The organism is Chitinophagaceae bacterium, assembly GCA_016717285.1.
GTDB lineage: Bacteria > Bacteroidota > Bacteroidia > Chitinophagales > UBA10324 > JACCZZ01.
The window spans coordinates 922,746-1,038,088 of the sequence record JADKFU010000004.1 but is presented as its reverse complement, the minus strand read 5'-3'; the positions used below and the strand labels follow the sequence as shown (position 1 = coordinate 1,038,088).

The following is a 115,343-nucleotide window of genomic DNA, read 5'->3' as shown; positions in this document are numbered from 1 at the left end:
TTCAATTGATTTTGCATGCCCTTCCTATTTTCAGGCTCACTCATTCTCGTATTCATACCGGCTGCGTGGCGCAGATCAGGACTGGCGGTTTCCATCCCCTAATAATGAAGTAACTTATTCAGGATTAAAAAGTGGTCACTATGTATTTGAAGTGCGCGCCATTTCTTCATCTATAGAAGATGCTCCGGTCACTCAGATTGCAATCGAAATACTTCTTCCATTTTATTTAAACTGGTGGTTTTTATTAATATATTTTATCATAATTGGGGCCATCGTCTTTTCTTATGCAATGATCAGGAAACGCAACCGGACATCCATGCAAAATATACGGAAGAGAATTTCCGCAGACCTTCATGACGATATTGGTTCAACACTCAATAGTATTTCAGTATATAGTGAGATTGCTTATCAGCAAATGAATATCAATACCGGTAACGCTAAAAATATATTGGAAAAAATGGGCGATGCTTCCCGCGAGATGATTGATATTATGAATGACATTGTATGGACGGTAAATCCTAAGAACGACAATTTTGAAAATATACTGAAACGAATGAGATATTTTGCCGGTGAGCTGCTTTCAGGACAAAATATCCTGCTTCAATTTGATACCGATGAACGTGTTAAAAAAATAAAACTCACTATGGAGCAGCGCAAAAATTTTTATCTTATTTATAAGGAAGCAATCAACAACATTTATAAATATTCAATTTGCAAAAATGTAAACGTAAGTGTTGCATTGGAAAACAGCCATCTGATCATGATCATAACAGATAACGGCAAAGGATTCGAGACCTCCATGGAACCGGAAACAATAATAATAAAGCAATCCGGAGGCAATGGATTAAAAAATATGAAAGTACGAGCAGAAGAAATCAAAGCAAAATTAACCATCACAAGCTGGGTAGGAAAAGGCACACGTATTCATTTTAGCATGGCATTAAAATGAAACCTTTCCATGTCCGGCCTCATTCATAATTGAAACGAGGGCGTTTATAAATTCGCTTTCTTACTTCGATACGCTATGGTTGCTTTTAACAGTTAACCATTCTGAAAACTTTGCAAATCGACATTAAACAGGACTGTTGCGTTTCTAAAAAAATAACTTCTACAAGTGAAGTAATTTTTCATAACTACCCGATCATGTAGTAAAAGAATCTAACTTTAAATTGACATTTACCGTGTGATGGAAAAAGATATCAAAGTTGTACTATTTGAAGATAATTATCTCCTTCGTGACAGTTATTTTCAACTGATAAATGGCATGCCCGGATTCACCTGCGCAGGTGCATACGGTGATGCGAATGACCTTGTTTTCAAAATCAGGCGAAGCGAACCCGATGTAATACTGATGGATATTGATATGCCGGGCATAAATGGCATAGAAGCGGTTGGCATAATCATTAAAAATTTTCCCGGAGCACGTATTGTGATGCAAACAGTGTTCGAAGATGATGATAAAATATTCGAGGCGATACAGGCCGGCGCCAGCGGTTACATTTTGAAAAAAACACCCCCTTCAAAAATACTTGAAGCTATCGAAGAAGTGCACCTCGGTGGTGCACCTATGACGCCGGTGATTGCAGCTAAAACACTGCAGTTGTTTCGTAAAGGTGTTAAAAGCCCACCCGATAAAAAGGAAGCGCAACTAAATGATCGGCAGCGCGAGATATTACAATGCATTCAGCAAGGCATGAGCTATAAACTGATTGCTGAAAAACTTTTTATTTCTATTGAAACGGTTCGTTATCACGTGAAAAATATTTATGAGCTGCTCCAGGTTCATTCACGATTTGAGTTGATGACGAAGAGCAGGAAATAGTTGCACCATATATTTTATTACCACTTAAAGCCGCATGAATGCGGCTTTTTCATTTTCACCAATAACTACATGCTCAGGTAGTGCAATCCGCGCTGGTACCACCACATCTTTGTCCTATTAAAAATTCATTCATCTTAAAAAACAATTCTATGAAAACAAGAAAATACGTTCCTCAAATTGCTATCCTGGTGATGGCATTATTTTTCACGTACCGGACTTCTGCTCAGGTAACAGCAGACTGGAGTCTAAGCCCCAATCTATATAAATACTCTTCGAATGGCTATGCTGTTCAGGGTGATAGTAAAATTGTAACGGCATCGGATGGTAGCATCATTGTTGCCGGTTCAGCAACTGACGGAGCTTTATACAACAGCATTACCAATCCTGCTGCTGGTCGCGTGATCATTCAGAAATACAGCTCTACCGGAACGTTATTAAGCGAATATCTTGACGTTGATGCCGATTGGGGAGATGCTCCATTACTTTATCCGATAGGATTGAATAATGGAGTACTCGATCTGCTGATTGATGAAGCAGACAACATTTATTTTATAGAAACGCAAAGCGACATTGTAACGGTAGGCACCACTTTATACAAAGGAATCCGTGCAGTAGTGAAGCTCGATGCGAATATGAATCTGGAATGGAAACACACCTCGCCTGATAATAATTGGCTCTCTATGATCTTTGATTCCGAGGGCAATGTGATTGTAAACGGATCAACAAAAAACAATGGAGACGGCAGCAGTTCCAATATAGTTACGGCCAAATACAATATTTCAGGTGACTTGCTTTGGACGGTAGTTTTTCCCGGCAACGGAAATTATGTTGATTATGGAAACGATGTATCAGCTGATGCTTCGGGAAACAGCTATGTAACAGGAGGCATTGGTACTGCAGCTTCCGGCCTGTCGGCGATCACTATAAAATATGATGCTGATGGAAATCAACTGTGGACCAGCAGCTACGATTTCAATGTTGCATCAACAGCCAGCGATCAGGGTGGTTCTATTGTGACAGCTCCCAATGGCAATACTTATGTTGTGCTTACAAGCGATGTTGGTGTAGGCAAAAATCGCCCTATCATTTTAAAATACAATACTTCCGGCGAGCTGATTTGGAATATTAACATTGAAGCCGATGCACCGAATGGCCAATTATATCCCGTTCGAATCCGATTGGATGCAAATGAAAATGTGTACATGGGAGCGTACCGATACAGGGCGCACATTGGATCCTTATATTCTGAGTGGGGTTATAGCATTCAGCTTTATAAGTTCAAGGCAGATGGTACTTTTAGATGGAACGCAAAAAAAAGTACTGCCAGACTGTATGACTTTGATGTAACTGCTTCAGGTGATGTTTATGTAGCCGGCACGTCAGGCACAAGTGCACAAACGTTTGCTGCGAGATACAATAAAGCAGGCAACTTAATATGGGAAGATGTGTACTCACCGGATGTAATCGAACAACAAACATTTTCAACCAGCGGTGGCAGTTGTGTGGGCATTAATCCCAATCACCCAGATGAGGTAACGATCGGTGGAAATGTAATTGTAAAAAATGCATCGAATGTGTATTCCACAGCATGGGTGGTCAGGCATTTCGGCGGAACACTTAAAACAGGAAATGCACTTCTCACAACTGGAGACCTTCACCTTCAGGTCTCTCCCAATCCTGCAGGCGATCTGGTCCAACTCTCTATTGACAACAATGAATCAGTAACCGGTACGCTTCAGGTTTTTGATGTCAGCGGAAAACTGATGGAAACCATTTCAGCTGTTGATTTTACAAATGGAAATTCTATAACACTCAACACCTCAACATGGAACAGCGGAATATATTTCTGCAAAATCACCTCTGCTGAAAATAATTTATTAAAGCCGGTAAAATTATTGGTGCAGCATTGATGACCGAAATAGAAATAAGTAACGCGGGTACTTTATATATATAATTATTATCCTGTTAAAATCACAAGGCCACTTACAAAAGTAAGTGGTCTTTTTCATTGCTGTCAATCAACAAAAGTGGAGTTCTATAACTACCTGTTTTCCAAAAATATGGTTTCGTTGTGCTGATTAACCACATCATCCGGTAGTGGAATCAGGTATCGTGCAAATACATCTTTGTACCGTTAAATATTATTCAATCATTCTAAAAAAACGTCAAATGAAAACAACAAAACAAATTACACAGTTTGTCATCGCACTTATAGCGCTGTGTTTCACTCAAGTATCTTTTGCACAAACATGGAATACCAGCGGTAATGAAGGCACCAATCCTGCCACAAATTATGTAGGAACCAGCGACAATACCGATCTGGTGTTAAGAACTTTTGCCGTAGAAAAAATTCGTATCCAGGCAGGAGGAAATGTAGGAATTGGTGTTGCTGCTCCTGTGCAGAAATTAGATGTGAAAGGAAACATCAATCTTTCCACAAACAATGGTATTTACATCAACAATAAAAGAGTATTTTTTGCAAGCAATTCTTCTGTAACAAAAAGTAATGTATTTGCAGGCAATAATGCCGGCTTTACCGGTACAGGATTTTATAATTCATTCTTCGGTACAGAGGCAGGATATGCAAATTCAGGCGGCCACAATACTTTTACTGGTGCTTACAGTGGGAGAAATAACAGCACCGGTTATGGGAATACTTTTGCGGGAAGTGGTTCAGGTAACATTAATACAACCGGCAGTCAAAATTCCTTCTCTGGTTACCAATCAGGTGCTAATAATAATGCAAATGATAATTCATTTTATGGTGCCTTTTCAGGCAACTTCAATACTTCAGGGTTGCAAAATACATTCATAGGAACACTAAGCGGCTATAATAATACTTCAGGTAGCTATAACACTTTTCTTGGAGATTCAGCAGGATTCAATAATACCACCGGTTATTCAAACACATTTACAGGAGAATATTGCGGAGTTAAAAACACAACAGGTTACTGGAATGCATTTTATGGTACGAGTGCGGGTGCAAAAAATACCATAGGTTCCGAAAATACTTTCATTGGCAAAGATGCCGCATATACTAACACTACTGGTTCAGGAAATGTGATGATCGGATTTCAATCCGGGTATTCAAATTTAGATGGCGCATCAAATATTTTTCTAGGGATTTATTCAGGCTTTTCAAATACAACTGGTTTTGAGAATGTTTTCGTTGGTGCTTCCTGCGGCACATTAAATACCACAGGAAACAAAAATACCATGACAGGACATAGTGCAGGATATTCAAATACTACGGGACTTGACAATTGTGCATTTGGAAATGAATCTCTTTACTCCAATAGTACGGGTTCAAATAATGCTGCTTTGGGCTTTCGCTCACTATATCAAAATACAACTGGAAATTACAATAGCAGCATGGGATCCTTTTCCCTTGGCGCAAATTCTACAGGTAACAACAATTCCGCCTATGGTGCAAATTCATTGGGTTTAAATACGATCGCTTGGAACAATACTGCAGTTGGATATAATACATTATATTCCAATACAATCGGGTCAGGCAATACAGCAATAGGATCAGGAGCTTTAAAAAATGGAGATACATATACCGCGAATACTGCAGTGGGATATGGAAGCGGGGTTGCAGGTCAGTTTGGAGATCTGGCAATTGGCAATGGCAACACCTGCGTCGGCTTCCAGGCCGGGGCTAATGCCGCTGGTTTCAACTATTCCTCTTCCTTGGGATATGGAGCCACTATCACCGCCAGCAATCAAGTGATGTTAGGCGGTACAACTGTAACATCCGTTAAAGCTGCTGGCAGTTTTGTAATTTATTCTGATGGCCGTTTCAAGAAAAATATAGAAGAAAATGTTCCGGGATTGTCATTTATAAATCAATTGAAACCTGTTACCTACAATTATGATATTCATGGTCTCAATAAATTTATTGGGATCCAATCTGGGGACAAAAATGAAACTAATGGTTATGAAGAAGAAATCACGAAGAAAGAAGAAATTCAATACACAGGATTCATTGCTCAGGAAGTTGAAGCCGCTGCAGAAAAAATAAATTACGACTTCAGTGGGATTTATAAACCACAAAACGAGAAAGATCCTTATGGTTTAAGCTACTCTGATTTTGTTGTTCCTTTGGTAAAATCCGTTCAGGAGTTGTCAAAACAAAACGATGAAATTAAATCTCAGAATGAAAATTTACAGCAACAGATAGTTGAATTAAAACAATCAATGTCAGCCAATCAAGCTTCTTCGAATGATGGTTTCGCCAAGCTTTCATTCACAGCATCCGAACACATTGCATTGCTTGGGCAGAATATCCCAAATCCCTTTGACAACTCCACATTAATTCCCTTCCGCATTCCATCCAACTGTCACGATGCTTCTATCATGATCACCAATACTTCGTCTGCAGAAGTAATCAGTGTGATTCCGGTTTCCTGCAATGAAGATCACCTGCGACTTGATGCAGGAATATTTGCAGCAGGTACCTACGCTTACACTTTGTATGTGGATGGAAAAATTATTGCGACAAAACAAATGGAATTGGTTCGCTGAAAAACACTCTTTGAAATTGAAAATCAAGCAATTGAAGCCGGCGCAATTCACCGCCGGTTTTTTTATTCATAGATCAGGTATTCTTATTTGGATCACATAAACCCGCATTTAATATTTCAAAACAAAGCTGGTTTAACCCTGGCCTAGCACTGCTTTGGGTTTGGGAAATATTACTTCAACCACATTTGCAGTTCAGCGTAGCAGGATTTCAACTGAAAAATGCGGGAAAATAATCCGGGTTCAAAATATTAAGCGATGGCATTTTTGAAATCGAAAGGCTATGAACTGCAACAGGGAAGATGGGCGGACAACATTCAGTTGAATATTTATAACCACCTGTTGCGCCTGAAAATCCAAAGTGTTAGCAAGGAAGACAGCAGCATGAGCACCAAAGCAAAGAGATATCCATACTTCCAGTGCAGCTCGGGCAGCGTATCGAAGTTCATTCCATAAATAGAAGCTACTAATGTGGGAGGAAGAAAAACCACTGAGGCAACCGTAAAGAGTTTGATGATCTTGTTTTGTTCGATATTGATCAGGCCAAGAAATGTATCCTGTAAATATTCGAGCCTGTCGAAACTGAAAGTAGTGTGATCCATCAGTGAATTCACATCTTTAATCATCATACGTAATCGCTCATAACAATCTTTCGGAAAGTGATCGCTGCGCAACATGGCGGAAATCATACGCTGCTTGTCAATCATATTCTGACGGAGCAACATCGTCATTTCCTGCAACTGCGTAGCACGAATGAGAATTTCTTTATCCGCTTTTTGCTCTGCGCCCATGAATTTGCCGATGCGCGATATCTCTTTCGCGATGTTCTCGAGCAAGTCAGCATCAAAGTCAATGCGGTTTTCAAAAATCGACAACATCACATGGTAACCTGACGGGAATGACTTTGGTGCGTATAACACCCGTTTCGAAATTTCTGTAAATGACCGGAACTCATTTGTTCGGTGTGTGATCAGGTAATTGTTTTTCAAAATAAAAGAGGCCGGATCGCTTATGTAGGTATCTCCTTGTTGGAGTAAGAAGTTGGAGTTCGCAACAATGATCTTGTTGGTTTCATGATACCGGGAGCTACTCTCAATTTCTTCCTGCTGCTGCTTTTCACTTAAATTAATTCCAAACTTGCTGCTGATATAACGTGTCTCCAGCTCATCGAGCCTGTTTAGATCCACCCACACCACGTTGAGCGGATCTATCTGCGGCAACGTGCGTAAATCCGACTCCCGCACTATTTTATCCTGCTGTCTGAAATAAATATTAATCATTGAATCCCTGTTGCGAGAGTAAATTACAATTTAAATCTTTTCCTCCAAGGCGTTAAACTTTTCATTCCGGCCGAAAAATACTTTCAGCATTGTACCCTTTCAGGCGGCTGCTGATCACGCTTACTTCTGCTATTCATCCACAAAGTATTTCAACAAATCAATTTAAGCATTCATGTTTTTTTCTTTGCCAACATTGCTCAACATTTTATAAAGTGAAGCAAGGATAAAAATTGAACCTAGTACTGCAACAATCGACGATCCGGCAGGAAAATCATAATGAAACGAAACATTCAACCCTACAAAACTTCCCGACACGCTGATCAGAAGTGAAATTAAAAGTACCAGCAGGTTATTTTTTGTAAGCATGATAGCGGTCACAGCCGGAATAATGAGATAGGAGAAAACCGGAATTACACCATTTACCTTCACTGCATATACGATGGCGAGGCCAATTGAAATGTAAAAGAGAAAATTCCAACTATTGAAAATTCCGGCTTGATGATGATCACCATTTTCAAAGGACTCGGTGAGTGCAAAAAATTTCCGGTAGAAAATACCATGAACAAATGCTATGAGGCCAAACACGATGCTGATTGCAATGATCTGTTCCCAGCTCACTGATAAAATACTGCCGAATAATACTTCCTGGATGTCAGCATCACCATGCGGTGTTTTTGAAATCAGCAAAACGGTGAGCGCAGATGCGAATGCATATAAAATACCAATGATCGCTTCCTGCTTTAACCGCTTATCACGAATGCTGATGAAAGACATCAGCAAAGCTCCAACTAATGTAAATGCCAAAGGAATAGTGGTAACACCAAATCCGATGAATGCAGCAAAAGCAACTCCCAGCGAAGAAATCTGACCCAAGGCAAGATCAACAAATACGATTCCTCTCCCCACTACATGAACGCCCAGATAGGAAAGCAGTACGCCTGTGATTATTGCCACCACAAAAGCCTGTACCATAAACGGCAATTGAAACATCTGAAACATGAGGTTTTTTTTTAGAATTGATGACTAATGAAGTATGAGCTTTGAAATCTGCTGAATTGATGTGCCTCTGAATTAATGTGCAAATGTGCCGATTCATAAAGTCAAACTAACTTTACGTCATTCACCAAACACGATAAAGTAAGCAATCAACAGCTACAAAATGATTATTGACTTTTGACTATTAACTTTTGATTATTGACTAATGACTCAATGACTAATATCTATAAACCACTATTTCAACGCACTCACAAGTTGTCTGACATTATATTCAAACAAATCAAAGTAATTTTTGACACCATCAAAAGCTCCTGCCGAAGTAGCTAGTGTAAGCACTTTAACACCTGTTTCTTTTGCTACCACATCTGACGATGAAGTAGTGAAGTAGGGTGAAGAAATAATCACTTTGATATGATTGGTGTTGACTTCGTTTATCACCTTCACCAATTGTGAAGGCGTAGGCGGAATACCAGGCTTGGGTTCCATGAAGTCGACAATTTTTAACCCGAACCTGTTTTCAAAGTAGCACCACTCGTTGTGGTAAGCAATCAGCTTTGCACCTCTATACGGCGCCATTGCAGCAAGCCACTGTTTCATTTTTGCATCAATCATTGTATTGAATGCGGTGAGGTTACTTTCGAAATACGCTTTATTCTCCGGTGATACACGTTCCAATCCATTGCAGATATTTCTTGCAATTACTTTTCCATTTAACGGATCAAGCCAATAGTGCGGGTTGCCATAAATATGAATATCACCTTCAGCACGGTTGATAGCAGAAGGTACCTGCAACAGATTTACACCAATGGATGCATCTACATAACCGGCTGATCCCTTTTGAATTTTATTGTTGCGCGAACTGGTAAGCAATTGCGGCGACCATCCGGTTTCCAGATCCAATCCAACGGTTACGAATAAATCTGCATTGGTCAAGCTCATGATGTAGCTTGGCTTAGGGTCAACGAAATGCGGATTCTGATAACCGGTAGCAATAGAAGTAGCAGATACTTTATCTCCACCAATAAACTCCGCAATACTTTTTAAATCTGTTAGCGTGGTAACAACTTTTATTGTTCCACCCAAACTGTAAAATGAAATGCAGCTTGAAATCACAGCCATCCAGATGATTCTCATTGTTCTCATAGATTTTCTTTTTCTTTTTTTTAAAATTCATAGTTCTCCATTCTAAATGCTAATACTGATGGGCGCCATGTGATCCGATAATAAAAATCCATCGCAACCATCCTTCAAAAAAAGTATCACGATCACCGGGATCAGTCACTTTTCCTTCCAATCCTATTTTTTGAAACTCTGTCGCATACCATTCAAAGGTGAGTGACGCTGCCTGCTCTGTTTCCTTTGAAGAATAAGGTTGTTGTGAATAATCATATCGCAATGTTGTCATCCATCGTTTTGCAAGCTGATAAGTAATGAAAGAATAGAGGCCGAAAGAATTGACTTTATTGTTTTCACTGAAGTTGGCATTGCTATAGAAGAACTCCGTTTGCCAGGTGAGTGAATGGTAAGTGTTCAACTGAACAGGTTTCCATTTGTAAGTAAGATCTGCCGCTGCAATATTAGTGGTGCCTGATGAATCATTCGGACCCGTTACTGCGCTTATTCCGAACTCAAGTGTAGCATTTGGCGTGAGATCCCAGAAATTTTTTAAATGACCGAGATAAACAAATTGATTACCGTTGCTTCTTTCGAAACTCGGCGTTTCTGAAAAGCCGGCTGTTGCCTGGAAAGTAAGCTCCTGGTAAAATGTATGATTCGGAATCAGCCAGCTCAATGAAATGCCTTCATCATTCAATCCTTCTTCTCCGAAATAGTTTACGAAAGCATTCGGCATATCAATAAAGGGTAAAGCGTGTGGATGCACCGGATTGATACGACCCAATGCCTGCCTGAATTTTCCGACCTTTAATTGCAGCTTCGCTGGAAGTGAAAGCGTGGTGAGATAACCTTCTTCCACATCCACACCATACTTCAGTGTTTCAGGATCTCTTCCGAATGAAAGAAACAAATCTGCTCTTACATATGGATCTACAACTGCCTGCAATGAAACCTCCGCTTCATGCAGGTACCAATCAAAATTTCTTTCTGCTTCACTATTATACGAACCCTGGAAATCACCAATAGCACTGATGTCTGGATTGGGTGAAGCTGCAGCCCGTGGTGCAGCCGAAGTTTCTTGTGCTGCTTCCATTTCTTTTGCCATTTCGATTAACAACACGGAATCAACAGCAGTACTGTCGCTGCTTATCTGTGCCTTTGCCTGATGGTGGGATAATAACAGCAAAGTGCAGCAACAGCATTTAATTATTGAAATTAAAAGTCTTGAATATCTCATACGAATGGGATTATCATGATTGCCTCTTATTAAGTGGCAAAGGGAACAAAACGTGTATTTCGATTGATAAAACGGCCTTATAAAAAGGTCATGCCATAGAAGGTGGTCCGCGCAGTGTGATAATCACTGTGGGAATAAAAGAAGAAGCTTTCGGGGAGGGAAAGACTTTTATTGTTGCAGATACGAGTCGCTGCGGTAGTGCAGCTTCAGGATTTTCTTGAAATGGATTCACCTGCAATTGAAGCACCTGGCAGTGTACGTGACTCTTTCCAATGGTAAGATCTCCGCCAGGTATACATTCTTCTGTATCGTGATGGCCGGCAACAGCATGCACAAATTCCTTCGGCGTAATGGCAAAAAGAAATGCCAGCAACAGGAAGTCAGCAATAATATTCCGTACAACAGGTTTCATCGAAGACAACAAAGATACATTTTCACAGCATTTCATTAAGTGATTCCAAATATTGAACTTCACACAGGCGAAATTTCCATTAGCTCCTATTTCTTAACAAAAAGCAACTTCAAAATATGCATATCAAATTCTGCGGCGCGGCCCGCGTGGTTACCGGAAGTTCCCACCTGATTGTATTGGACGATGGATTCAAGATATTGCTTGATTGCGGTATGTTCCAGGGTGGTGAAAATTATGTGGATTCCTTTAACGCAACGTTTGAATTTGATCCGAAAGAAATTGACGTGCTCATACTTTCACACGCACACATTGATCACAGTGGACGCATTCCAAAATTGGTAAAGGAAGGTTTTAGCGGAAAAATATACTGTACGTCTGCCACCAAAGATTTATGCGGCATCATGCTTCGCGATAGCGCGCACATTCAGGAGAACGATGCGAAATACGTCAATAAAAAACGCGCTAAAAGAAACCAGCCTCCTATCAGTCCTTTGTACAATCAGGAAGACGCCGAAGCTGCTCTCAAACAATTTGAAATGGTAAATTATGAAACTCCATTTGATGTCCATAATGGAGTGAGCGCTTACTTCCGCGACAACGGGCACATCATCGGAAGTGGCAGCGTATTGTTAAATATAAACGTGAACGGTACAGAAAGAAAAATTGGTTTCACCGGGGACATCGGCAGGCCGAACCGGCCCATACTGAAAGATCCTGTTCCGATGGAAGATGTAGATTACCTGATCAGTGAATCAACTTATGGCGGGCGTTATCACGAAAGTTTTCCGGATGACAAAGAATATTTTCTCAAAGTAATTATTGATACGTGCATCCGGAGAAAAGGTAAATTGATAATTCCCGCCTTCAGCATTGGCAGAACACAGGAGTTAGTATTCATGATGGATCAGTTATACAAAGAAGGCAGACTTCCACGTGTGCCTGTTTATGTCGACAGTCCGCTTTCCACTAATGCGACAGAGATTTACAGAAAACATACAGAGTGTTTTGATGATTTCATCAGTAAATATATTCTCACCGATGACAACCCTTTCGGTTTCAATGATCTCAAATACATCACTGATGTGGAACAATCGAAAGCATTGAATCTGATGCCTGAACCTTGTATTATCATTTCTGCTTCAGGCATGGCAGAAGCGGGACGCATTGTGCATCACATAAAAAACAATATGGAAGATCCGCGCAACACGATCTTAATTGTTGGCTATTGTGCGGAACAATCGCTTGGATGGAAAATCCGGAAAGGTATTTCTCCCATCCGTTTATTTGGCGAAGAAAAAATATTGAAAGCAAAAGTGGAAATTATGGATTCATTCAGTGCTCATGGAGATCACAATGAACTGCTTCAATTCATGAATAATCTCAATCGTGAAAGATTGAAAAAATTATTTCTCGTGCATGGCGATTTTGAAGCACAGCTCGCTTTAAAAAAGGGATTGGAGAAAAATGGATTTCAATTTATTTCTATGCCGGAGATGGGTGAAGAGAAAGAGTTGAGTTTTTAGATTGCGGTATTCAGGTCCCGTGACCAATATCTTGCTTAACTTATTTTGGATAATAAAAATTATTTTCTTTTTCAATTTAACCCCATCTTTTTCATAAACACTGCATACCGGGGATCACTTTCTATATTTCTGAAAAGTGGATTGCCTTTCATTTCCACCAATCCGCCATCGCGGTTTGCGTAAGCCTGTTCTAACCAATAAAAAGCAGGATCACGGTCTCCTCTCCAGGCATAGTTCTCAGCAATCTGAAAGGTCCAGTCTTCATGGTACCTCGAAATGAGTAGTTGTAATAAAGAATCTGATTCCGCCTTACGACCTGTTGAGAAATGAATCATCGGAAGTGTAGCCAGCTTCCAAACCGGTTCAGGCTCTTGCTCCAAAGTGGCATATGCGCTGTCATACTTTCCCTGCACCATGTAAATAGCACTTAGTATTGAAAAACACCCATTATATTGCGGATTCAATTCCATTACTTTTCTGAATTGCTTTTTTGCTTCATCAAAATGATTCCAATTCACCAGTGCGATGGCCAGGCTATTGTAAGTGGAAGCAGTAACCGGGTCCAGTTCAATGGCTTTGCGATACAGTGGAATGGCTTCGTCGAATCGTCCAAGGGTACGGGCCAGACTGGCTTTCCTGTGAATAATAGCAGCATCATTCGGGTTAAGTAGAAATGCTTTGTTGTAATCGGCATCTGCTCCCATCCAGTCCCAATCATAAATCTGTTTGATACGACCACGTGCAAGGTATCCGTCAGCCAGATCAGGTTGCAATGCAATGGCCTTGTCTGCAGCTTGTCTTGCTTTAATAATTCCTTCTGATTTATCGAGATATTTTGAGCCAGCTAACTTCGCATAGACCTGTGACAATGCTGCCCAACCCCTCGCATCACCCGAGTCAATAGCCAGTGCTTTCTTAAAAAGCGTCACGGCTTTTTCCCTGCTTTCATCATTACCTTGTTCAGAAAAATACCTGCCTTGCAGTATTATATTGTATGCCTGCGGACTGCTTTTATCTGAATCATAAAGATGATCATTCAATAAGGTTGCCTTTAGTTGTTTGACAACAGCCAATGCAATCTCATCCTGTACTTTAAAAATATCATCGAGCGTGCGATCGTAGGTTTCAGACCACAGGTGCGAACCGTCTTTTGTATTGTTCAGTTGCACTGTGATCCTGATGGTGTTGTCTGATTTTCTTACACTACCTTCAATAATATGTGTTACACCTAATTGGTCACCTATCGTGCGCAAATCCACATTTTTCCCTTTGAAAGAAAAGGAGGACGTACGTGCGATTACTTTTAACCCCGGAATTTTTGCAAGCCGGTCCAGCAATTCTTCACTTAATCCATCTCCGAAATATTCCTGGTCCTTATTGGCACTCATATCTACAAATGGAAGTACAGCAATAGAAGTAACAGGAAGTGATGTATTGTTGAAAAACCGGATCCAGATGATAATTGTTACGGCAAGCATTGTTACTAACAAAGCCGGCAATATCCATGATTTTCTGTTGTTGATTACTGACCCTTTTCCTTCGAGATGCTTCCGCGATGGCACCACCATACCATCACTGCTTACCGCAAATATTTCAATGGGCGCACTCACATTTTTAAGGTTGAACTTCCCAAGTGATACCGTTGTAATGTCACTCTGATTCCTGATTTCGTCATATATTTTACCTGACATAAATACACCGCCTGCAACAGCAAATGATTCAATTCTGGACGCGATATTCACTCCATCACCATATAGTTCATTTTCCTGTATAAGCACATCTCCTGAATGCACTCCGATACGAAGCGGAACTTTGGGTTCTCTCAACATTTGCTTTTGCACTTCAATAGCAGCATGGACTGCCTCCACCGCACTATTGAATGAACACAATGCACCATCCCCACTCCAATGATGAATGTGTCCACCATGCAACAGGACCTGATCTTCCATCACGCTTTTTAGCTTTTCACGAAGCGTATTCGCATACGATTCATCCCGTTGCATGAGACCGGTAAAGCCTTCTATATCTGCAAAAAGAATCGCCGCGAGCTGGCGTGTCTGAGACATTAATAATGAGTGTTTTTGATTGACCAAATCTAATCAAATGATTGATGAAAATCAGGACAGGATAAAATGTTGCCATTACCAATAGTTGTTAACCCTGGTAGCATGCATTCACATCACAGCTACCAAAAAATGGCAGGGTGATTTTTTGAGTTTACCAATAGCCCGTAAGTCAATCACCGTTTTCATGATTGCAGGAAGGCAATGGCTTCCACGCAAATTAATTTCCGGCTTAAGTGAGAACTTTTTTGAAGCACTTTTTTATTTCTCCGATTACTCTCCTATATTCATTGCTTCATTTCAAACACCTCTCCGATCTTTGGCAATGCAACTGATTTTCCATGCTGCATTTCCTGTCTCGCCGAAAAAATCATTGCTATGCCACATCACAATCAACTGCTTCTCTTCATTTTTTCGATGACCCTTCCATTTTTTTCACCGGCGCAGTCGACGGGTTGCATCAGCGGCAATTGTATGGATGGGATGGGAACCTACCTTTTTTCAGACAAAGCTGAATATACAGGTGAATGGGTAAACGGACAACGTACAGGTGTCGGTTGTTACGATTGGGCTGATGGATCTTATTATCTGGGATACTTTAAAAGTGGCATCCTGGAAGGCAACGGAATTTACCTCGGAAACGATAAAGATAAAACGACGTATGTCGGTATTTTTCATGATGGAAAATATTCAGAAAGCAGGGATTTTGGAACTTCAGGTTGCCTGATAGGAAGTTGTTATGAAGGCGCCGGCATTTATTTGTGGACCAACAATGATATCTATGTTGGAGAATGGCACAACGGCAACCGGTCAGGTTATGGCAGATTCGATTGGGCAGACGGAAGTTTTTATACCGGATATTTTAAAGACGGACTTCTCGATGGCAGGGGTTATTATACCAAAGAGGACGGAACCATTATGGATGGCTACTTTCAACAAAACAAATTTATTGGCAGTACCAGTAGTGACTATTCTCAAACGTCGCAATCCACAGGCAATGCAACTGCACAAAACTATTCATATGTTACTTATGATGATGTATGTTCCATCCTTCAACAGGTGATAAAAAGTTATTCCGGTGATTTTTATGATATAAAAGGCAGGAAAAGAGATCTGCTTATCCTTGAAAACTGGGAGTCAACAGTAAGTCTGAAGGGAAGTATCGAATCGGGATTGTTTGCTTCACTCGACGATGAGGATATTCCGTCATTTTGGTACAACGACCTCTACACTTTCACTGATGTAAAACAGGCTCTGGATAAATATGATGAAGTGGTAAGTGATTTTAAGAACTGTCCGAACTACTGCTGCACCTTCACACAGTATACCAGCTCCACGCCAAATGAAAAATATACAACCACTTTTGAGTCTTCCACCATCAAAAGCGGTTACTCATCAGATTATAACGATATGCAGGTAATCTTTGAATTAACCTATTCTGAAAATACAAAAGAATGGGGTCTTGAACTGGAGGTTCAGAACAAACGGGGTTATTGAAGTAGTCTCGTCAGGTTTTTAGGATAGCAATAGCTTGAATTCAATACTACAATTTTGTTGTTATTGTTTTCGATTGGATGGAAGCGGGAAAGATACACGCGATTCATTTTTTATCACACTGATCAGCACTTATTTTTGCACGAAATTCTTTTTTATGACCTCACCTGCCATCAATGTTACTCCGCGTTTACTCAAAGCCGCTCATGGAACTACATTAAGTTGCAAAGGTTGGGTGCAGGAAGCCGCACTTCGGATGCTGCACAACAATCTTGATCCTGATGTTGCAGAACGTCCTGATGAACTGATTGTTTACGGTGGTCTTGGAAAAGCCGCACGTAACTGGCCCGCATTCGAACTGATCGTGAAAGCGTTGAAAGATCTGAATGAAGATGAAACACTATTGATTCAATCGGGAAAACCCGTGGGCATTCTTCCTACACATAAAGATGCGCCGCGTGTTATCATTTCCAATTCCATGCTGGTTCCCAAATGGGCAACGTGGGAGCATTTCAGAGAACTGGATGCAAAAGGATTGATGATGTACGGACAGATGACTGCAGGTTCCTGGATCTATATCGGCTCGCAGGGAATAGTGCAAGGCACTTATGAAACATACTTGTCTTTAGCTGATAAACATTTCAATGGAATTTTGAAAGGCAAACTGAATGTTACTGCCGGACTTGGTGGAATGGGTGGCGCTCAACCTCTCGCTATTACCATGAATGAAGGCGTTTGCCTGGCTGCCGAAATGGAAGAGTGGCGCATTCAGAAAAGAATTGAAACCCGTTATCTCGATAAATATTCGAAAGACATTGATGAAGCTATTGACTGGGCATTGGATGCAAAAGCAAAAGGTGAAGCGATCTCCATCGGTGTTTGTTGCAACGTAGTGGACTTGCTGCAACGAATGATTGACCGCCACATCACACCTGATACTTTAACAGATCAGACTTCAGCACACGATGAGTTGATCGGATATTTTCCCGAAGGACTCACGGTTGAACAGGCAAAGGTGCTGCGTGAAAAAAATCCGGATGATTATATCAACCGTTCATTGGATACAATGGCAAAGCATGTGCGCCAGATGCTTGAATTGCAAAATCGTGGTGCCATCACGTTTGATTATGGCAACAATCTTCGCGGACAAGCACATGATAAGCGCGGCGTAAAAAATGCATTCGACTTTCCGGGATTTGTACCGGCATATATCCGTCCGTTGTTTTGTGAAGGAAAAGGTCCGTTCCGATGGGTGGCTTTGAGTGGAGATCCAAATGATATTGCTATAACAGATGCTTTGCTGATGGAATTGTTTCCTGAAAATGTAGGATTGCATCGCTGGCTGAAAATGGCGAAAGAAAAAATCGCTTTCCAGGGATTGCCCGCGCGCATCTGCTGGCTGGGAATGGGTGAACGTGAAAAGGCAGGACTTGCTTTCAATGAACTGGTACGCACCGGAAAAGTGAAAGCGCCGATTGTGATTGGAAGAGATCATCTCGATACAGGAAGTGTCGCTTCACCCAATCGTGAAACAGAAGCGATGCTTGATGGCAGCGATGCAGTAGCCGATTGGCCGATCTTAAATGCATTGATCAATACGGCAGGTGGAGCGAGTTGGGTTTCGTTGCATCATGGTGGTGGAGTTGGGATGGGTTATTCCATTCATGCGGGAATGGTGATAGTAGCCGATGGAACTGATGATGCATCACGCAGATTGAAACGTGTGCTGAACAATGATCCTGCAATGGGCGTGATCCGTCATGCGGATGCGGGATATGATATTGCGAAGGATACAGCGAGGAAATTCAGGTTGGATTTAAAACAGAGATTGTAAATTTGGTAAATTGCATAGTCAAAATTTCATCATTATGAAAACGATAGAGTTAAATGTGAATGAAGAATTGCTTGCGCTTCTTGGAGAAAAAGGTATTCAGGATTTGCTAGACAAGGAACTTGATCGTTTACGTTTTCAGAAAGAGAAAAAAAATTTGATGGAACTCAATGGTTCAATTGAAGGAAATATTCGCAAATCCAGTCGTGGTATATTGAAAGGAATTGATGTGAAGGATTTTGAGGCATATTTAAAAGTGAGTCGTGAAAAATGAGTTATCTATTAGATACGAATATTCTGATTGGCTATTATACTGAAAATCTCCCGGAGAGTATCATGGAATTTGTTGAACGGGTTATTAAAAATTCATTCAATATTTCATTTGTAAATCGGCTTGAAGTGCTTGGTTATCCGCAATTGACTAAAGAGCAAATTGCTGATTTGGAAACATCATTTCTCAATGCTGATGAATTTTGGGTTGATGATATTATCATTTCAAAAGCAATATTAGTTTCCCGTGCCTATAATCTAAGAGCCGCAGATGCAATTATCGCAGCAACAGCAATCGTAAATGGTTTGCATCTGGTAACGAACGATGCGGACTTTAACAGAGCGCATAGAGAACTCACTGTAATTAATCCTTTTATACAAATTCCTCCGCTCATTGTTGAATAAACAGTATTCAAAATTTGAATTGCCTGATAAACTGCAATTTTCAATTCGTCATATTCCAGTAATTATTCTTCACATTATTATTTTCACAGTTCGATTTCTTTAGATTTGATTTCTTTCAATTTTTTATGTTCATAAAAAATATTTTCACATTCGTATTTTTCAGCCTGATCGTATGTTCAACAAGCGCGCAAAATTGCGCTCCGGCAAGTGCTTACGATTATCTCGAAATTAATAATGTGAAAGCGCGCATCAATAATGGAGGAGATATGTGGTGGGATTTATTTCAGAATGCACAATACGTAGTTCCGATAAATGGAAATGTTTCTTCACTTTTTGCGGGGGCATTGTGGATTGGCGGCATTGATGCGAACGGCCAATTAAAAGTTGCTGCACAAACCTATCGGCAAACCGGCAATGATTATTTTCCCGGACCTCTAGATGCGAATGGAAATGTTGAATCGGTTGCCTGCAGCAATTTCAATCGCATTTGGAAAGTAAACAAGTCAGCAATTGATTCTTTCATTAATGGAATGAACACGACAATCCCTTCCTCCATCTTAGAATGGCCCGGAAGGGGAAATCTGAAACTTTCATTCTTACCTGATCAGGATTTAGCTCCATTTACTGATACCGATGGTGATGGAATATATAATCCTGCTACCGGTGATTATCCTCAGATTCCCGGCGATCAGGCACTGTGGTTTGTATTTAATGATATGGGAAATGAGCATTCTCAAACGCATGGTGAACCATTGGGTTTGGAGGTCCAATGTCTGGCATATGCTGTAAATGATACCAACAGCAGTTTAAATAATGCTACATTTTATCATTATAGGATGTTGTACAAAGGATTATCTGATCTTGATTCAACTTTTGTTGGATTATGGGTTAACGCTGGTCTTGGTTGCCCATACGATGACAACATTGGTTGTGATTCCTCCCATAACCTTGGAGTCGTTTACAACTCATCTTCAAATGACGGCGGATGCCCTAACAGCTATGGTGATGATCCTCCATTACTTGCCATTGACATCCTGCAAGGACCTACAGATGAAAATCAAATCGTAAATCGCCTTGATTATTGCATGGGTTATAACAATGATTATACACAAACAGGTATTCCCACCGAACCTATTCACTATTACAACTATCTCCATTCAATTTTCAAAGATGGAGAACACCTGACATATGGTGGGGATGGATATAACGGTTCCCTTTCTTCAAATTATTTTTTATCAGGCGACCCTTCGGATCCTTATGGTTTTTCGCAATGCTATCCTCAGGGTGGTATTTGGGATTATCGCATGATTTTGTCGTCAGGTCCCTTCATCTTTCACCCAAATGAAATAAAGACATTTGATATTGCTGTTGTATGGACTGATACAGTTCAATATCCTTGTCCTTCATTCAGCTACATAGAAGGCAATGCAGCAACTGCAGAAAATTATTTCAGCCGCTTGAACTTTCAATCAACAATCTGTAGTACAATACACACTGTGCATGCTGTAAATGTTATACCAAATCCTGTTGCTCATGGTGCAAACATAAGTTTCACGGCATCGTGTGCTGAAAAAATAATGGTGTACGATTGCTCAGGAAGGTTTTGTTTCGAAACGAAAATTCAAGATCAATCTCTGTCTCAAATCAATACTAAGGGATGGAGTGATGGAATTTATTTCTACAAAGTAATTTTTCCTGATGGTGAGGTAAATGGAAAATTTTTAGTTCAGTGAATGTCTTCTATTGTTTCATCGATCGACGTTGAATAAAAAGTCCTCAAAGAGGGACTGCAGTTTTTTCAGGCACAATTCGTTCATGTGCTTAATGTCTGAACTGTGATTTTATTGATTAAAATGATAATCATGATAAGGACAATCATGATCATCATAACCATCACATAAATCACAGTTCAGACAATTTTAATCACGACAAGAATAAAACAATCATACGCTGAAAAAACTTCCAATCAATTATACCCCTCCATCACAAAGTAAACAATGCTCCACCATCCGTATTCAAGTGCCATGTAGAGTTTGAAAGGCCCTTCAAATGATTTTCTTTCTCCGCTTTCAAGGATGGCATCATACTTCACTAAGCCTTCTGCATGCCCAAGACCCTGCGGTTTATTTTTCGGGTCCAGTTGAAATTTGATTTCTAAGATTTCGTAGTCAAAATTCTCAATGATCCTGTAAGAATTAAAAAACCGGCGCAGTTTGATGATCAGTTCTTTCAACGATAAAACAATTCTATCAGGCTGAATAAATTCACTTGCGAGATAGTGATTGGCAAATTCTGTATCACCCTTGGCCCATGCTTGCATGAAATCTTCGGTTCTGTTTTCGATGTCCATCTCATGATCCGGATGGAACTCTTCGTAGATGAAGCAATGCATCATGCCGGGAATATCCACGGTGAATTCAGTTTCATGATCAAAGAACTCTTCTGTGATGAAGCTGTACTGAAAACGGTCATCTCGTTCGCGGATGAAATCAACGAAAATGCAGTTTGATTTCATCAATGCAGCAAGCCGGTGCGATTCCACTTCAAATTCATCATCATTCAATTCCGCCGATTTCTTAAAAACAGGATTGCCGAGATAGGTGGAAATTTTCACCGGTGGATGTTCGCGGTGGTATTGTTCTTCGAACGCTATTACATTTTTCAGGAATTCATTTTCAATTTCAGGAGGCAGGTTACTACTGCTTTCACTACCGGGTATACCTCCGTATTGCGCATGGATTTTCAACTTCAGGAGTTCATTCTCCATCCGCAGTTGTTCATTGTATTCAGGATTCAGGGAGTCTTCATTTTCATGGGAAAAAATATTTTCTTCCATATTAATTAGGTTTTTGTGTGATAAAATAAATTGAATACGGAATAAATGTAGGAGTTAAATTGGAAAATTAAAAGGAGCCAGGAGATGAGAATCAGGAACCAGGAGTCAGGAATCAGGATGAGCTTTGAAGGATCTTCATTGTCAGTCCTGACTCTTGGCTCCTCTATCTTTACAATTCTTCATTCCTAAATCCTTCCCTTCTTGCAGACCATTGTTCAGGATTTCTGCTGGTGTGATAAATTCCAACCACCAATATTTTTTCCATTTTTATAATAAAATGAACACCGTAAGGAAACCTGTTGACAAATGCAATTCGCACATCATCATATCTTATCTGAAAACCTAATGGATTTCTTTGAATCAGTGAAAAAGTTGCATCTATACTTCATTCAATTTCATAACTAAGGCCTGAACGATGTTCTTCATACCAGGTCATTGCATCTATCAAATCCAATTCAGCAAACGCTGAAACAAGCAAATGAAACTTCATGAATGTAAATGAATTCGTTTCCTGACTTCCTCCCAACTTGCCAAAGGAATATCACCTTTACGAATTGCTTCTATCCTTCTCCTGCTTTCCAGAATATGAGATTCCGGAATAGCTATATCACCCGGTTCTATGCTATCCCAAACCTTTTCAACCAACAGTATTTTTTCAGCGGCACTTAGTTTTAGAATTTCTTCAATGGAGATCATTGTATAACGCGATTTATGAATTAGAAGCGAACTGCAAAATATTAATACCGTAAACTTACTAATTTGATTGCTAATTGTTGAAGTTCATACTGCTTGTATCAGCAATTATGAAAAAGCAACCGGAAGAAACATTGATTATGTTGCATTGCTTTTTAGAAATTCCAAAGAGCAAAACATAACGGATGAGACAAAATTAATGCTGCAATACATTGAGGCAAATTATGAACTGATTTATTCGGAAGGAAATAATCAAGTGAGTCTTTTCAAGAGAAAATGACAGTATGAAAAGTATTGAAGAGATGCGATTCGAATAATGATACAAAACGTTTCTTATTTTGTAGCAGCAATCCTCATTATTCGAACCCCATGAACATCCTAATCACCGGCGGCGCCGGCTACATCGGAACAGAACTCGCTTTTGAACTTTCACAGCGGCCTGATATTGACAAGATCGTGGTGTATGACAACCTCAGCCGTGGCAATTACAATTTGTTTTTGGGGAAAGGGCCGAGACAGGGAAATGTACAATTCATTCAGGGAGATATTCTTGATTCACGAACGATTCGCAAAGTGTTGAAAGGAATTGATGTCGTCTATCATCTTGCTGCGAAAGTGACGACGCCTTTTGCAAATATTGATTCCCACTTCTTCGAACAGATCAATCACTGGGGAACAGCAGAAATGGTGTATGCGATTGAAGAAAGCAACATTACCAAACTGATCTTCACCAGCAGCGCTTCTATTTATGGCAGCAGCGCCATTCCAGCAACGGAAGAAACGCCGCCACATCCTTCCAGTTTTTACGGTGTATCGAAACAACGGGCTGAAGAACATGTAAAACGCTTGTTCGAAAGTATTCCCACACTCATCCTGCGTTGCGGAAATGTGTATGGTTACAGCAAGTCAATGCGGTTTGATGCCGTGATCAACCGGTTCATGTTCGATGCGAACTTTGGCCATCGCGTAACGATTACCGGAAGCGGCAATCAATCGCGTTCTTTCATTCATATTAATAAAGTGACGAAGATGCTGGCAGGTTTGCTGCATGCGGAAGTGTCTTCCGGTATTTACAACCTCTCCGATAAAAACCTGGAGATCGTGGACATTATTGAAGTGTTGAAAAAGATATATCCTGATCTTGAATACCTGTTCATCAATCAGCACATTACCATGCAGGAATTGAAAGTAGATCAGAACAGTTTGTTGTACAAATATCTTCCGTTACCTGAATCGGAACTCGAGGAGGAATTGCTGGAGTTTAAAGATCGGTTCTCGTTTCAGAGTGTGTGATGGAACGGTACAATCCATTTATGTATAAAATTGCACCGATGCTTTCGAATAGATTCACCTTTAGTCAGAATAACAGAGAAATACCTGTATAGCAGTATTCGATTTTCAATAATTCCGACGACCTTATTGTCATTCTGAGCGCAGCGAAGAATCTGTTTTCATTTTTTATTTCATCTGTTTTAATAAATAAAACGAGATAGTGACAATGTAAAGAAGGAGTTAACAATGTGTGTTTACAATAGATTCCTTCCCGATCAAATCGGGATCGGAATGTCAAACCTCAATCAGAAAAGGCCATTCCAGAAAAATACCCGGTCAATTCTTACTTCGCAAAACTCACCGCCCTCTTTTCCCTGATCACTGTTACTTTAATTTGACCAGGATAAGTCATGTCATTCTGAATTTTCTGCGACAGCGAAAAAGACAATTCCTCCGCCTGCTTGTCGGTGATTTTTTCTGCTTCCACAATCACCCGCAACTCACGGCCGGCCTGGATTGCGTAGGCTTTTTCCACGCCTTCATATGCCATGGCCAGGTTCTCCAGTTCTTTCAACCGTTGCAAATATTGTTGCATCATTTCACGGCGTGCACCGGGCCGTGCGCCGGAAATTGCATCACAAGCTTGTATGATTGGTGAGATCACATACGCCATTTCCACCTCATCGTGATGGGCGCCAATGGCATTGATGATGGCAGGATGTTCATTGTATCTTTCGGCCAGCTTCATTCCAAGTAAAGCATGACTCAATTCACTTTCTTCATCAGGCACTTTTCCAATATCATGCAAGAGACCTGCACGTTTGGCAAGCTTTGGATTCAATCCTAATTCAGCAGCCATGATGGCGCAGAGGTTAGCGACTTCTTTAGAATGCATTAAAAGATTTTGTCCATAGGAAGAACGGAACCGCATGCGACCGACCATCCTGATCAGTTCAGGATGCAAACCGTGAATGCCCAATTCCACCACTGTGCGTTCGCCAATCTCCACAATATGTTCTTCCAACTGCTTGCGTGTTTTTTCTACTGACTCTTCAATGCGCGCGGGATGAATTCTTCCATCTGTTACCAACCGCTGTAAAGCAAGACGCGCAATTTCACGCCTTACCGGATCAAAGCCCGAGATAACAATAGTTTCAGGTGTGTCATCTACAATAATTTCCACACCGGTTGCAGCTTCAAGGGCGCGGATGTTTCTTCCTTCACGACCAATTATTTGTCCTTTGATATCATCACTGTCGATATGAAAAACAGATACCGAATTTTCAATCGCATGTTCTGCAGCCACGCGCTGAATGGTTTGAATAACTACCTTCTTCGCTTCTTTATTGGCTTTAATCTTGGCTTCGTCAACAATTTCTTTAATATACGACATGGCCTGTGTGCGCGCAGTATCCTTGAGGTTTTCGATCAACTGTTCCTTGGCTTCCGCTTCCGTCAGCCTCGCAATTTTTTCCAGCTTTTGAATATGTTCTTCCTGTACTTTATCGAGTTCTGTTTTCTTTACGGCGATCAATTCAAGCTGCCGGTTCAGGTTTGTTTTGATGGTATCCACTTCCTGCTCTTTACGCTGCAGTCCTTCCAGTTTTTGATTGATTGATTGTTCTTTAGAACGCAGCCTCAGATCGTTTTGCTCAGCAGCTTTGGATTTTTGAATTGAATCGCGTTCAAACTCCGTTTTCTGCCGAAGCATCTCTTCCTTGGCTTCCAGCAACTTGCTCTGCTTCAGGGTTTCTGCCTGCGCTTTTGCTTCTGCAAGCAATATTTCAGCTTCCTGTTCGGCCTGCTCACGTTCTCTTTTTGATGACTTACCGAAGATCATCTTGCCAATGAGGAGGCCTAAGACCATCGTACTCACGGCAACTACTGCAATAATTATATAGGGAAATTGGGATTCCATTGATTGGGTTTTTTGCTTTAAACAACATGATCAGATCGTAGGTGGTAATGGAAAACGGTTACGTTTGGTACAACACTAACCGGAAGAATTCATACAAAAATAAAAAAATTTAACTATCGGAGTAATATAGGTTTCCACCACAATTTATCATTTCCTGCTGACAACGAACTATTTATCAGGGCATACTTTTTAAGATACACAGCTAAATTTATTGCCTTTGCCGGAAAAAAATTTTAGTAACAGTTTTAACTGCGTTTCAATCCATCCATTACCAACTGCGATGCATTCGTAAGCCTATGTGCCAATTCATCCCTGAGTGACGCTATATCTTCCTGTTGCTTCATCACCTCAACCATATTCATCAGCGAGCTCATAGCCAGATAGTCGAGTTTCTCCTGCCCGGAAAACCTCAATTGAAATTCACTGTATTTATGGTTGAGAAGTTGCTCCGCCTGTCTTACAACAGGTTCATCTTCCCCACGCACTTTTAAAGGATACATCCGATCGCCAATGGTTACATTGATACTGATGATTTCTGACATGGCTGTTTCATTTTATAATATGTTGGGAAAAGATTCCTTAACCTTCCGCGGAAAGCTTTGCAATGCACTTATCAATTTCACGCAGATAATCGTTGATTTTCTTCTTTGCCTCCCTGGTATCACCAGTTGGGAATTGAAGTGATTCCGTAACTTTTTGAGAAGAGCGTTCCTCTTCCAGGACGCGGATGCGTTCTGATTTCTCTTTCAACTGAAGTTGTAATTGCCTTATAGACTCATCCTTCGCCAGCAGGTCTGCCGACAGTTTATCTGTTTTGTCAAGCAGGCGGTTGATTTTCACAATCAGATCATCAGCTTGTTTGAGCAGGTCTTTCATATCAATTGCGGATGTTTGCGTTCAACTTCGACTGGAATTGCAGCATTAGGTTCCCGATCACCTTGTCAACTTCAGCATCCGTGAGCGTTTTTTCTTCATTCACAAAAATAAAACTCACCGCATACGACTTTTTACCGGCACCCAGTCTTTCATCTGCGTACACATCAAACAGGTTCACTTCTTTGAGCAATGCGCCTGCATGTTGGTAGGCAATTTGTTCTATTTCCGCGAAAGAAACAGTGTTATCAATCACGAGTGCCAGATCCCTGCGCACAGATGGAAATTTCGGAAGTGAAGTGAATTTTAACAGGTTCTTTGAAAAACGAAGCAGTGCTTCAACATCTATTTCCGCATAGTATACTGCTTTTTTAATATCAAATGACGCAGTTACTTTTTCATTGATCTTTCCAAAAGTTGCGAGTTCAGTTTTTCCGGTTTGAAAAGTCGTTGCCTGTTCCCAGATACCGCCGCCTGTAATGGAGGAAGTCACCTTTTTAATCCCGCATTTATTCAAAATGTTTTTGATAATTCCTTTCAGGAAAAAATAATCTGCAGGTTCTTGTTTCACTTTCCATGATTCAGCAGTAAGTTCACCGGTTAACAACAATACCAGGTGTGATTTTTCTTCATAATTGCCTGACTTCTTCAAATATGTTTTTCCGAATTCAAATAATTTCAAATCAACCATCTTACGGTTGTGGTTGTAACGGATTACTTCCAAACCGGGAAACAACATAGACGTTCGCATGGAATCAAGTCCGATGTTGGAATAACTCAACAAGCTGACAATGGATTCATTCGATCCGGGAAAAAAAGCTTCCTGATATTTTGAATTTGAAATAGAGTTATTCATCATCTCCCGAAATCCTGAAGCGGCCAGCATTTGCGACAATTCTTCCACAAAGGTTTCCTTTTTATCAGCGGTCGAAAAACTGAGCGAGGAACGGATCGCATCGGGAACAGGAATTTTATCATATCCATAAATCCGCAGCACTTCTTCAATCACATCTTCACTGCGGAAAACATCTGTTTTAAAAGTAGGTACAGCAACTGTAATCTGAAGTTCATCCTCCGATTCTATTTTGAAAGAAAGTGCCTTCAGAATATTTTTCGTAACCGATTTTGAAATTTCAATGCCTGCTAAACGATTCAGTTTTTCCCATGTTAATACAATCTGTTTCTCCTTAACAGGACTCGGGTAAACATCAATAATTTCAGAGCTGATCTTACCACCTGCCAGTTCTACGATCAGTAAAGCAGCACGTTTCAATGCATATATATTTCCATTGGGATCAACACCTTTTTCAAAACGCGATGCAGCATCTGTTCTCAGGTTGTGAAAAGTAGACGTCCGCCGGATCCATTTTGGATTCCAGCAAGCCGCTTCCAGGAAAAGGGAAGTGGTTGCATCTTTTACACCGGATTTTATTCCACCATACACGCCTGCAATGCACATTGGCAAAATTGAATCATCCTTATTTTCGCCCTGGCAACAGACCATTAAATCAATCGCACGAAGTTTAATTTCTTTATCATCCAGTGTACGGAATGTTGTGTCTTGCGGCAAAGTTTTCACCACCATCTTTTTACCCGCAATTTCTTTCGCGTCGTAAGCATGCAATGGCTGACCGCATTCATGCATTACGAAATTAGTGATATCAACTATGTTATTAATCGGGCGTAGTCCGATGGATTTCAATTTATTCTTTAACCAACCGGGTGACTCCTTAACAACAATTCCGGAAATAGTTAATCCTGAAAAACGGGGACAAGCTTCTGTATTTTCAACCCTCACCTCCATTTGAAGTGATTGATCGGCAACTGAAAAATTCTCGACTGAAGGAATGTTTAACGGAACGATTTCCATTTGTTCTGCGGATAATGCAGCTGCCAGATCGCGCGCCACACCTATATGAGATGTTGCATCGCCACGATTGGGTGTTAAACCAATCTGAATAATATTGTCAGAAGTTACATTCAGAAACTCACGTGCTGAAATGCCAACAGGCGCAGCAGCATCCAGTATCATGATGCCACTATGATCTTCACTTAAACCAATTTCATCTTCGGCGCAAATCATTCCTTCGGAAGCAACACCACGTATTTTTGTTTTCCTGATTTTAAATGCTTCACCTGAAAAAGGATGCAACAAGGTGCCTTCTGTTGCTACAATCACCTTTTGACCGGCACCTACATTGGCGGCGCCACATACAATTTGCAAATCGGTTCCGGTACCGACATCTACTTTGGTAACTGAAAGCTTATCGGCATCAGGATGCTTTTCAACAGCAGTAACACAACCGATGATTAATCCTTCCAATCCGCCCTTTACAGATTCAAATTTTTCAATCGCTTCCACTTCCAATCCGGTCTGTGTAAGTCTTTCTCCAGCCTCCTCAGGAGATAGCTTTGTATCCAGATAATCTCTCAGCCAGTTATATGAAATAGTCATTCGTTTAAATTGCGCGGTAAAAATAAGAGAAGTTTAGGAAGCTGTTTTGTTTGTTCATGGAATATCATATGATCAGTAATGCGCGCATCTTTCCGATCTTTGCGATAAAATATTCTTACATGGAAATTACGCTTACAACACCGGCCATACTTTTTCCAACTGTTTCATTACTGTTGATTGCTTACACTACCCGATTTCTGGCGATTGCCAATCTCATCCGGGGTTTAAAAATAAAATATCAGACAGAAAAAACACCCAATCTTATCAGCCAGATCAATAATCTGCGTGTGCGGCTCACACTCATCAGAAACATGCAGGCCTTTGGAATCTCCGCCTTGTTTTTTGCAACTTTTTCAATTGCCCTCATTTTTTTTGATGAAAAAATGTATGGTAGTTATGTTTTCGGATTTGCATTGATATTGTTGTTGATCTCACTGGGTGTTTCCTTCCGGGAAATTCTGATGTCTGGTGGAGCATTAAAATTTGAGCTTAAAGAAATGGAAGAAGAACTCCGGCAGGAGGAAGAAAACAATTGAATACTGTTACCCACGTATTTTTTTTTATTTTTGCCACCCTTTAAATTAGGAGAGGTGCCTGAGTGGCCGAAAGGGCCGGTTTGCTAAACCGTTATACCCTGCAAAGGGTATCGAGGGTTCGAATCCCTCCCTCTCCGCTGAGAAAAAGAGTAAAAAGGAAGAGTTCGGATTAATTTTCTTTCCTTCGCATCCGCAAATTGTTTGAAATCGGGGTGTAGTACAGTTGGCAGTATGCCTGGTTTGGGACCAGGAGGCCGCAGGTTCGAGTCCTGCCACCCCGACACAATACCAGCAAGGGTTTCGGCGCAAGCTGAAACCTTTTTTGATTTCAGTAAATACATCATCTCCAAATGTAGAGTTGATGATCAGTCCCTGATGGTTACGGCCAAGGGTTCGAGTCCCGGAAGCTTCACGCGAAAAATTTCCTGAATAATCATGACTTTCTCCCTCAGCCAGATTAATTCTGACAATGCAAACCATTAAAATAAAGAAGAGAACAATTTAATTTATCATTGCTGCATCATTCCTAACTTCCGGGGAATCATGGAACATCCTGAATTACTTCCCATCTTTTTCACGATCGCCTTCATTTATGCCTCTGTTGGTTTCGGCGGAGGTTCGAGTTACCTGGCAATACTTGCATTGTATGGCTTGCCCTTTAAAGAAATAAGGCTGCTTGCATTGATCTGTAATGTAATTGTTGTTACCGGGGGAACGCTGCTGTTTATCAAACACAAGCAAGTGATCTGGAAGAAAATGCTGCCGCTTGCAATAACCAGCATTCCCATGGCATTTTATGGTGCTACCGTTAGACTCAGTGAAGACACTTTTTTTATTATCTTAGGTATTTCGCTTTTTCTTGCCGGCGCATTATTGTGGAGGAAAACGAAAGAAAATGAAACTGAAAGCAAGATGGATGCTAATCTCCCCAGAGATGCAATGATTGGTGGAAGTATTGGCTTTCTTTCCGGCATGGTGGGCATTGGCGGCGGCATTTTTCTTTCCCCTGTGCTCAACCTTTTAAAATGGGACACTGCCAAACACATAGCTGCAACAGCAAGTTTTTTTATACTTGTTAATTCCATTTCCGGTATCGCGGGACAATTGTCAGGTCTTCCACCCGAAATCAATTACATTCAACTGGCATTCCTGGGTGGTGCAGTGCTGCTTGGTGGTCAATTTGGCGCTCGCATTGGTGCAGCACGATTCAACTCCTTGGTGATTCGCAGGGTTACGGCCATGCTTGTTTTATATGCCGGAGCTGAAGTCTTATTTAAGCACCTGCCCTGGTTTAAATAACCTGAACATGAAAATTACCATTTTAGGATTCGGAATCGCAAAGGAAATATTTGAAGGTGTTTCCATTTCTATCGAGGTGAACGATAAAGCAACAGTAGCTGATTTAAAGCATTCTCTGCAAGAAAAATATCCGCGACTTAAGCAGCTCTCTACATTCATGATTGCAATAAACAACCATTATGCATCAGGTGATGAAATGATAAATCCGGCGGATGAGATTGCGATTATTCCGCCGGTGAGCGGAGGATGAAAAGAAGGATGGCGAAAAGCTATCCTCCGCCTGTTGAGCTTATCAGGTTTTTTTATTTCCCTGGTGACTTTATAACTTTGAGTGTCAACATTCACAAATTTTTCTGATGCCCACTGTAAAATTTACCAATGCTTTAAAGCGATACTTTCCCGATTTGAAAGACACTGCTGCAAAGGAAATTTCGATTGCTGCAATACTGAGTGAAATGGAAACCAGCTATCCTGGCCTTCGCAGCTACCTGCTTGATGAGCAGGGAAACCTTCGCAAGCATGTCAATATTTTTATTGATGGCACGATGATCACCAACCGTGCTGCATTGAACTTTACCATTGATGAAAAAAGTGAAGTCTTCATCATTCAGGCACTTTCAGGAGGATAAAATTTTACAACCTGACTTAAACTAAATACTTATGAAACCAAGTCTGCTTTTAGGAACTCGCAAAGGATTGGTGGCTTATCAATTCAGGAATGATCGATGGCAAATGGAAAATTTATCTTTCGAAGGAATTCCTGTTTCCATTGCTTATGCTGATCCACGCAATGGAACCTGGTGGGCTTGTCTCGATCATGGTCATTGGGGCGTAAAGCTTCATCGCTCTGCTGATCGTGGAAATACATGGGAAGAAATTCCTGCTCCTGCTTATCCTGAAGGTGAAGAAGTGAAAGATGGTGTGCCTGCTGCTACCCGATATATTTGGGCAATGTCGCAAGGAGGAAAAAAATTTCCGTCAAAATTATGGATGGGCACTGATCCGGGTGGCTTGTTTGTAAGTGAAGATGAAGGCAAAAGTTTTCAGTTGAATGAACCATTATGGAAACATCCGAGTCGAAAAGAAAACTGGTTTGGCGGAGGCCGTGACCTGCCGGGAATACATTCCATCGTAATAGATCCGCGAGATGAAAATCATATTCATATCGGAATCAGTTGCGCAGGTGTTTTTGAAACTTTTGATGGAGGTAAAACATGGGAAGTACGCAACAAAGGATTACGTGCTGACTTTCTCCCTGATCCCTCTGTTGAAGTTGGCCACGACCCGCATATTCTCATCGCTGCTCCAACTAATCCTGATGCGCTCTGGCAACAGAACCATTGTGGTATTTTCCGGTCTACTGATGGTGCTAAGAGCTGGCAGGATGTTGGTCAGACTGAAGGTCCGGCACGTTTCGGATTTGCCATTGCTGTGGCAGAAGACAATGCGGAACAGGCGTGGGTAGCTCCTGCTAACAGTGATGGCACACGCACAGCTATTAAAGGTGCGCTCTGTATCTGCAGGACAGATGATGGTGGTAAGAATTGGAAAGAATTAAGAAAAGGATTACCGCAGGAAAACTGTTTTGACATTGTTTACAGGCATTCGCTTGTAACTTCAGGTGAAGCATTGGCATTCGGAACCACTACCGGTAATTTGTTTTTTTCGCCCGATCGTGGTGAGAACTGGGAAGCCATCAATAATTATTTGCCGATGGTGTATTCGGTGCAATTTGCGGACTGAAGGATTGAACGCAGATTTTTATGTTAAGATGATTTTCACGGATCTTTTTTTCCCATAAAAAATATTTTTTTTGTGCGCCTTTTTTTTTTTTTTTTTTTTTTGCTTTTTTGTTTTTGTATTGTTCCCCCCCCATTTTGGTCGCGGATTTTTTGTTGATAATGATTTGTGCCGATCATTTTTTAATCATAAAAACCATCATGATCAGCGATCTTTTTAGACACTACTTTACATCTTCACCACTTTCATCCTTGAACATTTTCCTTCTGCTGATATTAACTCGATCACATACAAACCTGGCACACCCTCAATTAAAAAAGGAAGGCTGGCTGTAATGCTGTATTCCGATTCAGAAATAACTTCACCCAATACATTCAATATCCGTAAGGTAAAGTCACCGGTTTGAAAGCCTGATTCAATCCTGAAACTTCCTTTTGTCGGGTTGGGATAAACCCGGAAACCCTGTTGGTTATCTGTGTAAATCCCAGAGGAAATAGTATCCGGAATAGTGATAGGAAAACTGCAGGAAAGCGAGTCATAAAACCAGCTATATAGATTCAGATAGCCATTGAACGAAAGTTCTAATGGAGCTAAAACCTTCAGAATATGTTGCTGGGGCCACATTCCAATACCGAAATAGTTCACCGTTTCTTTGGCAATGGTATCCATATTGGAATTAAATAAAATAAAACCGGGGTAATCGAATAACTCAGCTGTTGGGTTGGCAACCTGAATGGTCAGGCTGTCATTTCCTAAACCACAGCATTGAATGACCAGTGAATCACATTGCGGCAGATTTTGCCCTATTGATAAAAAGGGGAAAAATAACATTACAAACATACATTTCATAAATTTCATATTTATTTTTTTAAACGATGATTGATGATTTTATTTTTACCCGATGACCCACTTCAATGGCAAAATCGTGAATACAAATAAACGATCAGTTTCATTTGGTTGTAGTTATCCATGCCATCCTCACAAAATTTCTAAGGTAACAATCCTTACAATAGATTTAATTTTAGAAATTACGTACTGCTTCCCGAATGAATGGACAATGACTAAGGACTAATGACTAATGACTAAAGACAAAAGTACAATGACCAATATTCAAATAACATCAGCACCCATCAACATTACAGATTGCATTCAATGGACAATGCATCCACAATGTGGCGGCATAAATGTATTTATCGGAACAGTGCGTGCAAGCACTAAAGAAAAAAAAGTGGTACGGCTTGAATTTGAAGCATATGAGAGTATGGCTTTAGCGGAGATGAAGAAGATTGCTGAAGAAGCACTTCAAAAATTTTCGATTCAAAAAATCCTCATTCATCACCGCACCGGTGTTTTACAAGTGAGTGATGTTCCGGTTGTAATTGTAGTGGGTGCCGCTCATCGCGCTGCCGCCTTCGATGCCTGCCGCTATGCAATTGATCAATTAAAAGAAACAGTTCCTATCTGGAAGAAAGAAATATTTGAAGATGGAGAAGTTTGGGTGGCGGCGCATCCGTGAGTTAGTCGGAAGTCGGAAGTAATTGGTCATTGAGTCATTAGTCATTAAATCACCTACACATGAAAACATCAATTCATAATTCATAATTTAAAACTCATACTTCTTACTCACTGTCCAACCACCTTCTTATTCAATCCCATATTTTCGACTCTCAGCCCCACTGCCATAATTCCGGGTAAGGGGTCCTGCCGCATATTTTGGGTCAATGTAAAAGTATAAGTGCCGGGTTTATTGAAGAAAGCATTTTCCTGTACAAGTGAACGAAAGTCCCAGATATCTCCCAGCCCTTCTCCATACCATTTACCTTCATCGTTAGCAAGCATGATTTCTATACGTCGGTTTGTTTTTGTGCCATCCGGAAACTGTGTGCCTGCCTGCAACCAGATATTCTGAAACGGATATAGATCTGCATGACGGATATTGACATAAATATTGTAGAGCGATGCAGTGTCAGTAATTTCCACTTTGAAGGAAGGAATCACTTTACTGTCCCACGAATATTTATCGATGCTGATATTCTTTTCGTACACTCTGTTTTTTTCGCACGAAACCAGCGAACCTAAAATCAACAGCAATAAAAATGATTTGCAAAAAGCTAAATATCCGGTTGTCTGAGAAAACTTTTTGTCGCGATCATACAAATTCTTCAGCTTTATAAAGTTCTCAGTTACGCCCTTTTCAATTTGTTGCCTGCTTTTCATTTACTCAGTATTGAACGGCATTTATTTTTTGTTTGCCTGTGGCGGACGCGTAGGAGGAGGGCCTTGTCTATTGCCTCCCTGTGGCGGACGATTACCGGGCGGACGTGCGCCGGGTGGACGATTTCCTGGTTGCCGGTTACCGCTTTTATTTTTCCGCTTCTTGTTTTTTGCTTTACTGTCGAGCGTAGCTAAACTGGTTTGACCTACTGTATCGGTAAATTCATACGTTTCTTTTACAGGCGCAAGCTTGATGGCCCCAAGATCAGTCGGCTTGGTACCATTCTTATTCATTTCCGCAATTTCCTTTACACGTTCCACTGTAAGCGGATGAAAGATTGCACTGTCCTTATAAGCAAACCAAAGCATTCGTTTAAAGATGTCGGTTTTCTGAAGGTAAGCGATGCCTGTTTCTGTTTCTACCCTGTCAATGTGCTGCGGAAAATCGTGCAGGGCATCCATATAAGTATCGAGTTCATAATTCAGGCAGCATTTCAGACGTCCACATTGTCCGGAAAGTTTTGCCTGATTAATGCTCATCTGCTGATATCTCGCAGCAGTTGTGGAAACCGTTTTAAATTCTGTGAGCCATGTACTACAGCAGAGTTCACGGCCACAAGAGCCAATACCACCGATGCGACCAGCTTCCTGCCGTGCACCAATCTGGTGCATTTCCACTTTCACATGAAATTCTTTAGCGAAATTTTTTATAAGTTCCCGGAAATCGACGCGTTCATCTGCTGTATAATAAAACGTTGCTTTCTTACCATCACCCTGATATTCCACATCGCCAATCTTCATATTCAGGTTCATCTGTCGCGCTATTGCACGTGCACGTACCATTGTTTCGCGATCGAGCATGCGGGCATCTTCCCATTTTTTTTGATCGTAGTCATTGGCTTTTCTAATGATGCCTTTTATATCATCGGAGTTTTCCGGTAACCGCTTGCGCTTCATCTGCAGCTTAACAAGTTCACCGGTTAAGGAGGCAACGCCAACATCATAACCACCTGAGCCACTTTCCACCACCACTACATCGTGCGTATCAATGGTGAGGCGATGCAGATTTCTGAAAAATTCTTTTCGTGCACCGTTTTTAAAACTTACTTCCACAAATCGCGAAGCTTCAAATTCATCCACAACAGGAATGTCAGACAACCAATCATAAACATTCATTCTATTGCATCCACCATTGCTGCATGTGCCATTGCTCTTACATCCGGATGGCTTCCCATTTACGCCCGTAGTACAACCGTTGCATCCCATTGTTGAGTAGTTAGTAGTGAGTAGTGAGTTGATAGAAGTCGGTAGTCGTTAGTTCTGAGTCGTTAGTGGGTTGAATTGTTGAGCCTGTAATTACAGTTGAAATTAAATTGCAGATTTTCTAATCAAGACAACCCATCATCGGTACATTGGCACATTAAAAATCATCAGCACATTATATCCTCAGCACATTGAAACATCCCTTCCTCAAGTGGTTAAAGGTAATTTTTTCTGACTGATGATGGGTTGCATTTGTAAGGAGAGGTTGAGGAAAAGGATTTTCGGGTGCGCATTACGTTCGATATAATAGTGTGATTTGTCAAACAGTTCTGCCATTGATTGCCAGTCATGGGACTTCATATGCTGAGCCAGCCAGGTGCCGAGTCTTTTTTCATCTTCATACAAACGTGACTGTTGTTCACCAATTTTTTGAAGCATGATACACTCATGCAGAAATTCCAGCGCATACCTGAAAAAGCTCTTCTGAGACTCCCTGCCGATCTTCGAAATTTCTTCCACCCAGCGCATCAATTCCGATGCATCTGGCTTGAACAACAATCGCATCCATCGGTTAAACAAATCCTGGTTATTGTCCTCCACATGCTGTAATAACCGGATGGCTTCATTGTAACTACCATCTGCACGGCGTACAATTTTTAATGCTGCTTCGCGCGAAAGTTCATGTTTCTCAATGAGCACCTGAAGAATATCATCATCTGTCAATCTTGGTATGCCGAGGATCTGTGTTCGTGAAAGTATAGTGGACAATAACTGATCACGGTTTTCCGCTACAAGAAGGAGCAAAGTTTTATCAGGTGGTTCTTCCAGCAACTTCAGCAGAATGTTACCTTCTTTCAATAAATATTCTGCACGCCAGAGAATCAGGATTTTATACGGTGATTCATACGTCTTCAGATTTAATGTGTGAATGATTGCACGGCATTCCGCTGCCGAAATATTTCCTTGTTTGTTTTCAGCATTAATGAAATCAAGCCATTCTGAAACATTGCGGTAAGGATTCTCTAATACCGCTTCTCTCCACAAAGGTAAAAAGTCACTGCTGAGGGCAGGATTTTCACTGCCTGTTTTCAGCTTAAAAGCGGGATAAGAATAATGAATGTCAGGATGAATCATTTTCTGCGACTTCACACACGACGCGCATTTGCCGCAGGAATCATCCGCTTGCCTGTTTTCACAATTTACAAACTGTGAAAAGGCAAGTGCCAAAGCAAGGTTACCGCTGCCTTCCGGTCCAAGAAAAAGCTGCGTATGACTCACACGGCTTTCCTTCACGCTGTTAATCAGCTTCTGCTTGATTTCCTGTTGACCGATGACGTCTTTGAAAAACATGTGGGGTTCAAAAATAATTAACTGGAGATGAATTGGAAGAGCTTTTTAAAGAAGATGCTATAAATACTTCATCAGCATTGCGCTGTATGTTTCGTTTCATTTCTGCTTATCCGTGTATCAATTTCTCCAGCGAATAAAATCCACGTTCGGTTTTACTCACCAAATAAATTCCCCGACTCAAATCATTCAAGTCAATTGGAGAAGTAAGTTATCCCTGAGCAAAAATTTCATCCGCAAACATCTTCACCATTCTTCCTTTCAAATATTCCAAAACACATCATCCTCACTCCTGCTGCACTATTATTTTTTTGATCAGATGCTCACCGTTAATAACTGCACGAAGAAAATAGGCCCCTGAAGCAAGACCACTTAAATCAATTTGTTGCTGATGCCAGCCGGAATTCATTTGTTGGGTGTGAAGAACGTTGATCATATCATGTCCGCTCATATCGCAAACTGAAATATTAACCTCACCACTCATTTTCATGTCCCATTTCACGATAGTTGACTGTGATGCAGGATTTGGCTCCACAGAAAAATCTTCTTTTACAACACTTTCGGATGGTACAGATTCTTTTGTGAAACCTGCGCCACTGCAATTACCGATTCTTGCCTCAAAGGTGGATAGGAATTCTGCCTGGAAACCGGCTTTCAGCGTAATGGACGAACCTCCCTGAATCACACCACTTGAAGCACCTAGAAATGTCAAATCATCCGAATTGCTAATGGCATCATCGTCAAGAAATGCCTTGAACGTGCCTGAGCTATAGGTGGTATTGGCTGATGGAAGTGAAACATCGCAGGAATTTACGCAACCAATAGAAAAGTATGATTCACCGCTTTTCATGATGTTACCCGGAACATTACAAAACAACGGTACCAGGTTCATTGCCGAATCATTATCAATCCATCCGCCGCCGGTGTCAAAATATAAATCATCAATACCTGCGTAGGGTACAGCAACTTCAAAGTGACAATGATCACCGGTTGAACAACCTACCGTACCTTCGACTCCGATGATAGTTCCTGCAGTAACCCAATCACCTTCATTGTGCAGATCACTTGCTGTATGATACCGCACATGTGTATACTTCGTCCATTCACCATTCGGATGTTCTATCCATACATAATTGTTGTCGCAATTGTCACCGTTCTTACAGGTGCATTGTGTATTATGGCTGTCACTGATGGCACGAATCCATCCATCGGCCGCTGCCACAATGTTGTATTCGGAATTGCCGGAATCGCCACTCATGTCAATAGCACCGCGGGGGCAATGTTTGATGTGATCATTGGTAACACTTACGATTATGCCATCTTCATAAGGAATACGGTAAATTCCTTTTGAAAAATCAAACGGTGCATTGGGTGAGCAATAATTATGATCACACTTATCAGGATCCTGGTCTTCACCAGTGGTGAAGCAAATCACGATTTGCGCTGAAGCAAATGTGGTGAGCAGGCTGCAGAAAAGAAATGTTATAAAAGTTTTCATTGTTGTTGAATTTAGTTTAGTGATACCTGAAACTTTATAGTCCAGGTAATGACTTTAATCTTGTTGAACTATTAATTTACTTACAACAGGTTCTCCGTTTATGATCAAATAACACAGGTAAGTGCCGGATGTAAACGATGAACAATTAATATCGATCAGTTGTGTACCTGCTTCATAAAGCTGACTCATGCTCTTAAACACCACTCTACCCTGCAGATCAACCATATTGATGGACACGGTTGATTTTTCTTCAAGCTGAAAAGAAACAGTTGTTTCACTTGCTGCAGGATTCGGAAAGAGATTCATGTTTTGGAACGAACCGGTTGACGCATCCTGCTCCATGTTTCCATCCTGAATGCGCAGTGCATCACAACCACCCAGTTTTGCCTGAAACGATGCTCCTGCTCCTGCATAAAAGCCATCTTCCAGCACAATATAGTCACCAGCACTCCAGACAACTTGGGCTCCACCCGTAACTTGATAGTCGGCAATATGCTGAATCGTATTGAGAGCGGTTACATTTCCATAAATTGAACCATCGACAAACTCCGGAAACAGAAATGTTTTGTTGCTTACGACAGGTTCGAAGTCAGCAAATTCACTTTCATTTTCATCAAGTGCTCTTTCATTGTGCTCATCAGCCGCAGTTCCCAAAGGCTTGGAAGTTCCCGGGAAGTTTACATCCGGCGTTGAAAAATATTGGATGCGGTCGCAGTTGTAACCATTGTCATCACATTCATCATCATACGCCATCACGGTTCTTACTTTTTCTGAATGAATGATGTAACCATGATTGAAATCGCCGGAACCATCCATATACAGGTCGTGCCTCGCACCCATAAGGTGACCTATTTCATGCGTGAATGACAGGTTATCTATCGCACTTCCCCGCTCCACCACACAAAATGCTGAGCCATACGAAGCGAGGATGGTAGCAGCAAGTCCAACATAATCACCATCAAAATCTTCGGCAATCAGAATGCAGAAGTCAGCATCATATTGCTCGCGTTCGCTGAACACATCATTGAATTTATCATTCCCAAAATCAAATTCCCATTCGGCGAGCGCATCATCAATATCGGACGATGCTACATCAGGATAATTTCTTACATACGCTATCTCCATCTGAAAATTCACCTGGCTGTTGGCATAAATGGTATTGGACAGCTCAGCGCATTCCAGTGCAAATCCGATCGGATCCGCTTCACTTAACGCTGCATCATGATCAAAACCAACCAATACCCTGATGTAACAATCATTGCCACCCGTTCTCAGGTCATCTGCTTCAGGCAATTCAAAACGGGGTTGATTCATTTCAGCAGGAACTGTGCTTGCCAGTTTCATTCCTTCATATTGTTCCCGGGATTCCTCTTTCGGTGCGTGCTGTTGGTTAATGATGTAAATGATATGGCGGTTGCCACCTATTGGTTGAATGCTGTAAACAAGCCTTGGATTGACAGCAATGTTTCCATGAATCATTCCATTGTGCCACACCAGTGTTGCAGTTGCACCATCGGCGGATTTGCCGCACCAGGCCGACAATCCATCGGCCTGTTCATTTCGTCGTTGGATGGTGAAGCTTAACACATCCATTTCAGGAAGAGTGATCTGCAGTTCATTGGCTGTAGGGTCGAAAGAAACTTCTGCGTACCAGTACTTCGAAACAAATTTGCTTCTCAACGCAGCAGCAGCAAAAGCTCTTTCTTTTGTGTTGAGCTGTGTTTCATCCAGTTGCTTCATGTTTGCAACTGCACTTTGCGCCCGGGCAGATTTGTAATGGAAACAAGAGAGCACCGCAATCAGCGAACAGTAAACTGCAAATGCGATAACTTTTTTCATGGTAAAAAATTGAAGGGTGATTTAAAGACCTATATACTATTTTACTTCCAGTGAATTCACCTTATCAGCAAGTGTTGCATTCTGCTTTTGCAATGCGATCACATACAAAGTGAGCTCTTCAATTTTCTGCATCATCTTATTTTGCATATCACCTACTGAGATACCATCTGCCTCCAATTCCTGAGCGGAAGGAATTCCTGGTAAGTGATTGTTGCTTGATATGAAATGCTCCAGTTCGTGAAGCGGAAGGAGCTTATAATCGTTTTCAAAAACGTAATCAGGCCATGAAGCAGTTTCCACTTTCAGTTCGCGGCACGCCACTTTTCCTTCTACAGAAAGTTTGTATCCGGATTTTGGTGTGGAAGTGCCCATGCCAATCCGGCCATCAGATAAAATGAACAACTGATCGCCTGTTACATTGTTGCCAAAAATGATGCTGCCTGAGTTACTTGCAATCTTCAAATTGTTACCGGTGCATTGAATAAATGCTTTTTGTGTGCTGCTGTTGTTAAAATCAATGTAAGCATCAGTGCCCTCAAGGCGCAGCAGGCCATTGCTTCCTTTCAAATGCAACAATACGCTGGGGGAAGCTGTCCCAATGCCCACTTTACCGGATGACTTCAACGTCATCACAGTGGAAGATCCGGCTGTAAACTGCACTTTGCCACTTGTGTTACTGCCTACGGTGCCAAGTCTGAAATCATCTCCTGTTTGCTGCAGGTAACTTTTTGCTACGGCACTGTTGAATAATTGGATATAAGGATTCGTGCCATCCAATCGAAGCACTTCATCGGTTCCATTAATGTGCAATTTTACTGCAGGTGCTGATGTGCCAAGACCCACGTTGCCTGTTACATACAAACCATTGGTTGGCGGAGTAATATTTCCACCCACAGATACACCTCCATTGCTGCTCACGAAAAGCTTGGTCGTATTATTCACCTGAACACGCAATGCATCTTCTCCTGCATCAGAATTTACGTGGAGTTGTGCATTAGGATCAGTCACGTTGAAACCTCCCTTACCTAAAGCGTCTACAATAAAATGTGGCGTTCCGGTTTCAGGTCCTACGATAAATTCATCACCGACATAATCTGTGTTTATATGGACTTTGGCAGCAGGTACCGAAGTGCCAAGACCCATCTTTCCATCGTAATCAATAAAAAATCTTGTACTCCCTTCATAGCTTCCATTGATATTGCGAACCTGCTGAATGTAGAATTGATTGTTTTCATCTGTCTGTGATGTTCTTCCAAGAATTTTCCATTTTGTTTCATCACCTATCAGATTTGAAAATGAAGAAAGATAAATACGTGCATAACCATCCGTGCTTACTTCTTTTACCCAGATGTGCGGATGATCAGCATCACCTGATTTACTGAGCTGCAAAAAAGCCGTTGGTGCCACTGTACCAAGTCCGATCTTATCCCCATTATCATACAATGATCCATCAACAAGCGATGACCCATTCCAGCGGGGAATAAAATTAGTGGTAAGGCCACTGATACCTGATGGAGAAGCCCAGCTTAAGGTACCGCTGCCGTTGGTAGCAAGCAATTGCCCGCTTGTTCCATCGGCCGCCGGCAGAATCCAGATCTTATTCGCGATGATGGAACTTGGAGATTTGAATCCCACATAGTTCGTTCCATTCGAAGTAAGTTCTGAAAACCTGATCTCACTGGTAGAAGGAATGAGCGCACTGTTTGGTTTTAAATTAATGCCGCCTGTTGAAGTGGTGGGCGGAGTGATATCCAGCATGGTGGTAGGACTCACAGTACCGCCAATACTTAATTTTCCCATAAACCATCCGTCCTTCCAGGCAGCAGCAGACGTTCCCAAACTCTTGGAGTTGGTGGTGCTGGGTATCAGACTTTGATTTACCGATGTAGGTGAAACAAGGTTTGACAAACTGGTATTTGCCTGGGAAAAGGCATGCATGTTACAGCCGAAAACCATGATGGTAACTGCCAATGCATTGTGTAGCAATGTTTTTTTCATGAGTGAAAAGTTTTTGATTAAATAATGATGGAACAAATATGAGATGCTGAAGACGCTAAGCAAATTCAGATTTCCGAACGGTAGTTGATAATTTCCTATTGGTATTGCTTACTTTCTGATCCATTCGGAAGGGCTGCGATCCACATGGACGAATAGCTCGCTGCGGAGATATAATAAATATATTTACTTATGTGTCGAAGCCTTTGAAAGCAACGCGACCGTTTTTTTTAATTCATTTTCGAATTGAGATAACAGATATGACACTTTTTCGTCTGCCACCTTGTTAGCTGCATTTGACTCCATTTCTGTTGCCAGCCGATGGAGGTTTTGCAAGCCGAGCATTATTAATTGCGGTTTAATAGAATGAATTTTACGATTGAATTTTACTATATCATTGCTCTCTGCGGCGCTTTTGATTTCAGAAAGTAAATTTGGGACTAACTGAATAAACTTTTCAATGTACATCCTCATCAATGCTTCGTCACCATCACTGTATTTTCTTAACGCTGAAAGGTCAATCAATTCCTCTTTGCGTGTTAAAGCGGTCGAAAAAAAAGCGGTGGAATTAGCAATGGAATTATTCCAGCCTAGCGCCTGTGATATTGCAAACAGCAGGTCACTTGCCACAAAAGGTTTGGAGAGATGTGCTGATATTCCTGATTGAAAACCAATTTCAATTTCTTCACGTGTTGCAGAAGCGGTAAGCGCAATAATGGGAATTACTTTCTTTCTGCCTTCAAATTCCTGTCTTATTTTTTTGGTTGCTTCATAACCGTTTACTTCCGGCATTTGCACGTCCATTAAAATCAAATCATAATCTTCCTCTTGCAGCGCATCGAGTGCTTCTCTTCCATTTTCTGTAACATCAATTCTTAAAGTAGGAACCAACCGCTTCAACGATTCCACCGTAACAAGCTGATTGTATTCATTGTCTTCAGCAAGCAAAATTTTCAAAGACGCAAATCTGGAATAGTCAACTGCTGATAGAGGCTGATGAATTTTCTTATACGCTTCCACAGAAGATATTTCATATTGAATGGTGAATGTAAAAACTGATCCCACACTTTCTTCACTCGTTACCTTAATCTCACTTCCATATAATTGAACAATCTGCCGGGAGATAGAAAGTCCTAAACCGGTGCCTCCGAATTTTCGGGAAGTATCATCTGCAGCCTGCCTGAAAGGGTCAAAAATGGTATCGAGTTTTTCTTTTGCAATCCCAATGCCTGTATCCTTAACCTTAAAGTTGATCGGAAAAAAGCGCAATGCTCCGGCATCAATAATTGAATTTGGATTGTCACGTTTCACCTCTATGCAAATGCTTCCTTTCTCTGTAAACTTTATTGCATTGCCGGTGAGGTTGATCAGCACCTGGTACAATCTTGTTGAATCACCTAAAACATATTCAGGAATATCCTTTTCAATTTTCATTTCAAATCCCAGTCCTTTTTCCTCTGCCTTGTGGCGCAATGCGTTCATCACGCTTTCTGTTACCTCGCGAATGCTGAAAGGAATTTTTTCAATTTGCATCTTACCGGCTTCCAGTTTGCTCAGATCCAACACATCATTCAAAATCACCATCAGGTTTTCTGACGATTTTTTGATTGCTCCCAGGTAAAAAATTTGTTGCTCCGTTGCAGGCGCATCCAGCAACAGGTTGGTTAAACCAATAACCGCATTCATAGGTGTTCTTATCTCATGACTCATATTTGCAAGAAAACGCGATTTGAATTGCTCACTTTCTTCCGCGCGCAGCTTCTCTTTTTGAATAACTTTATTTTTTGCCTCCAGTGCTTTGGCTGCTTTTTGCTTCAGCCAGAACCGGTTGAATAATAATGCAATGATGATGAGCAGAAAAACGGAGCCGGCAATAAAAAGATTTCTGATATTCTTTTGCGCTGCAAGTCTTTCTTCAGCAACGGCATCCTTCTTTTGCTGCACCGCGGCGGCCAATGCTTCTTTGTTCTGATATTCAAACTCAAATTGTTTTCGCAATGTGTATTTTCTTGCATCCTTGCTTTCCATAGTATCACGTACGGTCAGGTACTCAAGCGTATAAGAATATGCTTTCGCGAAATCTTTTTTCCTGCCATAAACATCCATCAGCAAATGAGTGATCGTTTGCAGGTTTCGCGGACTACCCTTTACTTTAAAATATTTGTATGCACTTAAGAGTAAAAGTTCCGCGCTGTCGGTCTTGATGCCTTTGCGCAGATATGCACCGGCAAGATAGGAGGAGGTTTCATGAAGCTGAGCAGTATCCTGTGAGTGCTTTGCATACCAGAGACTCTTATTATAATAGGATATCGCTTTGTCATAGTCTTTTAAATCTATCCAGGTGGAAGCAAGGTTTGAATAGGATTTTGCCAATTCAATATTTGACCCGATTCTCGTTCTGATCAATAAACTGCTGTCGTAATACATCAATGCCGAATCATACAATTGAAGGTTGTCATAAATCCCGGCAATATTATTAAAGCGGAGCGCTATTGCCTGCTCATTTTTTCTATTTTGAAAAATCCGGAGCGACTTTCGAAAATATTGCAGTGATTCCCTGTAAAATGCCATTTCCTGATAAATCTGCCCGATATTATTGAGCTCAATACCAACATCCGGCTCATTTCCTTGTTGCTCATCCATTTTCATTGCAAGAAATAAATAGTCGAGGGCCTTTTGGTATTCTCCCTTAATGCGATACAGATGACCGAAGTTGGAGTAAGCAGTCGCCAGTTGCGATGAATCCTTTGATGCGAGGGTATAAGGAAGGCTTTTATGTAACCAATACAAACTTGTATCCGGCCCCTTGTATGCATTCACCACTGCAAAATCGTTGTACACTAATCCAATGAACAGCGAATCATTAACCTGCAAAGCGGACCGAAGCGAACGCTGCAGGTACTTTATTCCTGAATCGGATTCCTGCGTGCTGCTATTGTAGTAACTGGAGATCCAATAATAGGAAGCAGCTTTCTCGTGAAAGAAAAATATTTTGTTACTGCGCTGAAATGAAACCGGTAGTGATTGCAGTAAACTCAATGCCTGATTTGCATAGATAAAAGAAACGCTGTCGTCGTCTTCCACTTCTGCAAGCCGGTTCAATAAAATAATTCTGGAAGTATCAGTTGTTGCTTTTGCCAAAAGTTGACTGAGTGAATCCGTTTTTTGCGCCTGGGCATGCAGTTGAATCACAAACAGAACTACCACTATGAAGAAGGATCTGAACTTCATCTGAATTGATTCATTAAAAAAATTATTCAGCTATTTAATCTAAATCTGCTTTGCTATTCAACATGCTTTCCCATCGGCAAAGAAGGGTTTCCTATCGGAATCATGACTTCACATTTTATGTTCCTTGGTTTCTCAACACTGATTCAATTTCCGCTTTTCTTCTTCGGGCCACTTCAACTTTCGATTCATCTTTCATCAATAAAAATCCGGAAGGCAGGTAACGAAGCACATATTGCATGTTGATGAGGTGTGATTTATGAACCCGGAGGAAACCATTTTCCTGCAGCAGCTCTTCATACTCACGCAAAGGTTTTGATGCGATAAATGTTTTTCCCGAAGTAAGAAAAAACTTTGTGTAACTGCGTTCCGCCTCACAACGGATAATTTCAACCGGATGAAAAAAGAAAACACCTTCTGTAGTCGGTATCGCCAGCCGGAAATCTTTTGTCTCCCGGGTTTGAATGGTATGCAGGAAATTTTGATAGAGCGCAGGCCGGTAACTTACTTGCTCTCTCTTTTCAAGATGCCGCTGAACGGCTTCCATCAACTCTTCCTTCTGCACCGGTTTCAATAAATAGTCGAGCGCGCTGAACCTGATGGCTTTGATTGCATATTTTTGAAAAGAAGTGGTGAAGATGACATCGAAATTTTTTTCGGCAATCATATTCAGCAGATCGAAGCCTGAATATTCAGGCATCTCCACATCCAGGAAAATAAGATCAGGATGCTCTGATGTTATCAGTTGCTTTGCAAGAATAGCATCACCTGCAACATGGATCGAAGATATTTCCGGTTGATACTTTTCAATAAGCAGTTTTAAAGTATCTCTCGATAAATCATCATCATCAACAATGAGGGCTTTGATCATTAGTCTAATTTAAGACTACTTATCGAATCACCAACAACGTCGTCAAAAATTGCATGTATACCGCATTTGATTTAAAATACAAATTCACTGATTTTATTCACTAAACGTTATTTTCTATGGTGGATACAATCCCCGAAAGTTTAATGGCAATAATAATCTGAAATAGCCAGAGACCTCAATTTTCAATCGAATTAAAACAAAACTGCCTTCGAAAAGCGGTATCTTCATTGCGAGAGAGCGCGCGCATTGAATGCTAATTAAAATTGAAGGTATTATGCTTAAGAAAAAACTATTTGCTCTTTTGCTGGTTGTTCAGGCTTCCATTGCTTTTGCTCAGGATTATACGCCTTTCATAAAAGATACCACCACTTTTTTTCTCAGGAACAACTGGTTAATGGGCGTCCGTTTTGATTCGGTAAAAATTTCAGGCAGCGATTCTGTTATGGGAGGGCGGACTTTTTGCTTAAAAGTAATTCAACCCTCATTTCTCAATCGCCGCAATCAACGCCGGATCAAAGGGCGTAACCTTCGATTTAAAATGACATACATATTCGCCTTCTTCGTTGATAAGGTATTTGTTGAAATTCCAGCTTACATCAGAATCTTCCACGCCGTTTAACTTTTTCTCTGTAAGCCAGTGATATATGGGTGCCATATCACTTCCTTTCACCGAAATTTTTGCTGCTAGCGGAAAGGTGACATCATATTTTGATGAACAGAATTGCTGTATCTCTTCATTGGTGCCCGGTTCCTGTCCCATGAAATTATTTGCCGGGAATCCGATTATCACCAGCTTGTCTTTGTATTGACGGTATAATTTTTCAAGGTCTGCATACTGCGGCGTATAACCACATTCCGATGCCACATTCACGATCAGAATCTTTTTACCTTTGAAAGCCGCGAGGTCAATTGTGCCGCCATCAATGGATTTCACTTTAAAATCATAAATGGTATTGGAGGCAATATCGGTTGGATTTATCGCTAAAAGAAAGAAGGAGAGCAAGATCACATTCATCAGTTTTTTTAATCCTGTTGTTTAATTATCAGGTTAATGCAGTCATTAACCCATTTCAACTAAAATTGTTTCAATAATGCGTGTTGCTGTTTTCAGAAAAGAACATTTTAATGCCGCTCACAGGCTGTATCGCAAAGACTGGGACGACAAGAAGAATGCGGAAGTGTTCGGCTTGTGCAGCAATCCACTCTATCATGGCCATAATTATTACCTGGAAGTGAAAGTGACCGGCGAAGTAGATCCGCAAACCGGTTATGTGCTGGATCTGAAAATTTTGAAAGATATTATTAAAGAAGAAGTGCTGGATAAATTTGACCATCGCAATCTGAATGAAGACACCGAAGAGTTTCGCAACCTGAATCCAACGGCAGAAAATATTGTGTGGGTGATTTATGAAAAGATCCGCAGACGGCTGGAAGTGAAATTTGATCTTTCCGTAAGATTGTTTGAGACCGAACGGAATTTTGTGGAATATCCGGCTTGAAAATAGAACGCAGAAGACGCGGATTTGACGGATAAATACGGATAAGAAAAAAAAGCGATACGACGCGGCAGATGTATGATTCCGGCGGAATCCCACCAATAGATAGTACTGAAAGCAAGCAAGTCTGATCTGTTTCAATCTGTTTAACCCGTCACCTGCGTTCAATAAATAAGATCCGTTTTAATCTGTAAAATCCTTGTCATCCGTGTTCTATTCTAATAAACAACTTTCAAAGTCTCCAAATGAAGAAGTTCTATTCCATCATTCTCCTCTTCTTGCCTTCTATCCTTTTTGGTCAGAATCAAATCATTGATTCAAGGTCTTCGGCTATCGCTGATTCAGTTATTCAGATGATGGGCGGAAAACAAAACTGGGACAACGTACACTACCTCCGCTGGAATTTCTTTGGAAGAAGAACACTCTACTGGGACAAGTGGACCGGCAATGTTCGCATCGAAGTTCCTGCTAAGAAATTATTGATCCTCACCAACATCAACACACGGCAAGGCCATGCTTTTCGCGATAGCAAAGAGTTATTGCAACCAGATAGCATTGCGTATTTTATGGATCGGGGATTTAAGATCTGGGCAAACGACAGTTACTGGCTCATCATGCCTTTCAAACTCAAGGATCCAGGTGTAAATATTTCCTATAAAGGCTCAGCAAATGATTCGGAAGGAAACCCTTGCTTCGTGCTTGAACTGACTTTTAATAATGTAGGCGTAACACCGGAAAATAAATACCGAATATATGTTGATCGTAAAAAATACCTTGTTACGCAATGGGATTATTTTGAAAAGTACCAGGATGAAAAGCCGGACATCAGTAGTCCCTGGGGCAATTATCAATGGTATGGAAAAATTCTGTTATCAGACGACCGCGGACGTGACGAAGGAAAGCTATCAGACATTGCAGTGATGGATGAAGTGCGTGACGGATTGTTTGAAAAAGAATGAATTCCTTTTCCTGTTGACTAAAATGATCATGCTTGATGCTGTTCAGAAAAATTGTTGAAGTGATTATCACAATGTTCAAGCTAGAAAATCAGAAACGTGTTTCAGAAATTAATGATGTGAAGTAAAAGATCACCTTGTTATTAGCAGGCCACAAAAAAAGATCGCCCCGGTTTACCAGGGCGATTGATTTTTAATTGATTGTTTATTTGTTGAGGTTGCTATTGAATTCCCACAACCACCTTTTCGGTATAGGTCTGATTTCCCTTACTCAATTTTATAAAGTAAATGCCAGGCAACCACTTTTTACAATCCACCACCATGTTCATCACATCAGTTTGCAGAAAATTCTTTCTGAATACTGATGCTCCGATTGTATTGGTTACATCTACAGAAATGTCTTCTTTGTTTCCTGCTTCATTAAAACTGAGTATAAAATAGGAAGTGGCGGGACTTGGCCACAGCCTGAGAATGCGGTCATTTACATTTTCATCCTCATCTCCGTTACTGTAGTCCTTCTGCGGATTGGACAAATTACAGTTGGTAGAAATAGGTGTGTAGTCACCAACTGATGTGCGGATGCTATCCAAAATAACCCGGTAAGTATTAATTAAATCAGCGTAGGTACTATTGTTGATCAGGTTGCTATTTTCTTTTGGATCAGTGGAGATGTCATAAAATTCTTCCACCAAGCCAGTGCAATAATGCTTCACATACTTGTATTGCGAAGAGCGAACGGCCCTTATGGAAGGAGCGCCGGCTTCACCGGCATATTGATAGAAGAAATATTTTCTTTGTAAATCACCGTCCGCCAGTTTTTTCAAGGACATGCCATCCATGTTGTAGGTGTTGGGAATGTGCGCAGCTTCCAATATAGAGGGAGCAAGGTCAATATTGGTAGCCATTTTATCCGTATAAACAGATCCGGGCTTAAACCACGATGGAAACCTAATGTACATTGGAACACGAATAGATTCTTCCTGGGCTATTTGCTTTGCTTCCAATTTGTGCTCTCCCATCATGTATCCGTTATCCGAAGTAAAAATGATCATGGTACTATCGAGTGCATTCCGTTGTTCCAACCAGCTCATCATAGCTGTAACGTTGACTTCCACGCCGTAAAGCGTCTGGAATTCTATCAAATTCATTGAATCCGTTTGCGCCGTTGTATAATTCCAGTTGTGTGTGTTGTAAAAATAGGATGGATAATTGGCAGTGTATTTTGCGAAATTAGAAGGGAAAGGCATTGTTTCCGAAGTGTAAAGATTGAGATCATCAGGACGGGGCACTCTCGGTCCATGAGGCACCTTTGTAAAAAACATCAGCATAAAAGGACTTCCTGATGGTACGCTATTAAGAAAATTAAGAGCGAGTTGCTGGTAATTATCTGAAATATGTCCTTCCATCATCGTGTCGGGGCCATTATTGATGTTATAGATTGCATCAATATAAACATTACCCTCACTGGTTGCCCAATAATTAAAACCTGTGGGCTTGCCTTGTTGCTGTCCGTATTTTCCAATAAACCCTGTATAATAGCCATTGTCTTTTAAAATTTGTTGAACCAAAGGAAGTCCGTCATTCATACGGGTATCATTGTCTTTTGCTCCATGATGATGGGCATACAATCCTGTATAAATCGAAACCCTGCTGGGTGCACATTGCGAAGTAGTGGGAAATGCATATGTAAAATTGGCCCCCTCACTGGCAATCCGGTTAATAGAGGGCACATTAAACCATTCAGGACCGCCTGATGGTTGAAAATTGTCATAGCGGCCATCATCTAATAAAACAATAACAAAATTTGGTTTTTTAACTGCGGGAATAACATTCTCTGTGACAAAAGTAATCGGTGCAGTCCATACAGATTTATCAGTGCCACAAACACTCTGTACGCAAACAGTGTAAGAACTATTTTTCAATAATCCGGTGAAGTGATGAGACGTAGCAGTTGTGGATGAAAACACTTTATAAACCGCATCTGAAGATAGTTTCCAGCGCACTTTAAAGGTAGTTGATCCACATTGCGGGACCCATGAAAAATCAGCTTCATAAGGTGTAACGTTCGCTATTGCAGGTGACAGCGGAACAGAACATTTCAATGTGGTTTTCTTAACCTGCTTCCATCCGCTGTTTACATTATTTACGCAATAACTTGCCACAGAAAATGTGTATTCTTTATTGGGGTTCAGGCCTGTAAATGTGAAAGTTGTGGCGGTAACCTGATCAGGCAATAAAATAAATGTTCCTGTTGTTTCCTTGTATTTCACCATGTAATAGGCAGCCTCAGGTACAGCATTCCAGGTCATAGTTGCACTGCAACTGAATACATTCGAAATTTTAACATTTGTTGGTATAGCTATGGTGCACTGTGCAAAAGAACTTTCAGTGGCAATGAAGCCAAACAAGAGCAGTAATAAAATTCTATTCATGAACATTAATTTAATAGAAATAAGCATACTGCGAGACTTCTTAAAGTCTAAACGATGCTTTTTCTCGTGATTACTGGGTATTCAGGGTTAGCAAAAATAATTTAATCAATCAGGTTTGGAATTTTGCAAAGTCATTTTGAAAAACATTTAATATGCATGATTTTCGACAGTAATGAATCAAAAATCCAATTTTAAAAACTTATTACTTTCAGCAACGCTCTGTTTCCTTAACTGATCGAATATTATATTTACTGACCAGCGGCGGCATAATTATTTCTCCAAAAATTGCTCCTACTCTCCCTTAGCAACTGAAGCTTAATCAGCAAAATCATAGCTTTCAAAGATTGCGAATTACTTCTTTAAACTTAACGCTCATAAAAATGTTTCAATAATTTTGATTTTCCAAAGAATTTGCCACTTTTTAAATGCCCTTTACAAGAAGTCGCTGAAAATTATTGGATTATCTATGATCTTGATATTAAAGTGTAAGAATTTGCTTTAATATGATACGTTTCGAACACCTTTACTACGTTTTTTAGGTTCTAAAATTTGGCAATGGTCACTTTTCCAATTGGTGTGTATTTCTTTTGCCCTGATCAGGCGAGGTCTTTTTATTTTGAAATACCTTCGCGGAACCAACAAGATCATGAAACTGATTGAATTTTCAAGATTAAAAACATTTTCATTACCGGCATTCCTAATTTGTTGCCTGCTGCTGACTTCACAATCATGCTATGAAAGTTCAGCTCATCATGAAGTGCAGAAATTTTCATGGGAATATCCGCCGGTACTCACGGCAACTGATAATTTACTTGCACACAGCATTGATACTTTCTTTCAGCACAGGGCAAAAAAGGCAGGACTTAACGGATCCGTATTGGTAGCGCAAAATGGCAGAGTGATTTACCAGCATACTTTCGGATTTCTGAATTATTTCAGCAAAGAATTACTGACCGACAGCTCAACATTTCAACTTGCATCGGTAACCAAGCCTTTTACTGCAACTGCAGTATTATTGCTGCACAAGAGAAAAAGTCTGAACATTGACGACGAAGTTGCAAAGTATATAAAAGATTTTCCGTATAAAAACATTACCATTCGCCAACTACTGAATCACCGCTCAGGTCTTGCTAACTACATTTATCTTTTCGATACCCTGAAACTGGCAGCAGGTAGTTTTATCACCAATCAGGACGTAGTGAATTACTTTGTTCAACATAAGCCCGCACTTCAGGCTACTCCCGGACATAAGTTCCAGTATTGTAACACTAATTATGCGTTGCTGGCTTACATTGTGGAGTTGGTGAGCGGGCAACCATTTAAGGATTTTCTAAGCGAAAACATTTTCATCCCTTCACATATGTATCATACTTATGTGCGCAATGTAAGTGATACCATTAAACACGTCAACCAAACTATTGCCTACACAGGCGCGCATTGGTCACGTGTGAGTGATGTGCTGTATGATGGTGTTTCAGGGGATAAAGGAATATATACCACCGCAATGGATCTTTATCTTTTCGATCAGGCATTAAATCATCAATTATTGCTTGATAAAGAACTTCTTGCCGAATCGTATAAAGGATATAGTTATGAAAAGCCAGGACAGAAAAATTATGGACTCGGCTGGCGTTTGAAGGAATTTAACGACAGTACAAAAATCGTTTACCACAATGGATGGTGGCGTGGCTACAATTCACTGTTTGTACGAAAGCCGGAACACGGAACCTGCATTATTGTATTGGCAAATAAGTACAATCGGAATGTTTATGATGTAAAAGCACTCTATGAAATGCTTGGTTTAAATCCGGATGATAAAGAGGAAGGGGAAGAATAACCGTAAAGGAACCGCTTATGGTTGATCGCATAGGTCAACTAAAGAAAGCATTTCAATCAATATGAATAAATATCCAATTGGCCTTGCCGCAACACATATAGCCTGCTCTTTTCAATACGTACATCAATCACTTGTGCAGCATCAGGTAAAGCAATGTTTTTTAATTCAAGTGTTTTTAATTCATAGCTGCGCAACGTTTCAGCTTCCTGAAAAAACAATTGGCCGCTGCGAACCTGGAATTTATGGATGTTCTTAAAAGGAAGCGTTTGATAGTAAGTGCCATAGATATCAAAAATAACAATGCCTTCATCCGGGTCAGTGAGATACACATACTGATCATCCTCCTGCATAAAAACGGGATGAAGCGCTTTTCCCAGCAATGAAAAAAGGTCACCGCTTTCAATAACTATATCGTTGTTCCTGTCAATTTTTTTCAACTTAAAATCCTGGTCATCGAATACCCAGATATTATTATCAATGGAAGAAAAGCAGGTGGCACTGTAACTCTGAATATTTATTTTCCTGAGTGAAAGTGCGTTTACTTCCGACAAATTATTGTCAAGCATTACCACTGTTCCATAGTCAGGATAAGATAATACCAGCCGCAATGGATTGGTTGCATCGGCAAAGAAAAGTTTCCCATAACGGTTTTGATTATAGGTAACCAACAGGTTACCGGATGAATCAACTTTTTGGAATTCATTTCCGGAAGTGATGATGTAGCCGTTTTGCAAATAATCGGTCGTAAGAAATGTTGCATCTGTTTTTACTGATGTGAGCAACACGAAACTGATAACAATCTGCAGCAATGGCAACATAGTACAAAATGAGGTCGTGGAAAGCAGATGGGAAATCGTTTACAGCGATCGTAAAAAATGAATGCCTGAAGTTACGAAAAGCTTACGTAGCTCAAATGATCTTTCTGATAATGTCCTCAATGGAAATCCCTTCCGCTTCTGCTTTGTAATTGAGGATAATCCGGTGGCGAAGCACCGGAGTAGCCACTGCTTTTACATCTTCAATGTCAGGAGAATACTTTCCGTTAATAGCAGCATTACATTTTGCACCCAACACCAAAAACTGTGAAGCCCGCGGACCTGCACCCCAGGAAACATAATCGTTCACAACTGCCGGAGCTTCCGTTTGACCGGGACGCGTTTTTCTTGCCAGCGCGACTGCATAGTTGAGTACATTGTCGGAAACAGGAATTTTTCGTACGAGTTGCTGAAAAAACTGGATGTCGCTTCCGGATACAATTTTTTCCACCGTTGCTTTTTGCGACGAAGTGGTGCCTTTCACCATGGCAATTTCTTCATCATTCAAAAGGTAATCAAGCTTGATATTAAACATGAAACGATCCAGTTGCGCTTCGGGCAACGGATAGGTTCCTTCCTGCTCAATAGGATTCTGAGTGGCCAGCACAAAAAATGGAAGCGGCAATGCATGCAACTGACCCGCAAAAGTCACGCTTCGTTCTTGCATAGATTCAAGTAAAGCAGCCTGTGTTTTGGGCGGCGTTCTGTTTATTTCATCTGCAAGAATGATGTTGGCGAAAATGGGTCCTTTGTTAAAATAGAACTGCCGCGACTCATTCATGATTTCTGAACCAATAATATCAGAAGGCATGAGATCCGGTGTAAACTGAATACGTTTGAAACTGAGGTCGAGCACATCGGCAATGGTTTTTACCAGCAGTGTTTTCGCAAGGCCCGGCACACCAACCAGCAGACTGTGTCCATCGCAAAACACTGAAAGAAGCACATACTTTACAACTTCTTTCTGTCCTACTATTACTTTGCTTATCTCATTGGTCAGATTGTGATAACAGGCAGCCAGTCCATCCACTGCGGCTGCATCATTCGAATACTTCATTACTGTTGGTTGTTGTTGATCCATTTTTTTATCACCTTGCAATCATGAAATTCCGGAGCCACAAATACATAGGATTTTGAAATCCGGTCTTGTAGCCATTTATTAATTGTGTCTACCTGCTTTTGTCCAAGCGCCATGTCCTGTATCCTGTTGTAGTCATCTTTCATATTGGCCTGATGTGGCTTTGTTTTCGACTTCATAAACAGCATGCGGTAACCCGTTTCGCCACGTTCGTTGCGAAAAAGCATCGGTTTTGAAATGGCTCCTACCTGAAGGGTGTCAGTGGCCGGTACCAGGCTTTGATCATAGTTTCCCAATTCACTTATATCAAATTGATTGCTGCCGGTGGAAGGATTTACCAACATGCCACCATTCCCTTTTGAATATTCATCTTCACTGAATTTATTGACAGCTTCAACGAATGAATATTTTCCTGATTGAATCAGGTAGTAAATGCTGTCCATTAATTTGCTTGCCTTTATTAAATCGAACGAAGTGGTTTTAGGTTTGATGAGTATATGCCGCACATTGATCCTGTCGCCGCGGCGCTCAATAAGTTGTATAATATGAAAGCCATAGGCAGATTCAACGATATCGGACACCTCATTCGGTTTTTTCAAACTAAAGGAAGCCGCTTCAAAAGCAGGATCTAATTCGCCCCGATTCACAAAGCCCAATTCACCACCTCTGTCTGCACTGCCCGGATCTTCTGAATAAGTACTTGCCAGGGTCGAAAAATCTTCACCGTTTTTTATTCGTTGAAGCAACTCATTCATTTTTTCTTTGCTGTAGGCACGTACTGCATCATTTACTTTTGGATAAATCACCAGTTCACCCAATTCAGTAGCAGCGTTATAGTAGGGCAATGAATCTTTCGGGATATTATTGAAATAAGTGGCAACTTCTGATGGCGTAACTTTCAGATCACCTGCAATCCTGGCTTTTTCACCATCAGCCAACAGGTTTTCCCGCACCTGCGGTCTGAATTCATCCTTCATTTCAAGTATCGACTTGCCATAATATTCTTCCAGCTTTTCAACGGAGCCTGCTACATTGGCAAAGGTGCGAACCCGGCGATCCAATTCATTTTCTACCTGTTCATCAGTAACTTCCACGCTGTCGATGATGGCCTGCGCAACCATCAGCTTCTCCGTTAGCGCCGAATTCAGCAGTTCGCATTTAAAATCAGGAGGAATTGGGGCGGTTACCTGATAAGTATTCTGAAGATACTGCGCTTCAATTTCAGACAACAGTATCATGCGGTCGTCAACAATACCAATGATCTTATCGGCAAGTTTAGGTTGCGCCTGCAGCAGCGAGTTGGTGAGTAATAGAAATAAAAGAAGTGTATTGCGCACTAACAAATGGAATAAATTAAGCCGGTGAATTTTAATTGGTCCGTTGAATGATTCAGTTTTTATTTAACGTTGAAGCGATAATTGTACCCCGGACGAAAGGCGAAACTACCATTTATTTACCTCTTTACGCTACCGGCAGAATCCAGAAATGTTTCAAAATTGTTCTTTTTAAGGGCTTCATCATAAATACTTTTATGAATAGCACCGATAAAAGCAAGTTTACGTTTGTTCAGTATAATGTTGGTTATCTCCTCTCTTACAAAGTTGATGGGCGCATCACTTCCTTTCAAACGGTAATCCTCAAACTTCATCAGGTATCCATAACCGGAATCAGGTACTTCAAGATAGCTCTTGTTAAATTGCGCTTTCTCTAAGTCAAATTTGCCAATGGGAAGAAACGAGGTCAGTTCATCCATATTGTACCATACACTGTCACTGATAGAATATCTTACCGCATGCTCATTACAAAATCCGCGTAGTTTAGGATAGTTGTAAGGAGTGGTCTTCCGCATCCAGACCCTGACGGAATCAAGTTGAATCTTTGTGTCCATACTGAGCATGATGTACTTGACCCGCGAAATACTTTGTTTGAGTTGAAAAGTTTCCTTGTGATCACCATAATACTGTATAATATCTGCTTCATTTACCACTGTATCCAGTTTGTCGTTCAACAGTTCCTTTTCATACAAATATATCAAAAGTGATTCCCTGTAATCACGCATTTGCTCATTGAGTATTTTTTCCTCTTCGGGAAGGTTATCCTGTGCATATCTCAGCATCAGGTTGTGACGAATCCAGCTATCCACATAATTCTTAACCATTTGAATGCTGTCTTCAGGCCGTGCCGCACCTCTGCCGACACCTTCCAGATCGGATTGATAAAGATAGGCGTCATAAACCCGTGCAACGGGCTTTTCTTCTTTGTCCGAATCACTAAAAAAGCTGCATGAACCCATGAAGGCGAGCAGGATAATCAGCAGATAAAAATGAAGTGCTTTCATCAACGACCTAAAACTGAATAGCGCGGGCAGCTAACCCACGCTATCATATGAATTAATATGAAAAAAAGTGCAGCAACAATTCAGTGACTGCTGCAATCAAATGACTTTTTTTACTTTTTCACCATTGACTGAAATACCTGCTCGTTGATAGAAACAGGATACTTTTTCCGCAAGTCGGCAATCCATGATTTCTCAAGTGACTCCTGATAATCTGCCACTACATAACCTTTCACTTCATTCAGTGGTTTTGGTGCCGGAGGAAGCAATTGATTCACTTTAAGCAGTCGGATAGAGGAATCTGTTTTCACAGTGTAGGTTTTACCGGCTTCCCATCCCAGCTTTTCAATTTCAGAATCTTTTCCTTTTTCGAACTCTTCCGTAGATATCGTCAGGTTATCTTTATCCTTCTTATTGATTTTGGCAAGAATGTCTTCGTTGTCGGTTCCTTTCGCAATATACTTCGACAGTTGATCCACAACAACCTGGCTTTTCGCAGTGTAGGTAGTCACTTCAGCGCGTTCCTGACCCATGTAATTATTCTTATTCGCTTCATAAAATTCTTTCAGACCCACTGTGTCTTCAACAGCCTTTGTCCATACTTTCTCACTGGCAAGATCAAAAAGCAGAATTCCATTCATGTATTCATCCATCAGATCGCTGAATGGCGGGTACTTTGCTTCGAGGCGCTGATCTTCATATCCGGTAACACTGACAACCACAAACTGATCATACATTTTATTATACATGTTATCGATGTTGCCTTGATTCATGTATTTGCGCTGATTTTTTACGATAAAATCTGCAAACTCATTTTGCTTGAAAGCGCCGAATCCGGGTCTATACCTTGCGTCAACCAAGGCAAACAATGGAGTAATCATATTGTGGCACATGGAATCACTCCAATTACCTTTCAGAAGGCTGGAATCCATTTTGCGGCGCAGTTCATCCTTTGTGCCTGGGATTTCCTTGAACTTGTATTCTTTTTTCAGTTTATTGATGAAAGATTGTTTTGCATATTCTGACCATGTACCTGTTTCCACTTTCTTGCGGATATCATCTTTCATTGATTCGAAAGTTCCCATTGGTTTCTTTTCAATCAATTTAATGATATGCCAGCCAAATTTAGTCTGCACAGGCGATGACACATCACCTGGATTCTTTAACCCGAAGGCAGTGTTTTCAAATTCTCCCACCATTTGTCCGGTGCCAAACGGTGCAAGCTTGCCACCACTCGCGGACGATGTTTTATCCTGCGAATATTGCTTGACCAATTCATCCCAGTTACCACCTGCTTTTAACAAACCGGATAAAGAATCAATTTTATTTTTTGCTTTTTGCTTGTCTTCATCGGTAGCATTATTGGGCAATTTGATAAAGAGATGCGCAACGGTTACCGTGCCGCGCGTAGGCCGTGTTTCTATAGTACGGATCAGGTGATAACCAAAACGGGTACGAACCGGCATGCTGACGGTGCCGGGTTTTGAAGTGTAGGCAATTGTTTCAAAAGGATAAATCACCTGCATGGAGGTAATCCAGCCCAGATCACCTTTATTATCTTTTGCTGTAGGATCGCTTGAAGAATCCGCTGCCAGGGTATTAAAGTTTTTCTTTCCGGATACAATCATTTTTCTCCACGCGGAAATTTTTTTGAATGCCTTAAGTGTATCAGCAGGCGTGGCATTAGGATCTAACTTCACGAGGATATGTTCTACATGCACATCCGTTTTCATGCGATTGTATGCTTCACGCACCACTGCAGTGTCATACATATAACTCGGTGTAAGTTTACTCCGATAGGTTTTAAATTCATTCAGCACTGCTGCGGTCGTATCAAGCTTCATATCACGGGCCTGTTTTACCTTAAGACGGAAGTTTACATACAAGTCAAGATAATCACGCAATGATTTCTCACTGAAATCAGCTTCACCGCTGATGTTGGTCTTCTGATATACCTTTACAAATTCATCTTTGGATACTTTCTCATTTCCGATGGTAAAGAGTGCAGGGCTTTCAGGCACTTGCGCCTGTGCAAGAATGGTGGCGAAGAGAATCGCCAGAACGGTTAACGTACGTTTCATAAAAAGTAGAATGCGATTGGTTTGGATTTTTTTGGAGGACGCAAAGATATTTATTTTTGATTAATGGCCTAATTAAGAGTCAATTGGGGTGTACGACCAACTATAAAACTAACTGTTCATCGTATTGAACGATTAGCAAAATAAAAAACAGATTGCTATGGTTTGTTTTCTCTTTACAGAACTGAATTGATTAACCCAATATTTACAAAAGAGTGGCTCGAAAATGCCGCAAAGGATATAAGGGTATTTAACTTGGCATTTTTTGCGCCCTTGCCAAAAAAAACCATGTGGCTGAAGTGTGATACAACCGTCACTTGAGGGTCATTTCAAAAAATCATGCATCGGAAATGACGTTCAACCTTTTTAACTTCAAGGTCCCTATGGAAGATTCTCCGCTGTATCTTCACGCCATTATGCAAAAGCAAACCATCCTTCAACAATTGCGCGTAACCGCTTTTGCAAACGAAGGAAAAACAATCGGACACCATGAAGGCAAAGTAGTTTTTGTTAAAGGCGCCGTGCCAGGTGAAGTTGTCAATGTATTGATAACAAAAAACAAGAAAGACTGGATGGAGGCAGATGTTTTGAAAGTGCTTGAAGCGTCTGACGATCGTCAAATGTCTTTCTGTATGCATTATGGAAAATGCGGTGGCTGCCAGTGGCAGCACATGACTTACGCCGCACAGCTTCGTTACAAAGAAGGCGCAGTGATTGATACCCTCGAACGAATGGGTAAAGTGACTATAAATAAAAAGGAATCTATAGTTGGTGCAACCATAGACCGTTATTACCGAAACAAACTGGAATTCACTTTTTCCAATCGCGAATGGCTGGCACCGGAAGATTTTTTCGGACCTACCGGGAAACCACCACAGCAACCGGCCCTTGGTTTTCATTTGCCGGGCGCTTTCGATCGCGTCTTTGATGTGAAAACCTGTTACCTGCAATCTGATTTAAGCGATCGTATCCGAAATACAGTTAAGAAATTTACTATTGAAAACGGTTATGAATATTTTAACCTGCGCCATCAGGAAGGTTTATTGCGTAACCTGATGATACGCATTACAACAACCGGCGAAGTAATGGTGGTGGTCGTTTTTGCAAGGAAAGAGGAAGAAAAAATTATGGCGCTACTGAGTTTTCTCCAGCAGGAATTTCCCGAGATTACATCATTGCAATATGTGATCAATCAAAAAAAGAATGATACCATCTATGATCTCAAAGTAATCACTTTTGCAGGAGCAGATGCCATTTACGAACGAATTGATAACCTAACATTCAGGATCAGTGCAAAATCCTTTTTTCAAACCAATACAAGACAGGCAGCCCGGCTGTATGAATGTGTAAAAGAGTTTGCCGGACTTGAGGGTAATGAACTGGTATATGATCTCTATACAGGAACAGGAAGTATTGCATTGTATCTCGCACGGTCCTGCAGAAAAGTAGTTGGCATTGAACAGGAGGCACAGGCTATTGAAGATGCGAAAGTGAATGCAAACATCAACAGCATTTCAAATGTTACATTTCATGTTGCAGACATTGCTAAAATTCTTGATCATTCTTTTCATGCAGAAAACGGAGTACCCCAGGTAGTAATTACCGATCCACCCAGAGCAGGCATGCATGAGGCGGTGATTAAAGAACTTTTATTGATGGCGCCGGAGCGCATTGTATATGTAAGTTGCAATGTAACTACGCAGGCACGTGATCTTAATTTATTAAATGAAAAATATTCTGTTGAAAGAATTCGACCGTTTGATTTATTTCCTCAAACCAAACACGTGGAGAATGTTGCTGAACTAAAGAAACGATAATATCAAATGGAAACTATTCAAAATATATTATCGGAGTAATGAAATAGTCTTGTTTGAGTTTCAGGATCAAAGTCATCTAACAGTTATAACAAGATGGACCTGACTTTTAACAATTTTGAAAAACATTACCTGAAAATGGTGGCTTTCTTTTTATTAATAGAAGAACTATTAGCGGGAATTTTTCTATCTAAAAAATCAGGTTTAAAAACCGTTTTATGCTTTATAGTTGTCCTGAAAAGAAACCATTAAGCCATATTGTTGATTTTAATACTCAATCAAAATTTTATATTTATATATATTATTATTTATAATTTATTTTTAATCATCCGATTAAAAATAAAAAGTAAAAATTAATGTTAAAACTTTCTGAAGAGCTAATTGTAGCCCGATTATTGAATCCCGTCGGCCCCTGTGGTGAAAATTTTGACGTATTTATTTCTTTTTTCAGTTGTCCCTGACCAATAATTTGCTTTTGATGATGCCTGTTGAATGGCGGATTTATGGAATGTAAAATATTCATAAAGCCCTATTTGCATTTGGCATTTACCGTTTTTTTGCCAGGATGAGTAAATAGGACATGTAAGGTTAGTTACAGGTATGCAAGCAGATCGAGGAGTTGTAGTTGAATGCAGTTGGAATGGGATTTCCTGAATTATCTAAGACATATCAGTTGAAATAAATAACAGATTGAATCAGTAACTAACGATTGTGCAGAAGCGCAAAAGGTTTAAGGCTACCCGATAAAACCGGGATAGTATCGCTTAGGATTGTGAAGCAATTCTCTTTTTAAAAAATTCATAAGCAATTCTGAGTAATGCGGAGTCTCCATGAAGCTTGACAATTAAAATGAAAAATCCGGAACCACACAAAATAGAAGGATGTACAAAGAGCAAACATTACGTCATAGGATCAAAAATTCATATACAGGATTGACCAGTAAGCATCCAGCATCACGCATTTTAATATCTCCCGGCATTTATGCCTGGGCTTCCACTGCATATGCCATCCATTTTATTCTTGCCATTAAACACCTTGCACCTTCCTGACAGGTCAGGAAACTTATTGCACCATACCACCTCTCAACCAAACAACCAAACGCCATGATTAAAACACCACCCAAGCTGAAAAGCTATAGCCACGTACTAACCCTGCTGGTTCTCCTTCTTTTTTTTGCAGCAGGACAATCGTCCGCAGCAACCGTATCAGATCTGAAAGCGACTTACCACAATGGACAGATATTTTTAACCTGGACCAATCCTCCGGGATTACTCATGCAGTTTAATGTTTATCGCAGCACATCTAAATTCACCACCTCCAGTCAGCTTAGTTCTTCTAAATTAATGGGATTTGTACGCGATAATTCTTCGCAGAACATTCAATTGTCTATCGATCTTCCGGGCGATGTATATTATAAAATTGACGATGCTGGCGCTCCGCTAGGTGCCAACCAGGGCTTGTATGTGATTACCTGCACCGGCAATCAATCCTATTATTATGCAGTTACCGTTACAGACTTGCTTACCACGCTTGAATCCAAAACGATCACGATGGGTAAGAACAGTTTATCAAATCCTGTGAATGAAATAGTAGCTAAGCCGAAACCTGTTTTTCAGCAAACTGTTGCTGCACCCGGAAATGAACTGAAAGATTATTACACGCAGTTTGTCAATAACCAGGAAACGGACTTGTATCCTGCAATGAACAGCACCGGTTCATATGGTTTCAACTTTTACATAACCAAAAGAGGAACCGCAACTAAATATCCGCTGGTAGTTGTATATGAAAGTGCGGGAGCAGCCATTACTTCTGGTGCAGGCCTCGATGGTTCAATTACCGATTGCTATGTGATGGGAGTTTATGACTGGCTTCCTTTACCAAATGGAACTTCAATAGGACTTGGTGACAATACTTATTTCGCAGGCTATCATGAAAATTTCAATATCTATAGTATCCTGAATCCGGTTCCGCTTACGGGCACCGTCAATATGTATTGCCAGTCAAGATATATTGAAGCGATTCGCTGGGCGAAAAAAAATTTACCTGTTGATTCAAATCGTATTTATACAAAAGGCACTTCAGCCACCGGGTTTGGTGCTTTGCTTACAGGCTTGTTTTATCCCAATGAAATTACGGCAGTCTATTCATCGGTTGAGCCCATGTTTGTAAAGCCGATAGGATCGAAAGGTGAGTTGTATGAACAAATGTGGGGGTCAAGTACTACGAATCTGTCTTCTGACATTCGTGATCCTGAAACAGGTGACCAGATAACAGTCTACCAGGCCCTTGATGCGAGAACATTATTGAACATTGAAAAAAATGTTGACCTGCCGTTGATTTTTGATGTGCATGGGAAAAAGGATGTTACGGTTACCTGGTCAAGCAAAATTATCTCTTGGTATGATTCTCTGGAATTCAACAAAGTAGGTGGAGTCTTTTATTGGGATCAACGCACACATGGCGGTGACGGGAAAAATTTTCTTCCGGAAGAAACCACACCTGATTTTTTCAGATATAGAACCAATAAAGCATATCCCGCATTCTCCAATTGCTCCATCAATCAGGATCCGGGAAATGGCACACCCACTTCAGGCGATAAATACGGTGCAGTCAACGGGTATCTTGACTGGGAAGACAGTATGACAGATCAAAAATGTGAATTGACAATGCATGTTTTCGTAAAAGATTTTTACGTAGGCGGCATCTTAGATCCCGAGCAATACAATACCTGTAAAACAGATATTACTTTCCGCAGAATGCAGCACTTTCACCCGGTGGAAGGTCAGACCATCAAGTGGAAAAATTTTGATGATACGAATACCAAAATTCAAAGTGGAAACTTTGTTTATAATGGTGGGTTAATCACCGTCAAAAGCCTGACAGTGAATAAAAAAGGAATCGTATTGAATTAACAATTTCAAATTGCGACAAAACAGAAAACGATATGGATGATGAAGTGGCAACATCCGACATCCGGTTTTTGCGCACTCCAACTGGTTATTCAATGGAGTTAACAAGCGCTCAGGCAGGAGGTGCAGAGCTGCAGATTTACGATGTGATGGGACGACTCGTAAAGCATTACCCGATCACTTATTTTGAGGGCGTCAATAATTTTGAAATACCTTCACCCGGCAGGGGAATTTTCCTGGTAAGCATCAGATCCCAATCGTTGGTGCATACAGAAAAGTTGCTGTTCTGACAGCATTATTGCAATGTAAAACAGGATAAACGGAGGCACCAGTATTCAATTATCGAATGCTTGGTGCCTCTTTAATTTTTGTTATGCAAGCGCCGGATACACACTTATTACGGCCGAAAAACTTTTTGTAAGTGAAAAGGTAATCCGTAACTTCACGCTAACCAATTCACGATTCTGTTCAATCCACTCTGTCAACGTTGACATTGCAAAATAAAATAGCGCTGCTTTACCTGTTCATTGTACTTCCATCCTGCGAATCAAATAAAAATGTGATTCAAGGAAAGGTCACCTACCAGGATGACTCCACTCATCTCGAAATAGCTGCAGAAAATGTAACTGTTTATCTGTACACTTCTATAGTGGAATACCAGGATCATCATGACCGGTTTGACAAATCGGTGATAACAGGACCCTCTGGCTATTATTCCATGTTTCCACTCGCTGCTGGTCCATATTACATTTATTCTGAAAAGCTGGACACCAATGGAAAAGTATTGTATTCTACAGGTTCTTCTGCCAATTTAAATGGAAATCAAACCAAAATAGTAGATCTTTTTCTTCATTGATAAATGCCTTTGGCTGCATACTTCATTTCAGATTCTAAGATTACACGAGTATCTTCGCCCGCATCTTTGTAAATGCCTCAACCTCCCTTCGTAAAGCACATCCCGAATATGTTTACACTTGGTAACCTGTTTTTGGGTTGCCTGGGGATCCTGTTTGCTTTTAACGACCATATTTTTCCGGTTGAGTTAAAAGAACTGGACCCTTCCGGAAAAAATCTTGGAATCATCTTCGGGTATAATAACCGGCTTTACCTTTCTTCCTTCATGATTTTTGGCGCTGCGGCATTGGATTTTTTCGATGGTTTTTTTGCGCGTTTACTAAACGCGAATTCACCAATCGGCGGCCAACTGGATTCACTGGCTGACGGTGTTACCTTTGGTGTTTTACCGGCCTGCATATATTATCAGTTGCTTGCTGGTGCCTGGCACCTTCAGCCTGGAGCCTTGAATATTCCGATGATATACATGCTACCGGCTTTTTTAATTGCACTGTGCTCAGTTTACCGGCTTGCCAAATTCAATGTGGATGAACGTCAGCAATCCGGATTCATCGGTTTGGCCACACCAGCCAGCGCTTTGTTTGCCGCAGCATTACCATTGATTGTTTTCACAAATGCTTTTACCCTTGCACCATTCATATTGAACAGATGGTTTTTGTATGTTGCCATTGCTTTATTTTCCTGGCTGATGGTGGCCGAAATTCCCATGTTCGCGCTTAAGGCAAAATCATTTAAGTGGAAGGGAAATGAAGTACAGTTTATTTTCCTGGCTATAAGTGCTTTACTGATTATCGTTTTCAAATATGCAGGTATCGCTGCAGTAATTTTACTATACATTCTCATTTGTCTCGCGCAATATTTTTTTGCAAAGAGAAAAGATCAAAACATAAAAGCTGAAACTAAATCAATATGACTTTCACTGCAGAAATAAAAGTAATGCCGCTCAAAGAATTGCTCGATCCGCAAGGCAAAGCTGTTCTTCACGGATTAAATAACCTTGGCATCAAAGAAATGAGAGAAGTGCGAATTGGCAAACACATCCGGTTGAAGATTGAAGCCACGGATGCTGCCGAAGCAAAAATACTTGCCGAAACTGCCTGTAAAAAATTGCTGGCTAATCCGGTGATGGAGTATTTTGAATTTGAAGTGCATGAGTAGTGGCTTATTGAATAACAGGTTTTTCAAACCATCATTCCTTACCAGAAAGTTGCAACAAATACATTCGCAACTCAAATATCGATTGCTTTTCGCACTCAGCCTGTTTTCATTGCAGCATTCAGTTGCACAATCTCCAACGCTCACCTACGCAACCAAAGTAATTGATACACTCACCTCCGCTTCAATGGACGGAAGAGGATACGTGGATTCTTCCGATTGGAAGGCCGCTGAATTTATTCAGCAGGAGATGAAAAACTTCGGCCTTCAGGCTTTCAGTAAAAACTATTTTCAACAATATGCGCTAAGCACTAATGTTTTTCCAGGCGCCATGAAATTAAATGTGAATGGAATAGCATTAATTGCAGGAAAAGATTTTTTGGTTGATGCCGCTTCAGCCTCCTGCAAGGGAAAATTTAATGCAGTGATCATTAATAAACCTGTCGCAGATACTTCACTTGTGTCTATTAACAATCTGCTTAAGGAATTGTCCACTCAAAATAATAAGCAGCACTTCTTCCTTGTTGCGAAAGATAATTTTACGAAAGAGCAATACGGGTTGTGGCAACAGGCACTTCGTGAATCAGTTGCCTTTGGTGCAAAAGGCGTGGTGGAATATTCGGATAATAAACTAACATGGGATGCCTCTCAGGATCAATTGTCGTTTTGCTATTTGCAGGTGAAAGGCAGCTTGCCCAAAACAAAAAAATCAGTGGTTACTGTTGATATTGAAAGTGAGTGGAAGAAAAACTACAGAACGCAAAATGTGATCGGCTATGTGAAAGGAACATCCATGCCTGACTCTTTTCTGGTTTTCACTGCTCACTATGATCACCTCGGACAAATGGGTGATAGCACTTATTTTCCCGGCGCAAATGATAATGCAAGCGGAACATCAATGGTGCTGAATCTTGCAAAATATTATGCGTCACACCCATCAAAATATTCGATTGCGTTTATGTTCTTCAGTGGTGAAGAATTAGGTTTGTTAGGCTCCCGGCACTACGTAAATCATCCACTGTTCCCTTTAGGTAATATTAAATTTTTAGTGAACCTCGATATTGTTGGAACAGGCGATGAAGGCATTAAAGTGGTGAACGGAACAGAGTTTCCGCTGGCATTCAATCAACTCGTGAAGTTGAACGAGTTCAAATTATTGCTGAAAGTGGTTTCTCCAAGAGGCAAAGCCGCCAACAGCGATCATTATTCCTTTTATGAAAAAGGAGTTCCTTGTTTTTTCATTTATACGATGGGCGGAATAGCTGCTTACCACGATGTGTTTGACCGTGCAGAAACATTACCGCTGACGGACTATGATGATTTGTTTCAACTGCTGATTGATTTTGCAAATACTTTTTAGTGAAGCCATTTGTCATTTGTGCATCCTGTAATAATCAAAAATCAAAATGCTCTATATCGTACCTACACCCATCGGCAACCTCGAAGACATGACATTACGTGCCATCAGGGTATTAAAAGAAGTGCATATTATTCTTGCAGAAGACACCCGTAAGTCAGGCATATTACTGAAGCATTTTGAGATTGCGACCAAAATGATTTCTTACCATCAACACAATGAACATGAAATCACCAGCCAGTTAGTGCAACGTTTAAAGAATGGTGAACAGATGGCCATGATATCCGATTCAGGTACACCTGGAATTTCTGATGCAGGTTATTTGCTCGTTCGCGAATGCGTGAAGGAACATTTACCTATCACCTGTTTACCCGGCGCTACTGCATTTGTTCCTGCATTAATCGTTTCAGGTTTTCCCACCACCGAATTTTTATTTACCGGATTTTTACCGCAAAAAAAAGGAAGACAAACAAGATTGAAAGCATTATCCATTGAGCCAAGAACTATCGTACTTTATGAATCTCCCAATCGTTTGGAAAAACTGCTCGAAGAGTTGCAACATTTTTTTGGAGAAAACCGGAAGCTCAGTGTATCACGTGAACTGAGTAAATTATTTGAAGAAACACAGCACGGTACCATCCGTGAATTGCGCGATCACTTTAAAGACAAGCAGGTAAAAGGAGAAATTGTGGTAGTGATAGAAGGCATCGGATAATTAGGAAGAAGCATCAAAATAAATCAGCATGAGTACCTCACAAAAATATTTACTTGCCTTTACTTCCGGCATAATTTTATGGCTTGCCTGGCCACCGCTTCCTTTTTTTCCATTGTTGTTTGTAGGATTTGTTCCGATTCTATGGCTGGAGGAGGCTTGCAGCAGTTCAGCAAATTCAGCAAGAAAATTTTTCGGCTACAGCTATCTCGCATTGTTGGTTTGGAATGTTTGCACTACATGGTGGGTTGGCGCAACTTATTTCGGAACAAAAGATATCTCCACTGCATTCGCCGGAATTTTCGCGAACACCGCCAATCCATTACTGATGTGTATACCACTGCTTGGATTTCACCGAACTAAAAAAAGACTGGGCGCAATATGGGGCTATATATCGTTGGTGGCCTACTGGATCACGTTTGAATTTATTCATCTTCGCTGGGATCTCACCTGGCCGTGGCTTACACTGGGAAATGGTTTTGCACAGTTTCCTCAGGTGGTACAGTGGTATGCATACACAGGAGTGTTCGGCGGAACGTTTTGGATACTTGCTGCCAATATTCTGATCTATCAACTGCTTAGAAAAAGTATTTTTCAAATGAGCAGAACAGACAAAAATCATATTTCAAATTGGAAAAATTATCTGCCGGTTACGCTGTTAATTCTGTTACCCATTACGATTTCCCTTTTACAATATTTTTCCTATCGGGAAAAAGGTGCTGATAAACAGGTAGTGTTGATTCAACCAAACATTGATCCGTATAATGAAAAGTTTGATTTCAGCACATTGGATAAGCAGTTGAATGCATTGTTACAGCTTTCTAAAGGAAATGTTGATTCACAAACGGATTACCTCGTATGGCCCGAAACCGCTATTCCGCAGGGAATTTTTATCAATGACCTTGCCGCCGACAAAACTATTGATAAGCTGAAACAATTTCTGATTCCGTATCCAAAACTGAAATTGATAACCGGCATCAATGCCTACAAAAGGTATGATAACGATGAAACCGCCACAGCACGTCAATCATCAAGTGGCAAGTTCTGGTACGATGCTTTTAACACTGCTATTCAACTTGATTCATCGCACAATATTCCATACTATCACAAATCGAAGCTTGTTCCGGGAGTGGAACAAATGCCCTATCCGCAGCTCTTCAAATTTTTAGAACCACTCGCTATTCAGATGGGCGGTATCAGCGGCAGTTTGGGAAAGCAGGAACACCGTGATGTATTTCACAGTGCAGATTCCACAGGTGTAGGACCCATGATTTGTTATGAATCCATTTATGGTGAATATGCGACGGAATATGTACGGCGGGGTGGCAACCTGTTATTCATTATTACCAATGACGGCTGGTGGGGAAATACCGACGGCTACAAACAACACCTGCAATATGGAAGGCTTCGGGCAATTGAAACAAGACGCGACGTTGCACAGGTTGCGAATACCGGCACTTCTGCATTCATCAATCAGCGTGGTGACGTTTCCCAGGCTACTGCATGGTGGCAACCGGCTGCTATTAAAACAATTTTGCATGCAAATAATGAGTTGACTTTCTATGTCAGGTTTGGTGATTATATCGGAAGAGCGGCGATTCTATTGAGCATATTGCTGGCGCTGTTTGCATTCATTAAAAGGTTTAGCGGAAAGAAAACGCAGATGATGGAATAGCCTGGTGATTCGAAAAAGTATTTGCAGCATAAACAACTTGTGAAGTGAAGGCCATTCGATAAACTCAGGGGCACACAACCTGAGTTTGTCGAAGGGCTTACATTCTAAACCAAAATATTCAGCTCATTTCTAAACAACTTTTATGAATCTTGAAATAATTTGTCAGCAAGCAGTAGATGTTGCGCGCAAAGCCGGTGCATTCATCCGGGAAGAGCGAAAGAAATTCGAACAATCGAACGTGATCAAAAAAGGAGACCGCGATCTTGTTTCGTATGTAGATGTAACTGCGGAAAAAATGATTGTGGAAGGATTGAAAGCAGTGTTGCCTGATGCAGGATTTCTGACGGAAGAAAAAACAGTAGACGATACATCAGCAACACTAAAATGGATCATCGATCCGCTGGATGGCACCACTAACTTCATTCATGGCATTCCTGTTTTCGCAGTCAGCATCGCGTTGCAACAAAATGATGAATTGTTGATTGGGGTGGTATACGAAGTAAATCTTGATGAATGTTTTTATGCCTGGAAAAACAGCGGTGCATTTCTCAATGGGAAAAAAATCCACGTAACAGAAACAGCATCCTTGCGCAACGCACTGTGCGCAACCGGATTTCCATACAGCAATTTTCCACACCTCGAACGATTCTTTAACACGCTAAAGATTCTTTTTCAAAATAGTCATGGCGTCCGCAGGTTTGGCTCTGCCGCAGTGGACATGGTGTATGTTGCCTGCGGAAGACTCGATGCCTTTTATGAATACAACCTGAATCCCTGGGATGTGGCCGGCGGTGCGTTGATTGTAATGGAAGCTGGAGGAAAAGTTACTGATTTCAGTGGTGGAGAAAATTATTTATTCGGAAAAGAAATGATAGCCACAAATAGAAATGTCTATGCAGAGTTTCTGGATTGCGTAATTAATCCGACTGTGTGAATGGACATTGGACATTGGGCATTGGTCATTAAGTCATTTGTCATCCGCAACGTAGTTTTTTTCAATTCCTAATTCCTAATTCCTAATTGAAGCAAGCATTGAACTATATTTGATCTTCAACCATTGATGAACTTTCAAAATACACCGCATGGAATTCGAGGCCATCAAAGACAAGATCATCGCCTACCGGGAAACAGGTTTGAAGTTGTTTACTACTTCTTCATTTCAAACACACAGTCTCGTTTTGCTGCACATCATCAGCCGCATTGATAAATCTATTCCGGTATTCTTTATTCATACTGGTTATCATTTTCCTGAAACTGTTGCCTTCAAAGATCACATCGCAAAAACATTTGGGCTGGAGGTGAGAAATGTTTTTCCACTTACGCCCAAGAGCATGCAGAAAGATGCCGGGGGAAAATTATTGTTTGCTTCTGATCCAGATTATTGTTGCTATCTGAACAAGACCCAACCATTAGAACCCGTTCTTGCTGCTCATGATGTCTGGATCAACGGTGTGCGTGGTGATCAGAGTGATGTAAGAAAAAGTTTTAAGATCGAAGAACCGGCGCCATTCAACACGATCCGCTTTCATCCTATGCTCGACTGGTCACCGAAGATGATTTATGCTTATCGCAAAGAGTACCATATTCCGCACCATCCGTTAGAAGACAAAGGTTACTTCAGCATCGGCTGCGAACCCTGCACCCGTAAAATGGAAATAGAAACCGATTCACGCGAAGGAAGATGGTTCGGATTAAAGAAGACGGAGTGTGGCTTGAATACAGACCTTGTTGGGAGTAAATAAGTATGGCGCATGATGGCAACACCGGCTTCGCCGCAACAATTAAACAATCCAAACATTCACTCATTCAGTCATTCAGTCATCGACACATCGGCTTCGCCGCAACAATTAAACAATTAAACAATTAACCATTCAACCATTTAACCATCCAGTCATTGGTCATCATCACCCTCACACCGCCTCCCAAATATTTAAATACCTTTGCCCGAAATTTTTTAAATGGAGCTGCTACATTCCCTGATTGATTTTGTACTGCATATTGATAAACATCTTATAGAGATTACTTCCAACTACGGAACGCTTACCTACCTGATTCTATTCGCCATTATTTTTTGTGAAACCGGATTGGTGGTTATGCCCATTTTACCAGGAGACTCCATGTTATTTGCAGCGGGAGCTATTGCAGCACTTGATGGAAGTGGTTTGAATATTCATTTGCTAGTGGTTTTGCTGGTGATTGCCGCGTTCACCGGAAACCTTCTGAATTACTCCATTGGTCGATACATTGGCCCGAAAGTCTTTGAACAGAATTACCGTTTTATCAAACGCGAATACCTCGAACGTACACAGAAATTTTTCGACAACTACGGCTCCATGACAATCGTCTATACCCGTTTCGCGCCCATCCTCCGCACCTTCGCACCGTTTATCGCCGGAGTAGGACAGATGAAATACGGCCGTTTCGTCCTCTTCAATTTTATCGGTGGACTTTCGTGGGTGGTGCTTTTCAGTTATGCAGGTTATTTTTTCGGAAATGTGCCTTTTGTGAAGGAAAACTTTGAGTCGGTAGTGATCGGGATCATTTTGGTTTCATTGATTCCTTCAGTTTATATTTTTTTGAAGACGAGGTTTGGGAAGAAAGATGCGGCGAAATAATATTTCCAAAAAATTATTAATTGCGAGGAATGAAAACTTCCTACTGAACAACGAATGTTCCATTATCCGTTTTGTGATTGGAAAGCTCCACGCGGTAATAAAAAATTCCTTCTCCGAATTTTTCTTTGTTGATAGAAATGTTGCTTTGATGCGGATGATAGAGCGTTGAAATGTTTCTTCCAAGTGCATCGTAAAAATCAACTTTACTGATTACGCCATTTTGGTTTTGGATTTGGAGAGATGAATTACTGCTAATAGGATTTGGAAAGACGCTTGAGAAGTGCTCGTTTGTCTTGATTTCTCCTATTCCATCACAATAAATCACATTAATAGTAATGTGGTAAATGCTCCAACCGCATCGTTGATTGTCAATAGAATCACTCTTAAAGACGAATCGGTATTTCGGATGGCCTGAACGCAAAAAGCAGGTGCAGTCACTCAAATCCCATAATTTACGCTGACCTGTTATCGCAGGAGTACCACCTGTGATTGTATCATTAAAATTGCTGATTCCTCCTACACTATTGGAAAGAATGGTCCAGTTGGTATCGTTATCAAATGCATATTCAACATAACCGCCATCTTTCAAAGTATCTGAATCTAAGGAATAAGAAGCAAGCATGCAGATACCATACCACTCACCTAAAAAAAACGGAATGCTCAGTGTAAACGAGGAATAATTATTTGATGGGTAATAGTTGACCGTATCAGTTATCATCGCCTTTTCTGTATTCGAGTAATTTCCAAAGAAGCATTTATCCGGGCTGCCAACCTGCCAAGTATTATTCGCTGCGCTATCAATTGTTATATATTCACTGCTGCTATCAAAACTAATTTCGAGCGTTTGCGCAATGGTCGATAGATTCCAGAAACAAATAGAAAGTAGGAGAAATGTTTTTTTCATAATGGATTAAATCTGGAATGCTTCTTCAATACAAAAACCCAAACAACCACAATGGAATCCGGTTATCAACTCCGTGTTCAATTCCATCAAGAGCAAGGTAACTGTTCTTCACGTTTTTGATTTGCTTCGTGGTTTTTCCTTTTCCACCCACTTCAAATACGAGCTTCCCATCTACCAGAAAATCTCCCTTCACGGTAGCGTTCACTTCATGATCTTTGCTTAACTGGTTGTAGAAAAATGTTTCGCGCAGGTTGCCCACATCAGTTTGCTTAGCTGATAGTCCATACATCAGGTTCGGGTTGTGCAGGTAAATTTTCTCCGGCTTCTGCAACATCGAATAACCGCTTCCTGCAGCATAAAGTAAGTTGATCAGATCAGCATCACGCAGGTATTGCAGGTATTGAAAAGCAGTGTTGCGAGACAATTCCAATGACTCTGCCAGTTTCACCATGTTGGGCTTAAACGGAACTGAAATAGCAAGCAGGTGCAATAACCGCTTCAACTTATGAATGTATTTCAGTTCGATCTGATTGAGATACGGAATATCCACTTCAATCATCAGCGCCACTGTACTCATCAACTTGCTCAAGTAAGTACCTTTTCCCTGCAGGTAATAAGGATAAAAACCGTAGCGAAGATAATGCTCGAAGTAAGCATAAGGCTTTACCTTTTTTATAATGGCTGAAGAAATTTTTACGTGATTCGTCAGCAATTCGTTCAGCGAATACTTTTCAAAGGAAAGTTTGCTTTCGATCTGAAGAAATTCCCGGAAGGAAAGCCCTTCAAGGTTATATTGTACTGCACGGCGGCTAAGATCCGCCTTGCCTTTATTCAGTTGCAACACTGACGATCCTGTGAAGATTACCTGTAATTCCGGAAACTGATCATAGATGTTCTTCAACTCCTGTGACCAGGTTTCAAACTTGTGAATCTCATCGAGTACGAGGCACGCACCACCCTTCTTCACAAATTCATCTGCCAGCGCCACCAATGATCCACGATTAAAGGCAATGTTGTCAAGACTTACATACAAACACTCCCTGCTCTTTCCATATTTTTCATTGATGTGCTGCAACAAGAGCGTAGTCTTCCCTACACCACGTGCTCCTACTATTCCGATCAGCCGTTCGTTCCACTCTATTTCATCTATGAAATCGCGCCGGAACAACGGATTCGTCTTGTTGAGCAGGGAGAAATGAAGATCAAATAATTCTTCCATCTACAGAAATTTAGAAGATACAAATGTAATACAATTTTTTTAAATGTTCAGTATACTGAACAATTTTAAGAAATAATGTTCATCAAACTGAACAAAAATAAAATTGACAACCCAATCGAAAATCCGCAATCCTCCCTCAAAACCCCACCATCTCCTCCGGTTTCACCCATTCATCAAACTGCTCCGGTGTAACATATCCCAACTCCACTGCTGTTTCTTTTAATGTTTTGTGCTCACGATGTGCTTTCTGTGCAATCTCAGCCGCTTTGTAATAACCGATCTTAGTGTTCAATGCGGTTACCAGCATCAGCGAATTATTTACATGCTTCTTAATATTCTCATGAAGTGGTTCAATGCCAACAGCGCATTTATCATTAAAGGAAACACATACATCCCCGATCAATCGCGCCGAATGCAGAAAATTATAGATCATCATAGGTTTGAAAACATTCAATTCAAAATGACCACTGGCGCCGCCGATATTGATGGCCACGTCATTTCCCAAAACCTGCGCAGCCACCATTGTCATCGCTTCGCATTGTGTTGGATTTACTTTGCCGGGCATGATGGATGAACCCGGTTCATTGTCGGGAATAAATAATTCACCGATGCCCGCGCGAGGACCGGAAGAAAGCATCCTGATATCATTCCCGATTTTCATCAAACTCACCGCAACGGTTTTCAACGCACCATGCGCTTCCACAATGGCATCGTGTGCAGCCAGTGATTCAAATTTATTTTCAGCGGTAATAAATGGCAAGCCTGTTATTTCCGCAATCTGCTGCGCCACTTTTACATCGTATCCTTTCGGTGCATTCAGCCCTGTTCCAACTGCTGTTCCTCCTAAAGCAAGTTCAGATAAATGTGCCAGCGTATTTTCAATTGCTTTGATTCCATGACTCAGTTGCGAAACATAACCGGATAATTCCTGTCCAACTGTGAGCGGCGTAGCATCCATAAAATGCGTTCTGCCAATTTTCACTACGTGCATGAATTCTTTCGACTTGTACGACAGCGTGTCGCGCAATTTTCGAAGTCCGGGTAACGTAGTATCCGTCAAAATCTTGTACGCAGCAATGTGCATTGCCGTCGGAAAGGTGTCGTTGGAAGATTGTGATTTATTGACATCATCATTCGGATTCAATACTTTCTTTTCATCTGTAAGTTTTCCACCGTTCATTACATGGCCACGATAGGCAATCACTTCATTCATGTTCATGTTGCTTTGCGTGCCGCTTCCTGTTTGCCAGACCACCAAAGGAAACTCATCATCTAATTTTCCTTCCAAAATCTCCTCACAAACTTTACCAATCAGGTCGCATTTTTCCTGCGTTAATACACCCAATTCCAGGTTGGTGAGTGCCGCGGCTTTCTTCAGATAAGCGAATGCGAGGATTATTTCTTTGGGCATCCGGTTGATGTTCTGTGCAATCTTAAAATTCTCTGTAGACCGCTGCGTTTGTGCGCCCCAGTATTTATCGGCTGGTACCTGAACCTGTCCCATCGTATCTTTTTCAATCCGGAATTCCATAATAGATTTTTTTGTAAAATTAATCAGATTCGATTTGCCGTACCGATGCATTCAGAAATTTTTCTATTGATATGGATAGTTTTTCAAACCTGTTCCCGCAATTAATTACTTTTAAGCAGTGATAAGAATAGCAGTCATATTAACTTTTCTAAACTTCCTTCATTCACTGGTGCAGGCTCAGCCTGGTTTTGAAAAAGTTTACGGCGGTAGCGCAAATGATATGCTACGTGCCGTTTATCAAATGGATGATACAAGCCTGATTGCCGTTGGTTTCACCGAAAGTTTCGGCTATGGCACAGTAAATAATCCTGATTTTTATGCAGTTAAAATGAACTTCAATGGTGACACTATCTGGACGCAGTCTTTTGGAAGCACTTCTCCCGATTATGCTTATGCCGCAACTGCATTGAATGATGGTTATGCGTTTGCAGGAGAGTCAGTAAATCCAGGTAACAATACTTACGATTTTTTTTCAGTGAAAACCGATTTCAGCGGAAATCTCTTGTGGGAAAATTATTATGGAGCGAATGGTGGTGACTATTGTGTCAGTGCGCTCACGATGCCAGGAAACCGTTTGTTGTTAGCAGGAAGCACTAATTCTACTACTTTCGGCAGCTATGATTTTTACCTCGTAGAAACTGATGCTGAAGGCAATCAACTTGCTGATGGGCATTATGGCGGTTCATTAACGGATATTCTGAAAAAAGTGATCCCAACGAATGATAATGGTTACTTATTGATCGGAAACAGCAATTCATTCACTCCAACTTTTGATGTTAATGTAGTGAAAGTCGACAGCAATCTGATACAACAATGGTCACAGACATTTGAAAGTCCAGGTATTGATTACGGATATGATGCCATTCAGGATGCAAGCGGCAATTTTTACATACTCGCCAATCAACCAACGTCAACCGACAGCGGCTTCATCAAACTAATTAAAACTGATGCTTATGGATTAAACGCGGTTACGTTTTCCGTTACAACGCATGTAGGCGATTATGGCTACGGGCTCTTAGCAACAAACGATGGAATTCTGATTACCGGCAATACTTTCACTATTACAAAAGGAAGTGAATATTTGCTGGTAAAAACAGATCTGAATGGTGACACCCTCTGGACCCATCATTATGGTGGCCTGAAAAATGAAGTGGCCTTCTCACTCACGACCACTAATAACGGTGATATTTTTCTCGTTGGGGAAACAGAAGGATTCGGGAAAGATAATTTTGATGCATATGTTGTAAAGGTGGATTCAACGGGTAAAATTCCCTGCCCTTCAACAGTAAGCTTTATCGCAAGTGACAGTGGATTGTGTGAAGATCAATCTGTTTTCTTCACCAATACTTCTGTGAGTTCAGCGCCCTTTAGCTGGATGCTTGATGGAAATGTATTTTCTCAGGAGATCAATGCAGGGATTTATTTTTCTGACGCAGGAAATTACACGGTTAGCTTATCATCCTGTGCGATAGAAAATGCAATACCGGTCGAAGTGTTTTCAAAACCTCCTTCTCATTTTACCTATTCCTTATCAGGAAATACAACTTCATTTTTATTAACCACACCTTTCACTGCTGCTTCGTTCAGTTGGGACTTTGGTGACGGATCCGCTCTTAACACGACAGATTTGAATGCGTCCCATATATATTCAAATCCCGGTTCTTATTGGGTCAATTTTTCGGCAACGGATCTGAATGGCTGCGACAGCGCATACACTTTGCAAATTGAAGTGCTTACTGCAACTGCAGAACCGGAAAGTCAATCTCAAAGCGTCAGCATTTATCCCAATCCTGTTCATCAGCAAGGGTGGTTGCTTCTGCAACATTTCAATCAGTTTCCAATGCAGGCAATAATATATGACCTGGCAGGAAGAAAGCTGATACAGTTTGGGGTAACCGGGTCAAAGCAGGAATTTTCAGTTCAATCATTAAAACCGGGGAGTTATTTTTTAATGCTTACTGGTGGCGACAGAAAACTGTCAGTCACCAAACTGATTATTGAATGACTATCTTGTTTTCAAGACTCATTTGAAAACGACCAACACCACTTTGTAAATGACTGAAGAAAGGCAATACAACCTGTTTTTTCTGAATGACTATTTCAACAATGAAATGGAGGCTATCCTGCCGATTTTACAAATGTACCTCGAAGAAACACCTAAGGAACTGGCCAATATTGAAAAATGCCTTCTTCTTAATGACGTTGATGCGGCCAAAGCGGCCACCCATAAAATTAAAACCAATATCTCTATGCTCAGCATTCGAGACCAAAGCTCATTCGTTTATGTTATGCACTCGTTGAATGCCGGTGATAGTATTGATTCTTCTGTTAAGAAGGAGTTCGCATTATTCAGCACCACTGTTATGAAGGCCTTACATCAGATAAGAATCGATTTTTTTGAAAGAGAGGACAATGCTCCTGATGCCGGTTCTAACACTCCCGGTTAAATGTACAATTTCCAAAACCAGGCAGTAACCCCGATATGGAAGTACATTGGGTTTGAAAAACATCTCTTTGTTTCGATTCTGAACTAAGCCTCAAACAGCTTTAGAATAACTGTTGCAATAACTCTATGCATGTTACGCTGAAAACGAGGTGCCACATCCGCAAGTCTTTGTGGCATTCGGATTTTCAAATACAAATCCGCGTGAATTCAATCCTTGTTCATAGTCCACTTGCATTCCAAAGAGGTACAACTGGTGTGATGGATTCATAAAAATCCTGATGCCATCAATCATATATTCTTCGTCGGTTTCTTCTTTGTTATCAAATCCCAAAACATACGTCATTCCGGAACAACCGCCTCCTTTCACACCCACACGCAATCCCTGATCTTCGGGAATCTTATCAGCTACAATTAACCGCTTCATTTCATTTACTGCGCTTGGTGTGAGTGATACAGGATTTTTTGAAGTCGCAATCTCCTTTTCAACCATTTGATCGTTCATAATCTTTAAAATTTGAATCAACAAAGTTAAGCAACAAACGGTAAAGTCTGATCGTTCATTTTTCTCTTCTATTTATAGTACTTTCGTCATCCTCACAACCTGATTTTCACATGACTTTTAACGATGTTCTTGAGATTCTGAAATATACCATTCCGGCACTCATCACTTTTTTAACGGCTTACACGCTCATCAAATTATTTATATCCGGCGAACAAAGCAAAAAGGATCTTGAATTGCGGGCTGCTCATTATAAAGATTCATTGCCGTTGCGCCTTCAGGCCTATGAGCGGCTTACACTGCTGCTTGAAAGAATTACTCCAACCAATATCATTTCGCGGGTAAACAAACCCGGCATGAGTGCACGCGATCTGCAGTTATCACTAATCTCCAATATCCGTTTGGAATTTGAACATAATCTTTCGCAACAGATTTATGTTTCTTCACCGGTATGGATGATGATTGTACAGGTGAAAGAAGAAATTATTTCTATTGTCAATCGTGTTGCTTCAGACCTTCCGGAAGCCGCTACCGGAAAAGATTTAAGCCGTGCCATCATCGAGCATTTTATTAACAATGAACAGGTAATGCCAACACAAAAGGCGCTCGATACATTGAAGACAGAGGTGAAAAAGATTTTCTGATGTAAAGAAACGCTGATTTTATATTAACTGCATCGAGGCTTACCGGTTTGCTTTTAGTATTTCCTTCCTTTCCATCACAATCATACTTCCTTATCTTAGCACCTTCAATTAATAGCGCCTGATGGAATCTTCAAAAATTTCCGAAAATACCGGACCTAAAACTTACTTCACCGATTCAGGCATTGAAATCCAACGCGTCTATAAAGAACTGAAACCTGACCGGCAGGAAGAACCCGGAACATTTCCGTTTACACGAGGTGTACACGGAAGTATGTATCGTGATAAATTGTGGACCATGCGGCAGTATGCCGGATTTTCAACAGCGGAAGAATCAAACAAGCGGTATCATTATTTGCTTAAACAGGGCACTACTGGTTTGTCAGTAGCTTTTGATCTTCCCACTCAAATAGGGTATGATTCCGATCATGAAATGTCGGATGGTGAAGTTGGGAAAGTGGGTGTTGCAATTGATTCGCTGAAAGACATGGAGACATTGTTTGCAGGAATTCCTTTGCAGGGAATAACCACCTCCATGACGATAAATGCAACTGCATACATTTTACTTGCCATGTATATAGCATTGGCAAAAAGACAAGGTGCCGATTTGAAAAAAATTTCAGGCACCGTGCAGAATGATATCCTTAAAGAATATGCTGCCAGAGGCACTTACATTTATCCACCCAGGCAATCGATGCGCCTGATTACCGACATCTTTGAATATTGCAGCAAGGAGTTGCCGGCATGGAATACCATTTCTGTTTCTGGATATCATATCCGGGAAGCCGGATCAACGGCAGTGCAGGAAGTCGCCTTCACTTTATCGAATGGAAAATCATACCTGAAAGCAGCTTTGGATTGCGGATTAGACATCAACGTATTTGCGCGGAGGATTTCATTCTTCTTCAATGCGCACAATAATTTGTTTGAAGAAGTAGCAAAGTTCAGAGCGGCGAGAAGAATGTGGGCTCATATTACACGCGAGCTCGGTGCCACAGATCCGAGAGCCCAGATGCTGCGTTTTCACACACAAACCGGAGGTTCAACACTTACAGCACAGCAACCGATGAATAACATTGTGCGGGTAACCATTCAGGCACTGGCTGCGGTGATGGGCGGAACACAATCACTGCACACTAACGGCTATGATGAAGCATTGAGTCTTCCTACAGAAACTGCTGCAGGACTTGCACTGCGCACACAGCAAGTAATCGCGTATGAGAGTGGACTCGTGCAAACCGTGGATCCGTTGGGAGGTTCGTTTTTTGTAGAGCAATTAACAGATGAATTGGAAGCCGCTGCCTGGAAATACATCGAACAGATTGATGCGATGGGCGGATCGGTACAGGCCATTGAAGAAGGATTTATGCAGAATGAAATTGCGCGTTCCGCTTATCTGTATCAACGAGAGATTGAAGATGGAAGCAAGGTGATAATTGGTGTGAATAAATTTACAAAAGAAGAAAAGGAGCACACAGGCCTTCTTAGAGTAGATGATTCAATAAGACAGGTACAAATAGAAAAACTAAAGGCACTCAAATCAACGCGTGATAACGAAGCAATAAAAAGAGTGTTGGAAAAGTTAGCACTGCAGGCACAGACCAATGAAAACCTGATGCCCGCTGTTATAGATGCTGTGGAAAAATATGCCACGCTTGGTGAAATTGCTGATACGCTTCGAAAAATTTTTGGTGAATACCGTATATAGTATTCTCCTTTTTCATTCTCGAAAAAATATTTGTTGTCAATGCCGGATGAAAATATCCGGTCATTAGTTGTAGCTTTAAAATTGTTATAAAAAAACGTGTTAACTGCCCGAATTCACGTTCGTGCTTTTGCTTATTGATGGCGATATCCAATTTTACAAGCAGAAAATCTGAGGAACTAAAACACCTTTTATTTTCTTTCGGAGCGGATTTTGAAAGGGGCTGGGGAAACTGTAAAAAATTACAATAAAAAATACCCTTTTCTATGATCCTGAAACACTTGACAGCAAACGATTTACCCTGTAAACATTAATAAGCATCAACACGATATTCGCAACTGTCGTGCATTTGAAAGAAAATGATTTTTTTTTGCACACACAAATTGCAGATTGTAATCTTTATGAAAAAGTCAAGAGGGTCAGGTTATTTTTTTGCAAATTATTTTCACACATGTTTGTGCTCTATTTCGGAGGGAAATAGATACATTGGAACAGAATTAAATTTTTAACACCACCTTATAAAAATCAGTAACAAGTATGAGCAGAACTGCCGAGGATGTTTGGAAAAATTGCCTGAAGATTATCAAAGATAATGTTAACCTACAAAGCTATAAAACATGGTTTGAACCGATTAAACCAGTAAAACTTGAAAAGAATGTTCTAACGATTCAGGTACCCAGCCAGTTTTTTTATGAATGGCTTGAGGAGCATTATGTAACACTTCTTCGTAAAACACTCAAACGCGAACTTGATAAAGATTCTCGTCTTGAATATCAGATTGTGATGGACGGAAATTCGGGCAGCAACGCACCATATACCGTTAACATTCCTACCAACAATACCGGCGCAAGCAAGAATCCGGATGTATTGGCTCCGATGGTGCTGGGTAATCAAATCAAAAACCCATTTGTTATTCCGGGTTTGAAGAAAGTACAGATTGATTCACAACTTAATGTCAACTATACATTCGACACTTTTGTGGAAGGTGATTGCAATCGTCTTGCACGATCTGCCGGATTTGCTGTAGCGAATAAACCGGGCGGCACTTCTTTTAATCCGTTGGTAGTTCATGGTGGTGTGGGATTGGGTAAAACCCATTTATTGCATGCCATTGGTAACCAGGTGAAAGTAAATTTCAGCGACAAAACAGTATTGTATGTTCCGTCAGAAAAGTTTACCAACCAGTTTATTGATTACCTGAAGAATAATGCGGTGAATGAATTCATTCATTTCTACCAGATGATTGATGTGTTGATGGTGGATGACATTCAGTTTCTTGCAAACAAAGACCGTACTCAGGATATTTTCTTCCACATCTTCAACCATTTACATCAGTCAGGCAAACAAATTATCTTATCCTCCGATCGCTCACCGCGCGATCTGGAAGGCATCGAAGAAAGATTGCTGTCGCGCTTTAAGATGGGACTGACCACCGATATCAGCGTTCCTGATTTCGAAACCCGCATGGCGATTCTCGAAAAGAAAATGTATGCTGATGGCATAGAGTTGCCCCGCGATGTTGTGGAATTTGTTGCCTATAATGTAAGTTCTAATGTTCGTGAACTAGAAGGAGCTTTGATTTCGCTGCTGGCACAATCATCACTCAATAAGAAAGATATTGACCTTGAAACTGCAAAGAAGATCATCAAGAACTTTGTGAAAAGCATTTCCCGCGAAGTCTCCATCGATTTTATTCAGAAAGCAGTGTGCGAATATTTCAGTGTGCCGATGGATAAACTGAAAGAAAAAACACGCAAGCGTGCAGTAGTGCAGGCACGACAGTTATCAATGTACCTCGCCAAAAGCTTCACAAAAAATTCTCTCAAAGTAATTGGTCGTCATTTTGGTGGCCGCGATCACAGCACCGTTATCCATTCCTGTCAGGCCGTTCGCGACCTGATGGATACTGATAAAGAATTTAAAGAAGCGGTGGGTGACATTGAGAAAAAGATTCAACTCAGTATCTCTTAATAAGAGCTCAAATTAAATGCATAGAGCCGTGATGACTTCATCATGGCTCTTTTTTTAGGATATCGTCCGCGATTTTTAAGTCGTTTATTTTTCACCGTTTTATACAATTTTTATACTTTTAAACCTCATCAAAGAAAAAGGAGGTATTCATGCAATCTACAAATAAGGCATGGACAGCTCCGGTAACACACCGTTAACGGAGTTGTTCTTTTTAAATTGACCTTGTGTCAAAGCTGTCTCAAAAGAATGAGACAGCTTTTTTGTTTCCTGCATAATGAATTAACGGGATTCTCAAAAGCAGGCGCATGAGCAATTACACACACCTGTAGAAATACCTGTAATTTCACAAGTGAAACATTCGGGCTTCCGGGCTTAAGAACTGCAGGCGCAAAAAAATAACTAAAGACAAGTATCGATGCTAATTGACAATCATGGCAGAACCATCAATTATTTACGGTTGGCTGTTACCGATCGTTGCAACTTACGGTGCTTCTATTGCATGCCTGAAGAAGGTATTGACTGGCTTGCACGAAAAGAGATTTTGTCGTTTGAAGAGATGCTACGACTTTGCTCATTGCTGGTAAAAATGGGTATTGAGAAAATCCGGATTACCGGCGGTGAACCATTTGTGAGAACAGACATCATGCAATTTCTCTGGTCACTCTCAACGCTGCATGGACTTGAACAGATTACACTCACCACTAATGGTGTACTAACTGCTCCACTGGTACCCGAATTGAAAAAGATGGGCGTGCGTTCTGTTAACCTCAGCATCGATACATTAGACCGCAACCGTTTTTTCGCCATCACAAAACGAGATGAATTACCAAAGGTGCTGAAAACATTAGATGCATTGTTGAGTTATGGAATTGATGTAAAACTGAATGCCGTTGTAATGGGCGAAAAAAATGTGCAGGACATTCTTCCTTTGGTGGAGTTGACGAAGGATTTGCCGGTGAGTATTCGCTTTATTGAAGAAATGCCATTCAACGGAGGGGTGATGCATCCGGATTCACTTCCCTGGAATTACCAACGTATCATGGCATTGATCAGTGAAAAATATCCTTCTATCCATAAAATACAGGATGGCCCCTATTCTACATCATACAACTACCATATTAAAGGTCATCAGGGAAATGTGGGTGTGATTGCGGCCTACTCAAGAACATTTTGCGGTACCTGTAACCGTTTACGCATTACGCCGCAGGGCATGCTAAAAACCTGTTTATACGATGATGGTGTTTTGAATGTAAAGCACTTACTGCGTAACGAAACGAGTGATGAAAAGCTTGAGGATGCTTTATTAAATGCTATCAATCACCGTGCAAAAAATGGACATGAAGCGGAACAATTGCGTAATGAAAAAATGCCTGCGCATGAATCTATGGCGACGATTGGAGGATGAATAGTCAATAGTAAATAGTGAATGGTGATTAGTAAGTTATTCCAGGTCTGTACTTAGCTTGAACCGGCAAATACGGTTGTTTCCTTTATCGGCCACATAAACTATTTTATCAAAATAACAGACGCCTGAAGGTGCTATGAATTGAAACGGTCCGCTACCCTGACCACCAAAAGATGCCAGTAATTGTTTTTTGTCGGTGCTCGTAGCAGGTGGATTTGCGCCTTCAAATCCTTTTTGCGTAAACTGATACAGTGAATCTGTTTCGCTGTCAACAATAAATAGATATCCACTGAAATCAGGAGCGACATAAATATCTTCCGGTGTTATAAATCTACCCGGCATATATAAAAAGCGGTTGGCTTTGGAAGTATCAAAATTCAACAAAGAAGAATTTTCAGTATAAGCAACACCAGCATCAGGGTCGAAGACTTCTTTTATCCATAATGCTTTGTATTGCGCGACAGGATCTTTCTGCAACAACAAAAAATCGTGCGAGGTGCTGATGCCTGTAGTACTTTGCGGAGGTGCCGCAAAACAAGCAATGCTGCTCACTGATAAAACAGATTTCAAACTTGAACTCACCGGATTCAATCCAATAGAATAACCGGTGTTGACGCCATCTTCATTATAAAAGAGAATAGTATTGTCTGGCCTTGCAATGGATGAAACACTATTGGAAGGACCGGTACGTGAAACGTACAAAGTGTTTTCACTGGTAGTTGCAAGTCCGGTAAATGAAACTGCTGCATCACCTTCACCACGAAAAGCAGTATTGTTTCTTGACACATCACAATAAGGATGAATCAAAGTATCGATGATGATGGGTTCACCGGAAGTGGCAGCATTGATGATGTGATACACAGCAGGTAAGTTGTAAGTTATTCCATCAATAGTTTTATCTACTCTTCCCACTACAAAAGTATGCAAGCGGCGATCTTGTATTACATCAGTTGCGCCTTTAATGGCAATGGTTCTTTGCTTAGCACCTTTCTTATCAAAAATTTCAAGACCGTTGTCATCCACCACATAAATCATTTCATCATAGCCTGCATACACATCCACCGGATTAGGAATTCCTTCCCAGAAAGGTTGCAATGGTACATATCCAACCTGATCAGGATAAAGATTTGGATCAATAGCTCCCTGTTCAAAAATCTCATTCACGGTTTCGTCATCTTTCGATCCGAACAAAAAGTCGCACGAAGAAAAAATGGGAAGCAGACAGATAAGCAGGTAAATGGAATTAAAATATTTCAATGGAAAAAATTATAAGTATTGTTTCAAAAACTATTTTAAAATGACTTAAAAAAATGAAGCACTGAAAGTTAACCGGTGTACCGTTCCGAGGCGACTCTTGTCTTCAAAACCGTAATCGAACTGCAGCATCCCGAAATTTCTTTTGAACCGCACGCCGAATCCAAAATTAGGGATACCGGTCTCATCGATGCCAAATTCGTAACCTGTGCGGCAAAACATGGTATTCCTCCATGAATATTCTACGCCCAGATTATAAGTTTCATTATTATCAGTAGGATGATTCAATTGCCCTGCAATGGTCAACCTGTTGATTTCAGTTTTCACCGGATCCCAGGCGATACCAATCCGGAAAATTGCAGGCACACCAATTTTTTCAAAATTCTGAATAGTGTCAAATCCTTCCAGCGTAGTAACTGTAATTTCACCTGACGGTTCGGTATTGAATCCGAAGTTGGATACGCCGACAGCGAAGCGCGTATTCGCAATCCCTACTTCATATTGAAATCCAAAATCAATCACTGCATTATCGGCATACACATCGGCAAAACTTTCCCGAATGTATTTTCCGGTAATACCGAAGCTAAAGTTATCAGTAAGAATTCTTCCCAGGGAAATGCCGATGGCGAAATCGTTTGCATTAAAAGTCTGTCCTGTACCAAAGGGTTGAAATTCGTTCGTCACATCCATCGGACCCGTTGAAAGATAAGTCATGCCCACTCCCAGAAAAGTTTGTTTGCTCACCTGATGCACAATTCCAATGTGACTCATATTCACATCTCCAAAATACAAGGTCTGTGATAACTGAAGGTGAAGGTCCTGTGTATCTGTTTTAGTGATACCTGCCGGATTCCAGTACAGTGACGCCACATCATCAGTTGTTGCAATCATACTGCCGCCCATCCCAACAGAACGGGCATCAGGCGCAATTTTCAGAAACTGAAAACCAGTAGTGCCTGTTCTGCTGCCACCGAACGATGGCAGCAACTGCGCATGAGCAAAATTCATGGCAATCGTTAAAAGCAGCAGGAAAGCAACAACTGTTTTCATCACCTGCGAAAGGTAGTATAATTACCAAAATTGAAACTTGAAAAGATGATGGGGTTCCTGTAGATATTCCCTCATTCTTACCAATTATGGTGCTCTCTTATTATTAGCGGGCAAAGGGAGAATGACCTATCTGACAAGGTTAACTCAATAGCTCTTTACCATCAAATCATATCAAACGTAATAACTGTGTGCATTTGTAGTCACTTTCGCAATCATTGTTTGAAACATGTGGCATCGTACTTTTGCCAAATCTTTCAAACGCTATAATTTTACCGGTCAAATCATGCACTTTTTTCCTGAAGCGTTGGAGCGCTATGCTGAAGCGCATACTAAGCCCGAGCACGATGTGTTGCAGCAACTCAATCGCGAGACGCACGCACGAGTGCTGATGCCTCAAATGCTTTCGGGGCAGTTGCAAGGGCAATTTATACGTATGATAAGTTTGCTGGTGCAACCCAGGTACATTTTGGAAATCGGGACTTTTACCGGCTATTCTGCCATCTGCCTGAGTGAAGGACTGCAGGAAGGCGGCAGGTTGATTACCATTGATGTGAATGAAGAGTTGAAAGAAATGACAGAACGTTATTTCACGTTGGCAGGAATCATGGAGAAAGTGGATTTCAGAAACGGCAATGCGGTGAACATAATTCCAACTTTGGATGTAACGTTTGATCTGGTATTTATTGATGCAGACAAAATGAATTACAGTCTGTATTACGACTTGGTGATTGATAAAGTAAGATCCGGCGGAATCATTCTTGCCGATAATGTTTTGTGGAGCGGAAAAGTGGTGGAAGATTTTCAGGATGGTGAAACGCAGGCCTTAAAGGACTTCAACCAAAAAGTGCAAAATGATGAACGCGTAGACAATGTTTTGGTAACCATGCGCGATGGGCTGATGCTGATCAGGAAAAAGTGAATGAATTTTTTTTGTATTAAGTAAACGTGATCTTTAACAGTATGCTTACAATAAATTTTGCAGGAAAATTGTTTAAAATGTTGAGTATTTTATTGCTCTTCATCACAGCAACTTCTGCTTCGATTGCACAAACATATGATGAATATGTAGAAACCTACATTAATAAATACAAGGATGTAGCTATTTCAGAAATGGAAAGGACAGGTATTCCAGCGAGCATTACACTGGCACAGGGAATTATTGAGAGCAATGCGGGACAAAGTCCTTTAGCAACAGCAGCCAACAATCACTTTGGTATAAAATGCCATGAAGGATGGACCGGTCCTTCATACACTTATGATGATGACCGGAAAAATGAATGCTTCCGAAAATATGATTCTTCGATTATTTCTTACAAAGACCATTCAGATTTTTTGAAAAACAGACCACGATATGCGGTGCTGTTTACTTACGATACCAACGACTATACGGCATGGGCCAAAGGATTAAAAGCTTGCGGCTATGCTACCAATCCACAGTATGCAAATATTCTGATCAAATGTATTGATGACTATGATTTACACCAATGGGATCTTTCCGGATACGAGCGTTCAAAATGGTTTGCTAAACTGAATAAATCAACTCCCAACGCAAGCGTAAAAATATCCGGCAATCCTGAAGTGGTAAATGCTGAGCCCACCATTAAAAATGCAACTGAAAGAATTTATGTCTTTAATGATATCAATTGTGTGACGTTACTTAAAGGAGAATCTTTCAATGACCTGGCTACTACTTACGAAATCGGTTTTAAAAGACTGATGCGTTACAATGACATTACGAATGATTCGCAGTTGACAACGGGAGACCGTATTTACCTGCAACCCAAACGCAACAGTGGTGATGAAACTTCTCATACTGTTAAAGAAGGCGAAACCATGTTCACCATTTCACGCGATCATGGTATTCAGTTGAACAAATTGTATGAAAAAAACCTGATGCAATTGGGAACGCAACCTGCGACCGGTGAAGTGTTATCCTTAAAAGAGCAACGTAAAGAAATACCTGTATTGCGTTCAGAAAAAGCAGATAGCACCAAAGTGGTGAAGCACGAACCAGCATTTGAAAAACCGGCAACGAATCAGGTTCATGTTGTTGCAAAAGGTGATACCCTGTATTCCATCTCAAAAAAATACAATGTCACTGTTACCGAATTGAAGGAGATCAACAAACTCAAATCAACCGAGTTGCAGATTGGTGAGAAGCTGGTTGTTGCCAGGTAAAACAATCAGTCACTGTTCACTTTACTTTTCCTGAAGCAACATCATCCAAAAATATTTTAGCCGTGTCTTCAATGCACTTTTTTATAGGTGTAAATGTGAACCCCATTGCTGCTTTAATTTTAGCAGTATCGAAATGATAAGTGAGTTGCGAGATACGTGCGGTCTCTCTGGAAATGAGTGGAGGATGCGCAACAAACACAGAACGCAACGCTTCTAGTCTCCAGATCATTTCAGTAAGCCAGCGTGATGCCTGAACTGTTGGCCTTTTTTTCCCCATAGCATCCGCTATATTAAAAAACAAGTCGCGGTAACTCCAGTCTTCAGCATTAATAATAAAACGCTCCTGTTGAATTTCACTATTCATCAGCCGGATCATCAGTTCAGCAACGTCCACGGCAGCCACAAAACCGGAAGTGCCGGATGAATAAAAACGCATACCTTCCCAGCGGTTCAGAAAAAAACGGGGTGAACCTTCATACCAGTTTCCATCACCGATAATGATGGTTGGATTTACAATCACAGCGTTTAATCCTTCCGCCATTGCGCGCCAAACTTCTCTTTCCGCCAGGTATTTGCTGATGCCATAATTGGAATTGAAACCGTTGCTGTCCCAAATGGTGGCTTCAGAAATATCAATTGCTTTTAAAGGTCTGCCAATTGCTGATACTGAACTTACATGAACGAGTTTACGGATTTTTTTGCTGAGTGCAACATTTACCACATTGTCTGTTCCCTCCACATTCACTTTCATTAATGTTTCACGGTGTTTTGACTGAAACGAAACCATTCCTGCGCAATGATAAACTTCTTCACAGCCATCCATATGTTCTTCCAGTGAGGGCAGATCAAGAATATTTCCTTCCACCCATTCAATGCTTGCCGGCAAAAATAAATCCTCAGGAATTTTACTTTTTTCACGTTTCAAAGCACGAACAGGTTTTCCACGAATTACCAGGGCACGCAACAGGTGCATCCCTAAAAATCCTGTTCCACCTGTTACAAAAATCATGATGTTGTTTTAGCGGAAAGATACTACTACGCTTCAAATAGTATAAAGCAGCGTAAGGGTGTATAAAAATAGTTTCCGGATGTAAACTATCCGTTTGTAAAGACCAAACGGCAGCAGCTTCGGCGTTGGCTGTGTCTTTGCCGCTGGCGATGCTTTCACAGACAACTTCTATAGCTACTCCTTAGTGATAAAATGTTTTTCAAATACCAGAGGTACAGCAATTTATTTTTGCTGATGAACAGATTCACTTCCGTGCAACATTGATTAAAATAGAAAACCCTGATCAATAATGAACAGGGTTTTCTATTTTTTCAAATGATGTTATAATGCCGGCGTTTCGATTCTTTTTCCGGTGGAATGATAAATCTCACCCCCAACAGAATCTGATGAAGCACCTGTTACTGAAGAAAGCACATTTACTTCATTACGCATACGCAACACACCCATTAAACAAACCAGCAATGCCTCTTTAAATTTAATAGTGGCAGGATCCGGCACCACGAGTGGTACAGAGGAATGATAGTTGATGCGTTCGAGCAGAAATTTATTAAATGCGCCGCCTCCGGAAACCAACATCGAATGACTTTCATCCTTTGTAAGAAATTCGGTAGCATAGATGTTCTTAATATCCTTTCCGATTTGAAGTGCGATGTGTTCCGTTGCCGTACAGAGTTTATCTTCAATTTGCAAACGGTATTTCTTAAACACAGGCTGGAAAATTTTTGTCACCCAACCGCCACCAATGGATTTAGGATAAGGTTTTTCATAATACCACTGCGCATTCAATTCGTTGAGGAGATCCTGGTTAACAGTTCCTGAGCGTGCGATAACTCCATCCTTGTCATACTCAAGATCAATTTCTGAAGCAAGAGCATTCAGTACCATATTAGCGCCACAAATATCAAAGCCAATCATTTTACTATCGAGATGACAACTGATGTTAGCGATACCGCCGATGTTCAGACAAAATTTAAAATCACCAAACAGCATCCGGTCACCGATTGGTGCAATAGGTGTTCCCTGGCCACCAAGTGCGACATCGACGGTTCTGAAATTACAAACTACAGGACAACCGGTTTCTGCAACTATAGCACCACCATCACCGATCTGGCTGGTCATCTGATTTTCAGGTTGATGAAAAACTGTCTGACCGTGAGAAGCGATGAAATCAATTTTTCCATCCAGCATATTTTCCTGGATGAATTTGCGTGCCACTTCACCAAGATAATGACCATAGAAAGCGTCTGTTTTCAGGTAGGTGACCGCATTCTGAAGTACGAGACTCTGAAGTCGTAATCGCCACTTAGGCGGGTAAGGAATACACTCTGCTTTTTCAATTTCATAACTCCATTTTCCGTTGTTTTCTTCAAGGCGGCAATAAGCTACGTCAACGCCATCCATAGAACTTCCGGACATCATACCAAGAACATGATACGTTTTCATTTCAAAAAAATTTAAGTTAATAAGAGAGATAAATTGTAAAAAAAACTACCCAGCTTTTTTTCAATTGTAAATGTATTAACAAATTATGAAAGTTTGTAGCCACTATGAAAAGAATAAATAGTTGGCGCTATCGTATGAGAGTTAAATCGCCTTTTTCAGTTAACAAATTGCCATCGTAAGTGATGCCTGAAACTGAATAAATATAAGTGCCGATTTCACATGCAATCTTATTAAATGAACCATCCCATCCTTCATCATTTCCTGAAGTATTGGAATACACTTCCTGTCCCCAGCGGTTAAATACTTTTACTGATAACACCTCAAGGATACCTTTCGTATAGAATTGAAAAAAATCATTCAATCCATCACCATTAGGAGAAAAAGCGTTTGGCACAATAAAAAGATGGATATGCGTAACTGTAACCGTAACTGAATCTGATGCTTCACAACCATTTTCGGAAGAAACCAAAACTATAAATGTAGTCGTATTGATGGGACTGGCAACAGGATTTGAAATGCTAAAATCGTTCAGCCATTCCGGCGGCGACCAAAGATAGGTTCCCATTCCAGTGGCGTTTAATTGTATTGATTCACCTTGATTAATAGTAACATCTTCGCCGGCATCTGCTTCCGGTGGCAATAAAACAGTAACCGTTACTGTATCTTCATCAATACATGAACCAATAGACGCAGTTACATAATAAGTAGTGGTAACATCCGGATATACGGTTGGATTTGCAATGCTGATATCGTTGATCATAAAATCCGGTGACCACAGATATTGAAGTGCATTAGTGGAAGTAAGCTGTATGCTCTCCCCTGCACATAATAAAGCATCCGGACTAGTTAGCGCAATCACGCTGTCGGTTGATTGAATAAGCACTGAATCTTTGGCGACACAACCAAATTCATTCGTTACAGTAACCGTGTATTCAGTGGTAACCTTCGGATTCACCTTTGGCTGCGCCAGTGTATTGTCATTAATATTCAAATCCGGCAACCAAAAATAACTCACTCCTCCTTCTGCGTGAAGTGTAACAGTATCTACATTACAGACAAAAGTGTCCGGCCTTGCATTGATTAGCGGAAGCGGAAAAATTTCGACCTGTTTTGTTACTGAAGATGTGCAACCGTAATTATTATTTACAATCAGAGTTACATTATAGAAACCACCGGAAGTAAAAGGATGAGAGGGATCTTGCTGTAGTGCAGTCGCACCATCACCAAAATCCCACTCCCAATCCGAAACGTATCCATCCAGTGGTACAGAGTTATCGTTAAACAACATTGGTGACAATGCACATGCATTTTCAAATGTAAAATCGGCATTAACACCTTTCCTGATTTCAACATATTTGAAAATGGAATCGCCGCACATTAATCCGGGAGCAGCTTTCAGCACAACTTTATAAACTCCGGTATCGGGATAAATGTAAATAGGATTTGATACTGAGGAAACATCCGTTGTAATGCCGGTTACACCAAAATCCCAATAGAAGTTAGAAGCACCATAACTCAGATTATCGAATTTGGCACTCAAGGAACCACAAATCAACAAGGTGTCATTTACAGAAGTGCTTCCTGTTACGCCAAAATTTGCTTCTATCAAAGGATTGCAGGTAGTGATGTTGAACTGGAAATCCCGGACATCCTGGCTGAGAAAAACACCATTCCGGTATTCCTTCACGCAAACACCTACTACAAATTGGCCCAATGCCGTTGGAAAAGCCTTTAAGAGTCCGGTTTGTGAGTTGATGGTCATTACCGGATTTCCCCCAATCTGATTGTTTTGGTTATAAGGCGGTTGCCAAATCACCGGATCATATGGACCAGGTGGTGGAGGACTTGGCTGAGGTAAGGTCGCATCGGCGCCTTGTAAAGGGGTACACAATGAATAAACCAGTGAATCACCATTCGGGTCTGTCGCACTATGATCAAATTCCAAATTTTGATCTACACATATTACGATAGGAGGATAATTTTTAAAGCGCGGGCTGCTGTTGCACAAAGCAATATTTGCTCCCGGAATATGTGTTGTAAATGTCGCGCCGGTGTTCGCCGGATCATAAAGGTTTGCGATGGTATTATTCCTGCAACATCTCTGGTAGGAAATATCATAACCACCCGCAATCGCCGGTAGGTTCACGACTGTTTTATAAATTGCTTCTTCCACACAAATGCCGGGAGGCAATTGAAGACAAGGATCGCTCACATCAGGATCAACCGAGCTGGCACCTGGAAACGGAAGCAGCAATGTTTGTTGCAGCAAACCAGTTGAATTATAAATGCCCACTGCCGCGGGATCGTCAAAAGGAGTTGTACTGTTGCAATCGCGATAAATTTTTAAGGTGATTTCATAATTATTGTTGCCGAGACAGGTATAGTAAATTTCACCACCTATAATATGCCAGCCCTCTGCAATAAAAGGAAAGAAAAAAAAGAGTGAAATTATAAGAGAAGAAAATTTCATTTCAAATTGATCTGCACGGTATCATTTCCCGAAAATAAGAAACCAGGCGCACTTCAGCAAAATTAGCGTTGGCTCAAGTAATCTGACAATGATTTAATGCACATATCACTTCATCAGAAGGGAAGTATGGCAATGCCTTTTCCGCTTCGAATTAACCTCACTTTCTTTAAATTCAGCTACTTTTGCCCCGATTTTTGGAATACCGGTGACAGATTGACCGAATAAAGCGCATGGCAAAGCATTTGTTCAACCGGCGCGTCTAAACTTGTATCCAGCATGGAAAACACAGAACCAAATCCACCTTTTAACGAATCGATGAAGAATAAGAATGAATCAATGGAAAACCAGCAAGATCAGCCCGGGATTAATTATTCAAGTGAGGAATTACTTAATAAAATAGAACAGGATGCAGTGGAAAACGCAACAGGGGAAAATAATGAAACAGGGCATGATCATGCCGAAGGTAGTGACCTGCTCAGCAAATTAGGATTGTCGAAAAAAGACAAGCTGAAAAAAGAAAATGCAGAGCTGAAACAAAAGGCCGATGAGTTAAATGACAAATTCCTTCGCCTTTATGCTGAATTCGACAATTATAAAAAACGCACACAGAAAGAACGCATTGAATACTCTAAAACAGCCGGAATTGAAATTATCAACGCGCTGATTCCTGTAGTGGATGACTTTTCACGCGCAATGAAACAGATGGAATCATCGCATGATCTTACTGCATTGCTGGAAGGTGTAAAACTGATTCAGCAAAAAATGAGTTCGATTCTTGAAGCAAGAGGGTTGAAACCCATGCATTCATTAGGTCAAATATTCAATCCTGAATTGCATGAAGCGATTGCAGAAATTCCCGCACCTGATGAAAACCTGCAAGGCAAAGTGGTAGATGAAATTGAGTGCGGTTATTACCTGAATGATAAAATCATCCGGCATGCAAAAGTGGTAGTTGGCAAGTAAGGATTTTCAGATAAAAAAGAAAAGAGAACAAGCATTTAACATATTGAACCTGCCTTAAAATGCAGGCAATTTTTTTTTAAAGTGATCAATAACTAAATGGCAGCAAAGAGAGATTATTACGAAGTGTTAGGCGTAGGAAAAACCGCTACTGCCGATGAAATAAAAAAGGCCTACCGCAAGGTAGCTATGCAATTTCATCCTGACAGAAATCCGAATGACAAAGCTGCTGAAGACAAATTCAAGGAAGCCGCTGAAGCCTATGAAATTCTGAGTGATGCTGATAAGAAAAAACGTTACGATCAGTTCGGACATGCAGGTGTTGGCGGAAATGGTGGTTATGGAAATGCAGGAGGCGGTGGTATGCGCATGGAAGACATCTTTACCAACTTCGGAGATGTTTTCAACGATATGGGCGGCAGTCCGTTTGAAGCGTTCTTCGGTGGTGGACGATCTTCACGTGAACGGTCACGCGGCGTCCGCGGTGGGAACCTTCGTATCAAGGTGCCGCTCAACCTTCAGGAGATTGCGAAAGGCGCGCACAAAACATTAAAAGTTAAAAAATATGTTACCTGCAGCACCTGTAGTGGCAGCGGAGCGAAAGACAAGAGTTCTTTTCATTCCTGCAACACCTGTAAAGGAAGTGGTGTAATCCGCCGTGTGCAAAACACGATTCTTGGTCAGATGGCAACCACCACCACGTGTCCGACCTGTAATGGCGAAGGGCAGGTGATAACTGCTAAATGTAATGTCTGCCATGGTGAAGGCCGTGTTTATGGAGAAGAAACCATCAGTGTAGATATTCCGGCAGGTGTAGCAGAAGGCATGCAACTATCTATGAGTGGTAAAGGAAACGCAGGTGAACGCGGCGGTTCTCCGGGAGATCTGCTGATTGCCATTGAAGAAGAAGAACATGGTGAATTGAAGCGCGATGGAAACAATGTGGCATATGAATTATTTATCTCCTTTCCTGATGCAGCATTAGGTACCAGTGTTGACGTGCCTACCATTGATGGCAAAGCGCGCATCAAAATAAAAGCCGGCACACAGGCAGGAGAAATCTTCCGGTTAAAAGGAAAAGGACTGCCCAATGTTAATGCATATGGCAACGGTGATCAACTCATTCATGTGAATGTTTGGGTGCCGAAAGATCTTTCAACGGACGAACACCATCAGTTAGAAAAACTTCGTGAAGCGCACAACTTCAAGCCCAACCCCGGAAAGAATGACAAGAATTTCTTTGAGAAGATGCGGGATTATTTTGCATGATGCTGTTGGCTATCAAAATTGAATGGATGTAAATTTGATAGCATCGTATTTCTCGACATAATTTAAATGGTTAAATGGTTGCGGCGAAACCGGGACTATTGATAGGATTGATAGTACCCATGATTCATTACCAATGAGATCTTCTACATAAAATTACCATCCTATCGGAATTTACAAGCTCGTTATTCACCTCATCTGAATGAAGCGACTATATTTCCTTGTGCATCAGTGCTTCCCTGGCAATCATTTCCTGCAATTTGTTCCGCACCTTTAGTCATCCGCACACCTACAATTACCTCCTGATAATTACCTTTGACGAAAACCTTACCCATGGGCTTCGTTTTTATAGTGATCATCCTCGTTCTTTTGCTGATTCCGGTTGTGCTTTACAATTCGCTTATCAGGAAAAAAAATGCTGTCGGCAATGCGTTCGGTGCCATTGATGCCATGTTGAAAAAACGGTACGACCTGCTGCCAAATTTAGTTACTACCGTGAAAACCTACATGAATTATGAGCGTGATACGCTGACTAAAATCACGGAACTGCGCAATCAGGCAACGACTGCAAATATTTCACCTGAACAAAAAATCCAACTGGAAAACCAGATTGGTGGCGCCATGCGTAACATCATGGTGCAGGTTGAAAATTATCCCGACCTCAAAGCCAACCAGAATTTTTTGCAATTACAGGGTTCATGGAACGAAATTGAAGAGCAGATTTCCGCCGCACGCCGCGCTTACAATGCTACTGTGAATGATTACAACAATGCAGTGGAACAATTTCCCACCAACATCCTGGCAGGCATGATGCATTATGGAATGAAATCGTATCTCGATGTTCCAGATGAAGAACGGAAGAATATAAGTGCTGCGGAGTTGTTTAAGTGATTGGAAGTGGAGCAGTTGGTTCTGTCAAGAAAACAAATTGCAAATTGTTAAACTGTTAAATTGTTTAATTGTTATTGCAGATGGTCCTGTAGATTTTAACCACAACCATTTAGTCATTTAACCATTCAACCATTTTTTGAAATCCATTCAACCCTGACACCAGCAACAATATTCCATTGCTTCTTTCCAAATGACACCCACTGAATCCTTTGACCAGCTCTATAGCACACAATTACTTCCTGCACTGGAATCTTTGGAGCTCTCAAGGAAAACGGTAATGAGTACGTTCCGAATGGCCATGTTGTTGCTTTTTTCAGCTGTTCCTTTTTTAATAATAGCAATATCAATCGGTCATCCGGCAGCATTTCTTTTGATAACGCCTTCCGTCCTATTTTTCATTTTTAAATTTATCGATTATGGAAAAAAGAAAACAACATACACGCAGTTGTTTAAAGAAAAAGTAATTGGCGCAATGGTGAAGGTGATGGGTAACCAATTGGTTTATACGCCCGGCCTCTGCATTGCTATGAACGACTATGTGGCTTCCGGTATCTTCCGCAGCCGTATCGACCGGTATACCGGCGATGATCTGGTAGCAGGCCAACTTGGTGCGACAGCGGTAAAATTTTCAGAATTGCACCATGAGGAAAAGCATGTAACCACTGATAGCAAGGGCCATCGCCAGGAAAGCTGGGTCACCATCTTTAAAGGCATTTTTTTTATCGCCGACTTCAATAAAAATTTTAGTGGCAACACCTACATAGTTCCGGATGCTGGCGATAGCTTTTTCGGAATAGGAAGATTGTTTGAGAAATGGGTTACCGGAAAAGGTGAATTGGTAAAACTGGAGAGCCCTGAATTTGAAAAATATTTTACTGCCTATAGTACAGACCAGGTGGAGGCACGGTATATTCTTTCCACCACTATGATGGAAAAACTGGTGCAGTTCAGAAAAAAAGTGACCAGCAACCTTCATTTATCTTTCGTGCATTCCAATGTAAATATTGCTCTTTCAATACCTGAATCGTTATTTGAACCCAATATTTTTTCTACAGGCATTAAACAGGATTACCTGAAAAAATATTTCGTGTACCTTGAATTAATCACCGGAATTGTTGACGATCTGAATCTCAACCTGAGAATCTGGGGCAAGTAGTGATACATCATCTTCACTATTCAATAGAAGCTGAAATCAATTATTCTTCAGATAACAATTGTAAGATTAATTTTCCTCTATCAACCAAAATTCACGAACAGGAAATAGTACTTTTTGACATCTGCAATGATGTTTATCATGTATTAAATGCATTCCGGGTACATTATAAAAATTAATACTATAATTGACCGTTATGATTTAATTTTACATAAAATTTTATCACCAATACGGAAAGCAGGGTAATACCACCATGTGCAACTATCCATCATTAATTTTTTTATGTTTGTTTTCTTTCCGGAATTCCTTCTCAACAAACCCATTTATTTTAACAAATAAAATTCAATTTTTATGGCCACTCCAAAATTAGCTGATCAAGTGAACGAGTTCATGAAGAAAATAAAAAAGAAAAACCCTTATGAACCTGAATTTCATCAGGCGGTAACGGAAGTTGCGGAATCATTGCTTCCTTTCATTAACGAAAATCCTAAATACAGTACTGCAAAAATCCTGGAACGTATTACAGAACCTGATCGCGTGATTATGTTTCGTGTAACCTGGCTTAACGACAAAGGTGAATTCCAGGTAAACCGCGGATTTCGCATTCAGATCAACAATGCCATTGGTCCTTACAAAGGCGGACTACGGTTTCACCCGACAGTAAATCTCAGTATCCTCAAGTTCCTGGCATTTGAACAGGTATTTAAGAATTCACTAACCGGCTTGCCAATGGGTGGAGGAAAGGGCGGAAGTGATTTTGATCCCAAAGGCAAATCAGATAATGAAGTAATGCGTTTCTGCCAGAGTTTTATGACTGAACTCTACCGGCATATTGGTTCGGATACAGATGTTCCCGCAGGAGATATTGGTGTTGGCGGACGTGAAATAGGCTATTTGTACGGACAATACAAACGTCTTGCTAATGAATTCACTGGTGTACTTACAGGTAAGTCAATTGATTACGGAGGAAGCCTGATAAGGCCGGAAGCAACAGGTTATGGTTGTGTTTATTTTACACAGGAAATGCTCGCTACACGAAAAATAAGCATCAAAGGTAAACGTGTTGTGATCAGCGGCTCCGGGAATGTATCGCAATATGCAGCGGAAAAAGCCATTCAGTTGGGAGCTAAAGTGGTTACCCTTTCCGATTCTGACGGTTACATTTATGATGAACAAGGCATCACACAGGAAAAACTAAATTTCGTATTGTGGCTGAAGAATGAAAAGCGCGGCCGCATTAAAGAGTACGCAGATAAATATGGTGTCGTGTATGTTGCGAGAAAAAAACCCTGGGACATTAAATGCGATATCGCATTACCATGTGCAACCCAAAATGAACTCGACTTTGAGGATGCAAAAAAGCTAACAAGGAATGGTTGCATAGCAGTAGCTGAAGGTGCCAATATGCCGTCTACCAATGAGGCAGTGAAATGGTTTCTTAAGAAAAATATTCTCTATGGTCCGGGCAAAGCTGCCAATGCAGGTGGCGTAGCAGTTTCGGGTCTTGAAATGAGCCAGAATTCAGAACGTTTGTCGTGGACACGCGAAGTGGTAGATGCCCGTTTGCATAAAATCATGAAAGACATTCATGAAAGTTGTGTGAAGTACGGAAAGGAAGGTGATGCGATCAATTATGTAAAAGGCGCCAATATCGGCGGATTTGTGAAGGTTGCTGACGCGATGATTGCTCAGGGATTGGTATAGTTCGATAGACACCTTTTAAAAAAAGAAAAGTGCGAATCTCATTAACCATCGCGCTTTAAAATTGAAGGTTTTGAATGATTAAATGCTTGTAGCAAAACCGGAGAGTTAACCCGGATTTTTCAAAAGAAAAATCCGGGTTAATATTTATAGTCGACTAAGTATTTTATTTATGAGTAACCCATTGCCTTCACAGGTGCAATTAACCGGTCATACTTGTTCTTCCAGAATAATTTATTCATCAGTCGCGCAGTCCAGGGAAGCGATTCATCCAGCAATTTATTTTCTTCGGGCGACAATGAATCCCGCAACCAGGGAACCATATAAGAAAGGTAACGTACGGGAGCTTTCCGCTTCACTTCATTCTCGATGTGGCGCTGTTCTGCCGGCGTGAAGTGCGCCTTCATTTTTTCAAGGATATACTTTTCTTCCTTCACAATATGTCCTGTAAATACATGTAGAAGTTCCTTCGCATTGTATTGCAATTCGTTGTTCAATTCAGTTGCCGGACCTGTTCTTTGTAATTCGCCAAGCAGTCGTTTTATTTCATCAATCAGGAATTGTAACCGGTTATGTTCCACTTCCATCACTTCTATTATTTCAGATGGTGCTTCCAGTCTTTCTTCCACCGCACGAAACAGTAAATCATCTTCTGCTGCATGATGTGCTTCCATCATATTCCAGAAGAACTCATACCATTTCTTCAATTGGTCCAATTCCTCTTGTTTCAACTGATCAATTCGCTTTGCAATGGCATTTAACAATTCCACATCGCGCGATAAAGCGCGGTGAGCGAAAAAAGATCCCTGCATTACGAACTGGTTCATACTTTTTTCCGGTGGTGAAAATTGGTTAGGGATGCAAAGGTAACAAACACTTTCTCACGCAGTTGAAACCAAAAAAGCAAAGCAGTTGTTCAAAGCGGTTACTATAATTTCATTCCTTAACAGGAATTATTGTTGTGGAAGATTTGGTGTGCAACCCGATTAGCGGCCTGCATGAATGAGGTGGTTTGAGCGGTTGTTTTAATTCATGTAGTATCTTTAGCAAATTATTTTTTCATTTTTTAAGCATTGAAAGTTTCTTATCCATGTCGCGTTCCACCATCATCATTATCCTGCTTATCAGTTCAGTGTTACTCTTTTTTATTGTAAAAAAATTTATTTCGGCAAATGAGCCGGCCCCCGGGAATACGCAGAAAAAAGGTTCCGGTGCTGTAATGTCTGAAATTATGGTTGTAAGCGATACGCTGATCACGTACCAGTTGCAAGCTACCGGAACAGTACGTGCCAATGAAGAAGTGAGCATGGTAAGTGAATATCCCGGTAAAATAACCGGTATCTTTTTTAAAGAAGGGACTACTGTTGGAAAAGGCAGCCTCCTGTTTCAAATGGATGATGCTGAACTGAAAGCAAGAAAGAAAAAACTAGAAGTAGGCGCTGAACTGGCCAGGCAAAATGAACAACGACTCAATGTGCTGCTTACTAAAGGTGGTGCCAGCCAGCAGGATTATGATGTGGTAGTTAATAATTTACAATCCATCCAGGCCGATCTCGAACTCATTAATGTTCAATTATCAAAAACGGAGATTCGCGCACCGTTTACAGGAAAAGCCGGATTGCGAAATGTGAGTGAAGGGGCCTATGTTTCTGCAAATACCATACTTACCGTTTTACAGGATGTCAGCAAAGTCAAGATAGATTTTACCTTACCTGAAAAATATGCTGCCATTATTCAGTCAGGTCAGCAGGTTTCTTTCACGGTAGAAAATGATACCTTTCCTTTTACCGCAACTGTGCTCGCTACCGAACCCGCAGTAAATCCATCCACACGCACAATAATGGTTCGTGCCATTACCGATAATGCATTCCACCGTTTGATTCCGGGTACGTCATCAACCATTATGATTGCGCTGAAAGAAAACAGAAGTTCTGTGATGGTGCCTACCAGTGCGTTGATTCCTCAGTCTGCCGGCTTCACTGCCTTCAAACTTAAAAATGGAAAGGCAACACCCGTGTCACTGAAAACCGGCTACCGTGATGAAAGCAATGTGCAGGTAGTTGAAGGGCTCACTGCTGGAGACACTTTACTTACCACCAACATGCTCATGCTGCGGCCTGGTGTTGCAGTAAAGCCTGTTACGAAATGAATTGAATAAAAAAAATCAATGAGCAGTCTTTCTTCCACTTCTATAGATCGCCCGGTATTAAGCATAGTAATGTCACTGATGCTTGTCTTGCTTGGTGTAGTTGGGTTTTATTTTTTAGGTGTGCGGGAATATCCCGCCGTTGATCCGCCAACAGTAACCGTTACCACATCATATATTGGTGCAAATGCCGACATCATTGAGTCGCAGATAACAGAACCACTGGAAGAAGCATTAAATGGTATAGATGGCATTCGTACTATTTCTTCCACCTCAAAGGAGCAATCAAGCAGCATTGTAGTAGAATTCAACATCGATGAGAATCTTGAAAAAGCAACTAACGATGTGCGTGACCGTGTATCACGTGCGGTGCGGAATCTTCCGCGCGATGTTGAACCGCCGGTGGTAGAAAAGGCAGATGCGAACTCAGAACCTATCATTTTCATGACGTTGCGCAGCGATACACGCGACATTATGGAGGTGAATGCAATTGCCACTAATGTGGTGAAAGAAAGATTGCAAACAATTTCAGGTGTGAGCTTCGTGCGCATTTTCGGCGAAAAAAAATATTCGATGCGGCTGTGGATGGATCCATCCAAAATGGTGGCTTTCGGTGTAACACCGGTAGATGTGCAAAATGCATTGGATCGTGAAAATATTGAATTGCCTTCGGGAAGAATAGAAGGCAATGAAACAGAGTTGTCGATCCGAACGCTCGGCAAACTCACTAAGCCGGAAGAATTCAACCATCTTATTTTGAAAGAAAGTGATGGAACGATCACCCGCTTCAGCGATATCGGATTTGCAACATTAGGTCCTGAGAATGAACGCAGCGCTGTAAAAAGAAACCTGGTACCGATGATCGGCATTGCACTGGTGCCACAACCGGGCGCGAATGCCGTGGATATTTCCAATGAATTTTACAAACGAAAAGCGCAACTGGAAAAAGAGTTGCCGGAAGATTGTAAACTGGAAGTAGGTTTCGACTTTACCACGTTCGTAAGAAAAACAATCACAGAAGTTCAGGACACCGTGCTCATCGCTTTTCTGCTGGTAATTCTCATCATCTTTCTTTTTCTCCGCGACTGGCGTTCCACCATCATTCCGGTAATCGCGATTCCGATTTCAATTATTGCGGCGTTCTTCATTATGTATGTCGCAGGTTTTTCCATCAACGTACTTACACTCGTTGCCATCATTCTTTCCATCGGGCTTGTTTGCGATGATGCTATTGTGGTGCTTGAAAATATTTATGCGAAAGTGGAAGACGGACAATCACCCATTGAAGCAGCCAAAGAAGGTTCAAGGGAGATTTTTTTTGCTGTTATTTCGACTACAGTAACACTCGCCGCCGTATTTTTTCCCATCATGTTTCTCACCGGATTAACCGGCAGATTATTCCGTGAATTTGGTGTGGTGGTGGCAGGTTCTGTTTTGATCTCCGCTTTTGTTGCACTCACGCTTTCGCCGATGATGAGTTCGCGCATGTTGAAACATCATGATAAACAAAACTGGTTTTACAGAGTTACTGAACCGTTTTTTACAGGAATGAATGAAGGTTATCGTTCTTCACTGGAAGCATTTATGAATAAGCGTTGGATTGTATTTCCAATACTTGGCATTATTGCAGTGTTGGTTTTCATTTTAATGAGAAGTGTTCCTTCTGAACTTGCTCCGTATGAAGATCGCTCCAGCATTCGCGTTTCTGTAACTGGCCCTGAAGGATCTTCTTATGAATTCACTGAAAAGTACATGGATGAATTGTCGAAGTATGTAATGGATTCTATTCCTGAAGCATCTTCTTCACTTAGCATTGTTGCACCGAGTTTTGGTTCTATCGGCAGTGTGAATACAGGCGTACAAAGCATTTACCTCAAAGATCCAACAGAACGGAAGCGCAGCGTGAATGATGTGATGCAGCAACTGACACGCGATCTGAAATACTTTACGGGTATTCGCGCTTTTCCGAATACGCCTCCTACTATCGGCAGCAGGTTTGCCGGGCAGCCTTTGCAATATGTTATACAATCACCTGACTTAAAATCACTGTTGAAAGTGTTGCCTGAATTTTTAGATGAAGCAAACAAAAATCCCAAGCTCCAGTTTGTTGATGCCGACCTGAAAGTGAATAAGCCCGAACTTACACTAACTGTTAACCGTGAGAAATCTTCTGAGCTCGGCGTATCCGTTGCAGATGTTGCAAAAACTTTACAACTGGCGCTCAGCGGTCAGCGCATGGGTTATTTTATTATGGAAGGAAAGCAATACCAGGTAATCGCGCAATTGGAAAAAGGAGACCGGAATAAACCCGGCGATCTGAAAAATATTTATGTGCGCAGCAAAGAAGGTAACATGGTTTCGCTCGACAACCTCATCACCGTGGAAGACAACACGAGCCCTGCGGCGGTGTATCGTTTCAACCGTTATGTGTCGGCTACTATTTCATCAGGCATTCCGGCAGGTTCTTCATTGAGTGAAGGCATTAAAGCGATGGATGAAATTGCAGCGAAGGTGCTGCCCGAAACTTTTGCCACTTCACTGAAAGGACAAGCACGCGATTTCCAGGATAGCTCTTCGAGTTTGTTGTTTGCTTTTCTGTTGGCCCTACTCGTGATTTATCTCGTGCTGGCTGCTCAGTTTGAAAGTTTCCGCGATCCGATGATCATCATGCTTACCGTTCCGGCGGCCATAGCCGGAGCACTGCTCAGCTTGTGGTATTTTGATCAGACGCTCAACATTTTTTCACAGATCGGCATGATCATGCTCATTGGTTTAATAACCAAGAATGGAATTTTAATTGTGGAGTTTGCTAACCAAAGAAAAGAACAAGGTCTCAACAAAACAGCAGCAGTAAAAGATGCCGCTGTAAGACGATTCAGACCTATCCTGATGACTACCTCTGCTACATTGCTTGGTATTTTGCCCATTGCCCTGTCGCTTGGTTCATCGGCCAGCAGCCGTCAGTCATTAGGTATTGCTGTAGTGGGCGGTTTATTATTTTCCGCCTTCCTCACGCTTTACATTGTTCCTGCGATGTATTCTTATTTATCGAAAGAAGGAAAAAAAGAAAGCATTCCTGATCCTTCCTTCCACGAAGAGAAGGCTGAATATATCGCGTAACGATTGCAACTTCCTGATAAGAAAATGCTTCAACGCATTGAAATACCATCGAACGAAATTCAAAAAAATCATCAACACTTTTTTTTCGATTGCATAGTATTGTTTTAGAAAAATAATCACGCACCATGTACAGAATCATTGTTCTCCTCGCAATTTGTCTACCGGTAATCACTTCCAATGCACAGGACGTGCTGACACTTGATGCTGCCATACAAACCGGCCTACAGAATAATTACAGCATACGTATTGCCAAAAATGATGCGGGCATCGCATCCAATAATGTGACTGTGGGCAATGCAGGTTTTCTTCCCTCATTAGATGCATATGCCACGCTTTCGCAAGGTATCAACAACAGCAATCAAACATATCTTTCGGGAGATGAAGTGGAAAAAACGGGTGCAAAAAATACAACAGGTACTGCCGGCATCGGACTTACCTGGACACTCTTTGATGGCTTCAGCATGTTCGTTTCACACGATCAGTTGAAACTGCTCGAAGAAAACGGAAACTCACTTTTAAAGCAGCAAATTGAGAATACCATGTCGCTGATCATGGCCGCATATTATGATGTGCTGCTGGAGCAATCATTACTGAGTGCATTGAATGAGCAAAAAGATATTTCATTTTTCAGGAAAGAATTGCTTGATGCACGATTGTCCGTCGGAAGTGCTTCCAGAATTGAAGTGCTGAAAGCAACAGTAGATCTGAATGGAGATCAGACTGCTGCGATTCAGCAACAGGCGGAAGTGCAAAAAATTAAAGTGCGGCTTAATCAACTCCTGGCACGCGACGTAAATACAGAGTTTGCTGTGGACACTGCGGTGGATTGGAACACGACGCTGACTTATGATCAGTTGCGACAGGATTTGCTGGCACATAATTCGGAGTTGCTTATTTCCAATCAATATTTACAGCTTGCTGCTTTGAATATGAAACAAACCACTGCGAAACGATACCCGGTAATTGGTATAAATACCGGTTATGATTTTCTTCAGTCAAGTTCTGAATCCGGCTTTGTAAGCGCTAATAAAACCACCGGTTTTTATTACGGCCTTACCGCGAGCATCAATATTTTTGATGGCTTTAATGTAAACCGTCAGCATCAGAATGATAAAATAAGAGTGGCATCCGGACAACTGGAAGTAGAACAAACCCAACTGGCGCTTGAGACGGAATTGAAACGCATTTTCCTTGACTATCAGAATAACCTGCAATTAGTTGAGCTTGAAAAAAGCAATCTTACCTATGCTAATGAAAACCTTGCGATAGCTCAGGAGAGTTATACGATTGGAAGATTATCGGACCTTGAGCTACGCGAAATTCAAAAAAACCTGGTGGATGCGAAGGTTAGATTGGCGGATGCGCTGTTTAAAGCGAAATTGCAGGAAACGGATTTGTTGAGGATTACGGGGAATTTGGTGAAGTAAGGAAGGGCATTGGTCATTGAGTCAATAGTCATTATTAATTAGTCAATAGATTCAATTCACCTGGCCTGGAAATGTTAGTATAACTTGTATTTAACCTTGTATTATTCAATTTGCTAAATATGACTTTGCTGAGAAGTCTTAACAGAATAATTTAAGTAGGCACAGCAAACACAACTTGATTAATTGCAAAACATCATGCAGCGCTTGTAAGTGTAAGATAAGTTACCTCATCTCAATAATAACCTGGCCAGCCGCAAACTGATTTTTCTGAATGGCGGATAACGGAAACTTAAATCCAGCCATGTTCCTTTTTTCATCACACTCTTATGGTGCGAAAAAGTATCGAAACTATATTTACCATGATACGAACCTTGTCCGCTGGCACCAACTCCGCCAAATGGCAAATAAGGATTTCCCAGGTGTTCAATTGTATCGTTGATGAGACCTCCACCAAATGGGATTTTCTTAATAATTTGTTGCTGTATTTTTTTATCATTTGAAAAAAGATACAAAGCCAATGGTTTGGGATGCGCGTTCACCTGTTGAATCACCTCGTTCAAATCGTCGTAAACGAGCACCGGAAGTAATGGGCCGAAGACTTCTTCCTTCATCAGCAGGTCATCCCATCCAACATCACCCATGATAGTGGGTTCAATAAGAAGTTCTGCATGCTTGCTTTTACCGCCGAATAAAATTTTACCACTGCTGTTCAATAATTCCACTAACCGTTCATAGTGACGTTGATTGATAATGCGCGGATAATCCTCCGTATTCAATGCGCCTTCCGGATAAAACTTTTGCAACACTTTTTTCATTTCCGAAATAAGTTGTTGTTCAACCGAACGATGCACATACACAAAATCCGGCGCTACGCATGTTTGTCCGCTGTTGATCATCTTGCCCCACAATAACCTCTTTGCCGCCAGTGGAATATTTGCTGTCTTGTCAACAATGCAGGGTGTTTTACCGCTCAACTCCAATGTGCAGGGTATAAGATGATTAGCCGCCGCCATTGCAATAATTTTTCCCACTGCTGTGCTGCCGGTGAAAAAAATATAATCGAAGTGTTGCTCCAGCAATTGCTGGCTGACTGTAACATCACCTTCCACGACTGCCACATATTCCGGATCGAAAATTTCTTCCAACAATTGTTTCATCACTGCTGAAGTGGCAGGCGCATGTTCAGAAGGTTTCAATACCACGCAGTTACCTGCTGCGATAGCACCGGCCAAAGGAACCATTGACAACCAAAACGGATAATTCCATGGTGCAATAATCAATATACTGCCATAAGGTTCTGCATAAATTTTCCCGGTAGAAGGGAAACTGAAAATCATGCCGGGAACTGCCTGCGGCCGCATCCACTCTCTCAGGTTTTTTCTAAGGAACGAAATTTCTGAAAGTGCCGGTCCGATCTCCGTATTGAATACCTCCTGTGGTGCTTTATTCAGATCTTTCTTTAATGCATTATTAAACTTGTCCTGATACTTATTGATGGCAGCGTACAGGTTTTTCAATTGTTGTATTCTGAAGGTATCACTATTTGTAGCTCCGGTTTGAAAATAAGCTCGTTGGTTTTGAAGGAGTAAAGAAAAATTATTCATGTAAACAAGGTAACAGTTAATCAGCACATGGAAAAAATGCCGGTACCCGATTAACAATTTAATCATTTACTAATGCGTTGAGGTGCTTTTACCAGGAAAAGATCGTAATGTGATAAGGAAGAAAATACCGTGTATGAAGCTGATAAAGCACTGTATAAAAGAAATTTACCGGCAGTTTTTGCAGCAGATCTGAAACCAAACATTCTATCATATCATGAAAAAAATTTTGATCGCCTCATCACTTTTATTTGCGCTCTCTCATTCTGCAATTGCTCAATCCAACAAACCGGAAACCGGAGCATGGGGTATCGGCTACCACATTACATTTGGTGACTTAACCAACAACCAATTCAGGGTGACTCGTTTATTGGGAAATGGTTGGGAAGCGGGTACGGAGATAGGTTTCCATTATTTTCATTCACAAAATACCACCACCGACACCGTAGAAGTATTTACAGGATCAGAAATCATTCCTGCATCAGAGATTGCGAAAACCACTACTTCAAATTTTATTTTTTCGATCGCTCCTTTACTGGTCAGGCATTTCAGCATTGCCAACAACCTCGACTTTTATGCAGGAGGCATTTTGCCTGTTAATGTGGGCCCCAAACCAAGTACTGTAAGTTCAAATGAAACCACCGCAGAAGATTATTTTTCTTCAACTAAAATTCACACAAAGAATGTCGCCAACAATGCCATTGGAATAGGCGGAGTGGCCGGTTGCAGGTATTTTTTTTATACCAATCTGGCGCTGGGAGCTGAGTATAGCCTTACCGCTCTTTACTATTTTCAAAAAGGCAATATCATTTCCGAAATTAATATTGCTAATTCCGGATCCAACAATCCCGAGAGCGGATCAAATTTTACAGGTTTTGAAACCCAGGACGTTAACGCCGGCGTTTTGAACATAGGAACATTTTCAAATGGCGGGGTGAATCTTACCTTCTATTTTTGATCACTGTCCGGGAAGGTTATAATTAATTTATTCCATTCTGAAAGAATGCTGAAGCATGTATAGCTACAGAAAATTATTTTGTACCTGCCGTTCACCGGACTTGTTTTCCAAAGAAAAATAACCCGCCAAAGTCCATTAACTTTGAGCAAATACTTTCATATGAAATGGCTGCTCTCCGGCATACTCTTCTTTCTGTTTTTTGGAACTGAAGCTCAGGTGACCATCAACATCACGGCTGTCCCTGTCAACACGCCCGTTACAGATAATATTTTTATTGCAGGAACCATTAACGGATGGGATCCGGGTGCTGCAAATTTTCAACTCACAAAAATCAGCGCTACCAATTATACCATCACACTTGCATCAGGTACAGGAACCATTGAGTTTAAATTCACGCGTGGCATCTGGGACAAAGGAGAATGTAAATCAGATGGTTCTTTTCTGCCAAACAGAACTTTTACCTATGGTAATGGCGAAACAATTAATCTGACTGTTGAAGGTTGGGATGATTTGATAAATGGTGGCGGAAGTACTTCTACTGCACTTCCCAATGTTACTGTGATGAATGCTGCCTTCTTTATGCCACAGCTTAACCGGAGCAGAAAAATCTGGTTGTACCTGCCGGACGATTATACCACCTCACTCAACAAATTTTATCCGGTGATTTATATGCAGGATGGACAAAATGTGTTTGATGATTCTACCTCCTTTTCAGGTGAGTGGGAAGTGGATGAAACACTTCATCAACTACAGATGGATGGAAATTACGGCGCCATTGTGATCGCTATAGAAAATGGCGGCACCTATCGGCTCGATGAATATTCGCCGTATATGAATCCATCTTATGGTGGAGGACAAGGAGATGAATACTGCGATTTTATTGTGAACACTTTGAAACCTTATGTTGATGCCAACTACCGTACACTTTCCCAACGAGATTATACTGCCATTGCCGGCAGCTCCATGGGCGGACTGATTTCGTTTTATGCGGCTTTGAAATATCCGGATGTATTCAGCAAGATTGGAGTGTTCTCTCCTTCACTTTGGTTTGACGATTCTATCTTTACCTATGCCGGCAGTCATCCGAAAACACAGGAGATGAAATTTTATTTTACTGCAGGAAGAAACGAAAGTGCTGAAATGGTGCCTGATATCAAGTCGATGTATGCCACGTTATATGCCGATGGTTATACTGATGTTGAAATGGATACCGTAATTAAAGAGGACGGACAACATGCAGAATGGTTTTGGGCGCGTGAATTTCCGTATTGTTTTCAATGGTTGTTCAACGGCACTATTATTCATGCGGAAGATCCGGAAGCCGATTCTATTTTCACCATCAATCCAAATCCCGCCCGGGATAAAATTTACCTGCAATCAAAATACCCATTGAAAAAAATCAGGTTGCAGGTATTCGACATCAGAGGACAAAAACTGATGGATAAAACGCAACCATTTTCCAAAGAGATCGACATCAGCAAACTGATTAACGGTTCTTATTATTTAAAGGTAAGTGATGAGCAAAAAGAATATTCCAAGATACTGCAGATTATGAAGTAAGCGTCGCCTGTTATCTCTCGAAAGTGCTGAAAATAGCGAGGTTATGAAAGGGTGTAACACAAACTTAGTAACCTTAACACAGCTCTGTTAGCACTCAGCTAATTTTGAAACGTTATTTCCGCTTTTAGAAAACCGTTAAACGATTTCGCTTCCCATTACTTTTTTGTCGTACAACCCTGTCAGTTATTTGGTGCGCCATCATTCACCCATTTGGTGATCTGTGTAATTTCGCAGGAAGGCATCATAGTACCACTTGGCGGCATCTGAGAAAATCCGTTGGCGAACGTTATCGTTCCCACCAGTTTTCCATTTAATGCCACAGCAGCCGCGCCGCCGTATTCACTCAGAATAATTCCGCCTGATGCATTCGCTGCATTGTGGCAACCGGTGCAATACGTTTGCAGAATGGGAGATACCACGCCAGACCAGGTAACATTGGTGGTATCGCATACGCCTGCGTTTGCATTGCAGGTAATGTTAAGCGCGCCCTGATTGATCCATTTTTCGATGATTGCAATCTGACTTGCGGTAAGCGGGTCTCCCGAAGGTGGCATTCTGTCATCAACATCAGATGTGGTAATAACTTTATAGAGTTTACTGTTACCTGGATTAAATGGCTCTACATCACTGGTATTCATCACCGAAGTATAAGAAGTCAGGTTAACATCCTCTGCCTGTGTTTCTGCGTCATGACAACCACTCATGGCGCAATTTGAAGTGAGAATGGGTAACACATCCTTTTCAAAATAAACAGAATCAGGATCACAGAGATCTGAATCTCCGACAATAACAGTGGTATCAGTGCCGCTTGTATCAATGATGGTAGTATCATTGGGATCCGTTGGCACCAGCGGAATATCATGTTTGCAACTTGCAAGTATGAGTAATCCTGCAAAGACAGGGAGAAGAAAAATGCCAGATAAATGATTCGTGTTTTTCATGATGCGCAATTTTCAATTTTAAATTAATCAAGCAGACAAATGATGTTTCAGTTTCAGGAGTGATTCAGACCACCGACAGAAAATTACGCTTACAAAAGACCGTCCATTGAAGTGCACTAACAAAAGAAAGTTGCTGAGCAGCAGGAATTAGTTTCTGAAACTGGCAATAGTACCGATAAGGCTTAACGGAAAATAAAAATGATTTGGGGGTTATCACAGTCCATTGTTTGACAAAAAAATCCACTGCTTTAACATTGGCTGTGTCTTAACAGTCAACTTCAATTTGCATTTTCATCTATAAAATGAATGCACTCAATGTTAATTCGATTCGTCCGTAAGCCACTTTTTAAAAGTGGCAACACGTTCTGCACTCACTGCTGTTTCAGCATCGATAGGAGGATGCAGCACCATTTTTACACGCGATTTCGAGATCACATACATTTCACGAATTGCCTTGCTGCTGACGATGAATTGTCTGTTAATACGGAAAAATAATTTTGGATCCAGCATTTTTTCTAACTGATCAAGTGTATAATCAGCAGGATACTTTCGGTTTTCACCTGTAATAATCGTTACGATTTTATCATGGGTATAGAAGTAAGCGATATCATTGATTTCCAACGCACGAATCGTTTGGCCGATCTTTAGCAGTAACCGCTTCTGATAACCTCCTCCGTCCCCATGAATGGTTTCCAGCAATCGTTGATAGTTAAAATTAGTAGAAGCAGATTTCAACTTATCATATTTCTTCAGGGCTGCGCCAAGATCACCGGCTTTTACCGGTTTCATCAAATACGCAATCGCATTTACCTCAAAAGCCCTTACTGCATAAGTGTCGTAGGCAGTTGTAAAAATGATGGGACAATTTATTTCCACCTGTTCCACAATTTCAAAGCAATTACCATCTGCCAGATGAATGTCCATAAATACCAGGTCCGGCTGACCATGATCGTTAAACCACTTTACTGCTGATTTCACACTGTCGAGTGGATCCTCAATATCAGCGTCTTTCAGGGCTTCACTCACCATCTTTCTAAGCCTTCGTGCCGCGGCAATTTCATCTTCGATGATCAGAATTTTCATATCGTACAATTAAAATGACTATTGAATTATGCTTAAAGAATACATTCCGGTAATCGTTCAATAAATAATTGATGGGTAAAAATTGAAATATTGAACCCAACTTTCAAACATTTCACTCCAGGCAGGCGTTTAAGCCCTCTTAACGGGATGATCTCATTACTGAATATTACTATAGATACATTCCGGCTCTGCGCTCGCTTTGTTACACGATCGTTCCGGTCTTTTACTTTCCGGTTGTTGGTTTCATTTCAGCATGGATGCTCACTACAATTTCCGGAGAAATTTTTTGGTATACCACTCTCGGAATCCTGATCGCATGGTCTTCGAGCAAAACGGTAAATCGTGAGTCAATAGTAACCACATCATTCCGTATTGAAATGGTGCCCTTCAGAATCCGTTCCTGCTTAACACCATGAAGATCCAACATTCCCTTAGCCCTGATTTCATAATTGCCATTTTCAGAAAAATTAATTTCCTCCACAAATTTCCCTTTAAAGGTAACTTTTGGATATAAGCTCGTTTCAAGATAATTCTCATTAAAATGCTCCCGCTGAAGACCGCTGTTGAACCCGTGAAATGAATTGACATCGAGTGTAAATAGAAAAGTGCGGTTAGTGGCATCAACAGCGCCTCTTAATTCTTCAGAAGATGCCTTAATAGTCTCGAGCGGAGCATCAGATACAAAAGTCACCAATCCATTGTTGCAATTGTAAATTTTGTCGTCGCCAATTATGAAAGAAAGCAATAACACCATTGCCACCAAAATGCACGGCGATAAATACTTGGATATACTATTCGCAGGCACTGATGCAGTAAACATGTATTGATTGTGAGTTGAAATGGTTTATTGAATGTGTCTGTTTTTATCGTGTAACGCGCTTAAAAAAAATGCAAAATGAGCAACCATTTAATTAAGAAGTTCTTCAAAATTAGGCGTTTATCATTCAAGCACAAGGATTCATTTTGCTTTAGCTGATTCACAGTTGCTTTCCATCATTGAATCGGTTGTATTCTTTTTAAAATTCAACTTTTAATAAAACAGTACTTCAACATCAGGCCAGTTTTTACGAAAAAGGAATCTTCCTATTTGACCGGATTTCTCACTTACTGCCGGATTTCTACTGCTCATCGGACTGAAAATACCATTGAAACGCTATTAATTGATGGTTCCCTTCATGTAGTCTTGCTTTGCACTGTTCAAAAATTTGATTGAACAAAAACGAAAAGCAGATTTTAAACCCCATGATTAACACGCAACGACACAACGGTTACAAGGATCGCAAGCCAATCAGGCTGACCTATTTCCTGCTCTTACCGGTTTTGCTGATGGCATTAAATGGCTGTTACTATGATGTGGAGGAAGAGTTGTATCCCGTTGGCAGCAATCCTTGCGACACTTCAAATGTCACCTATTCGGCTACCATTCAACCGATGTTGCAGCAAAACTGTTACAGTTGCCATAGTGATGCGGCCTACCTGGGTTCCATAACGGTGGAAGGTTATGACAATGTAATAACCCTTGTGAATAATGGCAAACTCGTTGGCTCCGTTAATTATCAATCCGGATACGCGCCCATGCCGTCAGACGCTCCGAAACTCAGTGATTGTAATCTTTTAAAAATCGATACCTGGATCAAGCACGGCGCATTAAATAATTAAACCTTACTAAACCCTCTTAAAAAAATGAAAAAGTTCATCATTCTCGCAACCCTGATCATCTGGATCTTACTTGGAATTTTTGGGTGGTACTATGTTAACAGACCAACCGGAACTCTTGAGTCAACAACGCCTGATTATTCACTTACAAGCCCGGCATTTTTTGCACAGTTCAACAACAATGAA

95 protein-coding genes and 2 tRNA genes (2 of these 97 cut by a window edge) are annotated in these 115,343 nt (G+C 40.9%); 54 read left to right on the top strand and 43 right to left on the bottom strand.

Going from position 1 to position 115,343, the window contains the following annotated elements:
• The 4 genes from IPO83_09480 to IPO83_09465 form a co-directional block, all read left to right on the top strand.
• On the top strand, nt 1–949 hold the 3' end of the coding sequence (locus IPO83_09480) for a hypothetical protein (GenBank protein MBK9731506.1). The gene continues 2,081 nt to the left of window position 1, outside the view; only the last 949 of its 3,030 coding nucleotides appear in the window; its start codon lies off the left edge, out of view; its stop codon occupies nt 947–949.
• A gap of 237 nt (nt 950–1,186) precedes the next feature.
• The gene (locus IPO83_09475; GenBank protein ID MBK9731505.1) at nt 1,187–1,822 is read left to right on the top strand and encodes a response regulator transcription factor; all 636 of its coding nucleotides are present in this window, start codon (nt 1,187–1,189) and stop codon (nt 1,820–1,822) included.
• Between the two features lie 149 nt (nt 1,823–1,971).
• Nucleotides 1,972–3,732, top strand: a complete 1,761-nt coding sequence (locus tag IPO83_09470) for a T9SS type A sorting domain-containing protein (GenBank protein MBK9731504.1) — start codon at nt 1,972–1,974, stop codon at nt 3,730–3,732.
• Nucleotides 3,733–3,991: 259 nt separating this feature from the next.
• Nucleotides 3,992–6,349 carry a tail fiber domain-containing protein gene (locus IPO83_09465; GenBank protein MBK9731503.1) on the top strand — a complete coding sequence of 786 codons (2,358 nt, stop codon included), beginning with the start codon at nt 3,992–3,994 and terminating at the stop codon, nt 6,347–6,349.
• A gap of 326 nt (nt 6,350–6,675) precedes the next feature.
• Here IPO83_09465 and corA read toward each other — a convergent pair whose 3' ends face one another.
• The 5 genes from corA to IPO83_09440 form a co-directional block, all read right to left on the bottom strand.
• The gene (corA, locus tag IPO83_09460; protein MBK9731502.1) at nt 6,676–7,626 is read right to left on the bottom strand and encodes a magnesium/cobalt transporter CorA; all 951 of its coding nucleotides are present in this window, start codon (nt 7,624–7,626) and stop codon (nt 6,676–6,678) included.
• A 162-nt stretch (nt 7,627–7,788) separates the two neighbouring features.
• Nucleotides 7,789–8,625, bottom strand: coding sequence for a metal ABC transporter permease (locus IPO83_09455; protein ID MBK9731501.1), 837 nt, complete (start codon nt 8,623–8,625; stop codon nt 7,789–7,791).
• Nucleotides 8,626–8,856: 231 nt separating this feature from the next.
• The gene (locus IPO83_09450) at nt 8,857–9,765 is read right to left on the bottom strand and encodes a zinc ABC transporter substrate-binding protein (protein ID MBK9731500.1); all 909 of its coding nucleotides are present in this window, start codon (nt 9,763–9,765) and stop codon (nt 8,857–8,859) included.
• A 49-nt stretch (nt 9,766–9,814) separates the two neighbouring features.
• Complete coding sequence (locus IPO83_09445; protein MBK9731499.1) at nt 9,815–10,924, bottom strand: hypothetical protein; 1,110 nt, start codon at nt 10,922–10,924, stop codon at nt 9,815–9,817.
• 139 nt (nt 10,925–11,063) lie between these two features.
• Complete coding sequence (locus IPO83_09440; protein ID MBK9731498.1) at nt 11,064–11,423, bottom strand: hypothetical protein; 360 nt, start codon at nt 11,421–11,423, stop codon at nt 11,064–11,066.
• 80 nt (nt 11,424–11,503) lie between these two features.
• Between IPO83_09440 and IPO83_09435 the strand changes: the two genes are divergently transcribed.
• Nucleotides 11,504–12,910 (top strand): MBL fold metallo-hydrolase, encoded by a 1,407-nt coding sequence (locus tag IPO83_09435; GenBank protein MBK9731497.1) that lies wholly within the window; start codon nt 11,504–11,506, stop codon nt 12,908–12,910.
• Nucleotides 12,911–12,981: 71 nt separating this feature from the next.
• Here IPO83_09435 and IPO83_09430 read toward each other — a convergent pair whose 3' ends face one another.
• Nucleotides 12,982–14,976 carry a tetratricopeptide repeat protein gene (locus tag IPO83_09430; protein ID MBK9731496.1) on the bottom strand — a complete coding sequence of 665 codons (1,995 nt, stop codon included), beginning with the start codon at nt 14,974–14,976 and terminating at the stop codon, nt 12,982–12,984.
• A gap of 375 nt (nt 14,977–15,351) precedes the next feature.
• Between IPO83_09430 and IPO83_09425 the strand changes: the two genes are divergently transcribed.
• From IPO83_09425 to IPO83_09405, 5 genes are all read left to right on the top strand, one after another.
• Nucleotides 15,352–16,470, top strand: coding sequence for a hypothetical protein (locus IPO83_09425; protein ID MBK9731495.1), 1,119 nt, complete (start codon nt 15,352–15,354; stop codon nt 16,468–16,470).
• Nucleotides 16,471–16,624: 154 nt separating this feature from the next.
• A complete protein-coding gene (gene hutU / locus IPO83_09420; GenBank protein ID MBK9731494.1) occupies nt 16,625–18,301 on the top strand; it encodes a urocanate hydratase in 1,677 nt (558 codons plus the stop codon).
• Nucleotides 18,302–18,335: 34 nt separating this feature from the next.
• Nucleotides 18,336–18,572, top strand: a complete 237-nt coding sequence (locus tag IPO83_09415; protein ID MBK9731493.1) for a hypothetical protein — start codon at nt 18,336–18,338, stop codon at nt 18,570–18,572.
• Nucleotides 18,569–18,973 (top strand): PIN domain-containing protein, encoded by a 405-nt coding sequence (locus tag IPO83_09410; protein MBK9731492.1) that lies wholly within the window; start codon nt 18,569–18,571, stop codon nt 18,971–18,973. Before IPO83_09415 ends, IPO83_09410 begins: the two co-directional genes overlap by 4 nt.
• Before the next feature lie 125 nt (nt 18,974–19,098).
• On the top strand, nt 19,099–20,706 hold the full coding sequence (locus tag IPO83_09405) for a T9SS type A sorting domain-containing protein (GenBank protein MBK9731491.1): 1,608 nt from the start codon (nt 19,099–19,101) through the stop codon (nt 20,704–20,706).
• A 233-nt stretch (nt 20,707–20,939) separates the two neighbouring features.
• On the opposite strand, the gene IPO83_09400 is transcribed toward IPO83_09405, so the two are convergent.
• Both IPO83_09400 and IPO83_09395 read right to left on the bottom strand, forming a co-directional pair.
• Entirely contained in the window at nt 20,940–21,809 is an 870-nt protein-coding gene (locus tag IPO83_09400; GenBank protein MBK9731490.1) for a hypothetical protein, read from the bottom strand.
• A 486-nt stretch (nt 21,810–22,295) separates the two neighbouring features.
• The gene (locus IPO83_09395; GenBank protein MBK9731489.1) at nt 22,296–22,505 is read right to left on the bottom strand and encodes an addiction module protein; all 210 of its coding nucleotides are present in this window, start codon (nt 22,503–22,505) and stop codon (nt 22,296–22,298) included.
• A 366-nt stretch (nt 22,506–22,871) separates the two neighbouring features.
• Here IPO83_09395 and IPO83_09390 point away from each other — a divergent pair, with 366 nt between their 5' ends.
• On the top strand, nt 22,872–23,795 hold the full coding sequence (locus IPO83_09390) for an SDR family oxidoreductase (GenBank protein ID MBK9731488.1): 924 nt from the start codon (nt 22,872–22,874) through the stop codon (nt 23,793–23,795).
• 322 nt (nt 23,796–24,117) lie between these two features.
• On the opposite strand, the gene rny is transcribed toward IPO83_09390, so the two are convergent.
• From rny to IPO83_09370, 4 genes are all read right to left on the bottom strand, one after another.
• On the bottom strand, nt 24,118–25,692 hold the full coding sequence (rny, locus tag IPO83_09385; protein ID MBK9731487.1) for a ribonuclease Y: 1,575 nt from the start codon (nt 25,690–25,692) through the stop codon (nt 24,118–24,120).
• 245 nt (nt 25,693–25,937) lie between these two features.
• On the bottom strand, nt 25,938–26,234 hold the full coding sequence (locus IPO83_09380) for a cell division protein ZapA (GenBank protein MBK9731486.1): 297 nt from the start codon (nt 26,232–26,234) through the stop codon (nt 25,938–25,940).
• 37 nt (nt 26,235–26,271) lie between these two features.
• On the bottom strand, nt 26,272–26,568 hold the full coding sequence (locus IPO83_09375; protein ID MBK9731485.1) for a hypothetical protein: 297 nt from the start codon (nt 26,566–26,568) through the stop codon (nt 26,272–26,274).
• 1 nt (nt 26,569) lies between these two features.
• Complete coding sequence (locus tag IPO83_09370; protein MBK9731484.1) at nt 26,570–29,020, bottom strand: phenylalanine--tRNA ligase subunit beta; 2,451 nt, start codon at nt 29,018–29,020, stop codon at nt 26,570–26,572.
• A gap of 119 nt (nt 29,021–29,139) precedes the next feature.
• Between IPO83_09370 and IPO83_09365 the strand changes: the two genes are divergently transcribed.
• The 7 genes from IPO83_09365 (at nt 29,140) to IPO83_09335 (ending at nt 32,598) form a co-directional block, all read left to right on the top strand.
• Nucleotides 29,140–29,556, top strand: coding sequence for a DUF2721 domain-containing protein (locus tag IPO83_09365; protein MBK9731483.1), 417 nt, complete (start codon nt 29,140–29,142; stop codon nt 29,554–29,556).
• Between the two features lie 48 nt (nt 29,557–29,604).
• Nucleotides 29,605–29,693, top strand: a tRNA-Ser gene (locus IPO83_09360).
• Nucleotides 29,694–29,764: 71 nt separating this feature from the next.
• Nucleotides 29,765–29,837, top strand: a tRNA-Pro gene (locus IPO83_09355).
• A gap of 262 nt (nt 29,838–30,099) precedes the next feature.
• Complete coding sequence (locus IPO83_09350; protein ID MBK9731482.1) at nt 30,100–30,855, top strand: sulfite exporter TauE/SafE family protein; 756 nt, start codon at nt 30,100–30,102, stop codon at nt 30,853–30,855.
• Between the two features lie 7 nt (nt 30,856–30,862).
• Nucleotides 30,863–31,105 (top strand): MoaD/ThiS family protein, encoded by a 243-nt coding sequence (locus tag IPO83_09345; GenBank protein ID MBK9731481.1) that lies wholly within the window; start codon nt 30,863–30,865, stop codon nt 31,103–31,105.
• Nucleotides 31,106–31,211: 106 nt separating this feature from the next.
• Nucleotides 31,212–31,484 carry a MoaD/ThiS family protein gene (locus IPO83_09340; GenBank protein MBK9731480.1) on the top strand — a complete coding sequence of 91 codons (273 nt, stop codon included), beginning with the start codon at nt 31,212–31,214 and terminating at the stop codon, nt 31,482–31,484.
• A 31-nt stretch (nt 31,485–31,515) separates the two neighbouring features.
• Entirely contained in the window at nt 31,516–32,598 is a 1,083-nt protein-coding gene (locus tag IPO83_09335; GenBank protein MBK9731479.1) for a glycosyl hydrolase, read from the top strand.
• A gap of 225 nt (nt 32,599–32,823) precedes the next feature.
• Here the strand turns inward: IPO83_09335 and IPO83_09330 are convergent, their stop codons facing one another.
• On the bottom strand, nt 32,824–33,453 hold the full coding sequence (locus IPO83_09330; protein ID MBK9731478.1) for a T9SS type A sorting domain-containing protein: 630 nt from the start codon (nt 33,451–33,453) through the stop codon (nt 32,824–32,826).
• 241 nt (nt 33,454–33,694) lie between these two features.
• Between IPO83_09330 and IPO83_09325 the strand changes: the two genes are divergently transcribed.
• Nucleotides 33,695–34,111 (top strand): molybdenum cofactor biosynthesis protein MoaE, encoded by a 417-nt coding sequence (locus tag IPO83_09325; GenBank protein MBK9731477.1) that lies wholly within the window; start codon nt 33,695–33,697, stop codon nt 34,109–34,111.
• A 107-nt stretch (nt 34,112–34,218) separates the two neighbouring features.
• Here IPO83_09325 and IPO83_09320 read toward each other — a convergent pair whose 3' ends face one another.
• The 9 genes from IPO83_09320 to IPO83_09280 form a co-directional block, all read right to left on the bottom strand.
• The gene (locus tag IPO83_09320) at nt 34,219–34,812 is read right to left on the bottom strand and encodes a gliding motility lipoprotein GldH (GenBank protein ID MBK9731476.1); all 594 of its coding nucleotides are present in this window, start codon (nt 34,810–34,812) and stop codon (nt 34,219–34,221) included.
• Nucleotides 34,813–34,833: 21 nt separating this feature from the next.
• A complete protein-coding gene (locus IPO83_09315; protein MBK9731475.1) occupies nt 34,834–36,075 on the bottom strand; it encodes a hypothetical protein in 1,242 nt (413 codons plus the stop codon).
• Between the two features lie 204 nt (nt 36,076–36,279).
• Nucleotides 36,280–37,422 carry a hypothetical protein gene (locus IPO83_09310; GenBank protein ID MBK9731474.1) on the bottom strand — a complete coding sequence of 381 codons (1,143 nt, stop codon included), beginning with the start codon at nt 37,420–37,422 and terminating at the stop codon, nt 36,280–36,282.
• A gap of 283 nt (nt 37,423–37,705) precedes the next feature.
• Nucleotides 37,706–38,917 (bottom strand): peptidoglycan DD-metalloendopeptidase family protein, encoded by a 1,212-nt coding sequence (locus tag IPO83_09305; protein MBK9731473.1) that lies wholly within the window; start codon nt 38,915–38,917, stop codon nt 37,706–37,708.
• Nucleotides 38,918–38,971: 54 nt separating this feature from the next.
• Nucleotides 38,972–40,756: a T9SS type A sorting domain-containing protein gene (locus IPO83_09300; protein ID MBK9731472.1), complete on the bottom strand. Its 1,785-nt coding sequence runs from the start codon at nt 40,754–40,756 to the stop codon at nt 38,972–38,974.
• Nucleotides 40,757–40,792: 36 nt separating this feature from the next.
• Nucleotides 40,793–42,754, bottom strand: coding sequence for a hypothetical protein (locus IPO83_09295; GenBank protein MBK9731471.1), 1,962 nt, complete (start codon nt 42,752–42,754; stop codon nt 40,793–40,795).
• A gap of 183 nt (nt 42,755–42,937) precedes the next feature.
• Entirely contained in the window at nt 42,938–45,982 is a 3,045-nt protein-coding gene (locus IPO83_09290; protein MBK9731470.1) for a tetratricopeptide repeat protein, read from the bottom strand.
• Between the two features lie 115 nt (nt 45,983–46,097).
• Nucleotides 46,098–46,850, bottom strand: coding sequence for a response regulator transcription factor (locus IPO83_09285; protein ID MBK9731469.1), 753 nt, complete (start codon nt 46,848–46,850; stop codon nt 46,098–46,100).
• Nucleotides 46,851–47,331: 481 nt separating this feature from the next.
• Nucleotides 47,332–47,865: a glutathione peroxidase gene (locus IPO83_09280; GenBank protein ID MBK9731468.1), complete on the bottom strand. Its 534-nt coding sequence runs from the start codon at nt 47,863–47,865 to the stop codon at nt 47,332–47,334.
• Between the two features lie 76 nt (nt 47,866–47,941).
• Here IPO83_09280 and IPO83_09275 point away from each other — a divergent pair, with 76 nt between their 5' ends.
• Nucleotides 47,942–48,349 carry a 6-carboxytetrahydropterin synthase gene (locus tag IPO83_09275; protein MBK9731467.1) on the top strand — a complete coding sequence of 136 codons (408 nt, stop codon included), beginning with the start codon at nt 47,942–47,944 and terminating at the stop codon, nt 48,347–48,349.
• 242 nt (nt 48,350–48,591) lie between these two features.
• Nucleotides 48,592–49,305: a hypothetical protein gene (locus tag IPO83_09270; GenBank protein ID MBK9731466.1), complete on the top strand. Its 714-nt coding sequence runs from the start codon at nt 48,592–48,594 to the stop codon at nt 49,303–49,305.
• 218 nt (nt 49,306–49,523) lie between these two features.
• On the opposite strand, the gene IPO83_09265 is transcribed toward IPO83_09270, so the two are convergent.
• Entirely contained in the window at nt 49,524–51,734 is a 2,211-nt protein-coding gene (locus IPO83_09265) for a sulfatase-like hydrolase/transferase (GenBank protein MBK9731465.1), read from the bottom strand.
• A 646-nt stretch (nt 51,735–52,380) separates the two neighbouring features.
• Here IPO83_09265 and IPO83_09260 point away from each other — a divergent pair.
• A complete protein-coding gene (locus tag IPO83_09260; protein ID MBK9731464.1) occupies nt 52,381–53,571 on the top strand; it encodes a beta-lactamase family protein in 1,191 nt (396 codons plus the stop codon).
• 56 nt (nt 53,572–53,627) lie between these two features.
• On the opposite strand, the gene IPO83_09255 is transcribed toward IPO83_09260, so the two are convergent.
• From IPO83_09255 to IPO83_09235, 5 genes are all read right to left on the bottom strand, one after another.
• Entirely contained in the window at nt 53,628–54,389 is a 762-nt protein-coding gene (locus tag IPO83_09255; GenBank protein ID MBK9731463.1) for a hypothetical protein, read from the bottom strand.
• 91 nt (nt 54,390–54,480) lie between these two features.
• Nucleotides 54,481–55,443, bottom strand: a complete 963-nt coding sequence (locus IPO83_09250; GenBank protein MBK9731462.1) for a MoxR family ATPase — start codon at nt 55,441–55,443, stop codon at nt 54,481–54,483.
• A complete protein-coding gene (locus tag IPO83_09245; GenBank protein MBK9731461.1) occupies nt 55,443–56,801 on the bottom strand; it encodes a peptidylprolyl isomerase in 1,359 nt (452 codons plus the stop codon). The genes IPO83_09250 and IPO83_09245 overlap by 1 nt, the downstream gene beginning before the upstream one ends.
• Before the next feature lie 116 nt (nt 56,802–56,917).
• Nucleotides 56,918–57,802 (bottom strand): hypothetical protein, encoded by an 885-nt coding sequence (locus IPO83_09240; protein ID MBK9731460.1) that lies wholly within the window; start codon nt 57,800–57,802, stop codon nt 56,918–56,920.
• Between the two features lie 110 nt (nt 57,803–57,912).
• Nucleotides 57,913–59,880: a peptidylprolyl isomerase gene (locus tag IPO83_09235; GenBank protein MBK9731459.1), complete on the bottom strand. Its 1,968-nt coding sequence runs from the start codon at nt 59,878–59,880 to the stop codon at nt 57,913–57,915.
• A gap of 413 nt (nt 59,881–60,293) precedes the next feature.
• Between IPO83_09235 and rlmD the strand changes: the two genes are divergently transcribed.
• The 12 genes from rlmD (at nt 60,294) to IPO83_09175 (ending at nt 72,969) form a co-directional block, all read left to right on the top strand.
• Nucleotides 60,294–61,694, top strand: a complete 1,401-nt coding sequence (rlmD, locus tag IPO83_09230; GenBank protein ID MBK9731458.1) for a 23S rRNA (uracil(1939)-C(5))-methyltransferase RlmD — start codon at nt 60,294–60,296, stop codon at nt 61,692–61,694.
• A gap of 1,100 nt (nt 61,695–62,794) precedes the next feature.
• A complete protein-coding gene (locus IPO83_09225; GenBank protein ID MBK9731457.1) occupies nt 62,795–64,603 on the top strand; it encodes a hypothetical protein in 1,809 nt (602 codons plus the stop codon).
• Between the two features lie 32 nt (nt 64,604–64,635).
• Nucleotides 64,636–64,890 carry a T9SS type A sorting domain-containing protein gene (locus IPO83_09220; protein MBK9731456.1) on the top strand — a complete coding sequence of 85 codons (255 nt, stop codon included), beginning with the start codon at nt 64,636–64,638 and terminating at the stop codon, nt 64,888–64,890.
• A gap of 203 nt (nt 64,891–65,093) precedes the next feature.
• Nucleotides 65,094–65,456 carry a hypothetical protein gene (locus IPO83_09215; protein MBK9731455.1) on the top strand — a complete coding sequence of 121 codons (363 nt, stop codon included), beginning with the start codon at nt 65,094–65,096 and terminating at the stop codon, nt 65,454–65,456.
• A gap of 72 nt (nt 65,457–65,528) precedes the next feature.
• Nucleotides 65,529–66,368: a CDP-alcohol phosphatidyltransferase family protein gene (locus tag IPO83_09210; GenBank protein MBK9731454.1), complete on the top strand. Its 840-nt coding sequence runs from the start codon at nt 65,529–65,531 to the stop codon at nt 66,366–66,368.
• A complete protein-coding gene (gene purS, locus IPO83_09205) occupies nt 66,365–66,613 on the top strand; it encodes a phosphoribosylformylglycinamidine synthase subunit PurS (GenBank protein MBK9731453.1) in 249 nt (82 codons plus the stop codon). The genes IPO83_09210 and purS overlap by 4 nt, the downstream gene beginning before the upstream one ends.
• A gap of 328 nt (nt 66,614–66,941) precedes the next feature.
• A complete protein-coding gene (locus IPO83_09200) occupies nt 66,942–67,970 on the top strand; it encodes a M28 family peptidase (protein MBK9731452.1) in 1,029 nt (342 codons plus the stop codon).
• 40 nt (nt 67,971–68,010) lie between these two features.
• A complete protein-coding gene (gene rsmI / locus IPO83_09195; GenBank protein MBK9731451.1) occupies nt 68,011–68,682 on the top strand; it encodes a 16S rRNA (cytidine(1402)-2'-O)-methyltransferase in 672 nt (223 codons plus the stop codon).
• Nucleotides 68,683–68,710: 28 nt separating this feature from the next.
• Nucleotides 68,711–70,354, top strand: a complete 1,644-nt coding sequence (lnt, locus tag IPO83_09190; GenBank protein ID MBK9731450.1) for an apolipoprotein N-acyltransferase — start codon at nt 68,711–68,713, stop codon at nt 70,352–70,354.
• Between the two features lie 142 nt (nt 70,355–70,496).
• Nucleotides 70,497–71,288, top strand: coding sequence for an inositol monophosphatase (locus tag IPO83_09185; protein ID MBK9731449.1), 792 nt, complete (start codon nt 70,497–70,499; stop codon nt 71,286–71,288).
• A 148-nt stretch (nt 71,289–71,436) separates the two neighbouring features.
• Nucleotides 71,437–72,096 (top strand): phosphoadenylyl-sulfate reductase, encoded by a 660-nt coding sequence (locus IPO83_09180; protein MBK9731448.1) that lies wholly within the window; start codon nt 71,437–71,439, stop codon nt 72,094–72,096.
• A 216-nt stretch (nt 72,097–72,312) separates the two neighbouring features.
• On the top strand, nt 72,313–72,969 hold the full coding sequence (locus tag IPO83_09175) for a DedA family protein (GenBank protein ID MBK9731447.1): 657 nt from the start codon (nt 72,313–72,315) through the stop codon (nt 72,967–72,969).
• A 40-nt stretch (nt 72,970–73,009) separates the two neighbouring features.
• On the opposite strand, the gene IPO83_09170 is transcribed toward IPO83_09175, so the two are convergent.
• The 3 genes from IPO83_09170 to fumC all read right to left on the bottom strand — a co-directional run bounded on the left by IPO83_09170 (nt 73,010) and on the right by fumC (nt 76,623).
• On the bottom strand, nt 73,010–73,873 hold the full coding sequence (locus IPO83_09170; GenBank protein MBK9731446.1) for a T9SS type A sorting domain-containing protein: 864 nt from the start codon (nt 73,871–73,873) through the stop codon (nt 73,010–73,012).
• A 25-nt stretch (nt 73,874–73,898) separates the two neighbouring features.
• On the bottom strand, nt 73,899–75,092 hold the full coding sequence (locus IPO83_09165; GenBank protein ID MBK9731445.1) for an ATP-binding protein: 1,194 nt from the start codon (nt 75,090–75,092) through the stop codon (nt 73,899–73,901).
• Nucleotides 75,093–75,228: 136 nt separating this feature from the next.
• Nucleotides 75,229–76,623: a class II fumarate hydratase gene (gene fumC / locus IPO83_09160; GenBank protein MBK9731444.1), complete on the bottom strand. Its 1,395-nt coding sequence runs from the start codon at nt 76,621–76,623 to the stop codon at nt 75,229–75,231.
• Nucleotides 76,624–76,792: 169 nt separating this feature from the next.
• Here fumC and IPO83_09155 point away from each other — a divergent pair, with 169 nt between their 5' ends.
• The gene (locus tag IPO83_09155; protein ID MBK9731443.1) at nt 76,793–78,628 is read left to right on the top strand and encodes a T9SS type A sorting domain-containing protein; all 1,836 of its coding nucleotides are present in this window, start codon (nt 76,793–76,795) and stop codon (nt 78,626–78,628) included.
• 49 nt (nt 78,629–78,677) lie between these two features.
• Nucleotides 78,678–79,070 carry an Hpt domain-containing protein gene (locus tag IPO83_09150; GenBank protein MBK9731442.1) on the top strand — a complete coding sequence of 131 codons (393 nt, stop codon included), beginning with the start codon at nt 78,678–78,680 and terminating at the stop codon, nt 79,068–79,070.
• A gap of 132 nt (nt 79,071–79,202) precedes the next feature.
• On the opposite strand, the gene IPO83_09145 is transcribed toward IPO83_09150, so the two are convergent.
• Nucleotides 79,203–79,559 (bottom strand): iron-sulfur cluster assembly accessory protein, encoded by a 357-nt coding sequence (locus IPO83_09145; protein MBK9731441.1) that lies wholly within the window; start codon nt 79,557–79,559, stop codon nt 79,203–79,205.
• Nucleotides 79,560–79,681: 122 nt separating this feature from the next.
• On the opposite strand from IPO83_09145, the gene IPO83_09140 reads away from it, so the two are divergent.
• From IPO83_09140 to moaA, 4 genes are all read left to right on the top strand, one after another.
• Nucleotides 79,682–80,212: a hypothetical protein gene (locus IPO83_09140; protein MBK9731440.1), complete on the top strand. Its 531-nt coding sequence runs from the start codon at nt 79,682–79,684 to the stop codon at nt 80,210–80,212.
• Nucleotides 80,213–80,333: 121 nt separating this feature from the next.
• Nucleotides 80,334–81,917 (top strand): methylmalonyl-CoA mutase, encoded by a 1,584-nt coding sequence (locus tag IPO83_09135; GenBank protein MBK9731439.1) that lies wholly within the window; start codon nt 80,334–80,336, stop codon nt 81,915–81,917.
• A gap of 534 nt (nt 81,918–82,451) precedes the next feature.
• Nucleotides 82,452–83,885, top strand: a complete 1,434-nt coding sequence (gene dnaA, locus IPO83_09130) for a chromosomal replication initiator protein DnaA (protein MBK9731438.1) — start codon at nt 82,452–82,454, stop codon at nt 83,883–83,885.
• Nucleotides 83,886–84,300: 415 nt separating this feature from the next.
• Nucleotides 84,301–85,290: a GTP 3',8-cyclase MoaA gene (gene moaA, locus IPO83_09125; GenBank protein MBK9731437.1), complete on the top strand. Its 990-nt coding sequence runs from the start codon at nt 84,301–84,303 to the stop codon at nt 85,288–85,290.
• Between the two features lie 36 nt (nt 85,291–85,326).
• On the opposite strand, the gene IPO83_09120 is transcribed toward moaA, so the two are convergent.
• Nucleotides 85,327–86,547, bottom strand: coding sequence for a hypothetical protein (locus IPO83_09120; GenBank protein MBK9731436.1), 1,221 nt, complete (start codon nt 86,545–86,547; stop codon nt 85,327–85,329).
• Nucleotides 86,548–86,592: 45 nt separating this feature from the next.
• Nucleotides 86,593–87,594: a PorV/PorQ family protein gene (locus IPO83_09115; GenBank protein MBK9731435.1), complete on the bottom strand. Its 1,002-nt coding sequence runs from the start codon at nt 87,592–87,594 to the stop codon at nt 86,593–86,595.
• A 283-nt stretch (nt 87,595–87,877) separates the two neighbouring features.
• Here IPO83_09115 and IPO83_09110 point away from each other — a divergent pair, with 283 nt between their 5' ends.
• Together IPO83_09110 and IPO83_09105 are read left to right on the top strand one after the other, a co-directional pair.
• Nucleotides 87,878–88,513 carry an O-methyltransferase gene (locus IPO83_09110; GenBank protein MBK9731434.1) on the top strand — a complete coding sequence of 212 codons (636 nt, stop codon included), beginning with the start codon at nt 87,878–87,880 and terminating at the stop codon, nt 88,511–88,513.
• 77 nt (nt 88,514–88,590) lie between these two features.
• Nucleotides 88,591–89,772 (top strand): LysM peptidoglycan-binding domain-containing protein, encoded by a 1,182-nt coding sequence (locus tag IPO83_09105; GenBank protein MBK9731433.1) that lies wholly within the window; start codon nt 88,591–88,593, stop codon nt 89,770–89,772.
• Nucleotides 89,773–89,788: 16 nt separating this feature from the next.
• On the opposite strand, the gene IPO83_09100 is transcribed toward IPO83_09105, so the two are convergent.
• The 3 genes from IPO83_09100 to IPO83_09090 all read right to left on the bottom strand — a co-directional run bounded on the left by IPO83_09100 (nt 89,789) and on the right by IPO83_09090 (nt 94,694).
• Nucleotides 89,789–90,781, bottom strand: coding sequence for an NAD-dependent epimerase/dehydratase family protein (locus IPO83_09100; protein ID MBK9731432.1), 993 nt, complete (start codon nt 90,779–90,781; stop codon nt 89,789–89,791).
• Between the two features lie 321 nt (nt 90,782–91,102).
• On the bottom strand, nt 91,103–92,224 hold the full coding sequence (locus IPO83_09095; protein ID MBK9731431.1) for an anhydro-N-acetylmuramic acid kinase: 1,122 nt from the start codon (nt 92,222–92,224) through the stop codon (nt 91,103–91,105).
• 127 nt (nt 92,225–92,351) lie between these two features.
• On the bottom strand, nt 92,352–94,694 hold the full coding sequence (locus IPO83_09090; protein MBK9731430.1) for a gliding motility-associated C-terminal domain-containing protein: 2,343 nt from the start codon (nt 94,692–94,694) through the stop codon (nt 92,352–92,354).
• 315 nt (nt 94,695–95,009) lie between these two features.
• On the opposite strand from IPO83_09090, the gene IPO83_09085 reads away from it, so the two are divergent.
• Nucleotides 95,010–95,657 (top strand): nucleotide exchange factor GrpE, encoded by a 648-nt coding sequence (locus tag IPO83_09085; GenBank protein ID MBK9731429.1) that lies wholly within the window; start codon nt 95,010–95,012, stop codon nt 95,655–95,657.
• A gap of 96 nt (nt 95,658–95,753) precedes the next feature.
• Entirely contained in the window at nt 95,754–96,923 is a 1,170-nt protein-coding gene (gene dnaJ / locus IPO83_09080) for a molecular chaperone DnaJ (protein ID MBK9731428.1), read from the top strand.
• Nucleotides 96,924–97,114: 191 nt separating this feature from the next.
• Here dnaJ and IPO83_09075 read toward each other — a convergent pair whose 3' ends face one another.
• Nucleotides 97,115–97,255 (bottom strand): hypothetical protein, encoded by a 141-nt coding sequence (locus IPO83_09075; GenBank protein MBK9731427.1) that lies wholly within the window; start codon nt 97,253–97,255, stop codon nt 97,115–97,117.
• On the opposite strand from IPO83_09075, the gene IPO83_09070 reads away from it, so the two are divergent.
• The 3 genes from IPO83_09070 to gdhA all read left to right on the top strand — a co-directional run bounded on the left by IPO83_09070 (nt 97,254) and on the right by gdhA (nt 100,668).
• A complete protein-coding gene (locus IPO83_09070) occupies nt 97,254–97,811 on the top strand; it encodes a LemA family protein (protein ID MBK9731426.1) in 558 nt (185 codons plus the stop codon). The genes IPO83_09075 and IPO83_09070 overlap by 2 nt on opposite strands.
• Nucleotides 97,812–98,001: 190 nt before the next feature.
• Entirely contained in the window at nt 98,002–98,967 is a 966-nt protein-coding gene (locus tag IPO83_09065; GenBank protein ID MBK9731425.1) for a DUF3137 domain-containing protein, read from the top strand.
• Nucleotides 98,968–99,315: 348 nt separating this feature from the next.
• Nucleotides 99,316–100,668, top strand: coding sequence for an NADP-specific glutamate dehydrogenase (gene gdhA, locus IPO83_09060; GenBank protein ID MBK9731424.1), 1,353 nt, complete (start codon nt 99,316–99,318; stop codon nt 100,666–100,668).
• A 167-nt stretch (nt 100,669–100,835) separates the two neighbouring features.
• Here the strand turns inward: gdhA and IPO83_09055 are convergent, their stop codons facing one another.
• Nucleotides 100,836–101,492 carry a hemerythrin domain-containing protein gene (locus IPO83_09055; protein MBK9731423.1) on the bottom strand — a complete coding sequence of 219 codons (657 nt, stop codon included), beginning with the start codon at nt 101,490–101,492 and terminating at the stop codon, nt 100,836–100,838.
• A gap of 263 nt (nt 101,493–101,755) precedes the next feature.
• Here IPO83_09055 and IPO83_09050 point away from each other — a divergent pair, with 263 nt between their 5' ends.
• The 3 genes from IPO83_09050 (at nt 101,756) to IPO83_09040 (ending at nt 107,358) form a co-directional block, all read left to right on the top strand.
• Nucleotides 101,756–102,814 carry an efflux RND transporter periplasmic adaptor subunit gene (locus IPO83_09050; GenBank protein ID MBK9731422.1) on the top strand — a complete coding sequence of 353 codons (1,059 nt, stop codon included), beginning with the start codon at nt 101,756–101,758 and terminating at the stop codon, nt 102,812–102,814.
• Between the two features lie 18 nt (nt 102,815–102,832).
• Entirely contained in the window at nt 102,833–105,931 is a 3,099-nt protein-coding gene (locus IPO83_09045) for an efflux RND transporter permease subunit (protein MBK9731421.1), read from the top strand.
• Between the two features lie 125 nt (nt 105,932–106,056).
• Complete coding sequence (locus IPO83_09040; GenBank protein MBK9731420.1) at nt 106,057–107,358, top strand: TolC family protein; 1,302 nt, start codon at nt 106,057–106,059, stop codon at nt 107,356–107,358.
• Nucleotides 107,359–107,585: 227 nt separating this feature from the next.
• Here the strand turns inward: IPO83_09040 and IPO83_09035 are convergent, their stop codons facing one another.
• Nucleotides 107,586–108,962: an aldehyde dehydrogenase gene (locus tag IPO83_09035; protein ID MBK9731419.1), complete on the bottom strand. Its 1,377-nt coding sequence runs from the start codon at nt 108,960–108,962 to the stop codon at nt 107,586–107,588.
• A gap of 214 nt (nt 108,963–109,176) precedes the next feature.
• Here IPO83_09035 and IPO83_09030 point away from each other — a divergent pair, with 214 nt between their 5' ends.
• Together IPO83_09030 and IPO83_09025 are read left to right on the top strand one after the other, a co-directional pair.
• A complete protein-coding gene (locus tag IPO83_09030; GenBank protein MBK9731418.1) occupies nt 109,177–109,917 on the top strand; it encodes a hypothetical protein in 741 nt (246 codons plus the stop codon).
• A 159-nt stretch (nt 109,918–110,076) separates the two neighbouring features.
• On the top strand, nt 110,077–111,477 hold the full coding sequence (locus tag IPO83_09025; GenBank protein ID MBK9731417.1) for a T9SS type A sorting domain-containing protein: 1,401 nt from the start codon (nt 110,077–110,079) through the stop codon (nt 111,475–111,477).
• A gap of 179 nt (nt 111,478–111,656) precedes the next feature.
• Here the strand turns inward: IPO83_09025 and IPO83_09020 are convergent, their stop codons facing one another.
• The 3 genes from IPO83_09020 to IPO83_09010 all read right to left on the bottom strand — a co-directional run bounded on the left by IPO83_09020 (nt 111,657) and on the right by IPO83_09010 (nt 114,321).
• Nucleotides 111,657–112,418: a hypothetical protein gene (locus IPO83_09020; protein ID MBK9731416.1), complete on the bottom strand. Its 762-nt coding sequence runs from the start codon at nt 112,416–112,418 to the stop codon at nt 111,657–111,659.
• Nucleotides 112,419–112,736: 318 nt separating this feature from the next.
• Nucleotides 112,737–113,501 carry a response regulator transcription factor gene (locus tag IPO83_09015; protein MBK9731415.1) on the bottom strand — a complete coding sequence of 255 codons (765 nt, stop codon included), beginning with the start codon at nt 113,499–113,501 and terminating at the stop codon, nt 112,737–112,739.
• Between the two features lie 223 nt (nt 113,502–113,724).
• Entirely contained in the window at nt 113,725–114,321 is a 597-nt protein-coding gene (locus tag IPO83_09010) for a YceI family protein (GenBank protein ID MBK9731414.1), read from the bottom strand.
• A gap of 422 nt (nt 114,322–114,743) precedes the next feature.
• On the opposite strand from IPO83_09010, the gene IPO83_09005 reads away from it, so the two are divergent.
• Nucleotides 114,744–115,160, top strand: a complete 417-nt coding sequence (locus IPO83_09005; protein MBK9731413.1) for a hypothetical protein — start codon at nt 114,744–114,746, stop codon at nt 115,158–115,160.
• Nucleotides 115,161–115,184: 24 nt separating this feature from the next.
• Nucleotides 115,185–115,343, top strand: the 5' portion of a protein-coding gene (locus IPO83_09000; protein MBK9731412.1) for a hypothetical protein. It continues 258 nt past the right edge of the window; 159 of the gene's 417 nt are visible here — the first part of the coding sequence; it begins with the start codon at nt 115,185–115,187; its stop codon lies beyond the right edge, outside the window.

Bases quoted from the DNA above. Each gene is read 5' to 3' on its own strand.
- IPO83_09175 (MBK9731447.1), top strand. From the start codon at position 72,313: ATGGAGCTGCTACATTCCCTGATTGATTTTGTACTGCATATTGATAAA.
- IPO83_09390 (MBK9731488.1), top strand. From the start codon at position 22,872: ATGAACATCCTAATCACCGGCGGCGCCGGCTACATCGGAACAGAACTC.
- IPO83_09470 (MBK9731504.1), top strand. From the start codon at position 1,972: ATGAAAACAAGAAAATACGTTCCTCAAATTGCTATCCTGGTGATGGCA.
- IPO83_09220 (MBK9731456.1), top strand. From the start codon at position 64,636: ATGGATGATGAAGTGGCAACATCCGACATCCGGTTTTTGCGCACTCCA.
- IPO83_09055 (MBK9731423.1), bottom strand. From the start codon at position 101,492: ATGAACCAGTTCGTAATGCAGGGATCTTTTTTCGCTCACCGCGCTTTA.
- IPO83_09005 (MBK9731413.1), top strand. From the start codon at position 114,744: ATGATTAACACGCAACGACACAACGGTTACAAGGATCGCAAGCCAATC.
- IPO83_09440 (MBK9731498.1), bottom strand. From the start codon at position 11,423: ATGAAATGCTGTGAAAATGTATCTTTGTTGTCTTCGATGAAACCTGTT.
- IPO83_09040 (MBK9731420.1), top strand. From the start codon at position 106,057: ATGTACAGAATCATTGTTCTCCTCGCAATTTGTCTACCGGTAATCACT.
- moaA (MBK9731437.1), top strand. From the start codon at position 84,301: ATGCTAATTGACAATCATGGCAGAACCATCAATTATTTACGGTTGGCT.
- IPO83_09015 (MBK9731415.1), bottom strand. From the start codon at position 113,501: ATGAAAATTCTGATCATCGAAGATGAAATTGCCGCGGCACGAAGGCTT.
- IPO83_09140 (MBK9731440.1), top strand. From the start codon at position 79,682: ATGACTTTTAACGATGTTCTTGAGATTCTGAAATATACCATTCCGGCA.
- IPO83_09375 (MBK9731485.1), bottom strand. From the start codon at position 26,568: ATGAAAGACCTGCTCAAACAAGCTGATGATCTGATTGTGAAAATCAAC.
- IPO83_09180 (MBK9731448.1), top strand. From the start codon at position 71,437: ATGGAATTCGAGGCCATCAAAGACAAGATCATCGCCTACCGGGAAACA.
- dnaJ (MBK9731428.1), top strand. From the start codon at position 95,754: ATGGCAGCAAAGAGAGATTATTACGAAGTGTTAGGCGTAGGAAAAACC.
- IPO83_09380 (MBK9731486.1), bottom strand. From the start codon at position 26,234: ATGTCAGAAATCATCAGTATCAATGTAACCATTGGCGATCGGATGTAT.
- IPO83_09255 (MBK9731463.1), bottom strand. From the start codon at position 54,389: ATGTTGCCATTGCTGCAGATTGTTATCAGTTTCGTGTTGCTCACATCA.
- IPO83_09240 (MBK9731460.1), bottom strand. From the start codon at position 57,802: ATGAAAGCACTTCATTTTTATCTGCTGATTATCCTGCTCGCCTTCATG.
- purS (MBK9731453.1), top strand. From the start codon at position 66,365: ATGACTTTCACTGCAGAAATAAAAGTAATGCCGCTCAAAGAATTGCTC.
- IPO83_09170 (MBK9731446.1), bottom strand. From the start codon at position 73,873: ATGAAAAAAACATTTCTCCTACTTTCTATTTGTTTCTGGAATCTATCG.
- IPO83_09100 (MBK9731432.1), bottom strand. From the start codon at position 90,781: ATGATTTTTGTAACAGGTGGAACAGGATTTTTAGGGATGCACCTGTTG.
- IPO83_09275 (MBK9731467.1), top strand. From the start codon at position 47,942: ATGCGTGTTGCTGTTTTCAGAAAAGAACATTTTAATGCCGCTCACAGG.
- IPO83_09465 (MBK9731503.1), top strand. From the start codon at position 3,992: ATGAAAACAACAAAACAAATTACACAGTTTGTCATCGCACTTATAGCG.
- IPO83_09110 (MBK9731434.1), top strand. From the start codon at position 87,878: ATGCACTTTTTTCCTGAAGCGTTGGAGCGCTATGCTGAAGCGCATACT.
- IPO83_09235 (MBK9731459.1), bottom strand. From the start codon at position 59,880: ATGAAACGTACGTTAACCGTTCTGGCGATTCTCTTCGCCACCATTCTT.
- IPO83_09095 (MBK9731431.1), bottom strand. From the start codon at position 92,224: ATGAAAACGTATCATGTTCTTGGTATGATGTCCGGAAGTTCTATGGAT.
- IPO83_09365 (MBK9731483.1), top strand. From the start codon at position 29,140: ATGGAAATTACGCTTACAACACCGGCCATACTTTTTCCAACTGTTTCA.
- IPO83_09135 (MBK9731439.1), top strand. From the start codon at position 80,334: ATGGAATCTTCAAAAATTTCCGAAAATACCGGACCTAAAACTTACTTC.
- dnaA (MBK9731438.1), top strand. From the start codon at position 82,452: ATGAGCAGAACTGCCGAGGATGTTTGGAAAAATTGCCTGAAGATTATC.
- IPO83_09065 (MBK9731425.1), top strand. From the start codon at position 98,002: ATGACACCCACTGAATCCTTTGACCAGCTCTATAGCACACAATTACTT.
- IPO83_09045 (MBK9731421.1), top strand. From the start codon at position 102,833: ATGAGCAGTCTTTCTTCCACTTCTATAGATCGCCCGGTATTAAGCATA.
- IPO83_09030 (MBK9731418.1), top strand. From the start codon at position 109,177: ATGAAAAAAATTTTGATCGCCTCATCACTTTTATTTGCGCTCTCTCAT.
- IPO83_09250 (MBK9731462.1), bottom strand. From the start codon at position 55,443: ATGAAGTATTCGAATGATGCAGCCGCAGTGGATGGACTGGCTGCCTGT.
- IPO83_09225 (MBK9731457.1), top strand. From the start codon at position 62,795: ATGATTAAAACACCACCCAAGCTGAAAAGCTATAGCCACGTACTAACC.
- IPO83_09415 (MBK9731493.1), top strand. From the start codon at position 18,336: ATGAAAACGATAGAGTTAAATGTGAATGAAGAATTGCTTGCGCTTCTT.
- IPO83_09085 (MBK9731429.1), top strand. From the start codon at position 95,010: ATGAAGAATAAGAATGAATCAATGGAAAACCAGCAAGATCAGCCCGGG.
- IPO83_09050 (MBK9731422.1), top strand. From the start codon at position 101,756: ATGTCGCGTTCCACCATCATCATTATCCTGCTTATCAGTTCAGTGTTA.
- IPO83_09010 (MBK9731414.1), bottom strand. From the start codon at position 114,321: ATGTTTACTGCATCAGTGCCTGCGAATAGTATATCCAAGTATTTATCG.
- IPO83_09475 (MBK9731505.1), top strand. From the start codon at position 1,187: ATGGAAAAAGATATCAAAGTTGTACTATTTGAAGATAATTATCTCCTT.
- IPO83_09165 (MBK9731445.1), bottom strand. From the start codon at position 75,092: ATGGAAGAATTATTTGATCTTCATTTCTCCCTGCTCAACAAGACGAAT.
- fumC (MBK9731444.1), bottom strand. From the start codon at position 76,623: ATGGAATTCCGGATTGAAAAAGATACGATGGGACAGGTTCAGGTACCA.
- IPO83_09400 (MBK9731490.1), bottom strand. From the start codon at position 21,809: ATGGAAGAAAATATTTTTTCCCATGAAAATGAAGACTCCCTGAATCCT.
- IPO83_09265 (MBK9731465.1), bottom strand. From the start codon at position 51,734: ATGAATAGAATTTTATTACTGCTCTTGTTTGGCTTCATTGCCACTGAA.
- corA (MBK9731502.1), bottom strand. From the start codon at position 7,626: ATGATTAATATTTATTTCAGACAGCAGGATAAAATAGTGCGGGAGTCG.
- IPO83_09270 (MBK9731466.1), top strand. From the start codon at position 48,592: ATGAAGAAGTTCTATTCCATCATTCTCCTCTTCTTGCCTTCTATCCTT.
- IPO83_09335 (MBK9731479.1), top strand. From the start codon at position 31,516: ATGAAACCAAGTCTGCTTTTAGGAACTCGCAAAGGATTGGTGGCTTAT.
- IPO83_09395 (MBK9731489.1), bottom strand. From the start codon at position 22,505: ATGATCTCCATTGAAGAAATTCTAAAACTAAGTGCCGCTGAAAAAATA.
- IPO83_09185 (MBK9731449.1), top strand. From the start codon at position 70,497: ATGAATCTTGAAATAATTTGTCAGCAAGCAGTAGATGTTGCGCGCAAA.
- hutU (MBK9731494.1), top strand. From the start codon at position 16,625: ATGACCTCACCTGCCATCAATGTTACTCCGCGTTTACTCAAAGCCGCT.
- IPO83_09430 (MBK9731496.1), bottom strand. From the start codon at position 14,976: ATGTCTCAGACACGCCAGCTCGCGGCGATTCTTTTTGCAGATATAGAA.
- IPO83_09295 (MBK9731471.1), bottom strand. From the start codon at position 42,754: ATGAAAAAAACATTGCTACACAATGCATTGGCAGTTACCATCATGGTT.
- IPO83_09455 (MBK9731501.1), bottom strand. From the start codon at position 8,625: ATGTTTCAGATGTTTCAATTGCCGTTTATGGTACAGGCTTTTGTGGTG.
- IPO83_09145 (MBK9731441.1), bottom strand. From the start codon at position 79,559: ATGGTTGAAAAGGAGATTGCGACTTCAAAAAATCCTGTATCACTCACA.
- IPO83_09370 (MBK9731484.1), bottom strand. From the start codon at position 29,020: ATGACTATTTCATATAACTGGCTGAGAGATTATCTGGATACAAAGCTA.
- IPO83_09285 (MBK9731469.1), bottom strand. From the start codon at position 46,850: ATGATCAAAGCCCTCATTGTTGATGATGATGATTTATCGAGAGATACT.
- IPO83_09340 (MBK9731480.1), top strand. From the start codon at position 31,212: ATGCCCACTGTAAAATTTACCAATGCTTTAAAGCGATACTTTCCCGAT.
- rny (MBK9731487.1), bottom strand. From the start codon at position 25,692: ATGGAATCCCAATTTCCCTATATAATTATTGCAGTAGTTGCCGTGAGT.
- IPO83_09025 (MBK9731417.1), top strand. From the start codon at position 110,077: ATGAAATGGCTGCTCTCCGGCATACTCTTCTTTCTGTTTTTTGGAACT.
- IPO83_09300 (MBK9731472.1), bottom strand. From the start codon at position 40,756: ATGAAAAAAGTTATCGCATTTGCAGTTTACTGTTCGCTGATTGCGGTG.
- IPO83_09115 (MBK9731435.1), bottom strand. From the start codon at position 87,594: ATGAAAACAGTTGTTGCTTTCCTGCTGCTTTTAACGATTGCCATGAAT.
- IPO83_09345 (MBK9731481.1), top strand. From the start codon at position 30,863: ATGAAAATTACCATTTTAGGATTCGGAATCGCAAAGGAAATATTTGAA.
- lnt (MBK9731450.1), top strand. From the start codon at position 68,711: ATGAGTACCTCACAAAAATATTTACTTGCCTTTACTTCCGGCATAATT.
- IPO83_09405 (MBK9731491.1), top strand. From the start codon at position 19,099: ATGTTCATAAAAAATATTTTCACATTCGTATTTTTCAGCCTGATCGTA.
- IPO83_09305 (MBK9731473.1), bottom strand. From the start codon at position 38,917: ATGAAAACTTTTATAACATTTCTTTTCTGCAGCCTGCTCACCACATTT.
- IPO83_09150 (MBK9731442.1), top strand. From the start codon at position 78,678: ATGACTGAAGAAAGGCAATACAACCTGTTTTTTCTGAATGACTATTTC.
- IPO83_09105 (MBK9731433.1), top strand. From the start codon at position 88,591: ATGTTGAGTATTTTATTGCTCTTCATCACAGCAACTTCTGCTTCGATT.
- IPO83_09280 (MBK9731468.1), bottom strand. From the start codon at position 47,865: ATGAATGTGATCTTGCTCTCCTTCTTTCTTTTAGCGATAAATCCAACC.
- IPO83_09325 (MBK9731477.1), top strand. From the start codon at position 33,695: ATGACCAATATTCAAATAACATCAGCACCCATCAACATTACAGATTGC.
- IPO83_09435 (MBK9731497.1), top strand. From the start codon at position 11,504: ATGCATATCAAATTCTGCGGCGCGGCCCGCGTGGTTACCGGAAGTTCC.
- IPO83_09200 (MBK9731452.1), top strand. From the start codon at position 66,942: ATGAAATTAAATGTGAATGGAATAGCATTAATTGCAGGAAAAGATTTT.
- rlmD (MBK9731458.1), top strand. From the start codon at position 60,294: ATGCAAAAGCAAACCATCCTTCAACAATTGCGCGTAACCGCTTTTGCA.
- IPO83_09070 (MBK9731426.1), top strand. From the start codon at position 97,254: ATGGGCTTCGTTTTTATAGTGATCATCCTCGTTCTTTTGCTGATTCCG.
- IPO83_09035 (MBK9731419.1), bottom strand. From the start codon at position 108,962: ATGAATAATTTTTCTTTACTCCTTCAAAACCAACGAGCTTATTTTCAA.
- IPO83_09290 (MBK9731470.1), bottom strand. From the start codon at position 45,982: ATGAAGTTCAGATCCTTCTTCATAGTGGTAGTTCTGTTTGTGATTCAA.
- gdhA (MBK9731424.1), top strand. From the start codon at position 99,316: ATGGCCACTCCAAAATTAGCTGATCAAGTGAACGAGTTCATGAAGAAA.
- IPO83_09260 (MBK9731464.1), top strand. From the start codon at position 52,381: ATGAAACTGATTGAATTTTCAAGATTAAAAACATTTTCATTACCGGCA.
- IPO83_09020 (MBK9731416.1), bottom strand. From the start codon at position 112,418: ATGAAAAACACGAATCATTTATCTGGCATTTTTCTTCTCCCTGTCTTT.
- IPO83_09410 (MBK9731492.1), top strand. From the start codon at position 18,569: ATGAGTTATCTATTAGATACGAATATTCTGATTGGCTATTATACTGAA.
- IPO83_09320 (MBK9731476.1), bottom strand. From the start codon at position 34,812: ATGAAAAGCAGGCAACAAATTGAAAAGGGCGTAACTGAGAACTTTATA.
- IPO83_09425 (MBK9731495.1), top strand. From the start codon at position 15,352: ATGCCACATCACAATCAACTGCTTCTCTTCATTTTTTCGATGACCCTT.
- IPO83_09330 (MBK9731478.1), bottom strand. From the start codon at position 33,453: ATGAAATTTATGAAATGTATGTTTGTAATGTTATTTTTCCCCTTTTTA.
- IPO83_09315 (MBK9731475.1), bottom strand. From the start codon at position 36,075: ATGGGATGCAACGGTTGTACTACGGGCGTAAATGGGAAGCCATCCGGA.
- IPO83_09210 (MBK9731454.1), top strand. From the start codon at position 65,529: ATGCCTCAACCTCCCTTCGTAAAGCACATCCCGAATATGTTTACACTT.
- IPO83_09350 (MBK9731482.1), top strand. From the start codon at position 30,100: ATGGAACATCCTGAATTACTTCCCATCTTTTTCACGATCGCCTTCATT.
- IPO83_09310 (MBK9731474.1), bottom strand. From the start codon at position 37,422: ATGTTTTTCAAAGACGTCATCGGTCAACAGGAAATCAAGCAGAAGCTG.
- IPO83_09450 (MBK9731500.1), bottom strand. From the start codon at position 9,765: ATGAGAACAATGAGAATCATCTGGATGGCTGTGATTTCAAGCTGCATT.
- IPO83_09090 (MBK9731430.1), bottom strand. From the start codon at position 94,694: ATGAAATTTTCTTCTCTTATAATTTCACTCTTTTTTTTCTTTCCTTTT.
- IPO83_09075 (MBK9731427.1), bottom strand. From the start codon at position 97,255: ATGGGTAAGGTTTTCGTCAAAGGTAATTATCAGGAGGTAATTGTAGGT.